We start from the raw sequence: 112,370 nt of genomic DNA on the forward strand, positions 1-112,370 counted from the left end.
TTATCCACCCTCTGAGACTTCAGCTCATTGATGGAATCCTGGATGCTTTGGTTGACGCTCTCATCGATCATCGAAATCAGGACCTGGTAACCTTCCAGATTGGCATAGCGTTTTACCGCCGCCGCCACCTGGGAGGGGGCATGCCAGGCCAGCGAAATCGTCACCAGCCCCACCGTCTGGCTCTCCTTTCCCACCAGCTGCTGCGCCAGCCGGTTGGGCACATAGCGTAGAGCCTCTATCGATTTCTCCACCTTGCGGCGCGTCGCTTCGGATACATTGGCAGATTTGTTGAGTACCCTGGACACGGTCTGGTAAGAGACACCCGCATGACGTGCGACGTCTTCCAGAGTAGCGCTTTTAGACTTCATGGTCCGGTTCCTTATGTTGTTATCCCATGATTGTAACAGGGGCCATTTGAAAAAACGCTCACCGCCACTTCTCACCGCAAAATTAGACCACAAAAAGTATTACGTTCACAAACAGGTTAATTGTGAATCACCTCACTCATCACAACAAAAACCAGCGTTATTATTTGCACTTAGTCACACAATAATCATATCTCGTTTGCCTGAAGTTACATTTAGGCATTTTATTACATCAGTTATGTGAACGTAATACAAAACAATAAGAGGATAGAGATGAATACGACACTGCGCGCCCTTTCTACAGCATTAGCCGCTGCGCTAATCACCCCTTCCGCCTTTGCGGCTACCGCTGCGATCCCGACCGTTGATTTTCATGGCTATTTGCGCGCCGGGGTTGGGGTCTCCGGCGACGGTAGCGAAGCGGAATGGCAAAAGAACAAGCTGGGCCGGTTGGGGAACGAATCGGATACCTATGGCGAACTGGAATTGGGCTCCGAGGTCTACAAAAAAGATGATGTCAGTTTCTATCTCGACAGCATGGTCAGCATGGTCTCCGATGGCTCTAACGATAATGAAACCACGTTGAACGATGACGCGCAGTTCGGCTTACGTCAGCTGAATCTGCAGATCAAAGGGCTGATCCCGGGCGATCCGAATGCGGTGATCTGGGGCGGCAAACGTTACTATCAGCGTCACGATCTGCACATCATCGATACCAAATACTGGAACATTTCCGGCTCCGGGGCCGGGGTGGAAAACTACACCCTTGGCCCGGGCGCCGTCTCGCTGGCGTGGATCCGCGGCGATGCCAACGACGTTGACTATCGCGTCGATGGCGACAGCAACGTCAATATCAACTATATCGATTTACGCTATGCGGGATGGAAGCCGTGGTCCGGGTCGTGGACCGAATTCGGCATCGACTACGCCATGCCGAACACCACCAAAAAACAGGACAGCTACGGCGGGCTGTACGATGCCGAAAATGGCGTGATGCTAACCGGTGAAATCAGTCAGGATATGCTGGGCGGCTATAACAAAACCGTGCTGCAGTATGCCAACAAAGGGCTGGCGCAGAATATGGTCTCCCAGGGCGGCGGCTGGTACGATATGTGGAACTACGTGAATGACGCCACCGGCTATCGCGTGATTAACACCGGTCTGATCCCCATTACCGAGAAGTTCTCCATCAACCACGTTCTGACCTGGGGCTCGGCGGATGATATTACCGACTACACCGACAAAACGCGGATGCTGTCGCTGGTCGCCCGCGGGCAGTATCAGTTCACCGACTACGTGCGCCTGATTGGCGAAGTCGGCGGTTTCTATCAGAAAGACAGCTACAACAATGGCACCAGTTACAAACAGGCCGGTGAGAAATATACCATTGCTCTGGGTCTGGCGGACGGGCCGGACTTTATGTCACGTCCGGAATTACGTATTTTCGCGTCGTATCTGAATGATTCCGAAGATGGTAAACCATTTGAAGACCAGACGGCGAATAATACCTGGAATTTCGGCGTGCAGGTTGAAGCCTGGTGGTAATATCGCTCTGGTAAGAAAAATACGTTATTGATATCTCCAACGCTAAGGTCATTAATTACCCTCCGGTAATCATTATTGCCACTGCTGTCTTTGTCTTATTTTCGGGATAACCTGTTTTCAGGTTATCCCATTTTATTTATTTCCGCGCGGCAAAATGGTCATCCAGCAATTGACGTAGCGCATCGGACTGCTTACCGAAAATAGCATGAACCTGCTGACCAAGAATAATGACGCCCAGCGCGCCCTGCTGCTGTAATGCGTCAGAGTCCACGGCCGCCAGATGACGAACCGTTACCCGCAGACGGGTAATACAGGCGTCCACTTGGGAAATATTCGCTTCACCGCCGAAGGCCTGAATCAGCGCCTCGATTTGCTGTTTTTCCGCTTCGCTTAACGGCTGTGCCGGACGCGCAGGCGAGAAATAGTGCAGGAAAGATTTTAAACTCACCATCATAAACTCCAGGGTAATAGATAAAAAAAAAGCCTGCTCGGCAGAGCAGGCGTGGAGAATAAGGATTACGCGTGGCGACGGAGAATACGGCAATCCCATGCTGACAGGGTCAGTGGGTCCGACACCGCCGCGTCGGTCAGGCAATCCCGATACCCTGGCGGCAGGCTCAGGGTATGGCTTTGCGCGCTGTAGTTCTGCAGGAAGACAAACGTACTCTCACCGTCGGTGCGCGCGGTGGCCACCACTCCGGGCGGTAAATCCGCCGCGATCGCCCGCGGCAGCGCCAGCTCCTTGCTCAGGGCGGCAAAAAAGTCGCGCTGGAAGGCCAAATCGTTGCGGGAGGCCACATGCCAGGCTTTACCTTTCCCGAAGCCGTTCACCGTCACCGCTGGCCTTCCGGCATAAAAATCATCCCGGTAGGTGGCCAGCGTCTGCGCGCTTTCGGTATGGATCAGTTCACAGAGATGGCGCACCTGATAGGGGCCCTGAAGACCGCACTGATTCCCGGCCAGGCCCTGCACCAGATTAAACTCGCCGTCATTCAGACAGTCGATCTCTTCCGCCCAGATGCCCAGAAGATTGCGCAGCGGGCCCGGGAAGCCGCCGAGATAGCAGAGATCGGACTCGTTGACGATGCCGGTCCAGTAGGTGGTCACCAGATGGCCGCCGCTGGCGACGAACGCCTCCGCCCGCCCGGCAAAGCCGTCGCGCACCATGTATAACATCGGGGCGATCACCAGCCGATACGGCGTTAAATCAGCGTCGGCGTCAATCACATCGACGGCGATGCCCTGCTCCCAGAACGGACGGTAGTGCTCATTGACCGTCTTCTCATACTCCATACCCAGATTGCGCGGCCCCTGGGCGTCATCAAGCGCCCAGCGGTTCTGCTGGTCGAAAATAATCGCCACTTTCGCCTCGGTGCGACACCCCCTCACCGCCGGCAGCTTGCTGAGGATCTCGCCGAGCTGGCTGACTTCACGGCCAATGCGGGTATCAATATGCCCAACGTGGTCGACCACCGCGCCGTGGAATTTCTCAACCGAACCACGGCTCTTGCGCCACTGGAAATACTGCACCGAGTCGGCGCCATGCGCCACCGCCTGCAGCGAAGAGAGAATATGCATCCCCGGTTTCTTCAGTTTGCTGGTCGGCTGCCAGTTGGTGGCGCCCGGCGTGGACTCCATCAGCACAAACGGCTGGCCGCCCTTCAGGCTGCGCATCATGTCGTGATACATCGCGGTATAGCAGGCCAGCGCGGTTTCGTCTTTGTCGCGATGCCACATCGGATAGCTGTCCCAGGAGATAAAGTCCAGCACCTCCGCCAGCTGCCAGTAGTCGTAATCGTAAAAATACTCCATAAAGTTGGTGGTCACCGGCAGGGCGGCATTCGCCGCCTTCAGCGGGGCGATTTCATGGCGGCAGAAATCGGTCACCTGGGCGGTATTAAAGCGATGCCAGTCCAGATTCAGGCCGTGGATCGACACCTCGCCCTGCGGCGCAGGCGATTCAATCTGCGACCAGTCGCTGTAGGTATGGCTCCAGAAAGTGCTCCACCAGGCCTGGTTGAGATTCTCCAGGGTCCGATACCGCGCCTTCAGCCAGTCGCGAAAGCGAGTCTGGCAGCGCTCGCAATGACATTCGCCGCCATATTCATTGGAAATATGCCAGCCCAGCACCGCCGGATGCGCAGAATAGCGCTCCGCCAACAGGGTATTGATTTTAAGGGTCTTCTCACGATACACCGGCGATGACATACAGTGGTTGTGACGGCCGCCGTGCAGGGCTGGCACCCGATCGCGCCCCACCCGCAGAACCTGCGGATAGCGCTGTGACATCCACGCCGGACGCGCGCCGCTCGGCGTGGCCAGAAAAACATGAATGCCGGCGGCATACAGTTTATCGAGGATAGTATCCAGCCAGGCGAAATCAAATACCCCTTCGCGCGGCTCAAGTTTCGCCCAGCTAAATATTCCCACCGACATCACATTGCATTTTGCCTGCTGCATCATGGCAATGTCTTTATCAATAATATCGGGGTCATTCTCCCATTGTTCCGGGTTATAATCTGCGCCATGCAGCAGCGTATTAACCTTTGGATGTAAAGGTGCAAATTTATTCATAATAAACTTCCTGAAAAGAACGACAAAAAATTAATTAAATACTTTTACCGACGGCAATACTTTTCCCTGGCAATCGAATAGCGCCTGATTTTCACGCGCATTGCCCTCTTTCCATTCGTCATGGATATATTTCATCCCCGCCGGGGTGGCCCAGGTATTTCCCGGAACGGCAATCCACGTGGGCTCCCAGTAAAAAATCCCTTTGCCGCGCTGGTCGGGAACATCGATGACCGCCTGCATCAGATCGTGGATATAGCGATATTGTCCCTGCACGCTGGCGGGATATCCCCCGTCCTTTTCCTCTTTGGCCTGGAAACTATTTTCCGCGTTATCGCAATTGGCCAGGGTATAGGCATAGGCCGCCTCGACGACAATAACGTCTTTGTTATAGCGTTTGCTGATGTCATCCATATTGGCCTTCAGGGCGCTGATCGGCCCGTTCCAGTAGGTGTACATCGACAAACCGATCACGTCATACGGCACATGGCGTTTCTCTATTTCGTCAAACCACCAGCGGAAGGTATCGTTTTTGGTCCCTTCAGCCAGATGCAGCATGATTTTCACCTGCTCGCCGTTGTGCAGGTTCGCCTTCAGGCCATCAATGGCCGCGTTCAGCAGACCAGCCAGCCGGTCGAATTCTCCGCCCCCCTGCCCCCAGCTTTTCCCTTCCGGCCACAGCATACCGCCATTGATCTCATTGCCGATCTGCACCATATCCGGCAGGACGCCCGCCTGCTTAAAGCGGGCGATGGTATCCCGGGTATAGTCATGAATCGCCGTTTTCAGCTGCGGGTAATCCAACTTTTCCCAGGCCTTCGGTTTGAACTGCTTGCCGGGATCGGTCCAGAAATCGCTGTAATGAAAGTCGAGCAGCAGCTTCATTCCCTGGGCTTTCGCGCGTTTCGCCAGCGCCAGGGTCGTGGCCAGATCGTTATTCCCGCCGCCATAGCCCTCGCCGCTTGCCGATTGTGGATCCACCCACAGGCGGAGGCGAACATAGTTGACGCCGTTCTCTTTCAGAATGGCGATCGGATCCTTACGCTGGTTATTCTGGTCGTAGAAGGTCGCCTCGTGCTTTTCAGCATCCAGCAGCGTGGAGATATCCGCGCCTTTAATAAAGTCCGCCGGCATGCCCTGAAAGGCGCGGGTTTCAAGCGCGTCCGCCGCCAGCGAAGGGGGGGAAAAACTGCATGCCAGACAAACCGCAAGCCATGCGGGTGTAAATCTTTTCATGTGCTTATCCTTTAGTACTGCCCGAGGTCAGGCCGGAGACGAAGTATTTTTGTAACGCCAGATAGAGGATCGCGACCGGCACGGCAATCAGCACCGCCCCCGCCGCGTAGGTGGTGTAGCTGGCCCCCATTTTTTGCGCCACCAGGTTATACAGACCGATAGGCAGGGTGTATTTATCCGGGGTACGCAGGATGGTGCTGGAGAGGATGAAATCCCCCAGCGGGCCGGTGAAGGAGAACAGCGCCACCACCGCGAGGATCGGCCTCGACAACGGCATGATGATCTCGATAAAGATGCGAAAGCTGCTGGCGCCGTCCATGCGGGCGGACTCATCCAGATCTTTGGGGATCGCGTCGAGATACCCCTTCATCAGCCAGGTGTTCATCGGGATCATTCCCCCGACGTAGATCAGCACCAGCGCCAGATGGCTGTTAATCAGGCCAAGCAGTTGCGACAGCACAAAGATGGCAATCAGCGCGGAAAACTGTGGGATCATCTGCAGCAGCAGGAACAGCATCAGCCCGTTCTGCCTCCCTTTAAAGCGGAAGCGGGAGAAGGCATAGGCGGTAAAGCTGACGCTAATCAGGGTCAGCACCATGGTCAGGAAGCTGATTTTCATCGAGTTCCAGTACCAGGTAAGGTAATTCACATTGCCATTGAACAGATCGGCATAGTGCTGGAACGACAGATTTTCCGGAATGATCGAGGTACTCAGCAGGCTATTGCCGGCGTTCAGCGACGCCCCGACGGTCCAGACCAGCGGATAGATAATCACCACCGAGACCAGGATAACCACCAGCCAGGTGAGAGAGAGTCGGATCCACTTTTCGCGTTTAATACTGGGTGATTGAGCCATGTTGCTTCCCTTACGCCATGTCGTCATTTTTGAAGGATTTGGTGGCGCGGAACTGCCACAGCGCCAGGCCGACGACGAAGATCGACAGCAGGATAGTGATGGTCGCCGCGATGGCGTACTGCGACGAGGACATCGTCAGCTTATAGATCCACGACACCAGAATATCCGTCCCGCCGGCGTTAGATCCCGCCACCGCAGGGCCGCCGTTGTTAAACAGATAAATGATGTTGAAATTATTAAAGTTGAAGGTGTACTGGGTGATGATGATCGGCGCGATCGCGTACAGCACCAGCGGCAGGGTAATGGTGCGCAGGCGGGTAAAGGCGCTGGCGCCGTCCATCGTCGCCGCTTCATACAGATCGTCCGGGATCGCCTGCAGCACGCCGGTGGTCATGGCAAAGACAAACGGGAAGCCAAGCCAGGTCTGCATCATGATCAGCGCGGTTTTGGTCCAGAACGGGTCGGTCAACCATGCCTTTGGACTGATGCCGAAGAATGACAGGATCGCGTTGTTAATCACCCCGAAGGAGTCATTGAACATCCCGGCAAAGACGAGGATGGTGACAAACCCCGGCACCGCCCACGGCAAAATAAAGATAGTGCGGATCAGCGGCTTAAAGCGCAGATCTTTTTGGTTCACCAGAATCGCCAACAGCACGCCCACCGTACACTGCAGGGTGGTCGCCAGCAGCGTCCACACCACGGTCCACTGCAGCACATCCAGGAAGGTGGAGCGCCAGATGGAGAGGGTGAAAATATTGACGAAGTTTTTCAGGCCCACCCAGTCCACCAGCTTCGCCGGCGGCGTGTGGTACAGGTTATAGTTGGTGAAGGCGATGGCGAAACCAAACAGAATGGGAAAGATCACCACAAAGACCAGCAGAATAAAGCCTGGCGTGATCATCAGGTACGGGAAGCCGTCGCTCAGCAGCATCTGGTACTGCTTACGCACGCTGTTCAGCGCGCCCCCCTCATCGCGTTTTTTGCCGTTCAGCCACGCGTCCCGCAGCGAGAGAAAATAAATCAGCACGCCAAAAGCGACGATCAGCACGCTGATAATCCCCTCCGCTAACAGGAAGATAGAGTTATCCCGGGGCACCTCTTCACCCAGGGTATAGAGCCCCCACAGCCCCTCGCGCAGGAAGTCATAAAAAATACCCAGAAAGCTGCTCAACAACACCAGGAAGACCAGCCCCTTCAGCCACTGGCGATGATAAAACTGACCGAAACCCGGCACGATTGCCAGCAGCAGGCCGCACCACGCATGGCGCCCGGGCCCGCGCGCGTCGCTATAATTTTCGCTGGAATGGATGCTCACACTCGACTCCTTCTACAAACGGGAGGTCCCCCTCCCGCTCGGTGACTTCACGTGACGGTAAATTACTGATTGCTGGCCTGCATCGCTTCGATCTGCATCTTGATCTGTTTCACCGCGTTATCGAGCGCGGCCTGCGGCGCCTGCTTGCCGGTGAGGCTCAGTTCAAGCGCGGCATTAGCCGGCCCCCACACTTCCCCCATCTCCGGAATGCCCGGCATGGCCATCGCCCGCGCCGACTGTACGGCGACGGCGCTGGCCTTTTCGTCATTTTTAATCACCGGGTCGTCAATCATCGCCTTCAGCGGCGGGATTTCGCCGGTGGCGACATAGCGGGCTTTTACATACTGCGGCTGGTTGATGAACTCGATAAACTGTTGCGCCAGCGCCTTGTCTTTACTCCAGGTCGATACCACGTAGCCCTTAACGCCGAGGAAGGAGCTCATCGGCTTGCCGTCCGGCAGGGTCGGCAGCGGCACCACGCCATAGTTGATACCGGCGGCTTCATACGGCTGGAAGGCCCAGGGGCCGTTGATCACCGCTGCCGCTTTTTTCTCGGTAAACAGCGAATCAATGGCGTTCAGCCCGTTATCGCCGAGGATCCCTGCAGGGAAAGCCTTCTCGGCATAGAATTTTTTCAGGAAGGTCACGGCTTCCACGGCGCCGGGAGTATTGAGCCCCACCTGCTGCGGGTTGAAACCGCCGCCGTCGTTCTTCGCGAAGATATAGCCGCCCATCGGGCCAATGGCTCCCCAGCTGTAGTAGATCTGATCAAACTTCGCCAGCAGGCCGTATTTGTTCTGCTCACGCTGGGTCTTCGAGTAGTCCAGCCAGGCCTGCAGGCTGTCCAGCGGCTTGTCGATCAGGTCCTTGTTGTAGATAAGCACCAGGGTTTCCACCGCTTTCGGGATCCCGTACAGCGCGTTGTCCATGCGGAAGGCATTGATAGAGGCTGGCGTAAAGGCATCCTGTTTCGCCTGCTCGACGTTGAGCGGCGAGAGAAGCCCCTGAACGACGGCGCCGCCGAGCTGGTCATTCGGGATCACCAGCACGTCCGGCCCAATGCCCGCCGGGCCGTCGAGGCGCAGCTTTTCCAGCTGTTGGGCATAAGGCATCTCCTGCAGATTGACCTTCACGTTGTACTGCTTCTCAAAATCGCTGACCGCGGTTTTGATGCCAGTGGATTTTTTAATGTCTTCCCAAACGTTGAGCTGCCCGGCGGCATGCGCCTGCAGGCTGGTAAGTTGCCCCGCCGCGAGGGTGGTAAGGATCAGTGCAGCAAGCGTGTTCTTTTTCATTATCAACCTCATGTGAAGGTATAACAATTTAATGGTTTTTATTTGAATCACATCTGACAGTTAGAAAAAAAATCATTTCAAACTGCGTTGTTACATAGAAAACAGACGCTGATTCGCTTTTGTTATACGCTACGCTTTGATTGGGGATAAAACTACCATAAGCTGCCAGTTGTGTGATCATCCTTGCAGAAATGAAACGCCGCTGTATGGCGCAAAAAACGCGGAAGTTATAGTCAGGACATGATTTTAGCGCTGTTGAATATCGTCACGCTGTTTTGTTACACGTAATACAAATTTAATCAACTCAGCGACACGCCAACGGCAAACAACGGCTACTCACTTCGGGGAATGTGGATGTCCAATATACGACTGAGGAATGTCACCAAAAGGTTCGGCAGCACGGTGACGCTGCACCAGGTCAATCTCGATATTGAAGATGGCGAGTTTGCGGTCTTCGTCGGCCCTTCCGGCTGTGGAAAATCGACGCTGTTACGTATGATTGCCGGGCTGGAAGAGGTTAGCGACGGGGAAGTGCTGATCGGCGATGAGGTGATGAACGATGTGGTCCCCGCCCACCGCGGCGTGGCGATGGTTTTTCAGTCCTATGCGCTCTACCCGCACATGACGGTGGCGGAGAATATGGGCTACGGGCTGAAGGTGAATAAAGTGCCGAAAGCGGAGATCCGTCGCCAGGTGGAAATGGTGGCCAAAACGCTGCAGCTCTCTCACCTGCTGGACCGTAAACCGAAGCAGCTCTCCGGCGGCCAGCGGCAGCGCGTAGCCATAGGCCGCGCTATCGTGCGTAATCCCCGGGTGTTTATGTTCGATGAGCCGCTTTCTAACCTCGACGCGGAACTGCGCGTCGATATGCGCCTGCATATTGCCCGCCTGCACCAGGAGCTGAAGACCACCATGGTGTATGTCACGCACGATCAGGTGGAGGCGATGACTCTCGCTGATAAAATCGTGGTTATGAACTACGGAAAGGTTGAACAAATGGGTTCGCCGATGGCGCTGTACTACAATCCGGTCAACAAATTCGTCGCCGGTTTTATCGGCTCGCCAAAGATGAACTTTTTACCCGCCACCGTCAGCGACTGGCAGCCAGAGCGTTTAACGGTCACCCTCGCCCAGGATCATCAGCTCACCCTGAACGTTGCCACCCAACCGCTTAAGCCTGGCGCCGCGGTAACGCTGGGGATCCGGCCAGAGCATCTCACGCCTGAAGTCTCCACCGGTACCGTGGTGGAGTTTCAATGTGAAGTGGTGGAACGTCTGGGCAACAATACCTACCTGTTCGGCCAGTGCTATGGTCACGATAACGTCAAGGTTCTGCTGCCCGGCGACGTCCATTTCCGCCCGTGGCAGAAGATTAATCTGGCCTTCGATGACCGCTTCTGCATGGTGTTTGATGAGAACGATCTGCGCATCAGCGCCGATATCACGGCGCCAGACGCGCACTAAGCCAACATATTGCTGTCATCTGCGCAGCGTATGCTGCGACTGAATGCCGGAATACATCCTGCCCGGCATTCACACCCTCATTTTTATTCTGCTGCATCGGAATCATCCTTCTCTCCCGGCATCGCAGGCTATTGTGATGCCGGTTTTTTTCCCCGCACAGCGCGATTTCTCCCACTGCGCCCGGTTTATCTTTCGCATATACTGATGACACCCGGCGAACGATAAGGACACAGGCATGAGGACCCGGCATCTGATGGCGCTGTTTACAGGGGTGCTGATACTGGCCATCATCCTGCCCATCTCGCTCAGCATCTGGCAGGCGGCGCGGCAGGCCAAAATGCAGTTCTATCGTGAACTGGATGATTATTCCAACCGCATCGTCGCCCGCACGCTGCAGGTCGCCGATCAGGCCCGGGAAGCGCTGCGGGAGGCTGACTCACACCCTGCCGCCTCCTGTAGCCCTGAACATCTGCTCACCCTCCGCCGGATCGCCTATACCCACCGCTACGTTCAGGAAGTGCTCTGGCTGCTGAATTCCGTTCCGCAATGCTCCTCCCTGGAAGACCATAGCGTCGCGGTGACCTTCCCGCCACCGGACCACATTGCCTCCGACGGCTATCGCACCTGGCTGACCTCGATTAACGATCTTGGCCTCAATCACCAGATGACGGCCATGGCCAGCCAGCAGCATATGGTAATGATCGATCCCATCTCCTTCATTGATGTGGCGCCCGTCAGCGAGGAGAAGATCCATAGCATGCTGTTTGGTTTGGACCATCTGAAAATGGTGATCAGCAGCCAGCCGCTGCCGGCGAAGGCCTGGCAACGGATTAAAGACCCGCACCTGAATATGCTTACCCTGGATAATACGGTCTACCGGATCCAGCGCATTCCCGAGCTGGGATCCGGCATTGTGACCTGGTCATCCACCCTGCCCCTGCAGCAGCACATACGGCAGCAGTTGATCTTCTGGCTCCCGGCCGGCATCTTCACCAGCCTGCTTGCCACCTGGCTGCTGCTGCGCCTGCTGAGACACCTGCGTTCACCGCGTAACAGTATGCTGGACGCCCTCCATTCCCAGGCGATTCAGGTTCACTATCAGCCGATTATTTCATTGCAGGACGGGAAAATCGCCGGAGCCGAAGCGCTGGCGCGCTGGCAGCAACCCGACGGTACCTATTTATCGCCGGATATCTTTATTCCCCTGGCCGAGCAGACCGGACTGATCACCCAGCTGACGGAAGATATCGTCAGGAAAATTTTCGCCGATCTGGGCCCCTGGCTGAGGCAGCGGCCGGAAGTGCATATCTCCATCAACCTGTCGGTGGATGACTTACGCTCTCCCACCCTGCCCACGCTGTTACACGATCAGCTGCAGCACTGGGGGATCGCCGCCGAACAGATCATCCTTGAGATCACCGAGCGCGGGTTTGTCGACCCGGAGACCACCATGCCGGTGATCGCTCACTACCGTCAGGCTGGCCATCGGATCTCGATTGACGATTTCGGTACCGGCTACTCCAGTCTGAGCTATCTGCAGAAGCTGGACGTCGACACGCTGAAAATCGATAAATCCTTTGTCGATACCCTCGAGTACCGGCCGCTGACGCCGCACATTATTGAAATGGCCAAGGCGCTCAATCTGACCACCGTCGCCGAAGGGGTGGAAACCGAAAGCCAGCGCGACTGGCTGCGACAGCATGGCGTTCAGTACGCCCAGGGATGGCTGTACAGCAAAGCGCTGCCAAAAGAGTCATTTATTCAGTGGGCGGAAGATAATCTCCATGCGCATTAAGCGGCAGGCAGCCTGCGCAGAAGGTCAGCGGGCGCGGCCTCTTCGCCGCCCTCTGCCGGAGGCTACTTCAGATAGGATTTAATCACCTGCATCACCGTCTCCAGATCCGCTTCACGCTGCGTCTCATCTGGCTCTTTCACCACATGGTCGGTCAAATGCCCCTGGATAACCTGCAGCATCATGCCATTGACCGCGCCGCGGATCGCCGCCAGCTGCTGTAGCACCTCAGCGCACTCATGCTCGCGATTAAGCATTTTCTCTAATGCGGTACTCTGCCCCTGAATTTTCTTCAGCCGGGTCAGTAACTTCTTTTTGTCTCTCACTGTGTGTGACATTGCGCGATCCACCGTTTTATTCTGCCGTCATTGCCCGACCTTCGACGCCGGCAACGCCTGCCAGCATAGCATGATCCCTTTTATCAGCCTCTTTTTCTACTGGGGGGTAGTATTTAACTACTGGGGGGGAGTAGCATAGAGCCACTTTTGGCAAGGATCCCGATATGAACGATTTCACTTCCCTTCTGCAGCAGGGCAATGCCTGGCTGTTTATTCCCAGCGCGATACTGCTCGGCGCGCTGCACGGCCTTGAACCCGGCCACTCAAAAACGATGATGGCCGCCTTTATCGTGGCGGTACGGGGAACCTTAAAGCAGGCGGTTCTGTTGGGGCTGGCGGCGACGGTCTCGCATACCGCGGTGGTCTGGCTGATCGCCATGGCCGGCCTGTGGTTTGGCCGCGGCTGGAACGCCCAGACTTCTGAGCCCTGGTTTCAGCTGATCTCGGGGGTTGTCATTGTGTTGATTGCCTGCTGGATGCTCTGGCGCACCTGGCGCGAATCGCGGCCCCACGCCCACCCCCATCATCATCAGCACGGGCACGACCATGACCATCACCATGACCATCATCATCATGAACATCATGACCACCATCATTCTCACTCCCCTGGCGCGCCGCTGGTGGCGGAGGAGTGGCAGGACGCGCATCAGCGGGCCCATGCTCAGGAGATTAACCGGCGCTTCGATGGCCGCCAGGTGACGACCGGGCAGATTGTGATGTTTGGCCTGACCGGCGGGCTGATCCCCTGCCCGGCGTCCATTACCGTGCTGCTTATCTGTTTACAGCTGAAGAAATTCTCGCTGGGCGCCACGCTGGTACTCGGCTTTAGCGTCGGTCTGGCGCTGACGCTGGTGGCTTCCGGGGCTATCGCCGCCCTGAGCATGAAACATGCCACCCGCCGCTGGCCGTGGCTTAACGACATCTCGCGCAAAGCGCCCTGGATCTCAGGCTTACTGATTATTGTGGTGGGGATCTACATGATGCTTCATGGCCTGAGTGGCCTGTAAACCACAATGCGCCCTATTCTTGACGACGAGGGCGCGGGTTCCCTTCAGGAGACGCTCTCCCGGGGAGTGCTGACCGCCCGGCGGCGGACGGGCTGGCTGAACCACGGCAGGCACAGCTGGATCAGCGGCCCAATCGACAGCGCGTAAATGACGGTTCCGACGCCAAACTTGCCCCCCAGCAGACAGCCAATCAGCAGTACGGAGAGCTCGATCGCCGTACGGATACCGCGCAATGACCAGCCGGTACGAGCGTGCAGGCCGGTCATCAGGCCATCGCGCGGTCCCGGGCCAAAGCCCGCGCCAATGTACATCCCGGTGGCGATAGCGTTCATCACAATCGCCACCACCAGCAGCGCACTGCGCGCCACCAGCGACTCCAGCGGAGGCAGGACGGCCAGCGTGGCGTCCGCCGCCAGCCCCAGCACGATAACATTACTCACCGTGCCGAGCCCCGGCATCTGCCGAATCGGGATCCATAGCAGCAGCACCGCGGCGCCGGTCAGGATAATCACGGTCCCGAAACTGATCCCCAGCTGTTTAGCCACCCCAAGATGAAAAACGTCCCACGGATCGGCGCCGAGATTAGCATGCACGAAGAGCGCCGTGGACACGCCGTAGAGCACCAGACCGATATATAACTGCAGCAGGCGACGAAGCATATTTTTTCCTCAACATCATTGCGAATGCCCTCATCATCAGCAAAAATGGACTGATAATTAATGGCCAGTTTTGGAAAAGTGGATCGCTATGTCAGCCCGACGCTTTGGAACACAGTCCCTGGTACGCCTGCTTGGCAACTGGCAGGAGTCCAGTTCCCGCACACCGCTATGGCGCCAGCTGGCGGAAGCGCTCCGCCTGCTGATCCTCGATGGCCGTCTGACGCTACAGACGCGCCTGCCCGGCGAGCGCGAGCTGGCGGCGGCCCTCAACGTCAGCCGGACGACCATCGCCAGCGCCCTCGGTCAGCTGCGGGAGGAGGGGTTTCTCCATAGCCGCCAGGGGAGCGGGTCGCGCATTGTCCTGCCGGAACGCCCTGCCGATCTGCCGCCGCCCTCTGCGACCCCCTCGACGATCAATCTCTCTACCGCTGCCCTCAGCGCCGGTCCGGAGCTCCATCAGGCCTTCCAGCACGCCATGACCCTGCTGCCGCCCTATCTCACCCAGACCGGCTACGATCAGCAGGGGCTTCCGGTGCTGCGGGAAGCGATTGCCCGGCGCTACAGCGAACGTGGCCTGCCGACGCGGCCCGATGAAGTGATGGTGGTCAACGGCGCGCTCAGCGCCTTTGCGCTGATCCTGCGTCTGTTCACCGGCCCCGGTGACCGGGTGGTCATTGACGCCCCGACCTACCCAATGGCCATCAGCGCCATTCAGGGCGCCTCCTGCCGGCCCGTCGGGGTCGCACTCCCCCAGCAGGGATGGGACTGCGATGGATTAGCGGCGACCATTGCGCAGACCGCGCCGCGTCTGGCATGGCTGATGCCGGATTTTCACAACCCTACCGGGCGCTGTATGGATGCCCCTACCCGCCAGCGGGTCGCGGACATCGCGGCCAGGACGCGAACAACGCTGGTGATCGATGAGACCATGGTCGACCTCTGGTATAACGCCCCGCCCCCGCCGCCGCTGGCCTGCTTTAATCCCGACGCCGCGGTGATCACTATCGGTTCGGCCGGGAAAAGTTTCTGGGGGGGACTGCGCATCGGCTGGATCCGCGCCAGCGCGCGAACGATCGCCTCGCTGATTCAGGCCCGCGACTCTCTGGACCTGGGTACGCCGCTGCTGGAGCAGTTGGCCTGCAGCTGGCTGCTGGCAAACGCCGCCACGCTGCTGCCGCCGCGACGGGAGATGCTGCAGGCGCGCCGGGACATGTGCGAAGTGCTGATGAAAGAGTATTTTCCCCGCTGGCGCTTTACGCCACCGGAAGGCGGACTCTCTTTTTGGGTGGAACTCCCTGACATGCTGGCCACCCTGTTCTCTGCGCGGGCGGAAAGCCAGGGGATCCATATCGGCACCGGGACGCGGTTTGGTCTGGAGGGCGCGTTCGATCGCTATTTACGTCTGCCGTTTACCTTGCCGGACGAAGCATTGCGCCAGGCCTTCTCCACGCTACAACCATTGTGGCATAGCCTTGCAGAACAGCGGGAAAATACGCGTTTGCGGAAAATAATATAAGAAAATATCGACGGGCTGGCTTCAGCCCGTCAAAAGTCCGTCATCCATGAGGTATATGAGATGTTTTTATAAAATTGCCTGAGTATCCTGCCATCTGGTTATGGCAACCCGGTGACGGAAATAAGGCAATTTCATTAATGCTGGCGCGGAATAGGAAACCCTTTCAGGGAAATAATAAAGCCATCTTCATCTTTTTTAATTTTAGCGCCGGTGTCGCACCAGTCGGAGGCAATGCGAAAGAACTCATCACTACCGATATTCCAGTTCAGGCGAACGTGTTTTACGTATCCTGAGCGCAACATATCGCAGGCTTCGCTATAGTTGCTGGCTGTAGAGAATTGTTGTTTCATTTTTTCTTCTTCAGAAGTTTTCTTAATGCTTTGATTTCTTTAGGGGTTAATGGCGTCGCTTCCTCTTCGGTATGCTGGCTGTCAATGTCCTCTTCCGTCACCCCCGCCTCACCTGCTGATGCCTCCAGCTGAAAAGCCAGCTGCAGCAGCTTTTCCGTTGCCGTACCCAGGTTCTCGTTATTCACTTCCGCATAATGACGCAACTTCTCTTTTAACTCAGCGTCAATTTTTACATTCAAAACCACTGTGGTCATAGCTACGCTTCCCGTGCAATAAAATCATCATAATTAATACACGAAGTTAACATGCTGATCCAGAGATATATTTTATAGCATGGATCTGGCAACAAATTCCCAGCAATAAGATGCGCTTTATTTATGACACGAAAATGACATTAATATTGCAGTAGCATTTCAGATTTATGACAAGTCAATATTATGGAATAAAAACGGGTTGTTTTAGCAACAAAAAATAATATGTGATCTGTATCAGGTATTAAATATAGCAGGAATAAAGACCGGGAAAATATAAGGGATATATCATGAGGGCGAAATGGGTGGGGGCCCTGCCAGCTACATCCCGGCACACACGTCGTCTGCTCTGGCTGCTTCCTTCCGGACCTGACCTGGTAAACAGAGTAGCGTTGCGGGAGAACCAACAGAGCCCCCATTGAGAGCGTTGTTACCCAACGCGCTGGCGCATTATCCCTGCTGACCTGGTGAATTGCAAGCGCGCCCCGACTGCCTGCTGGTTTATTGCGCAATAACGCGAATAAAACCAGTCACTCACGCTCAATCTGTGAGAGTGAGAGCGTGCGCTCAGCACACAGCCGGGATATCCACCATACTTATCCACCTTATGTTCTCTTTTATCATCAGCGCATTGTCTCTACGGTAATCGAATGACTGACTCATCACCACAGACCATCACTCTGCCTTTGCCCGCCATTGAAGGGATGACCATCGCCTTTCAGGGGGTGAATTATCTGCGCCCTGAAAAAATGCTCGACTTCGTGACTATCAGTCAGGCGCCGGTGCGGGCGGTCACGCCGCTGGCGCTGCTCTATTCCACCGTCGGCGTGCTGCGTCAGGTGGAACTGCGCAAGCTACCGGTCTACATCAGCGGTCGGGTGGTATACCCCATCTCGTCGCTGACCATGCCGGGCCTGCGCGCGAAGCTGATCATCAACGCTACCTCGCAGCGGTTAAAATTCCTGGAGAGCCTCATCGCCAGTTCACCTTCCGACAATGTCCATGGCATGCAGATCCTCGGCCTGGCCCTGACGTTCACCGTCGAACAGCCCGCCTGATCTGCAGGCTGTACAGCCTGCAGATCAGCGCTTATGCTGGCGTTTTTCGGGTAACAGGACTGAATATGGATCCGCTCGATACATTTCCCCAACGTGTCTGGCACATTGTGGCGTCAATACCGGAAGGGTATGTCACGACCTATGGCGATGTCGCCAGGCTGGCCGGTTCTCCGCGCGCGGCGCGCCAGGTGGGCGGTGTGCTGAAGCGTCTGCCGGAAGGGTCCACTCTGCCCTGGCATCGGGTGGTCAATCGCCATGGCGATATCTCCCTCACCGGCCCCGATCTGCAGCGGCAGCGTCAGGCATTGCTGGCCGAAGGGGTACAGGTCTCCGGCAGCGGCCATATCGATCTCCAGCACTATCGCTGGGTTTATTGAAGACAAAAAAAGCCCCCATCCGGGGGCTCATCGAGCTTACTGTGCGACAGGCACGGCGGTCTGCTGAACCGGAACCAGCGTCAGGTCGGCATGGGTGCCCCCCTGGTTGATCACCGTCTGCACGGTATCGGTAATGAACATCAGCTGGCCATTAACCGTAATCGCTGCGCTCAACAGAATGCGGGCGTTCGGTTGAATATCTGCCGGGTTGTAAGGCAGGGCAAAGTTAAATGGCGCCTGCTTGCCTTCGGTACGCACCGCTTTTTGCGACAATACGCGGGCTGGCGCATCTGCCAGAGAAGCATCCGACAGGGTCACCGTCAGCACCGCATCCGGCGGTAATGCGATTCTCTGGCGGATATTAATCGTCCCCGTGACGCTCGGCTGCTGCTGCGCCACGCTCAGCGTCGCAATACCGTAAGGGTCGGGTGCGGCTGCCTGAGCGGAAGAACTGGTGGAGTGGTGATTAGCACAGGCGGTCAGCGTCGCGGCGACGGCTAAGGCACTAAACATATAGGCAAATTTCATGATGTTCTCCTTATCATCCCTTTATACCCAGGAGGATGTTCCGCCGCTTCGCCGGCAGGAACTTTCGTGTCGTCAATAAGTGTGGCACAGATCTCAGATTTCTTCCTGTTGACCGGTTGTTATTCAGATTATTACACCCATCGGACCACTTGCGATTCCAGGTTATACTTTGCCACATTACGCGCACGGCGCCGCCATTGTTAATTGAGGATAAGTATGAGTCAGGCACTCTCTAACCTGCTGGCATTATTAGATCTGGAAAAAATTGAGGAAGGGTTGTTCCGTGGACAGAGCGAAGACCTGGGATTGCGCCAGGTTTTTGGCGGCCAGGTGGTGGGCCAGGCGCTGTATGCCGCAAAAGAGACCGTGCCCGTTGAACGTCTGGTGCATTCGTTTCACAGCTACTTTCTGCGCCCCGGCGACAGTCAAAAACCGATCGTCTACGATGTGGAGGTCCTGCGCGACGGCAACAGCTTTAGCGCCCGCCGGGTCGCCGCTATCCAGAACGGGAAGCCGATCTTCTATATGACCGCCTCCTTCCAGGCGCCAGAGCACGGCTATGAGCATCAGAAAGCGATGCCGGACGCCCCCTCCCCTGACGGACTGCCTTCGGAAACCGACATCGCCCGCAAGCTGGCGCATCTCCTGCCGCCGCAGGTGAAAGACAAATTCCTCTGCGATAAGCCGCTGGAGATCCGCCCGGTGGAATTTCATAACCCGATGAAAGGCCATATCGCCGAGCCGGCGCGCCAGGTCTGGCTGCGCGCCAACGGCGCCGTTCCCGACGATCTGCGCATTCATCAGTATCTGCTGGGCTATGCCTCGGACTTTAACTTCCTGCCGGTGGCGCTGCAGCCGCACGGCGTTGGTTTCCTTGAGCCCGGCATGCAGGTCGCCACCATCGACCACTCAATGTGGTTCCATCGGCCGTTTAATATCAATGAATGGCTGCTGTACAGCGTTGAAAGCACCTCGGCCTCCAGCGCCCGCGGCTTCGTTCGCGGCGAGTTTTACACGCAGGATGGCACGCTGGTTGCCTCAACGGTCCAGGAAGGGGTGATGCGCAACCGCAACGCATAAAAAAAGCCTCCCTGACGGGAGGCTTTTTGCTACATGGAGAAGGGTTTTCTGTCAGGCGTTGTAGGCGTTTTCGCCATGGCTGTTGACGTCCAGCCCTTCGCGCTCCTGCTCTTCCGGTACGCGCAGCCCTACGGTCATATCCGCCACTTTGTAGCCGATGAAAGCGACGACGCCGGACCAGACCACGGTAATGCCGATACTTTCCAGCTGCACCAGCAGCTGATGGCCCATGGTGACGCCTTCCGCATAACCGACGCCGCCCAGAGAAGTCGCCGCGAAGATACCGGTCAGGATACAGCCGACGATGCCGCAGACGCCGTGGACGCCGAAGACGTCGCAAGGGTCATCCACACGCAGCCAGCGTTTCAGCGCAGTCACGCCCCAGATACCCGCCAGGCCAGAGGCGATACCGACGATCAGCGCGCCGCCGACACCGATATAACCACACGCCGGCGTAACGCCAACCAGACCGGCAATTGCCCCGGAGCAGGCGCCCAGCAGTGAAGGTTTGCCGCGCAGAGCCCATTCGCCAAAAGTCCACGCCAGGATAGCCGCGGCGGTCGCCACGACGGTGTTAACGAACGCCAGGGCCGCGATTTCATTCGCTGCGCTGGCAGAGCCGGCGTTGAAGCCGAACCAGCCCACATAGAGGATAGCGGTGCCGGTGAACACCATCGGCAGGTTATGCGGTTTGAACGCTTCTTTGCCGAAGCCCACGCGTTTGCCCATCATATAGGCGCCCACCAGCCCGGCGACCGCGGCGTTGATGTGCACAACGGTGCCGCCGGCGAAATCCAGCGCGCCATGGGTCGCCAACAGACCGCCGCCCCAGACCATATGCGCAATCGGCACGTAGGAGAGCGTCATCCACACCACCACGAAAATCAGCACCGCGGAGAAACGGATACGTTCAGCCAGCGCGCCGACGATCAGCCCGACGGTGATGCAGGCGAACGAGCCCTGGAAGGCGACGTGGATATACTGATAGAAGGTGCCCATCAGCGCTTTCAGTTCAATATTTTTCAGCATTACCCAGTCAAAGCTGCCGAAGAAGCTGCCGCCGGTGCCGAAGGCCAGGGTATAGCCATAAATGACCCACAGTACGCAGACGAGGCCAAAGGTGACAATCACCTGCGTCAGCATGGAAAGAACGTTCTTACCGCGGATCAGCCCGCCGTAAAACAGCGCAATCCCCGGGATAGTCATAAACAGAACCAGCGCGGTGCAAATCATCATAAACGCATTATCGGCTTTGTCCGCCACCGCAGGCGCGGCCATCGCCAGCCCCGGAAGAAGGGCTAACGCCCCCAGACCCGATTTCATTGTTGCCATTTTCATTGTTTCGTTCCCCATCACTGTGTGGTCTGGAAATTACAGTGCCGCTTCGTCAGCTTCGCCGGTACGGATGCGAATGACGCGCTGCAATTCAGCGACAAAAATTTTGCCGTCGCCAATTTTTCCGGTGTAAGCCGCTTTGCTGATGACATCGATAACTTCATCCAGCTGATCGTCGGCGATCGCCACATCAATCTTCACTTTTGGCAGAAAGTTGACGCTATACTCGGCGCCGCGGTAGAGCTCCGCATGACCTTTCTGACGGCCAAATCCTTTGACTTCAGTGACCGTCAGGCCCTGAATGCCGATGGAAGACAAGGCTTCACGCACGTCTTCCAGTTTGAATGGTTTGATTACCACGGTAACCAGCTTCATAAGTCCCCTCCAGTCAGTATTCGGTAATGGCCGCAGCTAACACGATGGATATAAAGCAAGGGCTATGCCAGAAATGAAAAAAGGCCGCTGAGCGGCCCTTTGATGGCAAAAAACAGGCGAGAGGTCAGGCATTAGCCTGCGTAAAGGCGTTTAACGGGCAAAAATGCACCACGGCGGTGCATTTGATGTAACGTTTTTGCACCACGACAGGCCGACCCGCCTTCGCTGCCTGCTGGTGGTGCATCAGGCGCTGAGCGACTCTTCTCTGGCGCTGGCCGCCAGCTCTTCACCAGCCAGCTGTAGCTGATACATCTGCCAGTAGCGGCCTTTCGCCGCCAGCAGTTGCTGATGGTTGCCCCGCTCGACGGCCTGACCGCGATGCAGGACCAGAATGGTATCCGCCTCAACGATGGTCGACAGACGATGGGCAATGACCACCAGAGTGGTATGCTGGCGAACCTTCGCCAGCGCCTGCTGGATCGCCTGCTCGGTGCCGGAGTCGATGTTCGCCGTCGCCTCATCCAGAATCAGAACCTGCGGGGTCTCCACCAGCACGCGCGCCAGCGCCAGCAGCTGCTTCTGTCCGACGGAGAGATTATTGCCCTGCTCGCCCAGCTGGGTATACAGGCCGTCGCGCATGCTGCGCGCCACCGCCGCCAGCTGCACCGCCTCCAGCGCTTCCCAGACCTGTGTTTCGCTGATGTCCCGGCCCAGCGCGACGTTGGCGTAGAAGGTATCCGCCAGCACCACCGGATCCTGTTGCACCATCGCGATGCCCCGACGCAACGCGCTGTGGCTGAGAGAAGAGAGCGGCCGGCCATCGATGCGGATCTCCCCGTGGGTTAACGGGTAATAGCCCATCATCAGACTGGCGAGGGTACTCTTCCCACTGCCGGTATGCCCGACCAGCGCCACAAAACTGCGGGAAGGGATATCCAGCGTGATATCCTGGAGGACCAGACGATCCCCGCGGTAGGCAAAGGAGAGATGGTCGATTTCCACCCGACCGCTGCTCAGCGGCGCGTCATCGGCGCCCCACGCCTGGCGCGGACGGTCCATCAGTTCGAAAACGCGTTCGCCGGCGACCACCGCCTGCTGCAGCATCGACTGCTGGGTGGTCAGCTCAATGAGCGGCTCGTTGAGGCGTCCGAGATAGCTGATAAACGCGTACAGCACCCCGACCTCAATCGTGCCCGCCGCGCTAAAGCCGAACAGCATCAGCAGCCCGCACAGCACCAGCGAGGAAAAGAGGCTCAGCAGCGGACGCAGCAGAAAACCGTCCAGGCGCAGCGTCTGCATCCGCGCCAGGTAGTGGGCGTAGCTGGCCTCGCGCATCCGTTCGCCAAAGCGCGCCTGCTGGCGGAACTGCTGGATGACCCCCATGCCGTTGATCACTTCGTTAAAGCCATCGTTGATGTCGGCAAGCCAGGCGCGCACCCGGCGCACGATCGGCGTGCTATAGCGCTGATAAATGATCATCACGATCAGCACCGCCGGGAAAATCGCGATCGCCACCAGCGCCATCCGCCAGTCGAGGCTAAACATCGCCACCAGCATCGCGCCGATCAGCGCCGCGCTGCGGAGCACCGTCGCCACTACCGTCACATACAGGTCACGAATGACTTCGGTATCGTTGGTCACGCGTGAGATCAGCTGCCCGACCGGCTGAGTATCAAACTCGCTGAGCGGCTGATGCAGGGCGGCATCCATCACATCGCTGCGTAACTGCTGGACCACGCCGACCGCGGCGCGGTTAAACAGCAGCGACTGGTTATAATGCAATAGCGCCGCCAGCAGCTGCAGACCGATATAGGCTGCCGCCAGGCCTGCCACCAGCTTCAGCGGCAGAGTCTGTTTCGCCACCATATTGTCAATGAAATAGCTGATAAGCAGCGGGCCGCTCACCTCCGCCGCCGCCGCGATCCACATCATCGCCACCGCGATGGCCAGCGGCTTACGCCACGGTGAACCATAGGCCAGCAGGCGTCTAAGCGTCGGCCAGAGTTCGGTAAAGCTACGCATCCAGGGCCTCCTCTTGCTCCTGGGGAACCTCGTCGAGCGCGGCTTCCAGCTGCTGATACCGATACATGTCGCGGTACCAGCCGGGCTGCACCGCCAGCGCCTCATGGCGGCCGCGCTGGGCGACATGCCCATGCTGCAGCACCAGGATTTCGCTGGCCTCAGTCAGCGCCGACAGGCGGTGGGCGCTGATGATCACCGTCCGCCCCTCTCCCCACTGGCGCAGGTTATGCAGGATCTGGTGTTCGGTGCGGCCATCCACCGCGGATAAAGCATCATCAAGGATCAGAATTTCGGCCTCCAGCAGCAGGGCGCGGGCAATCGAGATGCGCTGTTTCTGGCCGCCGGAGAGCATCACGCCGCGCTCGCCCACTTCGGTATCGTACCCCTGGGGCAGACGCAGAATGTCGTCATGCACGCTGGCCAGCCGCGCCACCCGCTCAATCTGTTCCGGCGTCGCGTCCGGTTTTCCCAGCGCGATATTATTGGCGACGGTATCGGAGAATAAAAACGGCGTCTGATTGACCACCGCCAGCCGTTCGCGCCAGCTGTCGAGCTGCAGACGCGGTAGCGGCAGATCGTGAAAGCGGATCTCGCCGCTGGTGACGTCAAAATGGCGCTGCAGCAGGGCCAGAATGGTGCTTTTGCCAGCGCCCGTCGGCCCGCAGATGCCCAGCATTTGCCCCGGCTGCAGGGTAAAATTAACCTGTTCCAGCGAAGGCTTGCTCGCCTGCGGATAGATGAAATCGCGGATAGCGACCTGCAGGACGCCGCGGCCAGCCGGTACCGTCTCGGTCCCGTCGTCCACCGCCGGCGCCTCTTCGAGCATGGTGCGAATACGGCCATAGGCCGCGCTACCGCGCTCCACGATGTTAAACATCCACGCCAGCGCCAGCATCGGCCAGATCATCAGACCAAGGTACATCACAAAGCTGGTGAGCTGACCCAGCGTCAGGCTACCGTGGATCACCATCCAGCTGCCGCCGCCGATGGCCAGCAGATTCGCCGCCCCGATGGCGATATAGATAGTAGGGTCGAAGCGAGCGTCAATGCGCGCTACGCGCATATTTTTCGCTCCGGTATCGGCCGCATCGGCGGCAAACTGCGCCGACTGGCGCTCCTCCAGCCCGAACGCCTTAATCATGCGGATGCTGGTCAGACTCTCCTGCGTGCGATCGTTGAGGCTGGAAAAGGCCGCCTGGGCAACGCGAAAACGTTCGTGAAGGGCATCGCCGTTGCGTTTGATCGCCAGGGCCATCAGCGGCATCGGCAGCAGCGCCAGAAGGGTGAGCTGCCAGCTAATCTGCGTCGACATCACAATCAACACCGCACAGCCCATCACCAGAGAATCCACCAGGGTTAACACCCCTTCACCGGCGGCAAACACCACCCGGTCCACGTCGTTGGTGGCGCGGGCGATCAGATCCCCGGTGCGATGGCGCAAATAGAACGCCGGATGCTGGCGGCTCAGCTGCCGGTAAAAGTCTTCCCGCAGTTCAACCGCCAGCTGGTAAGAGGCGCCGAACAGCAGCACGCGCCAGACATAGCGCAGCAGGTAAACCATCACCGCGATCAGCACCAGCGCGCCGATCCACATCCACACCTTCTCCGCGGTGTAATGTTGTTGCGTCACGCCGTCGACCACAATGCCCACCACCTTCGGCGGAACAAGCTGCAGGACGGCAATAATGGCCAGCAGGGCAATGGCGCCAAGATAGCGGCGCCACTCCCGGCGGAAATACCAGCTGAGTTGTGCAAATAATCGCAAGCAGTAAGATCCTGATTTTGTTATGGGTTACGGCGCAATACCGTTATTCGACAGGCAAGGCGGTGGTGTATTTTATCTGTTCCATGGCAAAACTCGAAGTGACATCCGACAGCCCCGGCACGCTGTTCACCAAACGTTTATAAAAGTCGTCATAGCGCTTCATATCGGCCACCTGCACCCGCAGCAAATAGTCATACTCCCCCGCCATCCGCCAGAAGCCGAGCACTTCAGCCATCTGCGTCACTTCGCTCACAAAATGGCAATACCAGTCGCTGCTGTGATGTTGGGTCTTGATCAGGACAAACGCCGTCAGCCCCAGCCCCACCTTTTCCGCATCCAGTAAGGCAACGCGCCCGCGGAGAATACCGTCATCCTCGAGTCGTTTCAGGCGTTTCCAGCAAGGGGTCGTGGTCAGATTAACGGCATCAGCCAGCGCCTGCAAAGAGAGGGTGCAATCTTCCTGCAGCAGCGCCAGCAGCTTACGGTCAATTTTATCTAACATAAGGCCACCAGAGAGAATAATTTACTCCTGCAATTGTAATTGAAAGGCTAAATAGCAACAATTTTTCCCGCACAATCCGCTAAGCTGGGCACAAAATGACAAACAGGAATCCGAGATGAATAGCGCCTGGGTAAAACACGCCATTAGTGAAATTAACGCCGACTATCAGCGTTCCGCCGATACACACCTGATTCGCCTGGCGCTGCCTGGTTTTCCCGGGATCCCGATTTATCTGAAGGATGAAAGTACGCATCCGACCGGTAGCCTCAAACACCGTCTGGCGCGGTCGCTGTTTCTCTATGGCCTGTGCAACGGCTGGATCAAAGAAGGCACCACGATTATCGAATCGTCTTCGGGTTCGACCGCGGTTTCTGAAGCCTATTTCGCCCGCCTGCTGGGGCTGCCGTTTATCGCCGTGATGCCCTCCTGCACCGCCAGACGTAAAATCGAACAGATCGAGTTCTACGGCGGACGCTGCCATTTTGTGCAGAACGCCTGCGAAATCTATGCGGCTTCCGAAACGCTGGCGCGCGAGCTGAACGGTCACTATATGGATCAGTTTACCTTCGCCGAGCGGGCCACCGACTGGCGCGGCAATAACAATATCGCCGACAGTATTTTCCGCCAGATGAGCCATGAGCCGCACCCGCAGCCATCGTGGATCGTGATGAGCGCCGGCACCGGCGGCACCTCAGCGACCATTGGCCGCTATATTCGCAGCCAGGGCTACGAGACGCAGCTGATGGTTGTCGACCCGCAAAATTCGGTGTTCCTCGATTACTGGCAGACACGCGACGCCAGCCTGCGCAGCCCGGTCGGCAGCAAAATTGAAGGCATCGGCCGCCCGCGGGTCGAACCATCGTTTATTCCCGACGTTGTAGATGAGATGCTGCGCGTGCCGGATGCGGCAAGCGTGGCCACTGCTTTGTGGCTGGAAACGCAGCTTGGACGGAAAGTCGGCGCCTCGACCGGAACCAATATGTGGGGGGTGCTGCAGCTGGCCGCGCGGATGCGCGAGGAAGGACGCACGGGTTCCCTCGTGACCCTGCTGTGCGACAGCGGCGAGCGTTATCTGGAAAGCTATTACAACCCACAGTGGGTGGCGGCCAACATCGGCGATATCGCCCCCTGGCAGGCGGAGCTAGCCCGGCTGGTCAGCAGAACATAAAAAAAGCCAGATAGAATGCTATCTGGCTTGCTGGAAGGGTCTCTCTATTCGGGGGAATAAGGAAGATCAGGATTATCCAGCCAATGCGTTAAAAAATGGGAGACCGCCTGATGCCGGCAGTCGCCGATAACCGGGAGATGCGGAAGCTCGGCTTTCAGCTGCGGCATCGCGTTGCCCATGATGAACCCCCGCCCGACGCTGCGAAGCATCTCGCGATCGTTCATCGCATCGCCGAAGGCCATGCACTCCTGTAGGGTGAGGCCCAGGTGCTGGCTCAGCCTCGCCAGCGCCGCGCCTTTATTGCAGCCAACCGGCAGCACTTCCAGACAGTCCAACGCCGAGAAGCAGAGAAACGCGCGCTGGCCCAGCGCCTCATTCAGTTGGATCCGCAGGCGGCGCAGATCGTCATGATCGCCGCAGAAGCAGATCTTGGTGACATGATGCGCCGACATACGTTTCGGATCACACAGTTGATAGCGAAACCCGCTAAAGACATGCGCCTTCAGCAGCTCAGGCCTTGCCTGGCCGGTGAACCAACCGCCGTCATTAAACACGTGCATGCTGGCCCGGGTATCCCATCGACTATGCAGCACTTCTTCCGCTACCTCGGGATTGAGATCCTGACGGTACAGCTCCTCCCCTTCCAGCGAGTGGATGCGCGTCCCGTTGCCCGTGATCAGAAAGGCGTCCAGGGAAAACTCACCCATCACATGGTGCATCTCCAGCGCATGGCGGCCGGTGGCGAACGTCAGGGTGATATCGCGTTCCCGCAGCCGTTTCAGCGCGGTGAGCGTCTTTTCTCCGAGACGATGGTCCGGCATCAGCAAGGTGCCGTCCATATCAAATGCTGCCAGTTTTGCCATGGTGTTTTCCCCAATGTGTGATGGGCTTCGCTTGTGTTGCAGTATCACCTGGGATATACGGAAGTAATAGTGAATAGATAATATAAATTGTTCCGGGTTTATTACGGCCCGGTGGACGACAGCGCTTATGCGACTCTTACACCGTTTAAATCAGTACCAGCGGCTGTGGCAACCCTCAGCCGGGGCGCCGCAGCAGGTCACCGTCGGCGAACTGGCGGAACGCTGTTTTTGCAGCGAACGCCATGTCCGTACCCTGCTGCGTCAGGCGCAAGAGGCCGGATGGTTAAGCTGGCAGGCCAGCTCCGGGCGCGGCAAGCGCGGACTGCTCTCTTTTTATAAAACGCCGGAACGTCTGCGCAATGAGATGATGGAGCTGGCGCTGCATAAAGGTCAGCAGCAAAACGCGCTGGAGCTGGCGCAGCTGGCCCCGGTGGAGCTGAAAGCCCTGCTCCACCCCTTTCTGGGCGGTCAGTGGCAAAACAATACCCCGACGCTGCGTATTCCATACTATCGCCCGCTGGAACCGCTACGCCCCGGCTTTCTGCCCGGACGCGCCGAGCAGCATCTGGCCGGGCAGATCTATGCCGGGCTGACACGCTTCGACGAAGGCGACACTATGCCAATCGGCGATCTGGCGCACCACTGGCAGGTCTCCCCTGACGGCCTGCGCTGGCAGTTTTATATCCGCTCCACGCTGTGCTGGCACAACGGCGATGCAGTGGAAACCGCACAGCTGCGGCAGCGCTTACTGCTGCTGCTGGATCTGCCCGCCTTGCGGACCCTCTTCGCCAGCATCAGCCGCATCGACGTCACTCACGCCCAGTGCCTCACCATCACGCTGCATCGTCCTGACTACTGGCTGCCGTTCCGCCTCGCCAGCTATTGCAGCGTGCTGGCCCATCCTGACGATCCGGCCATCGGATGCGGACCGTTCCGCCTGAAGCGGTTTAGTCCGGAACTCGTCCGCCTGGAGAACCATCCCCGCTACCATCTGCGGCATCCGCTGATCCAGGCGGTGGAGTACTGGATCACCCCCCAGCTCTTCGATCGCGATCTCGGCACCAGCTGCCGCCACCCGGTGCAGATCACGATTGGCGATCGCGAAGAGCTCCATAACCTGCGCCAGGTCAGCAACAGCATCAGTCTTGGCTTCTGCTATCTGACCCTGCGTCACAGCCCTCGGCTTAGCAAAGCGCAGGCCCAGCGGCTGGTATCGATAATTCACCGCTCATCGTTGCTGGAAACGCTGCCGCTCGACGAGGATCTGATTACGCCAAGCCATGAGGTGTTGCCGGGATGGTCCATCCCGCAGGGGCCGGAAAACAGCGCGGTGCCGCTGCCGGCCAGGCTCACGCTGCTCTACCATCTGCCGGTCGAACTCCACGCCATGGCCGAACAGCTGAGACAGCGGCTGGCTGTGCTGGGCTGCGAGCTGACGCTTCTGTTTCATGACGCCAAAAACTGGGAGGGCTGCCAGCATCTGGGGCAGGCCGACCTGATGATGGGCGACCGCCTGATCGGCGAAGCGCCAGAGTATGCCCTGGAGCAGTGGCTGCGCTGCGATATGCTGTGGCCCAATTTGCTGACCGGGGCGCAATATGCCCATCTGCAGGCGACATTAGACGCGGTACAGACGCAGCCGGAAGCCCGCAGCCGCAACGATGCGCTGCGCAACGTATTCAACAACCTGATGGAAGACGCCATCATGACGCCGCTGTTTAAATACAACTATCGGATCAGCGCCCCGCCGGGTGTCAATGGCTTGCGCCTCAACGCCCGCGGCTGGTTCGACTTCGCCAGCGCCTGGCTGCCGGCGTCGACGTGAGAGAGCTGGTGGTGGCGGGCGTCTGGCGCTACCATATCGCCTTTACTCATTAAGTCAGGAATTGCCATGAAACGCGCCGTAGTTGTCTTCAGCGGAGGACAAGATTCAACCACCTGTCTGGTGCAGGCTCTGCAACAGTATGATGAAGTGCATTGCGTCACTTTTGATTATGGCCAACGCCACCGCGCGGAAATCGACGTTGCGCGCGAACTCGCCCTGAAACTTGGCGCCGTCGCGCATAAAGTGCTGGACGTTACCCTGCTCAATGAACTGGCGGTCAGCAGCCTGACCCGCGATAACATTCCGGTACCGGACTATCAGCCTGATGCCGAGGGCATTCCCAATACTTTTGTCCCGGGGCGCAATATTCTGTTTTTAACCCTGACGGCAATCTACGCCTATCAGGTAAAAGCCGACGCTATCATCACCGGCGTGTGCGAGACCGATTTCTCCGGCTACCCGGACTGCCGCGATGAGTTTGTCAAAGCGCTGCACCACGCCGTCAGCCTTGGGATGGCGAAAGACATTCGCTTTGAAACCCCGCTGATGTGGCTGAACAAAGCCGAGACCTGGGCGCTGGCCGACTACTGGGGTCAGTTGGATCTGGTGCGCCGGGAAACCCTCACCTGCTACAACGGCATTAAGGGCGATGGTTGCGGCCAGTGCGCCGCCTGCAACCTGCGCGCTAACGGGCTCAACCAGTATCTGGCCGATAAGGTCGGGGTAATGGCGGTGATGAAGCAAAAAACCGGCTTGACACAGGCATAGCCTCCGAAGAGGTATCTGCCCGAAGCTTCAGTTCAAATTCCCCGGTGGCGCTACGCATACCGGGGCAAGGGGTTGATCACCTTCCGGAGGTCGAAGCGCGCCACCGCCCGGCACGCACGCGACGGTTGTCAGCGCAAGTTCATCTGGTCGAGTTTCTCACGTAGTTCCCCTTCCAGCGGCAGCGCCTTCTGGGTTTTCAAATCAATACAGACGAAGGTGATCAGCGCATCGGCCACCACCTCGCCATTGGGGTTGAGGGTGACCACTTGGCTGAGCGTGCCGCTTTTGCCGTTGAGTTGCTCCAGTTTGCTGCTCACCGTCAGCACATCGCCCAGGACCGCCGGACGGCGGTAGTTGATATTAATATTCACCACCACGAAGGCGATGTTTTTCTCGGTCATCCACTGAAACGCCGGGCTATTTTCCAGACCATCCCAGCGGGCCTCCTCAAGGAACTCCAGGTAGCGTGCGTTATTCACATGCTGGTAGACGTCCAGATGATAGCCGCGAACTTTAATTTGTGTTTGCATAGCATCAATGCCTTTCTGTTATTGTTGTTTGTGAGGTAAGAGGTCACACCACTTAATGCAACCTCTTTATCCTGGCAAAAAATTACTGCTGTGCAAGCGCTGGCATAAAATTTACAGCGTCAGATGGGCTAAATTCCGCTCCACCAGCGCACTGCCCATCCCCGGGACCTGCTTCAGGTCATCAAGGGTTTTGAATGGCCCATACTCCTCACGGTAGCTGACAATCGCCTGGGCTTTTTTCAACCCCACGCCATTCAGAGCCTGCGCCAGCTGCTCGGCGCTGGCGTGGTTAATGCTGACTTTGGTCGCCCCGTTGTCGGCCTCGCCGGGTTCCGCTTTCGCTTTCGCCGAAGAGGACGCCGGGACATGCTCTTTGGTTACCACCGCTTTGCCGCTGGCGGGGGCGGCCAGCGCGCCCTGTGCGCCTACCGCGAAAACCAGAACGCCCGCGGCCATCAGTGCTTTTATTCCATATTTCATGCTGATATCTCCTTGTGTGTAGACAGCAAGGCTACGATAGCGTCAGTGCGGATGGCCGACAAAAGGCAAATCACAGAAATGGAAAGGGCCGCGAAAGCGGCCCCTGAGGATTACATGGTGTTGCGTATTTTTGCGAAACGACGCGAAATTACTGCTGCTGGTCGATGCTGTCGCCCAGCTTAATTTTCGCCGCCTTGCGCAGGTTGCTCATCAGCGCTTCGAAAGCGATTTGGGCATTGTTCTGGGTAATCCCCTGAACCATAGCCTTCTTCTGCTCTTCCGGCATGCTGCCTGCTTTCACTTCATCCAGCGCCACCAGCACCACATCGCCTTGCATGTTGCTGCCAACGCCATAGACCGGTTTGCCCTGCTGCGGCAGCGGCAGAGTGAATGCCAGCTGGCTCAGCGGATCCTGGCCGGTACGGGAAAGCGTCTGCGGCGCGCCAAAGCTCAGGCCAGCCGCCTTCATCGCCTCATCGCCTTTGCCGTCTTTCAGCGCCGCCAGCAGCTTATCGGCATCCAGCTTCGCCTGCTGTTCCGCTTTATTGTGCTTAACGATATCGCTGACCTGCGCCTTCACTTCGGCCAGCGGTTTCACCGCCTCGGCTTTGTGCTCGCTGATACGCAGAACAAAAGCGCGATCGCCATCAACGGTAATGATGTCAGAGTTGCTGCCCGGCGCGCCGTTCGCACCGACCAGACCGCCGTTGAAGATAGCGTCAGCGACCGGTTTAAAGTTCAGCTCTTCCGGCAGGTTATCGCGGCCAAACCAGCCGGTTTCCACCACCTGCACTCCGGCGACCTGCGCCGCGCCCGCCAGCGATTCATTATCGTTGCTGGCCGCATCGCTCACCTTCTGCTGCAGCGCATAGTAAGCATCCAGCGCTTTCTCCTGCTTCACTTTCGCCGCAATGTCATTGCGCACGTCAGCCAGCGGCTTGACCTGCGCCGGCTGGACGTCGTCCAGACGGGCCACCAGGAAGCCAACCGAGGATTTGATCACTCCGGAGAGCTGGCCTTTCTCTTTCAGGCCGGCCTCTTTCAGCTCAGGCACGGTAGAGGCATCTTCCATCCACCCCATATCGCCGCCGTTGCGGGCAGAAATAATATCGGTCGATTTTTCTTTTGCCAGCGTGGCGAAATCAGCGCCTTTTTGCAGCTCGGCCAGCACCGCTTTCGCGTCGGCTTCAGTTTTAGTCTGAATCACGCTGTAGCGATTACGCTGCGGCTGAGTGAACTGATCTTTATGCTGGTCATACCATGACTGGATTTCTTCGTCAGAGGCGTTTTCCTGCATGCTGGCGGCATCCATCTTGATGTAGCTCACGCGGAACTGCTCCGGCGCCATAAAACGGGCCTGATTCTGCTGCCAGAAAGCGTTGATTTCCTCATCGCTGGCGGTCTGTTTTGCCGCCAGGGCGTTGACGTTGATGGTCGCTTCGCGGACGACACGCTGCTGAGACACCAGCGCCGCCAGCTGATCGGACTCACCCGGCAGCATGAAATCGGTACCCGCAATGGCGTTAATCAGCTGCTGCGTGGTCAGCTGGTTACGCAGCGCCTGGGCGTACTGATCGGTGGTCATTCCCATCTGGGCGACAATACCGCTGAAACGCTGGTTGTCGAACTTACCGTTCGTCTGGAACGCCTGGGTCTGGAAGATCGCCTGCTTCACCTGCTCATCGCTGATGCTGAGGCCCAGCTCGCGGGCATACTGATCCAGAAGCGACTCATCGATCAGGCGGTTCAGCACCTGCTGGCGCATGGTTTTCATGTAGTTTTCGTTCGCCGCCAGCTCGGAGAACTGGTCGCCAAGCTGCTGCTGCATACGGTTACGTTCGCTGGCGACGGCGTTTTCAAACTGCCCACGGCCAATCTCCTGGCCATTCACTTTTGCGGCATAGTTTTTGCCACCGCCAATCAGGTAACCACTCACCCCGGTCAAAATGAACGAGACGATAATGATACCGAAAATAATCTTGAGCACGACGCTGTTGGCGGCCGTGCGTAGGTTGTCCATCATGGTGTAACAACGCTCCGCTGTAGATGACTTTAGCTCGCGCAGCATAGCACGTGATGGCCGCCGCGCGTGAGGACGTATTTTGACAAGAAAACAGGGTGATTGTCAGCCCACAAGTGGCGATAAACACACATAAAGTGGTCTGAAAAGGCAATAAAAAAGGCACATCTCACGATGCGCCCTTGTACTTCGTCACATTCCCTGACGGGAAAGCCGATCAGTTCACCGCGTCTTTCAGCGCTTTACCAGCACGGAAGCCCGGCACTTTTGCGGCAGCGATAGTAATTTCTTTACCTGTTTGTGGGTTGCGACCAGTACGGGCGGCACGTTCTTTAACAGCAAAGGTACCGAAACCTACCAGCGCAACGTCATCCCCAGCCTGCAGAGATTCAGTAACAGAAGCGATTAAAGCATCTAACGCACGTCCAGCTGCAGCTTTAGAAATGTCCGCACCCGCAGCAATTTTGTCAATCAGTTGAGATTTATTCACTGTTCTCTTCCTCTCTTTATAATTTATATCGCACCAGAGTCCTTCATAGTGCGACCGCGCAGCAGTTATATCAGGACTGTCATGCCCTTACAACAGCAGTTGTCGATGACCCCCCTGCCAGCGATCTAAGTTAGCTACACAAAAAAAGGCTGGCAAGTCCGAAATGACTTACCAGCCCTATTTTTATTAGCGCAATTTGCGCAGAATCACTATTTCGCAGTCACAACCTGCATGCCGAACGGTTCGTTCTGCAGCGCAAGTGTCAGAACTTCCTCGATTCGTTTCACCGGATGGATATCCAAATCGGCGATAACGTTATCCGGAATTTCTTCAAGGTCGCGTTTGTTCTCATCAGGAATCAGAACAGTCTTAATACCGCCGCGATGCGCCGCCAGCAGTTTTTCCTTCAAACCGCCGATCGGCAGCACCTGACCACGCAGCGTAATCTCCCCGGTCATCGCCACATCGGCGCGTACCGGGTTGCCGGTCAGGCAGGAGACCAGCGCCGTACACATGGCGATACCCGCGCTCGGGCCATCCTTCGGCGTCGCCCCTTCCGGTACGTGGACGTGAATATCACGCTTCTCGTAGAAGTCGGCGTTAATGCCCAGCTTGTCCGCCCGCGAACGTACCACGGTCAGCGCAGCCTGAATCGACTCCTGCATCACCTCGCCCAGCGAGCCGGTGTAGGTCAGTTTGCCTTTACCCGGTACGCAGGCGGTTTCGATGGTCAGCAGATCGCCGCCCACTTCCGTCCACGCCAGACCGGTCACCTGACCGACGCGGTTCTCACTATCGGCGCGACCATAGTCGAAGCGCTGTACGCCGAGATAATCATGCAGATTCTCACCGTTAATTTCGATGTGTTTCAGCGTTTTATCCAGCAACAGCTGCTTAACGGCCTTACGGCACAGCTTGGAGATTTCACGCTCCAGGCTACGAACGCCCGCTTCACGGGTGTAGTAACGAATAATGCCGATAATGGCGCTATCGTCGACGGTCAGTTCGCCTTTCTTCAGCGCGTTGCGTTCGATCTGCTTCGTCAGCAGGTGACGCTTGGCGATGTTCAGTTTTTCATCTTCGGTGTAACCCGAGAGGCGAATCACTTCCATACGGTCCAGCAGCGGCGCCGGAATGTTCATGGAATTGGACGTCGCCACGAACATCACGTCGCTGAGATCGTAATCCACTTCCAGATAGTGGTCGTTAAAGGCCACGTTCTGTTCCGGATCCAGCACCTCAAGCAACGCGGAAGCCGGGTCGCCGCGCATGTCGGAAGACATTTTGTCGATCTCATCCAGCAGGAACAGCGGGTTTTTCACCCCCACTTTCGCCATTTTCTGGATCAGTTTGCCCGGCATCGAGCCAATATAGGTCCGACGATGACCGCGAATTTCCGCTTCATCGCGCACGCCGCCCAGCGCCATGCGGACGTATTTCCGGCCGGTCGCTTTGGCGATAGATTGACCCAATGAGGTTTTACCTACCCCCGGCGGTCCCACCAGGCAGAGGATCGGCCCCTTGATTTTGTTGACCCGGCTCTGCACCGCGAGATACTCAAGGATGCGGTCCTTCACGCGCTCCAGACCATAGTGATCGGTATCGAGGATCTCCTGGGCCTGACGCAGGTCTTTCTTGACCTTACTGCGCGCATTCCACGGCACCTGCACCATCCAGTCGATGTAGCCACGCACGACGGTCGCTTCCGCAGACATCGGCGACATCATCTTCAGCTTCTGCAGTTCCGCTTCGGTTTTCTCTTTCGCCTCTTTCGGCATTTTCGCCGCGTCGATCTTGCGCTTCAGCGCTTCGTTTTCGTCCGGGGCGTCGTCCATCTCGCCGAGTTCTTTCTGAATCGCTTTCATTTGCTCGTTCAGATAGTACTCGCGCTGGGATTTCTCCATCTGCTTTTTGACGCGGTTGCGAATGCGCTTCTCAACCTGCAGCAGATCGATTTCCGATTCCATCATCGCCATCAGATATTCCAGACGTTCGTTGACGTCGGACATCTCCAGCACGGACTGCTTGTCCGCCAGCTTCAGCGGCATATGCGCCGCGATGGTATCCGCCAGGCGCGCCGGATCGTCGATGCTGTTCAGCGACGTCAGCACTTCCGGTGGGATCTTTTTATTCAGCTTGATATAGCCTTCAAACTGGCTGATAGCGGTACGAACCAGCACTTCCTGCTCACGTTCGTCAATCGCCGGCGAGTCGAGATACTCCGCTTTCGCCGAGAAATGTTCGCCATTATCAGACAGCGCAGAAATGCGTGCACGCTGTAGCCCTTCGACCAGCACCTTCACGGTGCCGTCCGGCAGCTTCAGCATCTGCAAAATAGACGCCACGGTTCCAACGGTGAAAAGATCGTTTACACCCGGCTCATCCGTCGACGCTTCTTTCTGCGCAACCAGCATGATTTTTTTATCATGGTCCATGGCCGCTTCGAGGCAACGGATAGATTTTTCCCGCCCTACGAACAGGGGTATGACCATGTGCGGATAAACCACCACATCGCGCAACGGCAATACGGGGATTTCAATGCGTTCAGAACGCTCAGGATTCATAGAGCTCTCTCTTAGTTTAAAGTCCGCCAGGTAGCCGACGACGCCACACTCCACTGCATCGTCGTTAATATGTAATCCAGTATATGGGGATGTATTCCACACATTCAACGGCGGGAATGCAGGAAAAATAAAAGGGGAGATAAAATCCCCCCTTTTTGTTAACTGCTTGAGTGAAATGGCTAATTATTCGCCAGATGCCTGCTGAGCTTCCGGTTTGCCGTAGATCAGCAACGGTTTGCTCTGCCCGGCGATAACCGACTCATCAATGACCACTTTTTCGACATCTTCCATCGAAGGCAGGTCATACATGGTGTCCAGCAGCGCCGCTTCCACAATGGAACGCAGGCCACGGGCGCCGGTTTTACGCGCCATCGCTTTCTTGGCGATGGCATCCAGCGCTTCGTCGCGGAATTCAAGCTCTGCGCCTTCCAGGCTAAACAGCGCCTGATACTGCTTGGTCAGGGCGTTTTTCGGCTCTTTCAGGATCTGGATCAGCGCTTCTTCGCTCAGCTCGTTCAGGGTCGCCACTACCGGCAGACGGCCAATGAATTCCGGAATCAAACCAAACTTGATCAGATCTTCCGGCTCGACCTGGGCCAGCAGTTCGCCTTCGCTCGCTTTGTCGGACTTCGCTTTAACCGTCGCGCCAAAACCAATGCCGGAGCCGGTTTCCACACGGTGGGAAATCACTTTATCCAGACCGGCAAACGCGCCGCCGCAGATAAACAGGATCTTGGAGGTATCAACCTGCAGGAACTCCTGCTGCGGGTGTTTACGCCCGCCCTGCGGCGGAACGGCGGCGACGGTGCCTTCGATAAGCTTCAGCAGCGCCTGCTGCACGCCTTCGCCGGAGACGTCGCGGGTAATCGACGGGTTGTCGGATTTACGCGAAATTTTGTCGATTTCGTCGATATAGACGATGCCGCGCTGCGCTTTCTGCACGTCGTAGTCGCACTTCTGCAGCAGTTTCTGAATGATATTTTCGACGTCCTCACCCACATAACCGGCTTCGGTCAGGGTGGTGGCGTCCGCCATGGTAAACGGCACATCCAGCAGGCGCGCCAGCGTTTCCGCCAGCAGCGTTTTACCGGAGCCGGTCGGCCCGATCAGCAGAATGTTACTTTTACCCAGCTCTACGCCATTGCTGGTATCGCCATTGCGCAGACGTTTGTAGTGGTTGTATACCGCGACCGCCAACACTTTTTTCGCCTGTTCCTGACCGATGACGTAGTCATCAAGGTGGTGGCGAATCTCGTGCGGCGTCGGCAGCGCGCTGCGCTCGCGGTGCGGCGCAACTTCTTTAATCTCTTCGCGAATGATGTCGTTACATAAATCAACGCATTCGTCGCAGATATACACGGATGGCCCGGCGATCAGCTTACGCACTTCATGCTGGCTTTTGCCGCAAAAAGAGCAATACAACAATTTGCCCGATCCATCTTTGCGTTTATCTGTCATGAGTCCAAACCTCTTTTTAAGTTCTTTGTGCCGCACACGACGACGCAAATGCCATTCTCAGGCGCAAGCCGCCATATAGCGTTGTGCCGCCCTTCATTAGTATATACACAAAATCCTTCGCGCTACATCGAGGCGGTAGCGAAGCTACCGGCCGCCTGCCTGCCCGGCAAGCCTCCGGAAAAATGCCAACCGCTTAGCAGACGTGGCGAGAAGGATGCAGCGTAAAGCGGCACCCTTGCGCCTCGGGCATCAATTACGATGGGTCAAAATAGAGTCGACCAGTCCGTACTCCACGGCTTCCGCAGCAGAGAGGAAGCGGTCACGCTCGGTGTCACGCTCAATCTGCTCAAGAGACTGGCCGGTATGATGCGCCATCAGCTCATTCATGCGTCCTTTCACCTTCAGGATTTCACGGGCGTGGATCTCAATATCCGTCGCCTGCCCCTGATAGCCGCCCAGCGGCTGGTGGATCATCACGCGGGAGTTCGGCAGGCAGAAACGCTTGCCCTTCGCCCCGGCGGTCAACAGGAACGCGCCCATGGACGCGGCCTGTCCCATACAGATGGTGCTGACGTCCGGCTTGATGAACTGCATGGTGTCATAGATCGACATTCCGGCGGTGATCACCCCGCCCGGAGAGTTAATGTACAGGTAAATGTCTTTTTCCGGGTTTTCCGCTTCCAGAAACAGCATCTGCGCCACGATCAGGTTTGCCATGTGGTCTTCGACCTGGCCGGTCAGAAAAATGACGCGTTCCTTAAGCAGACGGGAGTAGATATCAAAAGAACGTTCACCGCGTGAGGTCTGTTCAATGACCATCGGCACCAGGGCCATATGGGGTGCAAAGTTGTCTCGTTCGCCACTGTATGACATTTCCGTCTCCTGGAGTAATTTTAAAATACCTGCTGCACTGATTGTAACCTTACGGACGGATTATCAGCCACAGTTTCTATCCGCTGAACGCGTCACCGCCTCTTCAACACGCGTGCAATTGCGGATGCAGTTGCCTCCCCCGGTAATGGGGATGGCGTTGCCATATTTCAAGCATAACAAGCTTTTGCTGTAACGCTATCATGGTAAATGCGTTTTAGCACCGTGCCTGAGGCTGGCATTATCCTAAAAAAAAACCCGCCGCCTTTCGGCAACGGGTTTTTGCCCGAACCTTAAACCATCGCGGCGAAATTACGCCTGCTGGTTCATCAGTTCGTTGAAGGAAGTGGCTTTTTCAGACACTTTGGCTTTCGCCAGCACGGCTTCAACAGCCTGCTCTTCCAGCGCCACGTTGCGCATGTTGTCCATCAGCTCTTTGTTCTTGCTGTAGAACTCAACCACTTCTGACGGATCTTCGTAAGCAGAAGCCATCTCTTCGATCAGGCCTTTCACGCGCTCTTCGTCAGCTTTCAGCTCGTTGGTGCGAATCACTTCGCCCAGCAGCAGGCCAACCACTACGCGGCGTTTAGCCTGCTCTTCGAACAGCTCGCGCGGCAGTTCCAGAGCCTGTTTCTCGTTGCCACCGAAACGCTGAGCAGCCTGGCGACGCAGCACGTCGATTTCGCTGTCGATCAGGGCCGCCGGAACGTCGATTTCGTTAGCTTTAACCAGACCTTCGATAGCCTGAGACTTCACGCGGTTACGCACAGCGCCTTTCAGCTCGCGTTCCATGTTTTTACGCACTTCAGCGCGCAGGCCAGCGACGGAACCATCTTCCACGCCGAAACGTTTGATGAATTCTTCGGTCAGCTCCGGCAGTTCACGTTCTTCAACTTTCTTCAGGTTGATAACGAACTTAGCCGCTTTACCTTTCAGGTTTTCAGCGTGGTACTCTTCCGGGAAGGTCACGTCGATGGTGAACTCGTCACCCGCTTTGTGGCCTTTGATACCGTCTTCGAAGCCCGGGATCATACGACCCTGACCCATCGCCAGTACGAAGTCAGACGCTTTGCCGCCTTCGAACTCTTCGCCGTCTACGGAACCGGTGAAGTCGATGGTTACGCGATCTTCAGCGTCAACTGCGCCTTCTTTGTCTTTCCAGGTGGCCTGCTGCTTGCGCAGGGTTTCCAGCATGGTGTCAACGTCAGCGTCGGTCACTTCAACAACCGGTTTTTCTACTTCGATCGCTTCCAGACCCTGCAGTTCAACTTCCGGGTACACTTCGAACTCTACCGCGTAGGTGAAGTCTTCGCCCAGTTTGTATTCGCCCGGAACGTAGTTCGGCGCGCCGGCCGGATTGATTTTTTCTTTGATGATCGCGTCAACGAAATGACGGCTCATCAGGTCGCCCAGCACGTCCTGGCGAACGGATGCGCCATAACGCTGAGCAACAACATTCATCGGCACTTTGCCTTTACGGAAGCCGTCAATGCGAACTTTTTTCGCTACGTTGACCAGCTCGCTTTTGACAGCATTCTCGATGCTGTCAGCGGCGATAGTAATCGTTACACGGCGCCCAAGGCCCTGAGTGGTTTCAACTGAAACTTGCATCTTGTTACCTCAAAAAAATCACAGTGCTCGGTCAACTCTGGAAGCGCGTGTAGGTGGCTTCGCAGAACCGGGATGCCCTCTTCAAATCAGAAACACATTCCCTGTCGTCAGAATCATCCCGAAGACATTCATATATAAGACGCGGCATTATAGCGGCATCACTTTTGTGAGTCGAGAACGGTTGTCGCCTGGTGCTGCGGCATTTTTCACATTTCCCGCTCAATTTTGTCCGCAAAAGCGCTGACTTTGCGCATTTTCCAGGCAAAACAAAACGGCCCGTAGGCCGTTTTTGCTAAATCTGCAAGCAACATACTGGAAAAGCGCCAGCGGTTGCAAATGGGATTTCTAGGCGATGCTCCCCGCGCCGCGGCACGGCGGCGAGGCGAAAACCGTATCCTGTAGCGCTTCCCATTCTTTAATCGTGTAAGTGTGCAACGCCAGGGCGTGCACCGTATTCGACAGCTCCTCGGTTAGCGTGCCGTAGATCATACGGTGGCGATTAAGGAAACGCTCGCCAGTGAAGCGATCGCTCACTAACACCACTTTAAAATGACTTTCAGAGCCCGCAGGGACGTTGTGACGATAACTTTCATCCACGACTTCGAGATACATCGGGTCGAACGCTGCTCTAAGTTTTGCTTCGATCTGTTCACGTATCATCATGAATTTTCTCCTCCGACAACGCTGAGATGCCGCCACTCCTTTTAAATGTTAGCCGCTTTTACCGCTTCCATTAGGAGAAAACAACAAAAAATTAGCATTGTTCTGATATTTTCATTCAAAAGTATCACGTTTACTGGCTCTGGTCGCCAGATCCGCCGGGGAAAGAGCGATTAACCGTAGCGGGGCGCTCAGAAAACCGCCAGGGCGATGGATTTACACGCGTTGCCACTTCCCCTTGCCGTTGGCAATGCTATGATGGCGGTAATTTTCCTTATAACAACACCATGCGTTGAGACCTGAACATGCTTAAGAAGATCCTTTTCCCGTTGGTCGCCATGTTTATGCTGGCAGGATGCGCCACGCCGCCGACCACCATTGAAGTATCGCCGAAAATCACGCTGCCGCAGCAGGATCCGAGCCTGATGGGCGTGACCGTCAGCATCAACGGCGCCGACCAGCGTCCGGACCAGGCGCTGGCGAAAGTGACGCGCGACAACCAACAGGTCACCCTCACCGCCTCCCGCGACCTGCGCTTCCTGCTGCAGGAAGTGCTGGAGAAACAAATGACCGCGCGCGGCTATATGATTGGCCCGAACGGCGCAGTCGATCTGCAGATCATCGTCAACAAACTTTACGCTGACGTCTCCCAGGGCAACGTGCGCTACAACATCGCCACCAAAGCCGATATCGCCATCATCGCCACCGCGGCAAACGGCACCAAGATGACCAAAAACTACCGCGCCAGCTACTCGGTTGAAGGCGCCTTCCAGGCCTCGAACAAAAACATCGCTGATGCCGTTAACAGCGTCCTGACCGATACCATCGCCGATATGGCGCAGGACACCAGCATTCACGATTTCATCAAGCAAAACGCGCGTTAATGCCACCACGAACCCGGCCTCCGCCGGGTTCGTGCTTTATGCTATGTCCAGTCATTACTTACGCATTTTTCAGCAGCCTAAATCAGCGATTTTGCTGATCCTCGGCTTCGCCTCCGGTCTGCCGCTGGCCCTCACCTCCGGTACCCTGCAGGCCTGGATGACGGTGGAAAATATCGATCTGAAAACGATCGGTTTTTTCTCGCTGGTCGGCCAGGCCTATGTCTTTAAATTTCTCTGGTCCCCGCTGATGGACCGCTACACGCCGCCGTTCCTCGGCCGACGTCGCGGCTGGCTGGTAACCACCCAGATCCTGCTCCTGTTGGCCATCGCGGCGATGGGCTTTCTTGAACCCGTCTCCCAGCTGCGCTGGATGGCCGCGCTGGCGGTGGTGATCGCCTTCTGTTCAGCGTCGCAGGATATTGTCTTTGACGCCTGGAAAACCGACGTTCTGCCGGCGGAAGAGCGCGGCGCCGGCGCCGCGATCAGCGTGCTGGGCTATCGCCTCGGGATGCTGGTCTCCGGCGGTCTGGCCCTGTGGCTCGCCGACCGCTATCTCGGCTGGCAGGGGATGTACTGGCTGATGGCGGCGCTGCTGGTGCCCTGCATCATCGCCACGCTGCTGGCGCCCGAGCCGAGCGACGTCATCCCGGTTCCCCGATCGCTGGAGCAGGCGGTGGTTGCGCCGCTGCGTGATTTTTTCGGCCGTAACAACGCCTGGCTTATTCTGTTGCTCATCGTTCTTTATAAGCTTGGCGATGCGTTTGCCATGAGCCTGACCACCACCTTTCTCATCCGCGGCGTCGGTTTTGACGCCGGTGAAGTGGGGATGGTGAACAAAACCTTAGGCCTGTTCGCCACCATTCTCGGCGCCCTGTACGGCGGCGTCCTGATGCAGCGGTTGACGCTGTTCCGGGCGCTGCTGATCTTCGGTCTGCTGCAGGGGGTCTCCAACGCCGGCTACTGGCTGCTGTCGATTACCGATAAGCACCTCTATTCCATGGCGACCGCGGTATTCTTTGAGAACCTGTGCGGGGGAATGGGCACGGCGGCGTTTGTGGCGCTGCTGATGACGCTGTGCAACAAGTCGTTCTCCGCCACCCAGTTCGCGCTGCTCTCGGCGCTGTCCGCGGTTGGCCGCGTGTACGTCGGGCCGATCGCCGGCTGGTTCGTCGAGGCCCACGGCTGGTCCACCTTCTATCTCTTCTCTGTGGTCGCGGCGGTGCCGGGGATCGCGCTGCTGCTGCTGTGCCGGCAAACGCTCGAGCATACCCAACGCACGGCAAGCTTTATACCGCGTAGCGAATATCCGCAGGCCTATGCGCTGGCGCTGGGGATCCTGACGCTGGGCTGCCTGCTGCTGGCGGTATGGCTGGGTCTGCTGATCCTCAACGCGCTGGGTTATACGTCGTTCAGCTTCCTGTCCGGCCTGCTGGAGGTTGCCGCGCTGACGGCCGTTGGCGGTATTTTGCTCGGCGGCCTGCTCGACTACCTGGCGCTGCGTAAAACCCACCTGATTTAAGGACGCTGCATCATTATTAGCCGTTGTAATTACGAAACGTAATTATAACGGCTTATTAACGCTTTTATATTGCCCGCCGCGCTATTTGTTGTTTTGTGCGTTTTTGTTTTCTGGAAATTATTGACAGTTTTTATTCGATTCTTTAAATAATTTAACCGATTCAGCTAAGCCGATTTTATTTTACGTTTCCACAATGTCTTTTATTTGATAATTAAATGTTAAACAATTGTTCTAATTTTTGGGTGGTTATGCCCATTCGCCGCTAAGCACTCCTTTTCTTATCCCTTTCGTTATCGATCCCACGAAAATCAGGCTTTGCAAGCGATTACGTAACACTACGTAACATATGTGACAAAGCAAGCAGAAGCCGCTAACACAGAACTGACAGAGATCCAATCATGTTTACAGTAATGCAACCTTACCGTAAAATGCCCGTACACTTTAAACGCCACCAGATCCCGTGGAATTGAGGTCGTTCAATGAGACTCAGGAAATACAATAAAAGTTTGGGATGGATGTCATTAATCGCAGGTACTGTATTACTCAGTGGTTGTGATTCTGCACTCCTTGACCCAAAAGGACAGATTGGACTGGAGCAACGCTCTTTGATTCTGACGGCCTTCGGCCTGATGATGATTGTCGTTATTCCCGCCGTCTTGATGGCAGTAGGATTTGCCTGGAAGTATCGCGCGAGCAATAAAGATGCGAAGTATAGCCCGAACTGGTCACACTCCAATAAAGTGGAAGCTGTGGTCTGGACGGTACCTATTCTGATCATCCTGTTCCTGGCCGTTCTGACCTGGAAAACCACTCACGCACTGGAGCCAAGCAAACCGCTTGTCCATGACGAGAAACCAATCACCATCGAAGTCGTATCGATGGACTGGAAATGGTTCTTTATCTATCCGGAACAGGGTATTGCTACCGTTAACGAAATCGCCTTCCCGGCGAACGTACCGGTACACTTCAAAGTGACCTCTAACTCGGTGATGAACTCGTTCTTTATTCCGCGCTTAGGCAGCCAGATCTACGCAATGGCCGGGATGCAGACTCAGCTGCACCTCATTGCTGACGAAGCTGGTACTTATGACGGTATCTCCGCTAGCTACAGTGGCCCGGGCTTCTCTGGTATGAAGTTCAAAGCGATTGCTACCCCGGATCGTGCAACTTTCGATCAGTGGGTTGAAAAAGCGAAACAGTCTCCGAACGCTATGGACTCTATGGCCGCGTTCGAGAAAGTGGCTGTGCCTAGCGAATATAACAAAGTGGAATACTTCTCTAACGTGAAGCCGGATCTGTTCAAAGATGTTGTGAACAAATTCATGTCTCACGAGAGCATGAACATGTCCAAACCTGAAGGCGAGCATGCCGCTCACGACGGGATGGAAGGCATGGACATGAGCCACGCGGAAACCGCTCACTAAGGGGCCGAGGAAGAAAACGATGTTCGGAAAACTTACACTGGATGCAGTGCCCTACCACGAACCTATTATCGTGGTAACGGTGGCTGCGATTATCATTGGGGGACTGGCGCTTCTGGCGGCCATCACTTACTTCGGTAAGTGGTCCTACCTATGGAACGAGTGGCTGACCTCTGTCGACCACAAACGTCTCGGTATCATGTACGTTATCGTGGCAATCGTCATGCTGCTGCGTGGCTTTGCTGACGCCATCATGATGCGTAGCCAGCAGGTGCTGGCCTCGGCCGGGGAAGCAGGCTTCCTGCCGCCTCATCACTACGATCAGATCTTTACCGCCCACGGCGTTATCATGATCTTCTTCGTGGCGATGCCGTTCGTTATCGGTCTGATGAACCTGGTGGTTCCGCTTCAGCTCGGCGCACGCGACGTAGCCTTCCCGTTCCTCAACAACCTGAGCTTCTGGTTCACCGTTGTGGGCGTGATTCTGGTTAACCTGTCTCTGGGCGTCGGTGAGTTCGCGCAGACCGGTTGGCTGGCCTATCCGCCGCTGTCGGGAATTGAGTACAGTCCTGGCGTAGGGGTCGACTACTGGATTTGGGCGCTGCAGCTCTCCGGTATCGGTACTACCCTGACCGGTATTAACTTCTTCGTGACCATTATCAAGATGCGCGCCCCGGGCATGACCATGTTCAAGATGCCGGTATTCTCCTGGGCATCTCTGTGCGCTAACATCCTGATTATCGCCTCTTTCCCAATTCTGACCGTCACCATCGCGCTGCTGACCCTGGATCGTTACCTGGGCACCCATTTCTTTACCAACGATATGGGTGGCAACATGATGATGTACATCAACCTGATTTGGGCCTGGGGTCACCCGGAAGTGTACATCCTGGTTCTGCCGGTGTTCGGGGTCTTCTCCGAAATCGCCGCGACCTTCTCGCGTAAGCGTCTGTTCGGTTACACCTCTCTGGTGTGGGCAACCGTCTGTATTACCGTTCTGTCGTTCATCGTTTGGCTGCACCACTTCTTCACCATGGGTGCCGGCGCGAACGTAAACGCCTTCTTCGGTATTACCACCATGATTATCGCGATCCCGACCGGGGTTAAGATCTTCAACTGGCTGTTCACCATGTATCAGGGTCGCATCGTCTTCAACTCGGCGATGATGTGGACTATCGGCTTTATCGTGACCTTCTCCGTAGGTGGGATGACCGGCGTGCTGCTGGCGGTACCGGGCGCGGACTTCGTTCTGCACAACAGCCTGTTCCTGATCGCGCACTTCCATAACGTTATCATCGGCGGCGTGGTATTCGGTTGCTTCGCAGGTCTGACCTACTGGTGGCCGAAAGCCTTTGGCTTCACCCTGAACGAAACCTGGGGCAAACGCGCTTTCTGGTTCTGGATCATCGGCTTCTTCGTGGCGTTTATGCCGCTGTACGTGCTGGGCTTCATGGGGATGACCCGTCGTCTGAGCCAGCAGATCGATCCGCAGTTCCACCCGATGCTGGTTGTTGCAGCTTGCGGTGCGGCGCTGATCGCCTGCGGTATCCTGTGCCAGCTGATTCAGTTCTACGTCTCTATTCGCGACCGCGATCAGAACCGTGACCTGACCGGTGACCCGTGGGGTGGCCGTACGCTGGAGTGGGCAACCTCTTCTCCACCGCCGTTCTACAACTTCGCTATCGTTCCTCAGGTTCACGAGCGTGACGCCTTCTGGGAAATGAAAGAGAAAGGTGAAGCGTACAAACAGCCTGCTCACTATGAAGAAATTCATATGCCGAAAAACAGCGGCGCCGGCATCGTCATTGCCGCCTTCGCGACGGTATTTGGTTTCGCCATGATCTGGCATATCTGGTGGATGGCGATCGCCAGCTTCATCGGCATCGTAGCGACCTGGATTATTAAGAGCTTTGACGAGGACGTGGATTACTACGTACCGGTTGCAGAAGTCGAAAAACTGGAAAAACAGCATTTCGATGAGATTAACAAAGCAGGGCTGAAAAATGGCAACTGATACTCTTGCGCATACTGCCCACGCGCATGAACACGGGCACCATGATACAGGACCGATGAAGGTATTCGGTTTCTGGATCTACCTGATGAGCGACTGCATTATCTTCGCTACGCTGTTTGCTACCTATGCTGTTCTGGTGAACGGCACGGCCGGCGGACCGACTGGCAAAGATATTTTCGAACTGCCGTTCGTTCTGGTTGAAACCGCACTGCTGCTGTTCAGCTCCATCACCTACGGCATGGCGGCTATCGCCATGTACAAAAACAACAAGAGCCAGGTGGTTTCCTGGCTGGCGTTGACCTGGCTGTTTGGCGCCGGATTTATCGGGATGGAAATCTATGAATTCCATCACCTGATCATGGAAGGCTTTGGTCCGGATCGTAGTGGCTTCCTGTCCGCGTTCTTCGCGCTGGTCGGCACCCACGGTCTGCACGTGACCTCTGGCCTTATCTGGATGGCGGTGCTGATGTTCCAGGTTTCACGTCGTGGCCTGACCAGCACTAACCGCACGCGTATCCTGTGCCTGAGCCTGTTCTGGCACTTCCTGGACGTCGTGTGGATCTGCGTGTTCTCGGTTGTCTATCTGATGGGGGCGATGTAATGAGTCATTCTACCGATCATAGCGGCGCTTCTCACGGCAGCGTGAAGAGCTACATGACAGGATTTATCCTGTCCATCATCCTGACGGTCATTCCGTTCGCCATGGTGATGAGTGGCTCCGCCTCGCATGCGGTTATCCTTGGCACCATTCTGGTGACCGCTGTGGTGCAGATCGTGGTACACCTCGTGTACTTCCTGCATATGAACAGCAAGTCCGATGAAGGCTGGAACCTGACCGCATTTATCTTCACCGTAATCATCATTGCGATCGTGGTTGTCGGCTCCATCTGGATTATGTGGAACCTGAACTACAACATGATGATGCACTAAGAGCGGCGAGTATGTTTAAGCAATACCTGCAAGTTACGAAACCAGGCATTATTTTTGGCAACCTGATCTCCGTGATCGGCGGTTTCCTGCTGGCCTCCAAAGGCCACATCGACTATCCGCTGTTCGTCTGGACGCTCCTTGGAGTATCCCTGGTGGTCGCCTCGGGTTGTGTATTCAACAACTACATCGACCGGGACATCGATCGTAAGATGGAACGGACGAAAAACCGGGTGCTGGTCAAAGGGCTGATCTCGCCAGAAGCTTCGCTGGTGTACGCCACCTTGCTGGGTATTGCTGGCTTTATGCTGCTGTGGTTCGGCGCAAATCCGCTGGCCTGCTGGCTGGGGGTGATGGGGTTCGTGGTTTATGTCGGCGTCTACAGCCTGTACATGAAACGCCACTCTGTCTACGGCACGCTGATTGGCTCACTCTCCGGCGCAGCGCCGCCGGTGATTGGCTACTGCGCGGTCACCGGTGATTTCGACAGCGGTGCGGCGATCCTGCTGGCTATCTTTAGCCTGTGGCAGATGCCTCACTCCTACGCCATCGCGATTTTCCGCTTTAAGGATTATCAGGCGGCGAATATTCCGGTGCTGCCGGTGGTGAAAGGCATTTCGGTCGCCAAAAACCATATTACGCTGTACATCGTCGCCTTTGCCGTTGCGACCCTGATGCTCTCGCTGGGCGGCTACGCCGGGTATAAATACCTGGTCGTGGCGGCTGCGGTCAGCGTCTGGTGGCTGGGCATGGCGCTGCGTGGCTACAAAGTGGCAGATGACAAAGTCTGGGCGCGCAAGCTGTTCGTCTTTTCCATCGTCGCCATCACTGCGCTGTCCGTGATGATGTCCGTTGACTTTATGGTGCCGGATTCACATAGCCTGCTGGCTTACGTGAGATAATCTCGCTCTCCAGTACGATATAAAGCCCCGTTTTGACGGGGCTTTTTCTTTTCTGTTACAAATTGGTTCCTTTCTCATTTCATACTTCCCCTCCCCTCCCCCGCATCGGTTTCGCTATCTCACGCCCAAAAAATGAGGAAAAAATGAGCTTGTGCTAACCGGGTATCGCTCGCGCCGCACGCGCCCGCGATGCTACTTTTCGCCTCGGGTTTACCCCCGTTTGGGAAATATTCACTACAAGGAATCGCAATGAAAGAATTAACACTGAACGAAATGGCGTACATCTCCGGCGGCTTTAACCTGTTCGGCGCGTCCAACGGCTTCGCCAGCTTTGTCGCCAACTCTGCCGTCGGCTTCACCTCGTTTGTCCTCACCTCCGGTACCGCCTTCGCCTCATTCGTTGGCGACAGCGCGATGGCGTTTGGTTCCTTCCTGACCGGTCAGACAAACTGGGAAACCTTTGTGACCACCGGTAAGGAAAACTGGGGTAGCTTCGTCAATACCGCCGGCACCAGCTGGAACACCTTTGTCGATAACGCCGCCAGCGACTGGAGCAGCTTCCTCAACAAAGCGTCAGCCTAAACGACGTCTCGCCGAGGGCAGCGCATCGGCTGCCCTGTTTAACCCACCAGCATCGCCTGCGCGCTATAGAGCAGATCAAGGTGGTCGCGGCATAACGCGTCCAGCGAAGTCCGCGATTGATGACTGGTCAGACTTAACGCTCCCCACCAGGTCCCTTCCCTGTCGGTTAACGGTACCGCCAGCACCAGCATACCAATCTCAAACTCCTGCTCGATAGTGGCATACCCCTGACGCCGCACCTGGGCAATCTTCTCCATCAACGACGCGACGTCGGTCACCGTATAGGGCGTGCGTTGTTCCCGGGTAATGCGCTGTAGAACCGCTTCACACTCTGCTTCCGGCAGCGAAGCCAGCCATAACCGCCCCCCGGCGGTACAAAAGATGGGCACCCGCTCCCCAAGCCTAACCGACGTGGAGTTAAATGGCGTGTGACGGCTGCGGGCGATATAGACCAGTTCATCTTCATCCACCACCCCCACCGAGGCGTGCTCCTCGGTCCGGCTGGCAATGTATTCGACAATCGGCCGCACCATGCGGGGAAACTGCGCCGAATCGACGTAGGCCTGACCAAGCCGCAGCGTCTTCGGGGTAAGCCAGTAATAGCGCCCATCGGTTTGCAAATAGCGCTCATGCAGCAGCGTCAACAGAAAACGTCGTGCCGCGCTTTGCGTCAGGCCGCTCATTTTCGCCGCCTGAGCGACGGTGAGCTTTGGGCAGGTTTTAGAAAAAAGCTGGATGAGCGCCAACCCTTTTTGTAAACCGACGATCAGATCGCGAGGATGAATGGTGTTTTGCATATTCGCTCACATTTTTGCAACATCATTATCGATTTCCTGCGATTATCGCAGCGATCGTGCGATTAACAACCAACATGTCCGAATTCTGCGTTGTCGCTCCCAGCTTCCACTGAAATACTTTCACAACATTCATTTAACAAATGAGGTTTGCAATGGTCAGTGGAACTACCCAGGTTGTCGCCGTGATTGGTCATCCGATCGCCCAGGTGAAATCACCGGATAACTTCAACCGCTACTTTGCCGAACAGCACATGGACAGCGTCATGATCCCGGTGGATATCGCCCCGGACGCGGTGGCCGCCTACCTCAACGCCCTGCGCGGCTGGCAGAACATGAGCGGCGTGCTGGTGACGGTGCCGCATAAACAACGCGCCGCCGCGCTGGTCGACGAGCTTACGCCGCGCGCCCGCCGACTCAACGCCATCAATGTGATCCGCAAGCTGGCGGATGGCCGGTTACAGGGCGATATGCTGGACGGCGTCGGCTTTCTGCTCGCCGCCGAGGCTCAGGGTTTTCAGCCGGCAGGTAAGCAGGCGCTGCTCTCCGGTTGCGGCGGCGTCGGCAGCGCCATCGCCTGGGGATTGTGCGAGGCGGGGCTCCGTCAGCTGGCTCTGCACGATCAAAACCCCGCCACCCGGCAACGCCTGCACGACCTTCTGGCTGAAGCCTTTCCGGCGGTGCGACTGAGCGCGCTGCCGGACACCCTGCACGGCGTCGATCTGCTGGTCAACGGCTCGCCGGCCGGCATGGCCGGATTTGATGCGCTGCCCCTGCCGCAGGCGCTGCTGGAGACCCTCGACAGCGCCACCCACGTGGCTGACGTTGTCACCGCCCCGGTGATGACGCCGTTGCTCACCTTCGCCGCCGCCCGCGGCTGCCGGGTACAGACCGGGCCGGAAATGGCGCTGGCGCAGATGACGCTGATGGGCCAGTTTATCGGCGCCATCCCGCCGGCGCAGGGAGCGGCGGCATGAAGAGCTGGGACGTGATCGTCATCGGCAGCGGCGCCGCTGGCTTTGCCGCCGCGGTCACCGCCAGCTGCAAAGGGCTGTCGGTGCTGATGCTGGAGAAAGCCGGTCAGTTCGGCGGCACCTCGGCCATCTCTGGCGGCGCCGTGTGGCTGCACGATACCGACCAGGCGCGCGCTGAGGGCAAAAGCGGTAGCGCCGAAGCGATCAAAACCTATCTGCGAACCATTATCGGCGAGGACCACTACCGCGAAGATATCGCCGAGGCGTTTATCAGCGCCGGGCGAGAGGCCCTCGCCTTTCTGGAGCGCGAGGGGGCGGTGAAATATAGCCTGCGCCCACTCTCACCTGATTACTATCCGGATGAGCCCGGCGCCGTCGACGTCGGGCGGGCGTTGGAGGTGGTGGAGTATGACGGCCGTGAACTGGGGGACGCGTTTCGCGACCTGCGCTCGCCGCCGCCGGGGATGCTGCTGTTTGGCGGAATGATGGTCAACCGCGTCGACATTCAACATTTTCTCGATATGCGTCGCTCGCTGCGCTCCCTGGCCCATTGCACCCGACTGCTGCTGCGCTACGCCCGCGACCGGGTGACATACCCTCGCGGCACCCGCCTGGCGATGGGCAATGCGCTGATTGCCCGCATGGCGACCACGGCGCTGCGTAAAGGCATGAGCCTGCGGCTGAATGTCAATGTTCTGGCGCTGCGCGAAGCGCAAGGCGCGGTCACCGGGGTAGAGATCGAGTGTCAGGGGCAAAGAGAGACGCTGCACGCCCGGCGAGGAGTGGTGCTGGCCGCTGGCGGTTTTGCCGCTGGCGCGCTGGCGGCGCGCTATCGGCCTGACACCCGAGAGCACTTCACCATGTCGCCGCCGGCCAATGATGGCGCCGCGCTGCGTCTCGCGGCGGCGCTTAACGCTCGCGAGGGAGCCGATCGGGCATCCAACTTTTTCTGGGCGCCGGTATCGGTGCTGACCCGGGCCGACGGCAGCGAGGAGCGCTTCCCCCACCTGGTGACCGACCGGGCCAAGCCGGGCGTGATTGCCGTCAATCAGCGGGCGGTACGCTTCGTTAATGAGTCCAGCTCCTATCACCATTTTGCCAGCGCGATGCAGCGTGCCGCGGAGAATGCCCCCTGCTTTTTACTGTGCGACGCTCAGGCGATGAAGCGTTACGGCCTCGGGCTGGCGCGCCCGGCGCCGGTGAACAATGACGCCCTGATCGCCGCTGGCTATCTGCACAAAGCCGACACCCTGGCCGCGCTGGCGCAGCAGCTTGGGCTGGATGCCCACACCCTGAGCGAGACGGTCGCCCGCTACAATCGTGACGCCGCGCAGGGCGTGGACCGTGAGTTTGCCAAAGGCGGCAACAGCTATAACCGGGCGATGGGCGATCCGGGCCATCACCCTGACGCATGCAACGCTCCCCTGCTCAGCGCGCCGTTCTATGCCATCAAACTCTATACCGGCGATCTGGGGACTTCCCGGGGTCTGGTCACCACCGCCGATGCCCAGGTCGTCAACGCCGAAGGAAACCCTATCGCGGGGCTGTACGCGGTGGGAAACGACATGGATTCGCTGATGGCCGGCACCTACCCGGGTCCCGGCATCACCCTTGGCCCGGGGCTGACGTTTGGCTACCTCGCCGCCTGCCATCTGGCGCAACCCGCCACCCACTAATCAGGAAAACATCATGATCTACGAAAAACGCACCTACACCATCAATCCGCTGAAAATGGCCGACTGGCTGGCGCTGTACCAAAGCGATGCCCTGGCGGTGCAAACTGACCATCTCGGCAAACTGATCGGCTTCTTTTTTACCGAGATCGGCGTGGTCAATCAGGTAGTGCACATCTGGGCTTACGAAAGCCTGGACGATCGCCTGGTACGCCGCGCGCGGATGGCCCAGGACGAGCGCTGGCAGACCTTCTCGCGGAAAAATCGCGAACTGGCCGCCGTGGAGCGCCTCGAGTCGGTGCTGATGCGCCCCACCGCTTTTTCACCATTGCAGTAAGGAGTCCATCATGAGCGGGCCTGTGAAGGTGGATATGCTGGTGGTCGGCTCCGGCGCGGCGGGACTCTCTGCCGCGGTCACCGCGGCAATGCACGGCGCCAGCGTCATGGTGGCGGAGAAGGCGTCAGTGCTCGGCGGAACCAGCGCCTGGTCCGGCGGCTGGCTGTGGATCCCCCGCAACCCGCTGGCGCGGGCGGAGGGCATCGACGAAGCGGCCGATGCTCCGCTGACCTATCTGCAGCATGAGATGGGGGGCGAAGCCGCCGACGAACGGCTGCAGACCTTCCTGCGTCACGGGCCGGAAATGGTGGATTTTTTTCATCAGCGGACGGCGGTGAAGTTTCTGTCGGGCAGCGCTATGCCGGACTTTCACGCGTCGCCGGGCGCGGCGAACGGTGGGCGGTCGGTGACCGCTCAGCCCTACGATGGCCGCCTGCTCGGCGACTGGCTCCACCGACTGCGCCCGCCGCTGGAAACCATCAGCCTGGCCGGGATGGGCATCGCCGGCGGCGCGGACATGGCGCATTTTTTTAACGCCACCCGCTCGCCGCGCTCCGCGCTGTATGCCGCCCGCCGCCTGCTGCGCCACGGCTGGCAGCGGCTGCGCGCCGGACGGGGGCAGCATCTGGTCAATGGCAATGCGCTGGTCGCCCGTCTGCTGCGATCCGCCCTCGACGCCGGAGTGCGCTTTCAACTCAATGCGCCTGCGGTTCGGCTGCTGCAGGGGCCGCAGGGCGTGTCCGGCGCGGTGCTGCGCAGCGATGACGGGGAGATGCACGTCGAAGCGGGCGCCGTGGTGCTGGCCTGCGGCGGTTTTCCTCACGATCGGCAGCGCCTGGCGCAGGTGGTGCCTCACGCGGCGGAGGGCTACGGCCATTTCTCCGCCGCGCCGCCTGACAATCAGGGCGAGGGGATCCGCCTTGGCGAATCCGTCGGCGGCCAGTTCGATACCCGCCTGCGCCACCCGCTGGCCTGGGCGCCGGTGTCCCGCGTCACCCTCGCCAGCGGCCAGCAGCTGATGTTTCCCCATCTGGTGGAGCGAGCCAAGCCCGGGGTGATCGCCGTCCTGCCTAACGGCAAACGCTTTGTTAACGAGGCCGATTCCTATCACGACTTTATCGCCGCCCTGCTGGCGGCGACGCCCGTGGGCGACACGCCGCAGGCCTGGCTGCTGGCCGATCGGCGCGCGCTGCGCCGCTATGGCCTGGGCCACGCCAGGCCCTTCCCGTTCACCCCTACCGCCTGGCTGCGTACCGGCTATCTGCTGCGAGGAAACACCCTGGCCGAGCTGGCGAAACTTTGCGCCATCGATACCGATGCGCTGGCGGAAACCGTTGAACGCTTTAATCACTTCGCCAGCACCGGTGAAGACGTCGATTTTCACCGCGGCGCATCGGCCTATAACCGCGCGCAGGGTGACCATCAGGTGACGCTCGGACCGCTGCGCGAAGGGCCGTTCTACGCGGTGCGCATTCTGCCCGGCTCGCTGGGCACCTTCAGCGGATTGCAAACCGACGAACACGCTCGGGTGCTGGACGGGCAGCAGCAGCCGATACCGGGCCTGTTCGCCATCGGCAACGACATGTCGAGCGTGATGCGCGGCTATTACCCCAGCGGAGGGATCACCCTCGGGCCGGCGATGACCTTCGGCTACCTGGTGGGCAAAAAACTGGCTGAAAACACAATAAAAACAAAACAATAAAAACCAGGGACGGCAATACCCCTGGCTAACTTCACCTGCAACTGAACCGGAGCCATTTATGAACATGCGTACCCTATCGCTCGCCGCGCTGAGCCTGCTCGATGTCTCTCCCCCCGAACAGGTGCGGATAGCGGCCAGAACCGGTTTTACCCACGTGGGTCTGCGGCTGCTGCCCGCCACTCCCGCCGATCCGGACTACGATATGCTGGGCGATACCCCCGCCGTCCGCGCGACCCTGGCCGCGCTGATGGAAACCGGCATCCGCGTCTCGGACGTGGAGATCGTCCGCCTGAGCCCGGGGTTTACCCTCGACGATCGGCTGCAGCGCTTTATGGAGACCGCCGCGCGGCTTGGCGCCGGGCAGGTGTTAGTCGCCGGGAATGACGACAACCTGCAGCGCAGCGCCGACAACCTGGCCACTCTCGCCGCGGCCGGTCGCCCGTTTGGCCTGACCATGAACCTTGAGCCAATGCCCTGGACCCAGCTGCGCACGATCGCCGATGCGCAGGCGCTGATCGCCGCCAGCGGGCGGGAAGATATCGGCATCCTGGTGGACGCCCTTCATTTCTGGCGCGCGGGAGAATCGCTCGCCGCCCTCTCCAGCCTGCCCGCGCATCATCTGAACTATATGCAGCTCTGCGATGGCGCGGCGCAGCGGCCGGAAAGCGAGCAGGAGCTCATCCGCCAGGCCCGCTCAGCGCGCAACGTGCCGGGGGAAGGCGGTTTGGATCTGTACGGTCTGATGTCGGCTCTGCCGGCGACGCTGCCGGTCTCCCTCGAGGTGCCGCTCGACGGCGAGCAGGGCGCCCTGCCGCCCCTCCAGCGGGCGCAATTACTGTTCAATGCCGCGCAGCCCTACCTGCGCTCCTGCGCATAAGGAATCCGCTATGACACAGACTCAACGCCTGGATGTCAGAGAGTTAATTAACCGTAACCCGCTGAGCCGCTTTCAAAAGCAGATTATTTTTCTCGGCTTTTGCGTTATCGCTCTCGATGGGTTTGATATCGCGATCATGGGCTTTATCGCCCCGACGCTGAAGCTGGAGTGGGGGGTAAGCAACCACCAGCTGGGCCTGGTGATCAGCGCCGCGCTGATCGGCCTCGCGCTGGGCGCTATTTTCTCTGGCCCGCTCGCCGACTGGCTGGGACGCAAAAAGATCATCATCAACAGCGTCTTCTTCTTCGGTTTCTGGACCATCGCCACCGCCTTCTCGCACAACATTGAGCAGATGATGTTCTTCCGCTTTATGACCGGCCTTGGACTGGGCGCCGCGATGCCGAACATCGGGACGCTGGTGTCGGAATACGCCCCGGAACGGCAGCGCTCATTTATTATTACCGTCATCTTCTGCGGCTTCACCTTCGGCGCGGCGGCCGGAGGATTCACCGCATCATGGCTGATCCCGCAGTTTGGCTGGCACTCGCTGATGGCGCTCGGCGGCATTCTGCCGCTGCTGTTTGCCCCCCTGCTTATCTGGCGGTTGCCGGAATCGGTTCGTTTTCTGGTGATCAAACAAGCGCCAGCGGCGCGCATTCGCGCCATCCTTAATCGTCTTTATCCCGGACAAATCAGCGACAACGTGACGTTTATCCTGCCGGCGCAGCCGGCGGCCGGCAACGCGATGCGCATTGTGCTCTCCCGCCAGTACGGCTTTGGCTCGTTGATGCTATGGCTGGTCTATTTTATGGGGCTGTTCCTGGTCTATATTCTCGGCAGCTGGCTGCCAACGCTGGTTAAGGAGGTCGGGCTTACCGTCAGCCAGGCGGCCATTATGACGGCGATCTACCAGGCGGGAGGCACACTCGGCTCGCTGTTTGCCGGCTGGCTGATGGACCGCATCAATCCCCATCGCGCGCTGGGAATGATCTACGCCGTCGGCGGCCTGTTTACCATGGCGATGGGCTACGCCGCGGGCAGCTTTGCCTTGCTCTGCATGCTGGCGTTTATCAGCGGCGCCTGCCTGAACGGCGCCAATACGGGCATGAACGCCCTCTCCGCCCGTTACTACCCCACGCAGGCGCGGGCGACCGGCTCCAGCTGGATGCACGGCGTCGGGCGGATCGGCGCGATCCTCAGCGCCTTTGCCGGCGCTGAGATGATGGCGCTCAACCTGCCCTTCGAAAGCGTCTTTTTGATCCTCGGCATCCCGGCTGCCCTCACCGTCGCAGGCCTGGCGGCGAAGGGCATCTTCGCCGCAGGTAATCCTCCCGCCGCTTCGCCAGCCCCCGCCTCTGTGCGCGGAGCGTAATACGGTATCCTTCCTCCGGTGCAATCTGCGGATTGCACCGCGCATTGCGGCTAAAAAGAAAATTTATTTCATCTTGCCGTGTAACGAAAAGTACTCCGCAACCGTCCGGCCTGCACCCATTGCCGCTGTTTCCCCTCCCCTCTCTTAAAGCCAGCACAAAATAAACTTCTGCTTATTCGATCCCCTTCGCATATATGAAAAATAAATTCCAAATAACAATTGAAACAGAACAAACATTTCCTTAAGTTTAGGTCAGTTTATCCGGATGCGCGTTGCCGCAGGCGTCGGCATTGAGCGCCTCAGAGTGCGAATGATTTCAAAAAGGAGAGCACCATGTTAAACGGTCTGAAACCCTTATCCCGTTCCCTACGTTGGGGCATGGTCGGCGGCGGGGGAACCAGCCAGATCGGCTACAGCCACCGCTGTGCGGCGCTGCGTGACAATGTTTACACCCTGCTGGCCGGCGCGCTTGACGTTGATGCCGAGCGCGGGCGCGCGTTTGGTGAGCAGCTGGGCATCGCGCCGGAGCGCTGCTACGCCGACTACCAGACCCTGTTTCGTGAAGAAGCCCGCCGTCCTGACGGGATCGAGGTCGTCTCGGTCACCACCCCGAACAATACCCATTTCGCCATCACCAAAGCGGCGCTGGAAGCGGGCCTCCACGTCATCTGTGAAAAGCCCCTCTGCTTTACCGCCGAAGAGGCGCGCGAGCTGGTGGACCTGAGCAAAAAACAGAACAAAATCGTCGGCGTCACCTACGGCTACGCCGGCTATCAGATGATCCAGCAGGCGCGGCAGATGATTGCCGATGGGCTGCTCGGCGAGATCCGCATCGTCAATATGCAGTTCGCTCACGGCTTTCATAACCAGGCCGTCGAGCTGCAGGCAGAATCCACCCGCTGGCGCGTAACGCCTAAGTTCGCCGGGCCCAGCTATGTGCTGGGGGATCTGGCCACCCATCCGCTGTTTGTCGCCGAGACCATGGTGCCGCAGCTCAATATCAAACGGCTGATGTGCTCCCGCCAGAGCTTTGTCCCCTCCCGCGCGCCGCTGGAAGATAACGCCTTTGTACTGATGGAGTATGACAACGGCGCGGTTGGCTCGATGTGGACCAGCGCGGTGAACAGCGGCGCCATGCACTCGCAAAAAGTGCGCATCGTCGGCGAAAAGGCGAGTATCGAATGGTGGGATGAGCATCCTAACCAGCTCAGCTATGAGGTGCAGGGCGAGCCGGCGCGCATTCTGGAACGCGGGATGCCCTACCTGAGCACAAACGCGCTGGCGGACGATCGCATCGGCGGCGGCCACCCGGAAGGGCTGTTTGAAGCCTGGGCCAACCTGTATCGCCGCTATGCGCAGGCGATTGACGCCACGGACCGTGACGATCGCGCCTTCCTGCAAGACTTCTGGTATCCGGACGTCGAAGCCGGGCTACACGGCGTCTACTGGGTCGAGCAGTGCGTCAAATCGGCTGATGCCGGCAGCCAGTGGGTTGACTTTACTTTACCTTAATTTTCCCCCTCGCCAGTGGAGTCCCCCTCCACTGGTTTATTGATTTTTACCAACTTGTCGCATCACGCAACAGCCCCGTAATATCTGTTAAACAAACATTTATTTACGCTTCTTACCCCCCGCCGCTACACTAGGCGCAGTTTTTATATTGAGGTGGTAATGAACGATAACAAAATGACGCCAGGGGAACTGCGCGCGACCTGGGGTTTGGGGACGGTATTCTCCCTGCGCATGCTTGGCATGTTTATGGTCCTGCCAGTTCTGACCACGTATGGCATGGCATTGCAGGGCGCCAGTGAAGCGCTGATTGGCCTGGCGATCGGCATCTACGGTCTGGCGCAGGCGGTGTTCCAGATCCCCTTCGGACTGTTATCTGACCGTATTGGCCGCAAGCCGTTGATCGTCGGCGGCCTGCTTATCTTCGTGCTCGGCAGCGTCATCGCCGCGCTCACCGACTCCATTTGGGGCATCATTCTTGGCCGCGCCCTGCAGGGTTCCGGCGCCATCGCCGCCGCGGTCATGGCCCTGCTCTCCGATCTCACCCGCGAACAGAACCGCACCAAAGCGATGGCGTTTATTGGCGTCAGCTTCGGCGTCACTTTCGCTATCGCCATGGTGCTGGGGCCGATTATTACCCATCAGCTGGGCCTGCACGCCCTGTTTTGGATGATCGCCATCCTGGCGACCGTCGGCATCCTGCTCACCCTGTGGGTGGTTCCCAACAGCCAGAATCATGTGCTTAACCGCGAATCCGGGATGGTGAAGGGCTGCTTTAGCAAGGTGCTGGCGGAGCCGCGCCTGCTGAAGCTCAACTTTGGCATCATGTGCCTGCACATCATGCTGATGTCCACGTTTGTCGCGCTGCCCGGACAGCTGGAGGCTGCCGGCTTCCCGGCCGCCGAGCACTGGAAGATTTACCTGGTCACCATGGTTATCTCCTTCATCTCGGTGGTGCCGTTTATTATCTACGCCGAAGTGAAGCGCAAGATGAAGCGCGTCTTTTTGCTCTGCGTGGCCATCCTGCTGATTGCCGAAATTGTCCTCTGGGGCGCCGGAGGCTACTTCTGGGAGCTGGTAGCGGGCGTTCAGCTCTTCTTCCTGGCGTTTAACCTGCTGGAAGCGCTACTGCCGTCATTGATTAGCAAAGAGTCGCCGGCGGGCTATAAAGGCACCGCGATGGGCGTCTACTCCACCAGCCAGTTCCTCGGGGTGGCGATTGGCGGCGCCCTTGGCGGCTGGGTCGATGGTTTCTTTGATTCACAGACCGTGTTTCTGCTGGGCGCGCTGCTGGCGATGCTGTGGCTGCTGGTGGCCAGCACCATGAGCGAGCCGCCCTACGTCAGCAGTCTGCGGGTGGAGGTACCGGACGGCGTGGTGGTCGACAGCGCGCTGCAGGCGCGTCTGCTCAGCGCCAGCGGGGTTCATCAGGCGCTGGTAGTGCCCGAGGAGCGCTCGGTGTATATCAAAATCGACAGCAAGGTCACCAACCGCTTCGAGATAGAGCAGCTCATCAAAGGGGTATAAAAAAAGCGGGGAATTCCCCGCTTTTTGCTGTCAGTCTGCCGCCTTAGTCGCGGAAGTTTTTGAACTGGAACGGTTGTCCCAGATCGCCACCGCGTACCAGCGCCATCACCGACTGCAGATCGTCGCGGGACTTACCGGTCACGCGGATCTCTTCGCCCTGAATCTGGGCCTGCACTTTCAGCTTGCTGTCTTTGATCAGTTTAACGATCTTCTTCTGCACCGCGCTTTCAATGCCCTGTTTCAGCTTCGCTTCAACAAACCAGGTTTTACCGCTGTGTACGATATCTTCCGGCACGTCGAGGGAGGTGCCTTCAATGCCGCGCTTGAGCAGCTTGGCGCGCAGGATATCCAGCAGCTGATTCACCTGGAAGTCAGACTCGCTCAGCACTTTAATGGTCTTGTTGGCGTCGTTTAATTCAAACGTGGCTTCAACGCCACGAAAATCAAAACGCGACTCGACTTCGCGGCTCGCGTTGTCCACCGCGTTACGGGCTTCCTGAAGATCAACTTCAGAGACAATATCGAAAGATGGCATCTTTTCCTCTCCTTCCGTTTCTTTTGCGTTGCATAATACCTGCAACGCGGCATAACTCAACTTGTTATCCCGGAAGCTTAGCTGATTACGCAACGCTCGCGCTATTTTCCCCATGCTGCCCGACGACGCCGAAACCCCCTTTCCGTCCGACGATGCGAAAAGCGACGAGATATACTTTAGCCATCAGCGCCTGGGGTAGCGGCAGATGAGGAGGAACAATGAAAGTAACCGTACTGGGATGCGGTGCACTGGGACAACTATGGCTGACCGCGTTGTGCAAACAGGGACATGAAGTCCAGGGCTGGCTACGCGTACCGCAGCCATTCTGTAGCGTCAACGTCATTGAAACCGACGGCTCGGTGTTCAACGAGTCGCTGACGGCCAACGACCCCGATTTTCTTGCCAGCAGCGAGCTGCTGATTGTCACCTTAAAAGCCTGGCAGGTTTCAAACGCGGTGAAGCACCTGGCCGCGATCCTGCCGGTCACCACGCCGATTGTGCTGGTGCATAACGGCATGGGAACCGTCGAGGAGCTGCGCAGCGTGAAACAGCCGTTGCTGCTGGCCTCCACCACCCAGGCGGCGCGCCGCGACGGGAATGTCATCATCCACGTCGCCCAGGGCACCACGCATATCGGGCCGGCGAAAAGCTACGAAGAGGACTACAGCTACCTCGCTGAAGTGCTGCAGAGCGTGCTGCCGGATGTCGCCTGGCACAACAATATCTTCTCGGCCACCTGGCGCAAGCTGGCGGTTAACTGCGTGATTAACCCCCTGACCGCGCTAAAAGGATGTAAAAACGGCGATCTGCGCGACTATCCGCAGGAAGTTGCGGCCATTTGTCGCGAGGTGGCGGCAGTGATGGAGCGCGAAGGTATTCATACCTCGGCGGAAAACCTGCTATTTTATGTCGAACAGGTGATTGAAAGTACGGCAGAAAATATCTCATCCATGCTGCAGGACGTTCGCGCCCAGCGGCACACGGAGATCGACTATATCACCGGTTTTCTGCTCAACCGCGCCCGCGCCCACGGCGTTGCCGTACCGGAAAACGCCCGCTTATTTGAACTGGTCAAGCGTAAGGAGAATGAATATGAGCGCGTCGGCACTGATTTGCCTCGCCCATGGTAGCGAAGAGACCGAAGCGGTCACCACCATCGACCTGCTGGTTCGCGGCGGAGTCAAAGTGACCACCGCCAGCGTCGCCAGCGACGGCAACCTGACCATCGTCTGCTCGCGCGGCGTCAAACTGCTGGCGGATGCCCCGCTGGTCGAGGTGGCCGATGGCGATTTCGATATCATCGTCCTCCCGGGGGGTATCAAGGGCGCAGAGTGCTTCCGCGACAGCCCGTTGCTGGTGGAAACCGTCCGACAGTTCCATCTCTCCGGGCGCATTGTGGCCGCCATCTGTGCCGCCCCGGCGACCGTGCTGGTGCCCCATCAGCTGTTCCCGATCGGCAACATGACCGGTTTTCCGGCGCTGAAGGATCATATCCCCGCCGATCAGTGGCAGGATAAACGGGTGGTCTGGGATCCACGGGTGAATCTGTTAACCAGCCAGGCGCCGGGAACATCGATTGATTTCGCCCTGAAAATGATCGATCTGCTGGTGGGGCGCGAGAAAGCGTATGAGGTCGCCTCGCAGCTGGTGATGGCCGCCGGCATCTATAATTACTACGAAGCCTGATAGCCGGTCCGCGCCGCGGACTGGCTCCCCCTTTTCCTGAGGAGTCGTAGCATGTCCCGTAGCGCAACCGATTCTCGCGATCTTGTTATCAGCCGCCTGCTCAGCGCGCCCGCCGCAGCCCTGTGGCGCGCGTGGGCCGACCCGGCATTACTCCGAACCTGGTGGTGCCCGAAGCCCTGGCAAACCGAGGTTCTGACCTTTGATTTTCGCGCCGGCGGGGCCTTTCACACCGTGATGCACGGCCCTGACGGTGAACGCAGCGATAACCCCGGCTGTTTTCTTGAGGTTATCCCGCAACAAAAAATCGTCATGACCTCGATGCTGACGGCGGATTATCGCCCCGCCGTTTCCCCCTTCGCGATGACGGCCATCATCACCTTTGCCGATGAACAGGGCGGGTGTCGCTATACGGCCACGGTGCTGCATGCCGACGATGAAACCCGCGAGCAGCATGAGCAGATGGGATTTTTCGAGGGCTGGAATATTGTCATCGATCAGCTGAATGACCTGGCGCTGACCCTGCGCTAATACACGCCCCTGCCAATAGTAAAAAGGCCTTCCATCAGGGAAGGCCTTTTGCATCATAACAACCTGTTACGGGCGATAAACTTTTACGTTGCTGAAACCCTGCTCGCGCAGATAAAGCGCCTGCAGACGGCTCATCACCCCGCGTTCGCACCACAGCAGCCAGGTTTTGCTCTGATCGAGATCGCCAAATTTGGTGCTCAGCTTGTAGAACGGCAGGGAAACGACCTCAACCCCCTCGACCTTCAGCGGCTTGTCTTCCTGCTCGTCGATGGAGCGAATGTCGAGGATCGCATCGTTGGCGCCAAAGCCGGTCACGGTTTCCACTTCCACCACCGTCTCTTCCGTCTGCTGGGCGATTTCGCGAATATCGATATTGCTCGCCTCTTCCACCACTTTATCGAGGATGCTGAAATCAAAGTGTTCTTCTTCCGCTTCAATCTTCGCCTTCACCGCCTTCACGGTCGGGCTTTTGGAGATCACGCCGCAGTACTCCGGCATGGTGCGGGCGAAATCTTCCGTGCCGATCTCGCGGGCCAGGTCGATGATGTGCTCTTTATCGTGCGAAATCAGCGGACGCAGGATCAGGGTATCGGAGACGTTGTCGATCAGGCGCAGGTTGGTGAGAGTCTGACTGGAGACCTGGCCCAGCGCTTCGCCGGTGACCAGCGCCTGCACGCCGTAGCGTTCCGCGACCTTTGACGCGGCGCGGACCATCATGCGCTTGAGCACCACGCCCATCTGACCGTCATCCACTTTTTCGAGGATTTCGCCGACCACCGGCTCAAAGTTAATCGCCACAAAGCGAACGCGGTGCGAGCTGCCGAAGCGGTTCCACAGATAATGCGCGACCTGGCGGACGCCAATCTCATGGGCGGCGCCGCCAAGGTTAAAGAAGCAGTAGTGCACACGGCAGCCGCGGCGCATCAGCATGTAGCTGGAGACGCCGGAGTCAAAGCCGCCGGAAATCAGCGACAGCACATCTTCCTGCGTGCCGATCGGGAAGCCGCCGATACCTTCATAGCGGCCTTTCACCAGCAGCAGGCGATCGTTTTCAATCTCAAGATTGACGGTGACGTCCGGGTCGGTCAGCTTCACGCGCGCCGTTTCAATATGCTGATTCAGGCCGCCGCCGACGTAGCGCTCCACCTCAATTGAGGTGAATTCATGTTTGCCGCGACGCTTCACCCGCACGCAGAAGGTTTTGCCTTCCAGCGCCTCGCGCCACAGCGGCAGCGTCTGCTCAAAAATATCGTGCAGCGAGGTGAACGGTACGTCTTCGACTTCCAGAATATGGTGGATGCCGGGAATACGGGTCAGCGCATCGCGAATAGCCGGGCGCTGATTTTCATCTTTCGCGCGAACTTCGATATGATCCCAATGACGAACGACGGCCAGCGTCTCGTCATAGTTTTTGAGAACGTTACGAATGTTCCCGGTTAAGATTTTAATGAAGCGCAACCGCACAGATTGGCTTTTGATGGTGATTTCCGGGAACAATTTAATGATAAACTTCATGGCGACAATAGTTCGTTGGCAAGCCCGACGGGGCTTTAAGCAAAAGTTGTAAAGCAGCGCACACCGGTGCCTGCATCCTGGGCGCGGAGTATATCACCATTGCGCGTTATTTGCTTACACGCGTGACTTCGTTACCATACCCGGTATTGCCGTCGCGACATAACAAGAGTCTACATTCACTATGCCAAAGAAAAATGAGGCCCCGGCCAGCTTTGAAACTGCGCTGGGCGAACTGGAGCAGATCGTTAACCGTCTGGAAAGCGGCGATTTACCGTTAGAAGAAGCGCTCAGCGAATTTGAGCGCGGGGTCCAGCTGGCCCGCCAGGGGCAAAGCCAGCTACAGCAGGCCGAACAGCGCGTGCAGATCCTGCTGGCGGATAGTGAAGATTCCCCGACCACGCCTTTTACGCCGGACGCTGAATAAATGGATTTCCCGCAACAATTGCAGGCCTGTGTGGAACAGGCTAACGAGGCGCTGCGCCGTTTTATCGCGCCGCAGCCCTTTCAGAACACTCCGCTGGTGGAAGCGATGCATTATGGCGCACTCTTAGGCGGTAAACGCCTGCGTCCCTTCCTTGTCTACGCTACCGGCGAGATGTTCGGCGTGAGCCGCACCACGCTGGACGCCCCTGCCGCCGCGGTCGAATGCATTCATGCTTATTCCCTGATGCATGATGATTTGCCGGCGATGGATGATGACGATCTGCGTCGCGGACTGCCGACCTGCCATATTAAATTTGGCGAAGCCAACGCAATTCTTGCGGGAGATGCCCTGCAAACGCTGGCGTTTTCTATACTCAGTGATGCGCCGATGACGGACGTCCCTGACCGGGATCGTCTGGCGATGGTTTCCGAACTGGCGCAGGCCAGCGGCGTGGCGGGCATGTGCGGCGGCCAGGCGCTGGATCTGCAGGCGGAAGGACAGCAGGTGAATCTGCAGGCGCTGGAGCGTATCCACCGCCACAAAACGGGCGCGCTGATCCGCGCCGCCGTCCGCATGGGGGCGCTGAGCGCCGGCGAACGTGGGCGCGCCGCCCTTCCCGCGCTGGATCGCTATGCGGAAAATATCGGCCTGGCCTTCCAGGTCCAGGATGACATTCTCGACGTGGTAGGGGATACTGCGACCCTTGGCAAACGTCAGGGTGCCGACCAGCAATTGGGTAAAAGCACCTATCCCGCCCTCCTGGGCCTTGAGCAAGCCCGGAAGAAAGCGCACGACCTGATCGCTGATGCCCGCCGGTCGTTAGATGAACTGGCCGCACAATCTCTGGATACTTCGGCACTGGAAGCGCTCGCGAATTACATTATTCAGCGCGATAAATAAACAATAAATGAGTCTCTGATGAGTTTTGATATTGCCAAATACCCGACCCTGGCGCTGGTAGATTCCACCCAGGAGTTGCGCCTGTTGCCAAAAGAGAGCCTGCCGAAGCTGTGTGATGAGCTGCGGCGCTACCTGCTGGACAGCGTCAGCCGCTCCAGCGGTCACTTTGCCTCTGGCCTCGGCACCGTGGAACTGACCGTGGCGCTGCACTACGTCTATAACACGCCCTTCGATCGCCTGATCTGGGACGTCGGCCACCAGGCCTACCCGCATAAAATTCTGACCGGCCGCCGCGACAAAATCGGCACCATTCGCCAGAAAGGCGGCCTGCACCCCTTCCCGTGGCGCGGTGAGAGCGAGTACGACGTACTGAGCGTCGGTCACTCCTCCACCTCCATTTCCGCTGGCATCGGGGTGGCTATCGCCGCCGCGAAAGAGGATAAGCAGCGGCGCGCGGTGTGCGTGATTGGCGACGGGGCGATCACCGCCGGCATGGCGTTTGAGGCAATGAACCACGCCGGAGATATCAAACCCGATCTGCTGGTGGTGCTGAATGACAATGAAATGTCGATCTCCGAGAACGTCGGCGCGCTGAACAATCATCTGGCGCAGCTGCTCTCCGGTAAGCTCTACTCCACCCTGCGCGAAGGCGGCAAAAAGGTCTTCTCCGGCGTACCGCCGATTAAAGAGCTGCTTAAGCGGACCGAAGAGCATATCAAAGGCATGGTGGTGCCTGGGACGCTGTTTGAAGAGCTGGGCTTTAACTACATCGGCCCGGTGGATGGCCACGATGTGCTCGGTCTGGTCAGCACGCTGAAGAACATGCGCGACCTGAAGGGCCCGCAGTTCCTGCATATTATGACCAAAAAAGGCCGCGGCTATGAGCCCGCCGAGAAAGACCCGATCACTTTCCACGCGGTGCCGAAGTTCGACCATACCAGCGGCGTGCTGCCCAAAAGCAGCGGTGGTCTCCCCTCCTACTCGAAAATCTTCGGCGACTGGCTGTGCGAAACGGCGGCCAAAGACAGCAAGCTGATGGCCATCACACCGGCGATGCGCGAAGGTTCAGGGATGGTGGAATTTTCGAAGAAATTCCCCGATCAGTACTTTGACGTCGCCATCGCCGAGCAGCATGCGGTCACCTTCGCCGCCGGACTGGCGATTGGCGACTACAAGCCCGTCGTCGCCATCTACTCCACGTTCCTGCAGCGAGCCTACGATCAGGTGATCCACGATGTGGCTATTCAGAAGCTGCCGGTGCTGTTTGCCATCGACCGCGCCGGGATTGTCGGCGCAGACGGCCAGACGCATCAGGGGGCGTTCGATCTCTCCTTCCTGCGCTGTATTCCGGATATGGTGGTGATGACGCCGAGCGATGAAAATGAATGCCGCCAGATGCTGCACACCGGCTACCACTACAGCGACGGACCCTGCGCGGTGCGCTATCCGCGCGGCAGCGGCACCGGCGCGACGCTGGAGCCGCTGGCATCGCTGCCGATCGGCAAAGGGGTCGTGAAGCGCCAGGGCGAGAAGGTAGCGATCCTTAACTTCGGCACCCTGCTGCCGGAAGCCGCGGCGGTGGCGGACAAACTCAACGCCACCCTGGTGGATATGCGCTTTGTGAAGCCGCTGGATACCGCGCTGATCCTGCAGCTGGCAGGCGAGCACGACGTTCTGGTGACGCTGGAAGAGAACGCCATTATGGGCGGCGCCGGCAGCGGCGTGAATGAAGTGCTGATGGTCCATCGCCGGGCGGTACCGGTGCTTAATATTGGCCTGCCGGATGTCTTTATTCCGCAGGGCACTCAGGAAGAGATCCGCGCCGACCTCGGCCTTGATGCCGCCGGCATTGAAGCCAAAATCCTCGACTGGCTGGCATAATCGCCCCTCCCGCTCCTGCTATGCTTAAGGGATACCCTTGATGAATAGCAGGAGCGCACTATGCACTATATCCCCCTCGGCGATACTGCCTTACGTGTTTCCCGACTCTGCCTCGGCTGCATGACCTTCGGCGAGCCGGACCGCGGCAGGCACGCCTGGACGCTTCCGGAAGAGAGCAGTCGCCCGCTCATTCAGCACGCCATTGAAGGCGGCATCAACTTCTTCGATACCGCAAACAGCTACTCCGACGGCAGTAGCGAAGAGATCGTCGGCCGCGCCCTGCGCGACTTTGCCCGCCGCGATGAGGTGATTGTCGCCACCAAGGTCTATCACCAGGTCGGCGATCTGGCGGAAGGGCTTTCCCGGGCGCAGATCCTGCGCTCCATCGACGACAGCCTGCGCCGTCTCGGGATGGACTATGTCGACCTGCTGCAGATCCACCGCTGGGACTACAGCACCCCGATTGAAGAGACGCTCGAAGCGCTGGACGAGGTGGTGAAAGCCGGCAAAGCGCGCTATATCGGCGCCTCGTCCATGCATGCCCGGCAGTTTGCCCAGGCGCTGGCGCTTCAGCAGCAGAACGGCTGGGCGCGCTTCGTCACCATGCAGGATCACTACAACCTGATTTACCGGGAAGAAGAGAATGAGATGCTGCCCCTGTGCCAGCGTAACGGCGTGGCGGTGATCCCGTGGAGCCCGCTGGCGCGCGGCAGGCTGACCCGCCCATGGGGTGAGACCACCGCCCGGCTGGTATCGGATGAGTTCGGCAAATCGCTTTACAGCACCAGCGAAGAGAACGACGCGCAAATTGCCGGGAATCTCGCGGACGTGGCGGAAGAGCTCGACGCCAGTCGCGCGCAGGTCGCCCTCGCCTGGCTGTTAAGCAAGCCCGGCGTCGCCGCGCCGATTATCGGTCCGTCGCGTCAGGAGCAGCTCGATGACCTGCTGCTGGCGGTGGATTTGACGCTATCTTCGGAACAGATCGACAAACTGGAGGCGCCCTATCAGCCGCATCCGGTGGTGGGATTTAAGTGACGGGCGTGATTTCCCCGACAGCATGGCGCTGCCGGGGAGAAGCGGTCAAAGCAGACCGATCGGCCAGTGATGGCCAATAACATACAGCACGCCGGCGGAGATCACGCCGGCGACGATATCGTCCACCATGATCCCCATTCCGCCGTGAATATTGCGGTCAAACCAGCGAATCGGCCACGGTTTCCACATATCGAAGATACGGAAAATGACGAAGCCGGCGGCCACCCACTGCCAGTCGAGGGTCGGCAGCGCCATCAGGGTGATCCACATCCCGACGAACTCGTCCCAGACGATGCTGCCGTGGTCATGGGTGCCCATATCTTTGGCCGTACGATGGCACAGATAGACTCCGATACAGATGCTCATCATCACCACCAGCGAGTAGAGCTGCCAGGGGAGAAAAGTCATCAGATACCAGAACGGGATCGCCGCCAGCGAGCCCATCGTCCCCGGCACCACCGGGCTTAAGCCGCTGCCAAAGCCGGTCGCCAGCAGATGCCACGGATTACGCATACTCAGGCGGCTAAGCGCCTCGTCTCGACTACGCAAAGTGATCGTATCCCTTTAAATCAAGCGTGACCGGCTTACCGTCGCGGATAAACTGCAGACCTTCGCTCTCCGGCGCAATCTGTCCGATACAGGTAAAACGCGCGCCTAGATGGCCAAGGGCCACGTCCAGCGCCCCACGGTTCAGTTCCGGTACGGTAAAGCACAGTTCGTAATCTTCTCCACCGGCGAGCGCCCAGCGCAGCGCCTGCTCGGGCTCAACCTGGCGCAGCATGGCGTCGGAGTACGGCATGGCATCAAGATCGATGCGCGCGCCGCAGTCGCTGGCTTTGAGAATATGACCCAGATCGGAGATCAGGCCGTCGGAGAGATCGATGGCCGACGTCGCCAGGTCGCGCAGCGCCTGGCCCTGCAGCACGCGGGGCATCGGACGCAGGTGACGGGCCAGCAGGTAATCGGCATCCGTCGGCGCATCCACCGTCAGACGGTTCTGCAACAGCGCCAGGCCGGCGGCGCTGTCCCCCGGGGTGCCGGTGACATAGATCCAGTCTCCCGGCTTCGCGCCTGAACGTTTCATGGCGCGCCCTGGCGGCACAAAGCCGTGGATACCCAGGGTCATGGCGAGCGGGCCGCGGGTGGTATCGCCGCCAATCAGCTGCATATCGTAGTAGTCAAGCTGGACAAACAGGCTGTCGCTGAAGGCTTCCAGCCAGGCTTCATCCACCTCCGGCAAGGTCAGCGCCAGGGTGAGCCACGCCGGCTCCGCGCCCATCGCCGCGAGGTCGCTCAGGTTTACCGCCAGCGCTTTATAGGCGAGGTCGGCCGGGTCGATATCGGGTAAGAAGTGATTGCCCGCCACCAGAGTGTCGGTGCTGATTGCCAGCGTTTTTTTCTCGGGAATATTCAGGAGAGCGCAGTCGTCGCCGATACCGGTTTCGACATCAAGACGAGCGCTTTTAACGCGATCAAAATAACGGGCAATCAGGGAGAATTCGCCACATGCCATACGTTATGCCTCAGCAAAATAATAAATAAGGCCGGGTTGCGAGGCGACCCTCGCAAAACCCGGCCTGCAGTTTACTTCTTGTGGGGACGAATTACCGGAGCCGCTTTGTCCAGCACGCCGTTGACGAACTTGTGGCTATCTTCAGCGCCGAAGGTTTTCGCCAGTTCGATAGCTTCATTGATGGCCACTTTATACGGTACGTCATCACGTTTGGATAGCTCAAACAGCGCGATACGCAGCACCGCTTTTTCCACCTGACCCAGCTCTTCCAGCTGACGGGACAGGTAGGGCTTCATCAGGCCGTCGAGGTACGCGCTGTTAGTCGCCACTCCGGACAGCAGTTCGCGGAAATACAGAACATCAACATCTTTTACGTCCTGTTCCGCCAGGAACTGGTATTCGACATCAGCGATGTCGTTGTGGGACAACTGCCAGGAGTAGAGCGCCTGAACGGCACACTCACGGGCGCGGCGACGAGCAGCAGGTTTCACGGAATTCCCCTTACAAAAATCAGGCCTTGATGGCTTTCAATACGTTAATCATTTCCAGCGCGGTCAGCGCAGCTTCAGCGCCTTTGTTACCGGCTTTGGTGCCAGCGCGCTCGATGGCTTGTTCAATACTTTCAGTGGTCAGAACACCAAAGGCTACCGGGATTTCGCTGTCCTGAGCGACGTGCGCCAGGCCATTGCTGGCACCGCCAGCCACATATTCAAAGTGGGCGGTACCGCCGCGAATCACCGTACCCAGCGCAATCACCGCGTCATATTTACCGGTTTTCGCCAGTGCGCCAGCCGCCAGCGGCAGCTCGTACGCGCCTGGAACCCAAACAACGGTGATGTTTTCATCTTTTACCTGACCAATGCGTTTCAGGGCGTCAATCGCACCTTCCAGCAGGCTGTCATTGATAAAGTTGTTGAAACGCGCAATGGTGATGGCGACGCGAGCGTCCGGGGTAGCAACGTTAGCTTCAATAATGTTCATACTCTTCCTTCGGGTTCATGTGCCCCGCAAGGGGGGCGGATTTTATCATATTATTCTGAGCGCTGCTTCCTAATAATCAGGAAAGCCTCACGCAGTGGTTAAATGCAGGCAGACATCCGGGCCAACCTGACGTATCTCATTGAATTTGAAATGGGGCGCCTGGCTCAGTTCTTCAAGCCCCGGCAGCGCGCATAATCCACGCGCCGCATTGCCTAACAGTTTAGGCGCAATATAGACGATAAGCTCGTCGACCAGGCCCGCCTGCAGCAGCGCCCCGGCAAGCGTGGCCCCCGCCTCCACCCAGATGCTGTTGATCTGCTGTTTGCCAAGCAGCATCATCAGCAGCACCAGATCGAGATGGCCGTTATGTTCCGGAACCAGCAGCGTGCGCACGCTGTCCGGCCACTGGCGCTCATCGGCGCCCAGGCGGGCAAACAGCGTTTCCCCCGCCTGCTGCACAATACGATGCTCAGGCGTGACGCGGTTCTGGCTGTCGATAACGACGCGCAGCGGCTGGCGCAAATTCTCTTCGGGATACAGCGCCTGGGTATCGGCGCTCAGCTCCTGCCAGCGCACGGTCAGCGCCGGATCGTCCGCCAGCACGGTGGCGCTGCTGGTCAGGATAGCATGGCTCTGGGCGCGCAGACGCTGCACGTCGCGTCGCGCCTGCGGGGAGGTGATCCACTGGCTTTCGCCGCTGGCCATCGCCGTGCGGCCGTCCAGCGAGGCGCCCAGCTTGAGCTGGACCCAGGGAAAACCGGTGCGCATCCGCTTCAGGAAGCCCTTATTCAGCGCTTCCGCCTCGTTCATCATCAGCCCGTGGCTGACGTCAATACCGGCCTGCTGCAGACGGTACAGGCCGCGCCCCGCCACCTGCGGGTTCGGATCCTGCATCGCGGCGACCACGCGGCTGACGCCGGCGGCAATCAGGGCGTCGCAGCACGGCGGCGTACGACCGTGGTGGCTGCAGGGCTCGAGGGTGACGTAGGCGGTGGCGCCTCGCGCCTTTTCCCCGGCCATCCGCAGGGCGTGCACTTCGGCATGCGGCTCGCCGGCGCGATAGTGGAACCCTTCGCCGACGATCTCGCCGTCTTTAACAATGACGCAGCCAACGTTAGGGTTAGGATGGGTGGTAAAGCGACCGCGGGCGGCGAGCTTGAGCGCACGCGCCATGTACATTTCGTCCTGCATGGCTTAGTCCTGTAAGCGGGCGATCTCTTCGCCGAATTCTTTGATATCTTCGAAGCTGCGATAGACCGACGCAAAGCGAATATAGGCGACTTTATCCAGTTTTTTCAGCTGCTCCATCACCAGGTTGCCGATCATTTTGCTGGCCACTTCGCGCTCGCCGGTGCCGCGCAGATGGGTTTTGATATGGTTGACCGCCATTTCGACGTCATCGGCGCTGACCGGACGTTTCTCCAGCGCTTTCAGCATCCCACTGCGCAGCTTGTCTTCGTTGAAGGGTTCACGCACATCGTTACTCTTCACCACCCGCGGCATGACCAGCTCCGCCACTTCGAAGGTAGTAAAGCGCTCATTACAGACCAGACACTGCCGACGGCGACGCACGGAAGAGCCTTCCCCTACCAGACGAGAGTCGATCACTTTGGTATCCACGGCGAAACAGAAAGGGCAATGCATAGCGCGTCCTGACAGGTAGTTAAACTGAAGGGTAGTTTACCGCGAAGTGACCTGACTACAAAGAAAGAGCTTTTGAGACAAAGGATCTATGGGAGAGTCAGGCGGTTTGGCTACCATTAAGCATCCTCTGCAAACGGAATCCTGACCATGACAAGACGTTACCTGAAACTCGCCATCGCGGGCAGCCTGTTTACCCTGACCGCCTGCGCCCAGCAAAGCGAAATCCGCCAGATGCACCAGAGCGTGAGTACGCTGAGCCAGGAGATGACCCAGCTCAATCAGCAAACGATCAAAATTACCCAGCAAAACGCGCTGAACGCGAAATCTACCCGCGGCGTCTATTTGCTGCCGGAGGCGAAAACCCCGGCGCGGCTGGAGAGCCAGATCGGCACCCTGCGCATGTCGGTGGCGAGCATTACGCCGGATGGCGATGGGTCACGCCTGACCTTACGTATTCAGGGCGAATCCAACGATCCGCTGCCGGCCTTTACCGCCACCGTCGCCTCCGGACAGATCACCGGTACTACCCACAGCTACCAGGAAGTGAATGTTCAGGATCAATTGATCAGCGCCCCGGCCAGCATTCTCGCCCCCAGCGATGTCGATATCCCGCTGCGCCTGAACGTGACGCCGGACAAAGTCGGTTTTATTCGCGTCCACGATATCCAGCCCGCCGCCGCGCAGTAAGCCTTGCCGCCGGGCTTCCCCCTGCCCGGCGACGCTCTGTCCCGTTATTCTTATCCACTTACAACTTTTCGCAAGAGTTCATTAGAAATCGTTCTGTATCGCGATTTTCAGTAGCATTTTGTCAAGAAATGCATAGAATCGTGAACGCAATCGATTACGCATGTTCTGGTTATGTGAAACAACACGTATTTTTGTGAGCAATGATTCCTATAATAGACCCCCACAGAAACACGAAATATTTAGAAACGCTTCGGCACTTCTTTTAACGCCTTCAGGCTCAATTTAAACAGTGGCATTCCTATGAAAAAAACATTACTGGCAGCGGGTGCGGTTGTGGCGCTCTCCACTTCTTTTACCGCGGGCGCGGCAGAAAACGATAAACCGCAGTATCTGTCTGACTGGTGGCACCAGAGTGTTAACGTGGTGGGTAGCTACCACACCCGTTTTGGACCGCAGATCCGTAACGATACCTACCTGGAATACGAAGCGTTCGCCAAAAAAGACTGGTTTGATTTCTACGGCTATATCGATGCCCCGGTATTCTTCGGCGGCAACAGCACGGCAAAAGGTATCTGGAACAACGGCTCCCCGCTGTTTATGGAGATCGAACCGCGCTTCTCTATCGATAAGCTGACCAACACCGACCTGAGCTTCGGGCCGTTCAAAGAGTGGTATTTCGCGAACAACTATATCTACGATATGGGCCGCAATGACTCCCAGGAGCAAAGCACCTGGTATATGGGTCTGGGTACCGATATCGACACCGGCCTGCCGATGAGCCTGTCGCTTAACGTCTACGCCAAATACCAGTGGCAGAACTACGGCGCGTCCAACGAAAACGAGTGGGACGGCTACCGCTTCAAAGTGAAATACTTTGTGCCGCTGACCGACCTGTGGGGCGGTTCGCTGAGCTACATCGGCTTCACCAACTTCGACTGGGGCTCTGACCTCGGCGATGACAACTTCTACGATCTGAACGGGAAGCACGCGCGCACCAGCAACTCCATCGCCTCCAGCCATATCCTGGCGCTGAACTATGCGCACTGGCACTACTCGGTGGTGGCCCGTTACTTCCATAACGGCGGCCAGTGGGCTGACGATGCCAAGCTGAACTTCGGCGATGGCGATTTCAGCGTCCGCTCAACCGGTTGGGGTGGTTACTTCGTGGTTGGTTACAACTTCTGATTGCTGAAACGGCAGGACAGCGCCCGGGCCACCCGGGCGTTTTTATTTCTCCCACACGTCGCAGCGGACCTTGCGCAGAAAATCGCTTAACGAGCGGTCGGCGCACTCGCTGAATCGACGCTCGGTCGCCCTGACCGCCAGACAGCGGTCGAGGCGAAAGTTGCGATAATCATTGCGCAACTCGCACCAGGCCACCAGCAGCCAGCGCTCCCCCCAGAAAAACAGCCCCAGCGGCAGCACGTCGCGCTCGGTCACCCGACCGGACTCATCCTGATAGCGCAGCGCCAGCACCTGCTGGCCGGAGACCGCCTGATGAATGACGTCAAAGAAGGTTTTGGCATAGCGATGGGCGCCGAGATCGGGGGCAAACAGGCGGGTCTGCTCCGCCTGGCGCCGGCGCGCCTCCGGCAGGATCGCCAGCATCTTCTCCTGGGCAGACTCCAGCGATTGCGACAGCGCCTCGCCGCCCCAGGTTTTCAGCAGCCGGATCGCGGCGATCAGCGCTTCGGATTCTTTGGTGGTCAGCATTAGCGGCGGCAGATCATAACCCGCCAGCAGGCGATAACCACTCCCCGCCTCGCCCTCCACCGGCACGCCGGAGAGGGAGAGATCGCGAATATCGCGATACACGGTGCGCTCCGACACGCCCAGCCGCTCCGCCAGCAGCGCGGCGGTAGTGAGCCGCCTGCCGCGCAGGATCTGCACAATCTGAAATAAACGGTCGGCGCGTCGGGTCATGTCTCACTTCACAAAAAGTTCAGGTTAAGCCGGTTGGTGCAGGCCGACGCGGTTGCCCTCGCTGTCAGTAAACAGCGCGATGGTGCCAATATCATTCGGCAGCGTCAGCGGCCCGAAAACACATGCCCCACCCGCCGAGGCAACGCGGTCGAGGGTGGCGGCAAGATGGTCTGTATGCAGGTAAATAATAGCGCCCTGCGCAGAGGGCGCGATACCCTCAAATTTGGCCAGCGCGCCGCCGGGGGCCGGATCCTGATGCGGGAACACCGCCAGCTCGGCGCAGTCCATGGTTTCGCGACGCAGTGTCACCTGCATCACCGGCTCATAAAACGCGACGGCGCGATCCATATCGGCGACCGGAATTTCAAACCAGTTAATCACGTTATTCATACTTCCTCCTGCTCGTTAGTGAGTTCAGAAGGAGTGTATGGGAGGGCTCCTGACAGCATACTGTCAGCAGGTTTTGTCGCGGGCAAAAAAAATCCCGGCCGCCTGGCCGGGATTGCGTTATTTCTACTGAACCGTATTACGGCAGAATAGACGGCTGGTCCGCCCCTTCTTTTTCGACCTTCTGCTGCAGCAGATGCTCGCGCTTCATGCCCAGCTTCAACGCCAGCGCGGAGGCGACGTAGATAGAAGAAGCCGTACCGATGGAGACACCGATCAGCATGGTCAGCGAGAAGCCTTCCAGAATCGGGCCGCCGAACAGGAACAGCATCAGGATCACCATCAGGGTGGTCCCGGAGGTGATCAAGGTACGGTGCAGCGTCTGGGTCAACGACACGTTGAAGATCTCGTACGGCGTACCGCGGCGGATCTTACGGAAGTTTTCACGGATACGGTCCGATACCACGATACTGTCGTTCAGCGAGTAGCCGATAACCGACATCAACGAGGCCACAATGGTCAGGTCGATCTCGATATGGAACAGCGACAGCACCCCCATGGTGATCACCACGTCGTGCGCCAGGGCGATAACCACCCCCGCCGCCAGACGCCATTCGAAGCGGAAGCCGACGTAGATCAGGATACAGACCAGCGCGGCAATCAGCGCCAGGGCGCCGGTTTGCGCAAGGTCCGCGCCGACGCTCGGGCCGACAAACTCAATGCGCTTCACCGCCGCGTTCTGGCTGGTCGATTCGTTAATCACCGTCACGACCTTGCTGCCCAGCTCCTGGCTGACGTTGGCGTCATGCACCGGCGGCATACGTACCATGATGTCGCGGCTGCTGCCAAAGTTCTGCACCTGCGGCTCTTCAAAGCCCGCTTTCTGCAGGGAATCGCGCATCTGGTCCAGATCGACCGGCTTCTCAAGGGTAATTTCGATCACCGTACCGCCGGTGAAATCGAGACCCCAGTTAAAGCCGCGGACGCCGATGATGGCGATCGACACAATCAGCAGAAAGCCTGAAATGCCGAAGGCCCAGTAGTCCCAGCGCATAAAGTCCCAGACTTTACGGCCGTGGTTCAATTGTTCAACAGTATATTCCTGTGCCACAACGCACTCCTCAGATAGACAGCTTTTTAACGCGCTTGCCGCCGTACAGCAGGTTCACGATGGCACGGGTGCCGACGATAGCGGTAAACATTGAGGTCGCGATACCGATACCGGTGGTAATCGCAAACCCTTTAATGGCACCGGTACCGACCGCGTACAGGATGATCACTTTGATAAGCGTCGTCACGTTGGCGTCGAAGATCGAGCTGAACGCGCCGCGATAACCTTCGTCAATCGCCTGCTGAACGGTACGCCCGTTGCTCAGCTCTTCTTTGATACGCTCGTTGATCAGAACGTTAGCATCGACCGCCACCGCAAGGGTTAACACGATACCCGCGATGCCCGGCATGGTCAGCGTCGCCCCCGGGATCAGGGACATAATGCCGACAATCAGCACCAGGTTGGCAATCAGCGCCGAGGTCGCAATCAGACCGAACTTCTTATAGAAGAGGATCATGAACAGGATAGAGACCACCAGACCGGCCAGACAGGCTTCCAGACCCTGCTTGATGTTCTGCATGCCAAGGGTTGGGCCGATAGTCCGCTCTTCGACGATCTGAATCGGCGCAATCAACGCGCCGGCACGCAGCAGCAGCGACAGCTGGCGCGCTTCGTTCGGGTTGCTGATACCGGTAATACGGAAGCTGTTGCCCAGACGCGACTGGATGTTGGCGATGTTAATCACCTCTTCCTCTTTCGCCAGGATAGCGCGACCGTTGGCGTCTTTCTTACCGCTGTCTTTATACTCCACGAACAGGGTCGCCATCGGCTTGCCGATGTTGTCCTTGGTGAAGTTGGACATGATGTTACCGCCCGCGCTGTCCAGCGAGATGTTGACCTGCGGCTGGTTGTACTCATCCATGCTGGAGGTCGAGTCGGTGATATGGTCACCGGTCAGGATCACCCGCTTGTACAGCACCACCGGCTGGCCTTCACGCGTCTCTTTCACTTCCGAGTCGCCCGGCACGCGGCCTGAGGCGGCGGCGGACTGGTCCACGTTGGTATTGACCAGACGGAACTCGAGGGTCGCGGTCGCGCCAAGGATCTCCTTCGCCCGCGCGGTATCCTGGATACCCGGCAGCTCAACCACGATGCGGTCAGCGCCCTGACGCTGAACCAGCGGTTCGGCGACGCCCAGCTGGTTCACACGGTTACGCAGAATGTTAATGTTCTGCTGAACCGCATACTCACGAGCTTCTTTCAGGCGCTCATCGGTCATCACCGCTTTCAGGCTGTTGTCACCCTGAGAGGAGATCACCAGATCGCGATGGCGAGGGCTGAGATAAGAGATAGCCTGGTCGCGCGCCGCGCTGTCGCGGAAGACGATGCTCAGACCATAGTTGTCTTCCTTACGCACGGTCGCGTAAGGAATGCCTTTGTCGCGCAGCTCGCTGCGCAGGCTATCGATGTTCTGTTCCTGCAGTTTGCCTAACGCGGTGTCCATGTCGACTTCCATCAGGAAGTGCACGCCGCCGCGCAGATCAAGACCCAGCTTCATCGGCTCGGCATAGAGTGCCGCCAGCCAGCGTGGGGTTGCCGGAGCAAGGTTTAGCGCCACGACGTATTTGTCACCCAACACGGTAAGCAGCGCTTCACGCGCGCGCAGCTGGGTATCAGTGGTGTCGAAGCGCGCAAGAATAGCGCCCTCTTCCAGTGCCACAGACTTCGCGGTAATTTTTTCTTCTTGTAAAGTTTTCTGGACCTGGATCAGCGTTTGCTCACTGGCGGCGACGCCGCGCGCGCCAGTGATTTGAACAGCCGGATCCTCACCATACAGGTTGGGAAGCGCATAGATCAGGCCGACGACAATGACGACGACCAGCATGACATACTTCCACAAAGGATAACGGTTTAACACGGCAGTTCCCTTTGGGAAAAGTTAGATTACAGCGCCTTCATGGTGCCTTTCGGCAGAACGGCAGCAACGAAGTCACGTTTGATAACCACTTCAGTGGTATCGTTCAGCGCGATAGCAATGTAGCCAGTTTCCGCTACTTTGGTCACGCGACCGACCAGACCGCCGTTGGTCAGCACTTCATCACCTTTGGCGATGGAGTTCATCAGGTTCTTATGTTCCTTGGTGCGCTTCTGCTGTGGACGCAGGATCATGAAGTAAAAAATCAGACCGAACACCACCAGCATCAGAATCAGAGACATCGGGCTGCCCTGCGCCGGTGCACCCGTTGCCGCTACCGCATCAGAAATAAAAAAGCTCATTGAAATTCCCTCATTATTAAAATTAATCAACGTTCAAAGGAGGCACGGTGCGCCCCTGACGTTGGTAAAAATCGGTCACGAAGCTCTCTAATTTACCCTCTTCGATAGCCTTGCGTAAACCAGCCATTAAACGCTGATAGTAGCGCAGGTTATGAATGGTATTGAGACGCGCGCCCAATATTTCGTTGCAACGGTCAAGGTGATGCAAGTAAGCGCGTGAATAATTGCGACATGTATAGCAATCACACTCGGCGTCCAGCGGCGCGGTATCGCTTTTGTGCTTCGCGTTGCGGATTTTCACCACGCCGTCGGTGACGAACAGGTGGCCGTTACGCGCGTTGCGCGTCGGCATGACGCAGTCGAACATATCGATACCGCGACGTACCCCTTCCACCAGATCTTCCGGCTTCCCGACGCCCATCAGGTATCGTGGTTTATCGGCCGGGATCTGCGGGCAGACGTGCTCCAGAATACGGTGCATGTCTTCCTTCGGCTCGCCGACCGCCAAACCGCCGACAGCGTAGCCATCAAAGCCAATCTCTACCAGACCTTTCACCGAGATATCACGTAAATCTTCGTAAACGCTGCCCTGAATGATGCCGAACAGCGCATTTTTATTGCCAAGGCTATCGAAACGGTCGCGGCTGCGCTTCGCCCAGCGCAGAGACATCTCCATCGAGCGCTTGGCGTAATCCCAGTCCGCCGGGTACGGCGTACATTCGTCGAAGATCATCACGATATCGGAACCGAGATCGTACTGAATCTCCATGGATTTTTCCGGATCGAGGAAAATCGGATCGCCGTTGATCGGGTTACGGAAGTGGACGCCCTGCTCGGTGATCTTACGGATATCGCCAAGGCTGAACACCTGGAAGCCGCCGGAGTCGGTCAGGATCGGTCCTTTCCACTGCATAAAATCGTGCAGATCGCCGTGCAGCTTCATGATCTCCTGACCCGGGCGCAGCCACAGGTGGAAGGTGTTGCCGAGAATAATCTGCGCGCCGGTGGCTTCCACCTCTTCCGGCGTCATCCCTTTGACGGTGCCGTAGGTGCCAACGGGCATAAAGGCCGGTGTTTCCACCACGCCGCGCTCAAACACCAGGCGACCGCGGCGGGCGCGACCGTCGGTGGTATCCAGTTCAAATTTCATGCTTGCTCCTGCGTCAGAAAAACAGTCCGACGTTTTGATACTCGCCACGGAATGATTCCGTGGCTAAAAATGCGTCATGGCGTGCTAAAAGCCGGCGGGCCGGCCTTTTCAGGGACGCTCAGAAATAGCCTGCGGATTGTACGTGATAAACATCGCATCCCCGTAGCTAAAAAAGCGATATTTCTGCTCCACCGCTACCTTATAGGCGTTCATGGTGTGCTGATAACCCGCAAACGCCGACACCAGCATAATCAGTGTGGATTCAGGGAGATGGAAGTTGGTCACCAGCGCATCGATCACCTGGTACTGATAACCCGGATAGATGAAAATCTGCGTATCGTCGAAGAACGGCGCGATCAGGGCGTCTTTCGCCGCCTGCGCCGCGCTCTCCAGCGAGCGTACCGAGGTGGTGCCCACCGCGATCACGCGATTGCCGCGCGCTTTCGCCGCCAGCACCGCATCGACCACCTCCTGCGGCACTTCCGCATATTCTGAGTGCATCGTGTGCTCTTCAATGCTGTCGACGCGCACCGGCTGGAAGGTACCCGCGCCCACGTGCAGGGTGACAAACGCCATCTCAACGCCTTTAGCGCGCAGTTTGTCCAGCAGCGGTTCGTCGAAGTGCAGACCCGCGGTCGGGGCGGCTACCGCGCCCGGCCGGGTGCCGTAGACGGTTTGATAGAGCTCGCGGTCAGCGTCTTCGTCCGGGCGATCAATGTAGGGCGGCAGCGGCATATGGCCGATCCCGTTAAGGATCTCCAGCACCGGGCGCTCGTCGTTAAATTCCACTTCAAACAGCGCGCCGTGACGCGCCAGCATGGTGGCCTGAATGCTCTCGTCGTCGCCCAGCAGCAGCTCGGCGCCCGGCTTCGGCGCTTTCGAGGCGCGAATATGGGCGAGGATGCGCTTATCATCCAGCATCCGCTCCACCAGCACTTCAATCTTGCCGCCGCTGGCCTTGCGGCCGAACAGACGCGCCGGGATCACCCGGGTGTTGTTAAACACCAGCAGATCGCCGGGATTGAGCTTATCGAGGATGTCGGTGAAGGTGCCATGCGTCAGCGCGCCCGTCGGCCCGTCCAGGGAGAGTAAGCGGCAGCTACTGCGCTCAGGCATCGGATAGTGGGCGATCAGGGATTCGGGTAGTTCAAAAGCAAAATCGGTAACGCGCATGACGATAACTCAGACTGAATAAAGAGGCGGGTAGTCTAGTGCCGGGGCGGTCTGCCTGCAACCTTTACCCCTCCGGATGAATGACATAATCTATATTCCAAATCATTCCGAATGCCGCCATGCGGCAGCCGAATGCATCACCGGTGGCAGAGGGCCGCGCGCGGCCAGACAGCACGCCATCCGGGCACCGGGGCTGCCGTTCAGGGCGACGCGCAGCGCTACACCGCTCACTCTGCCCGCCAGAAAGTATTTGAAGGATGTCGTCACTATGAATTTTCTCGCCCACCTGCACCTGGCCCATCTCGCCGACAGTTCGCTGCCCGGCAATCTGATGGCCGACTTTGTGCGCGGCAACCCGCAGGGCGACTATCCGGCGGAGATTGTTGACGGCATCTATATGCATCGGCGGATTGACGTGCTGACTGACAACCTGGCGGAAGTCAAAGAGGCGCGGGAGTGGTTTCGCCCGCAGACCCGCCGCGTCGCCCCGATCACCCTCGACGTCATGTGGGATCATTTCCTGTCGCAGCACTGGGCGCAGCTCTCCCCTGACCTGCCGCTGGAGGAGTTCGTGCGCTATGCCGAGCGGCAGATCGTGCCGATCCTGCCCGACTCGCCGCCCCGCTTCGTCAATCTCAACCAATATCTCTGGTCGGAGCGCTGGCTGGAGCGCTATCAGGAGATGGATTTTATTCAGCGCGTGCTCAACGGCATGGCCAGCCGCCGCCCGCGTCTCGAGGCGCTGCGCGACTCCTGGCAGGATCTGGATACCCACTACGACCGGCTGGAGGGGCAGTTCTGGCGCTTTTATCCGCAGATGATGCGTCAGGCGAAAAACAAACAGCTGTAATCGCTGCGACATTGATAGGTAAAAGCTGGCTGAACGATTGTCGGTGCCTCTTTGTGTTATTGGCGGACAGGCTCTATACTTGCCGGCGTTGCGTTTTAAATAACCTTAGTAATTACAGGAGAATCAAATGGTTCTGGTCACTCGTCAAGCGCCGGATTTTACTGCAGCCGCTGTGCTGGGTAATGGTGAGATCGTTGAGAAATTCAATTTCAAACAGCACACCAACGGTAAACCTACCGTTCTGTTCTTCTGGCCAATGGACTTCACCTTCGTTTGCCCGTCTGAGCTGATCGCGTTCGACAAACGTTACGAAGAATTCCAGAAACGCGGTGTGGAAGTGGTTGGCGTTTCCTTCGACTCCGAGTTCGTGCACAACGCATGGCGTAACACCCCGGTAGACCAGGGCGGCATCGGCCCGGTTAAATACGCGATGGTTGCTGACATCAAACGTGAAATCCAGAAAGCTTACGGTATCGAGCATCCGGACGAAGGCGTTGCCCTGCGCGGTTCCTTCCTGATCGACGCTAACGGCGTGGTTCGCCACCAGGTGGTTAACGACCTGCCGCTGGGCCGTAACATCGACGAAATGCTGCGCATGGTTGACGCGCTGCAGTTCCACGAAGAGCACGGCGAAGTTTGCCCGGCGCAGTGGGAAAAAGGAAAAGAAGGTATGGCTGCCTCTCCGGAAGGCGTTGCAAAATACCTGACCGAAAACGTCTCCAGCCTGTAATCGGCACACGTTTTTATAAAAGGCTCGCTCAGGCGGGCCTTTTTTGTTAGCGATGTCAAAATTTAGGAAAATGACCCGGCGATATTTGTGACCAGGAATACACTTCTGCCGAAAAATTTCGCTCTGCCTCTCATTTTTTCTCTGTCAAATTTCAGCGCCAAATCTCAACCACTCCATAACTCACTGAAAATCATATAAATTATTTATATGGTTTTCTGCCGGCACTTTGCCGTCGATGTGATCGCCATCAATATTTAAAACCGCGGATGTGATCTCATCCATCATTTTTATCAATGTATTTAGTCATGATTTTACTCAGGAACAGGAATACGTTCAGGAGAAGAGAATGGATATTATTTTTGACCCGACGTTAATTGCCCTGAAGCAGAATATTTCCCATGCGGAAGAGGCCATCGAACTGGCGGGTTCTTTACTCGCCAGGCGTCAGATTTGCAGCGCCGAATATGTCAGCGAGATGCTGACGGTATACGAAGATTTTGGCGCCGCCATCGTGATAGATGACGGGATTGCCATGCCGCACGCCCGCCCGGAAAAAGGGGCATTGCAGACCGGATTTTCGCTTGTCACCACCGCCAAGCCAGTGACCTTCGGCCACGATGAGTTCGATCCGGTTACCGTCGTCATCGCCATCGCCGGCGCCGATGCTGACAGTCATATCAAAATGATCCAACTGATAGCCTCGCTGATCGAGTCAGATATCGTGACCTTTCTTCAGCAGGAAACTGACGTGAATTCAGTCTTACATTTCATCCAAAAACAAATGGAGTAGTCATTATGTTAGTTATCAGAACGGTTTGTGGTAACGGTATTGGCAGTTCATTGATGGCTGCGAATAATGTGAAGAAGATCTGTGAAGAATTAGGTATCAAAGCGGACGTCGCCTCGGTCGATTTTGCTAACGCCGTCGGGGAAAAAGCCGACCTTTATGTCACGATCAAAGAACTGGCAAATCAATTTCCGGCCCACTGTCATGTCTCCATTATTCGCAGCTATGTCCATAAAGCAAAAATCGCCGAGGATATTACCGACGCGCTGATGAAAATTGCTGCGACTCACTCTTAATCAGCATAGAGGGAACGACCATGCAGGCTATTCTTAGTTTCTTAACGGAAATATTCAGTCAACCCGCTTTTTTAATGGGGCTTATCGCCTTCGTTGGCTTAGTGGCGCTGCGCTCCCCCGGCAACAAACTCCTTACCGGCACATTAAAGCCGATTTTAGGCTATTTGATGTTGAGCGCTGGCGCAGGCGTTATCGTTGCCAATCTCAACCCGTTGGGCGGCATTATCGAAGCGGGATTTAATATCCGCGGCGTTATTCCGAACAATGAAGCCATTGTCTCCGTCGCCCAGAAGATGCTGGGCGTGGAAACCATGAGTATTTTGCTGTTGGGCTTTATTTTCAATCTGATCATTGCCCGCTGCACAAAATATAAATATATCTTTCTCACCGGTCATCACTCATTCTTTCTCGCCTGCCTGTTCTCCGCCGTCCTGCAGGCGGCGGAGTTCCAGGGCTGGATGTTGATCCTGATCGGCGGATTCCTGCTGGGCTCATGGTCGGCCATCTCCCCCGCCATTGGCCAGCGTTACACCAGGCAGGTGACCGAGGACGGCGGGATCGCCATGGGCCATTTCGGCTCTCTGGGCTACTACCTCTCGGCGTGGATCGCCAGCCGGACCGGTAATCCGGCAAACTCCTTCGCCGATACCGAAATCTCAGAGAAATGGGGTTTTCTGCGCGATACCACCGTCACCACCGGTATCGTGATGTTTGTCATCTACTTTGTCTGCAGCGCTGTCGCCGGGTCGGCGTACCTGAGCACCATCACCGACCAGAACATGCTGATCTTCTCCGTGCTGACCGGTCTGCAGTTCGCCGTTGGCGTAGCCATTGTCTACAACGGCGTGCGCTTGATCCTGGGCGATCTGGTGCCGGCATTCCAGGGCATCAGCCAGAAACTGATCCCGGACTCCATCCCGGCCGTTGACTGCGCGGTGTTCTTCACCTTTAGCCCCACCGCAGTGGTGGTGGGATTCATCAGCTCCTTTGTGGGCGGGCTGGTCGGGATGCTCATGCTCGGCGGACTGGGCATGGCGCTGATTATTCCCGGCATGGTGCCGCACTTCTTCTGCGGCGGTACCTCCGGGGTCTTTGCCGACAAGCTGGGCGGTAAGCGCGGTTGTATCATCGCCGCCTTTATCGGCGGGATCTTCCTGGCCTTCCTGCCGGCGATGCTGCTGCCGGCGCTCGGCAACCTCGGGTTTGAAAACAGCACCTTCGCCGATTTCGACTTCGCGGTGTGGGGCATCATTATCGGTAACGCGTTTACCCAGTTTGGCCAGGTCACTATCTACCTGATTTGTCTGGCGCTGCTCGTCGCGCTGCTGGCGCCTTTCTGCTTCCGTCAGGTACGGGTGGTGGGCAACACGCTCAGCTATGAGGAGCTTATCGCCAAGCAGAAAAATGAATAAGCGAGGTCATTTTTCCCGGCGGGACGGTCAAGCTTCCCGCCGCTGACAAATAATCAGGAGTGGTTATGGCTATTTTGTCCATTGGATTTGCTTGTTTCGATCAGTTTTTCTTTCTCAATGAATGGCCCCAGGAGAATACTAAAAATTTTTGTCATGATTTTATCGAAAGCGGCGGCGGCCCGGCGGCCAATGCGGCCTGGCTGCTGGGATTATGGGGGGAGGAGGTCTATTACATCGGCCATCTGCATCAGGATCTTTACGGTCAGCGCATTATCGATGAGTTTGCCGAAGCGGGCGTGGATACCAGCCAGGTGGTTTTCTCCGATGACATGATCACCCCGCTGGCCTCGGTGCTCGTTAATCGCTTAACGGGTTCGCGGACGATTATTACCCGCAAGATGCAAACACCGCCTTCCCTGACCTACGATCAAAAGCTCAAACTGGACGACCTCGCCGAGCGACTGATTGCCGCCGAGGAGCCAGTCACTATTTTAATTGACGGCCATGAGGCGGAAATCAGTGAATATTTAATTAAGAAACTGCCCAACGCCAGAGTCGTGATGGACGGTGGGTCACTGCGTGCCAGCAATATTAAACTGGCGGCCTGGACCGACTATTTTGTGGTGAGCGAACATTTTGCCCGCGACTATATGAGCTATCGCTCGCTGAGCACCGAAGCAGAAATTAAAGCGGCGCTGATTGAGCTGAATAAAATTTGCCGCGGCGAGGCATTTATTACCCTTGGCGAAAAAGGCTGCGCTTTTTTAAAAAGCGGTATGCTGCAGATCGTTCCTTCCTGGCTGTGCAATGCCGTGGATACCACCGGAGCCGGGGATGTATTTCACGGCGCCTTCACATATGGCGTCCACTACTCATGGCACATAGATAATATTATTTTATTTGCCAGCCTCACCGCCGCCATTTCTATTGAGAAAAAAGGGGTACGGGAATCTATGCCGGACCTGGCGGTCGTCCACCACTCGTTAAATAGCTACGAGAGAAACTTAAAGCAATATTTTGAAGAATAACTGTATTTAATAAATATCAAGAGGTGAATATGTTAGTGTCGATGAAGGACATGCTTCAGCATGCCCTGAGGGACGGCTACGCCGTCGGTCAGTTCAACATTAATAATCTGGAATGGGTTGGCGCCGTATTAAGCACCGCCCAGCAGTGCCGCTCACCGGTTATTTTGGGCGTGTCCGGCGGCACGGTTAAGCATATGCTCGGGTTAAAATGTATTCATGACATCGTGGTTAACGCCATGGAGTATTTACATATTGATGTTCCGGTGGCGCTGCATCTGGATCATGGCACCACCCGGGAGGCCTGCGAAGCGGCGATCGCCGCCGGCTTCAGTTCCATTATGTTTGATGGCTCGCATCTGCCGTTCAGGGAAAACCTGGCCATTACCCGCCATCTGGTGACGCTGGCGCACAGCAAAGGTATCTCCGTGGAGGCCGAACTGGGGACTATCGCCGGTAGCGAAGACGGCATTGTCAATTCCGAAGTCATCTATGCCGATCCGCAGGAGTGCTACACCCTGGTGACAGAAACCCAGGTGGACTGCCTCGCCGCCGCGCTGGGCTCCACCCATGGCCTGTATAAAGGCAAAGCCAGGCTGGGATTTAGCGAGATGAAAGCCATTGCCGAGCGGGTGAAGGTTCCGCTGGTGCTGCATGGCGGCACCGGTATTGCCGATGAGGATATGCGCCGGGCGATTGCCTGCGGCACCGCCAAGATTAACGTTAATACCGAAAATATGTACGCCTGGTGCCAGCAGGTGAAGGCGATCTTCGCTGCCGATACCGGGCACGATGTGAACGATCCGCGGAAAGTGATCGCCCAGGGGCTGCAGCCGGTACGCGAGATGATTGCCCGCCGCATGGCGCTATTTGGCTCACAGCAGCGCTATTGATGCGGGAAAGGTGGCTGAGACCTCCGCCCCTTAGCTACCGGGGCGGAGGCGTCAGGCATCAGAAGGCAAAGCAGGAGCAGCCCAGCACGCCCCAGAAGGCCTGCTCGTCGGAGACCGGGATCGACGATTTCCGCGCGATATCATGCTGATGGCCGTGAACGCCGCAGCTACCGCAGCACTGGTGCATCTGTACCATGGCGCCAATTTTAGCCGCCGCCGGCGGAGCGGAACGGTAATGGCCCGGGACCTTCACCACCGGCGACCACTCCGGCAGCACTGGAATCGGCGGCGGCGCCAGCGGCGAGAAGTGACCGGCGGCATACACCACTTTGCCGTCAACCACCGTCAGCACCGACTCAATGCCTTTGATCTCCTCTTCCGCGACGCTGAAATAGTCCTTCGACAGCACCACCAGATCGGCAAGCTGACCGGCGGCCAGACGGCCCTTTTTCCCCTGCTCGCTGGAGAACCAGGCGCTGCCCGCCGTCCACAGCTCCAGCGCGACATCGCGCGGCAGCCGGTTGTTATCGTCATACATCGCCATCCCGCCGACGGTGCGCCCGGAGACCAGCCAGTACAGCGCGGTCCACGGGTTATAGCTGGCGACGCGGGTGGCATCGGTCCCCAACCCTACCGGTACGTCCAGCTCCAGCATTTTCGCCACCGGCGGCGTATGTTTCACCGCCTCTTTGCCGTAGCGATCGACAAAATATTCGCCCTGGAAGGCCATCCGGTGCTGCACCGCAATGCCGCCCCCCAGCGCCTTCACCCGCTCAATGTTGCGCTCGGTAATGGTCTCGGCATGGTCGAAGAACCAGTGCAGGCCATTAAACGGAATGTCGCGGTTCACCTTCTCAAACACGTCCAGCATCCGGCTGATGGACTCGTCGTAGGTGGCATGCAGGCGGAACGGCCAGCGATGTTCCACCAGGTGGCGCACCACCCGCTCCAGCTCATCCTCCATGCCTTGCGGCAGATCCGGCCGCGGCTGCAGGAAATCTTCAAAATCCGCCGCCGAAAACACCAGCATCTCGCCGGCGCCGTTGGCGCGATAGAAGTCGGTCCCCTGCCCCGGCTTCAGCATGTCGGTCCAGCGTTCGAAGTCCTCCAGCTCCTGCTTCGGCCGCTGGGTAAACAGGTTGTAGGCGATGCGCACGGTCATTTGCTCTTTCGCGTGCAGCTGTTCGATAATTTCGTAATCTTCAGGGTAGTTCTGGAAACCGCCCCCGGCGTCGATGGCGCTGGTCAGCCCCAGCCGGTTCAGCTCGCGCATAAACTGGCGGGTGGAGTTCACCTGCAGATCCAGCGGCAGCTTCGGCCCTTTGGCCAGGGTGGCATAGAGGATCATGGCGTTTGGTTTGGCGATCAGCATCCCGGTCGGGTTGCCGTGGCTATCGCGGACGATCTCGCCGCCCGCCGGATCCGGCGTCTCTTTGGTATATCCCACAGCTTTCAGCGCCGCGCGGTTCAGCAGCGCGCGATCGTAGAGATGCAGCACAAACACCGGCGTATCGGGCGCCGCGTCGTTTAGCTCTTCCAGGGTCGGCATCCGTCGTTCGGCGAACTGGAATTCGCTCCAGCCGCCGACCACCCGCACCCACTGCGGGGAGGGTGTGCGATCCGCCTGCTCCTTGAGCATTCGCAGCGCATCGGCCAGCGAGGGCACCCCCTCCCAGCGGAGCTCAAGGTTGTAGTTCAACCCACCGCGGATCAGGTGCAGGTGAGAATCGTTGAGGCCCGGGATCACCGTATGCCCTTTGAGATCGACGATTTGCGTCCCCTCGGCGGCAAAGCTCATGATCCGATCGTGGCTTCCGGTAGCAACAATTTTTCCGTCGGCGATGGCCACGGCTTCCGCCAGCGGATTCGCACGATCGAGGGTATGAATCTGGCCGTGGGTCAGAATCAGTGTGGCAGTTTGCGACATAACGCACTCCTTGGGGAGGCTGACTCAGTTTTTCTTCAACCAGCCAGCAAACAGGCGGGTCACGATGGGCATCCAGAACCAGACCACCAGCGCAACCACGCAGGCATCATTGATCAGGTGCAGCAGCAGGCTCCCCTTAAGCGACGGCAACAGCATGCCGGTCACCGCCGGCACCAGGTTGGTGCTGGGGAAAATCACCAGCAGGGTGATCAGAAACTGTTTCCAGCGCCGCGGCTGGCGCACGTTCGCCGTCGGCGGGGTAAACCAGAAGGCCGGCTCGGTCCGCACCTCCGTCCGATCGCCTTCCGTCAGCAACGGGGCAATCTCCGCCACCAGCTGACGACGGGTTTCCGACTGCGTCCAGGCGTAGAGATGCTCCAGGGTGTCGAAGCGGATAATCACGCTCCACAGATTCTGCCCTGCGGCGGGGCGGATCACATTCGCCCCGAGATGGCCGGGAAATTCAGCCGCGATGGGCATGATTTTGCCGAGCCACTCTTCGTAGCGCTGGCCGTGTTGCGGATCGAGCAGATGGCTGATGACCAGGGTCACCGATTTTTGCTGCGCCATAAAGAGTTCCTTGCTTCAGGGGAATGGCAGGATTGCTCCTGCCATTAGCGATAAATGGCTCTGCACAACATCATTCATGCTGCGTCTGGGCGGACAAACGCAGCCAACAAAGAGGCAGCTTGAAGGATGAAGTGAGTTACGCTTTACGCTCTGGCGCGCCGTGCACCATGGTATAAGCGTAATCCACGCCCATCCCGTAGGCGCCGCTGTGTTCGCGCACCAGGTCCATGACCGCATCGTAAGTCGCTTTGCGCGACCAGTCGCGCTGGTACTCCAGCAACACCTGCTGCCAGGTCACCGGCACCGCACCCGCCTGCACCATCCGGTCAATAGAACGCTCATGGGCGTCGACAGAGGTACCGCCAGAGGTATCGGTGACCACATACACTTCGTAGCCCGCCTCCAGGGCCATCAGCGCCGGAAACGTCAGGCAAACTTCGGTCCACAGAGCGGAGATCACCAGCTTTTTACGGCCGGTCGCTTTCACCGCCGCGACGAAGGCATCGTCTTCCCAGGAGTTCATTGAAGTACGCTCAATCGGCTTGACGTCAGGATGCACGGCCAATAATTCCGGCCAGATATAACCGCTGAAGCTTTTGGTCTCTACGGAAGTGTAAATCACCGGTACATTAAAAATTTTGCCAGCTTTGGCCAGCGCCACGGTGTTATTTTTGAGGGTCTGGCGATCGATATTCGCCACGCCAAATGACATCTGTGGTTGATGATCAATAAAGATAAGGGCGGAATTAGTGGGATCGAGCAGTTCACGAATGGACATTAAATACCTTCTTAATCAATTAGTTAAAAAGATGACATGATGGTTAATGCGTCGTGTAGATCCTGACTGATAAAGCATGGTGAGTATAGCCAGTTATTTCTAACAAGTTATTAAAGTTTTTTTGTGACTTATATTTTGTCGGCGGTTAGTATTGACTCACGCCATCTTTCATCAAATTTTTACGTCAAACTGTTCTGATTTATTCACTGGCATTGATTATTGCGCTTAGGTACAACAAGGGAAAATAAATTAATGGAAACCCCTGATGCGCGTAAACTTTGATGTTCTGATGATCCTTGATGCGCTGGACCGACACGGATCCTTCGCCACCGCCGCGGAGTCGCTGTATAAAACCCCCGCCGCGCTGAGCTATATGATCCAGAAGCTGGAGAACGATCTGGACATTGTCTTATTGGATCGCTCCGGTCACCGGGCGAAGTTTACCGATACCGGGCGATTGATGCTCGAGAAAGGACGCCAGCTGTTGAGCGCCGCCAGAGATCTGGAAAAGCAGGCCCAGCAGCTAAGCGCCGGCTGGGAGCGAGAGCTGGCGATCGCCCTCGACGCCTCGTTTCCCTTTTCAGCCCTGCTGCCGCTGATCGCCGAGTTCTACGCGCAAAACCCGCAGACGCGGCTGAACTTCAGTCATCACACCCTCGCCGGTTCGTGGGAAGAGCTGACCCACCATGGCGCGGATATTATCCTCGGCGCCATCAATGAGCCGCCTACCTCCGCCGAGTGGTCATGGCAAACCCTTGGCGCGCTGGATAACATTTTCGTGGTCGCCCCGACCCACCCGCTGGCCGGCGCGGAAGCGCCGCTCAGCAATAAGCAGCTCAGCCAGCACCGGGCGGTAGTGATCCGCGACAGCGCCCGCTATTGCCATCCGCTGAACAGCAACCTGCTTGATGAACAACCGCAAATCGGCGTCGATGATTTCGCCAGCAAAGTCGAACTGCTGTGCGCCGGGCTGGGCTGCGGCTTTCTGCCGCGTCATATCGCCCGCCCGTGGCTGGAAAAAGGCTGTCTGGTGGAGAAAAGCGTCGCCTGCTGGCGGGAAAAAGATATCACCTACATGGCCTGGCGCAGCGGGAATGACGGGCTGGCTCAGCGCTGGTGGCGGGAGGCGCTCCTCCGCGACGACCTGCTGAGCCAGCTCTATCGTTAACGGCCGGACCAGACGCAGGCGGAGATAGCCGGGAGGGTCAGCACCCCGTCAAGGAAGGCGCCGGCGCCTTCCTGCAGCGTCCAGGCCCCCACGTCCAGCAGCGGCGAATCCTCGATAACCACCTCGCAGGCTTCGCCGCGGTTAATCGCCACCAGCACCCGCTGCTGTTTATAAACGCGGACAAACACCACCACGTTATCCTCGGCGTAAATCACCTGGCAGCCGCCGTAGCGCAGCGCCTGCTGGGCTTTACGCAGTTTCGCCATCCGCTGATACAGCGCCAGCAGCTGGGTATCCTGCAGCGCCGGATCCCACGGGAACGGTTTACGGCAGAACGGATCGTTATTGCCATCCACGCCCACCTCGTCGCCGTAGTAGATGCACGGTACCCCCGGCCAGCTGAACAGCCACACCACCGCCAGCGGCAGGCGCGCTACGTCTTTACCAAGGAGAGATTTAAAACGCGCCGTATCATGGCTGTCGAGCTGATTGAACATCCGTAGCTGCTGCTGATGCGACAGCCCGGCGCGATAATTATCCATCCACGCCATACAGGTCTGGGCGTCTATCTTCTGCGGATCGTAAGAGATATCGGTATTGGCAAGGAATCCCCAGATCGGGAAGGTGAAGCCGCGGTAGTTCATTGCCGAATCTTCGGCATCCGCCTGCAGCCACTGGCGCGCGTCGCCAAAATGTTCGCCAAAGACAAAGGCTTCCGGCTGCGTTTGCTTCGCCGCCTGGGTGATGCCGGCGATATGCCGCAGGTTATTTCGCGCCCCGCCGCCTTCGCCGAGCATATGCACCACGTCCAGACGCCAGCCGTCCATGCTCCACGGCGCCTTCAGCCAGTGGCGTACGATGCTGTCCTCGCCGGCATAGATCTCGTTGACCAGGCTGGTCGACCGATAGTCGAGCTTCGGCAGACTGGCATAACCCAGCCAGTTGTGCGCCTGCCCCTCCCCGGAGAAGGTAAACCAGTCGCGCCACGGGGAGTCCGGATGATGGCCGGCGCCGCCGCTGCCCTGCTGGTGACGGTCGAACCAGGGATGGGAATCGCCGGTATGGTTGAACACGCCGTCGAGGATCATGCGCATTCCCGCCCGCTGGGTGTTATGGCGCAAGCGGAGCAGCGCCGCGTCGCCGCCAAACTGCGGATCGACGCGCCGATAATCCTCCGTGTCATATTTATGCACGCTGGGGGCGGCAAAGACCGGGTTCAGATACAGGGCGGTCACGCCGAGCTGCTTCAGGTACGGCAGTTTTTCGCTGATGCCGTCGAGATCGCCGCCGTAGAACGTCGATCCGCCCGCGTCGCCGGTAAGCGGTTCATCCCACGCCTTGCGCACAATCTCCCGTCCCGCCGCGTGATGGTAATAGACCGCGTCCTGTTCGGCGTCACGCGCAGCGCTGCGGGCAAAGCGATCGGGGAAAATCTGATAGAAAACCTGATCGGCCACCCACTGCGGGCCGGCGTCCGGCAGGTCGACGGCGAACTGCTCCAGCCTGGCCGGCGGAAAACGGCTGAAGCCCTGCGGCGTAAACCAGCGCTGATGGTCGGCCCACAGCAGCTTAAAGCTGTAGCGGCGGCGCGGCTGACCGCTGGCGAGATGGATTTCACCGCGCCATGCCACCACCCCCGGCCTCGGCGCCTGGCGGAGGCGCTGCATCGGCAGCGACAGCTCTTCGTTATCTTCTTCCGCGCGCAGCGTGATCCGCTGCGGCAGCGACTCACCGCTTAACCACAGGGTAATAAACAGTCGGTCCTGTTGCACCTTGATAAAGGGTGCAACCGGAAGGTGCCATGCCTTCAACATCGTGAATCCTCATTGTGCAGAATGGGCACACCTTGCCATAGCCGTCAGGCGCAGAACTCATCGTCACAGGATTTTTTGGGGGAGGATAACGGGGGAGGACGCGGGTCGGCAAGCCGCCCCGGTCGCGCGATGCTGACCGGGGCGATGTCGATTACTGAGCCTGTGCCAGGCGGCGCTCGCGACGGGTCTTAAAGACCCAGCCCAGCAGCAGCAGCGCAATCCACGCCATACCGACATACAACGAAATGCGGGTGTCCGGATGATAGCCGATCAGGGCGATAATAAACGCCAGGAACACCAGGCCGACAACCGTGGTCGCCACCCCGCCGGGGACTTTGAATTTCAGGGCCTTGACCTCCTCTGGCGACAGACGGCGGCGGAAGGCAATCTGCGACAGCAGGATCATAATCCACACCCACACGGTGGCGAAAGTGGCCAGCGAGGCGATCACCAGGAAGACGTTTTCCGGCATGATGTAATTGAGGTATACCGCAAACAGCAGCGCAATGGTCATCACCATCACCGTCACCCACGGAATACCGCGACGCGAGGTTTTGGCGAACACCTTCGGCGCGCTCCCCTGCTCGGCCATGCCGTGCAGCATACGGCCCACGCCGAACACGTCGGAGTTAATCGCCGACAGCGAGGCCGTCAGGACCACGAAGTTAAGAATGCTGGCCGCGAAGGTAATGCCCAGATGCTGGAAGGTCAGGACAAAAGGGCTGCCGTCGGTACCCACCTGGTTCCACGGATAGATAGACATAATGACGAACAGCGTGCCGACATAGAACACCAGAATGCGCATCGGCACTGAGTTGATGGCGCGTGGAATGGATTTCTCCGGATCTTTCGCCTCGCCGGCGGTAATGCCGATGATTTCGATACCGCCGTAGGCGAACATCACCATCTGCAGCGACATCACCATTCCCAGCCAACCGTTGCTGAAGAAGCCGCCGTTGCTCCACAGGTTATGAATCCCCGTCGGCTGGCCGCCGTTGCCGATCCCCCAGATAATGATGCCGAACCCGGCGAGGATCATGATGATGATGGTGGCCACTTTGAAGAACGAGAACCAGAACTCCAGCTCGCCAAATACCTTGACGCTCATCAGGTTGACGGCGCAGATGATCAGCACCACGCTGAGCACCCAGATCCAGTGCGGCACCGTCGGGAACCAGACGCCCATGTAGATCCCGAAGGCGGTGACGTCGGCGATGGCGACAATCAGGATTTCAAAGCAGTAGGTCCAGCCGGTGATATACCCCGCCAGTCCGCCGAGGTTTTCCTGGGCATAGCGGGAGAATGAGCTGGCGGAAGGGTTATGCACCGACATCTCACCGAGCGCGCGCATAATGATATATGCCGCGACGCCGCCGATAATGTAGGCCAACAGTACGCTGGGTCCGGCCATTTTAATCGCGTCGGCTGAACCGTAAAAAAGCCCGGTGCCGATGGCGGAACCCAGGGCCATAAAGCGAATGTGCCGGGTGCTTAGCCCGCGCTTAAGCTTGTTACTACTTTCCATCGTGGTTTTTCAATGCCGTTTAACACAAAAAATAAAAAACCACGGAACCCGAAGTCCCGTGGTTAAACGCTTGTCCTCAACGCCGGTTAGTGCGCGCTGGAGGTCACCTGACGTCCGGCGGCACGGTCCCAGATCACCGCGAGAATTGCCATCACGGCGGTCGGCATCAGCCAGGCCAGGCCCTGCTCCGCCAGCGGCAGACGCGCGGTCCAGGCCGGCAGGATAGCGGCAAACGCCGATGACTTAATCCCGTCAATGATACCAAACATCAGACTGATAAACATGGCCGGCGCGATAACACGAGACGAATTATGCCACCAACTGCGGGTAAAGCTTAATACAACCAGTGCGATACACGGCGGGTAGATAGCGGTCAGCACCGGAATCGATACCTGAATCAGGTGGCTCAGACCGAGGTTGGAGACCGCCATCGAGAACAGGCCGAGGATAAAGACCAGCGTGCGATAGGAGAACGGCAGATACTGGGCAAAGAATTCGGCGCAGGCGCAGGTCAGGCCCACCGCCGTCACCAGGCAGGCGATGAAGATCAGCGCCGCCAGCAGGAAGCTGCCCGCCCCGCCGAAGGTATGCTGCACGTAGGCGTGGAGGATCGCCGCGCCGTTAGCGGACTGGTCCACGAGGGTGGCGCTATCCGAGCCCAGACGGAACAGCGCCAGATAGAGCAGGGTCAGACCGACGCCTGCCATCAGGCCCGCCCAGACGGTGTAGCGGGTCAACAGACGCGCTTCACTGACGCCGCGGGAGCGTGCGGCATTGACAATCACGATCCCGAACACCATCGCGCCAAGGGTGTCCATGGTCAGGTAGCCGTTGACGAAGCCATTGGAGAATGGCGCGGTACGATACGCTTCCAGCGCGTCGCTGATCGGGCCTGCCGGCCAGACAATAGCGGCGACCGCCAGCACAATCAGGGCGATAATTTTCAGCGGCGCCAGGAAATTGCCCACCGTATCCAGCAGTTTGCCCGGATAGAGCGAGACCAGGATCACCAGCGCGAAGTAGATAACGCTGTAGATCAGCAGCGGCAGCGGGCCGTCGCCTGTCAAAGGCGCAATCCCGACCTCAAAAGAGACGGTCGCGGTGCGCGGGGTCGCGAACAGCGGTCCCACCGCGAGATAACACACCACCGCCAGCAGGATACCAGCCACTTTACCAATCGGGGTGCTCAGGCTTTCAACGCCGCCGCCGACTTTCGCCAGCGCCACCACCGTCAGCACCGGCAGACCCACCGCGGTGATCAGGAAGCCGATCGCCGCCGTCCAGACGTGCTCGCCCGCCTGTAAGCCAACCATCGGCGGGAAAATAATGTTGCCTGCGCCAACGAACAACGCGAAGGTCATAAAGCCCAACGCTATGATGTCGCGAGATTTTAACTGATGGGTCATAAATTCATTACTGCCTGTGGATGTGGTGTTGTAAAAAAATGGAAAAATACCGCGCTACCCTCTCAGGGACGATACAGCGGCGATTGCCGGTAAACTCAGCGAGATATGCTCCCGAAGCGGCGTGGGAAAGAATTGTTTTTGGTATTACCACGCAAAAGCAGTCTGTCATCGACTGCGCAGGCGCAATTTAAACGCTTATAACGTTTTAAAGCAAGGCACGATCGCAAAAGCAGATGATTATGCTGGTTATCAGTTTCACGCCAGAATCATTTACCATATTGATGGAAAACCCGTGGCTTATCATGCGAACAAAAAAGCAGCGCGCGTTCATTAAATAGGCGAGAGAAAAACGACTGCCAGGGAAAATGACCAGCCGAAGCTGGTCATTGGCAAGATAAGCTGACAGCGCGCCGCTCAGGCGTCATTTCTGGCAATTAATCGTTCCGGGAGCAGGAAGCTAAAACGGGTTCCCTTGCCCACCGTGCTGTCGATCTCCAGCCGGCTGTCATGATGGTTGACCGCGTGTTTGACGATCGCCAGCCCCAGGCCGCTGCCCCCGGTTTGCCGGGAGCGAGCCTTATCCACCCGATAGAAGCGCTCGGTCAGACGGGGAATATGCTCCGGCGCAATGCCCGGCCCATTATCCTCGACGCTGAACAGCGCCCCCTGGGGCGTTCGCTGCCAGCTGACGCGAATTTCGGTGCCCGGCGGGGTGTGGTTCACCGCGTTATAGACCAGGTTAGAAATGGCGCTGCGCAGTTGTTCCTCGTTGCCCAGCACCTTGAGCTGCTCATCGACGGTAAAAATCAGCGTCTGCTTATCCTGGCTGAGGGTCTGCGCCTCGCGCTCCACGACCCGCAGCATCATCGGCACGTCGATGCGGTCATTCATCGCCAGCGCCGGCGCCGCTTCAATACGCGACAGCGTGAGCAACTGCTTCACCAGCCCCTCCATACGCTGGGTTTGCTCACGCATGGTGTGCAGGGCTTTTTCACGGGTCGCCCCTTCCAGCACCTGCTCCTGCATCATCTCCAGATAGCCCTGCAGCACCGTCAGCGGGGTGCGCAGCTCATGGCTGACGTTGGCGAAAAAGTTACGCCGCGCCCCTTCCAGCTGATGCATCTGCGTCACGTCGCGCGCCACCATCAACCACTGTTTGTCGCTGTAGGGCATCACGCGAATTTCCAGATGACGGGCATTATTCAGCACCAGATTGAGCGGCTTTGAAAAATCACGCTGTTTCAGGTAGTTGGCGAACTCAGGATAGCGCAGAAGGTTAAGAATGTTTTGCCCACTGTCGTCCGGCCAGCGCAGGTTTAAAATCTGCTGCGCCAGACCGTTACACCAGAAAATGGCCCCCTCTTCCGTGGTCAGGACCACCGCGTCCGGCAGGGATTCCGCCCCGCTGCGAAAGCGCTTGATCAGGCTTCCCAGCTCACGTCGACGCTTTTTATTACGCATCTGCATCTGGTGCAGACCATACAGCAGCGGCTCCCAGCTGCCGCGGCCGGGCGGAGGGGTCATGCTCCGGTCCACCCACAGCCACCACGACAGGCGCATCAAATTCCAGAAATGCCAAATCAACAAACCGGTCACTGCCGCCAGTAAAAACCACGGCAAATGACCCACAAACGCCCCCAGAATCAGGGCCGGAATACACGCTAAAAAGAGCTCCAGCGCCAGCCTTTTCCATGACAGCCGTTCCAGCACGGGTCACACTCCTGTCAAAATTCAGAAACGGGCGGAGAAACGATACCCCGTGCCGCGAACCGTTTGCACCATGCGATCATGGCCACTGTGTTCCAGCGCTTTACGCAGGCGGCGAATATGGACGTCTACCGTGCGGTCTTCCACATAGACGTTGGTTCCCCAGACGTGGTTCAGCAGCTGCTCGCGGCTATACACCCGCTCCGGATGGGTCATAAAGAAGTGCAATAATTTAAATTCCGTTGGCCCCATGTCCAGCGGACTTTCGCCGGTCATCACCCGGTGCGATGAGGGATCGAGGCTCAGCCCCTGCATTTCAATCACCTCTTCCACCGCCATCGGCGAAATACGGCGCATCACCGCTTTGATTCGCGCCACCAGCTCCTTCGGTGAGAAAGGCTTGGTAATGTAGTCGTCCGCCCCGGTCTCCAGGCCGCGAACGCGATCCTCTTCTTCTCCGCGCGCGGTCAGCATCACCACCGGAATATCCCGGGTCATCGCCTCGCGCTTGAGCAGCTTAATAAACTGCAGCCCCGAACCGCCCGGCAGCATCCAGTCAAGGAGAATCAAATCAGGCCAGGGTTCATTGAGTTGATTCACCGCGCTGTCATAATCTTCCGCTTCGACAGGCTGAAAGCCATTTTGCTCCAGAACAAAGCAGACCATTTCGCGGATTGGAGCTTCATCTTCAACGACCAGAATTCTTCTCGCCATTATTTACCCTGTGTTTTTTAGCCATCAGTATAGAAGTGCGGCGTCATTATGCGTCACTTTTGTGACAGATTTATGAAAAAAATGACCGTCTGACGATCGGGTATTTTGAAGCATGACGCGGACTTACCCCTCTCCGACAAATGGTATACTGCCGCTCATGCTTTTTTCGCTAGGGAAGATTTATGCGCATCCTTCACACCTCCGACTGGCACCTGGGCCAGAATTTTTACAGCAAAAGCCGTGCGGCCGAACATGACGCCTTCCTGACCTGGCTGCTGGCCCGCGCGCAGGAGCATGAAGTCGACGCCATCATCGTGGCCGGCGATATTTTTGATACCGGATCGCCGCCGAGCTACGCTCGCGAACTGTATAACCGCTTTGTCGTCCAGCTGCAGCAGACCGGCTGTCGCCTGGTGGTGCTGGCGGGCAACCACGATTCGGTGGCGATGCTCAATGAATCCCGCGATATCCTCGCCTTTTTACACACCACCGTCGTGGCGAACGCCGGCTGCCCGCCCATTGAGCTGCCGCGGCGCGACGGCACCCCAGGCGCTATCTTCTGCCCGGTGCCGTTTTTACGCCCGCGCGAGCTGGTGACCAGCCAGGCCGGCCACTCCGGTCGGGAAAAACAGCAGCAGCTGCTGCACGCCATCAGCGACTATTATCAGGAGCAGTATCAGCAGGCCTGCGCCCTGCGCGGCGATCGGCCGCTGCCCGTCATTGCCAGCGGCCATCTGACCACCGTCGGCGCCAGCAAAAGCGATGCCGTTCGCGACATTTATATCGGCACGCTGGATGCCTTCCCGGCGCAGCACTTCCCCCCTGCCGACTACATTGCGCTGGGCCATATTCACCGGGCGCAGGTGGTTGGCGGCTGCGAGCACATCCGCTACAGCGGCTCGCCGCTGCCGCTGAGCTTTGATGAAACCGGTAAAGCGAAATCGGTGCATCTGGTGAGCTTTAGCGATGGGCGACTCAGCGCCGTGGAGACCCTTGAGGTGCCCGTCACCCAGCCGCTGGCGGTCATCAAAGGCGATCTGGCCGCCATCACCGCCCAGCTGGCGCAGTGGCGCGGCGTTGAACAGGACCCGCCGGTGTGGCTGGATATCGAAATCGCCACCGAGGAGTACCTGCACGATATTCAGCGTCATATTCAGGCGCTGACGGAGGATCTGCCGGTGGAAGTCTTGCTGGTGCGCCGCAGCCGCGAGCAGCGCGAGAAAATACTGCTCAACGCCCAGCGGGAGACCCTCAGCGAACTGAAGGTGGAAGAGGTGTTCGAGCGCCGGCTGGCGCTGACCGAGATTGACGATGAGAAGCGCGCACGGCTGCACGAGCTGTTCGCTCATACGCTGCATACGCTCACCGCGGAGGACGAAAACGCATGAAAATCCTCAGTCTGCGTCTGAAAAACCTCAACTCCCTGAAAGGGGAATGGAAGATAGACTTTACCGCCGAGCCGTTCGCCAGCAACGGCCTGTTCGCCATTACCGGCGCCACCGGCGCCGGGAAAACCACTCTGCTCGACGCCATTTGCCTCGCGCTCTATCACGAGACGCCGCGCCTGAATAAAGTCTCCCAGTCGCAAAATGACCTGATGACCCGCGATACCGCCGAGTGTCTGGCGGAGGTGGAGTTTGAAGTGAAAGGCATCGCCTACCGCGCCTTCTGGAGCCAGAACCGGGCGCGTAACCAGCCAGATGGCAACCTGCAGGCGCCCCGCGTCGAGCTGGCGCGCTGCGCCGACGGCAAAATCCTCGCCGATAAGGTCTCGGATAAGTTGGAGCAAACCGCGACGCTCACCGGCCTCGACTATGGCCGCTTCACCCGCTCGATGCTGCTCTCCCAGGGGCAATTTGCCGCCTTTCTGAACGCGAAGCCGAGCGATCGCGCGGAGCTGCTGGAGGAGCTGACCGGCACGGAAATCTACGGTCAGATTTCGGCGATGGTCTATGAGCAGCACAAAGCCGCTCGCCATACGCTGGAGAAGTTCGAAGCCCAGGCGGCGGGCATCGTCCTGCTGACGGAGGCCCAGCAGCAGGCGCTGCAGGAAAGTTTGCAGGTACTTACTGACGAAGAGAAAGCCCTGCTGGCGCAGCAGCAAAACCAGCAGCAGCAGCTTCAGTGGCTAACGCGTCGCGATGAGCTGGCGCAGCAGCAGCAGCAGGCGGTCAGCGGCCAGCAGCAGGCCCGTCAGGCGCTGGCCGACGCCGCACCGGCGCTCGCCAGGCTTGAGCTGGCCCAGCCCGCCGCCCAGTTGCGCCCCTTATGGGAGCGGCAACAGGAGCACGCGGCAGGCCTGGCGCAAACCCGCCAGCGAATCAATGAAGTGAATGCTCGCTTACTTACCAGCACGGCGCTGCGCGCGCGCATTCGCCGTAGCGCCGTGCATGCCCAGCGGCAGCGTCAGGCTGAACTGGCCGACCTGGCGCAGTGGCTGGCGGCCCATGAGCGATTTCGCTTATGGGGCCAGGAGATCGCCGGCTGGCGGGCGCAATTTTCGCAGCTGACTCGGGATAATCAGCAGCTGACGGCCCAGACCACCCGCCTGGCCGCGCTGCGCCAGAAGCTGGCCGATCTGCCGGCCAGCCCTCTGTCGCTGACCGCCGATGACGTTGCGGCGGCGATGGCGCAGCAAACCCAGTCGCGACCGCTGCGCCAGCGGCTGCTCTCCCTTCATGAACAGCATCAGCTGCTGCGCAAGCGTCTGCGCCAGAACGCCGAAAGCGTACAGCAGGCGCAGGCGGAGCAGGCAAAACTCAACGCCACCCTGGCGCAGCGCCGGGAGCAGTACAAAGACAAAAACCAGCACTATCTCGACCTGAAGGCGCTCTGCCAGCGGGAAGAAACGATTAAAGATCTGGAGGGTTACCGCGCCCGGCTTGAGGCCGGTAAGCCCTGCCCGCTGTGCGGCTCCTGTGAACACCCGGCGATTGAACAATACGCCTCGCTGACGGTCACGGATAACCAGCGCCGCCGCGATGCGCTGGAAAAAGAGGTCGCCGCGCTGAAAGAAGAAGGTCTGCTGATCCTCGGGCAGGTCAACGCCCTGACGCAGCAGCTCCAGCGTGAAACCGAAGCGGCCGGGCGGCTCGCTGAGGAAGAGCAAGCGCTCACTAAAGCGTGGCAGGAAACCTGCGCCTCTCTTCAGGTCACGCGGGATATTGCGCAAGAGATAAACGACTGGATACAGGAGCAGGAGCGCTACGAGCAACAGCTCTACCAGCTCAGCCAGCGCCTGATGCTGCAGAGCCAGCTTAACGATCAGGAGGCGCTGGCGCGCCAGGCTCAGCAGCAGCTGACGGCCACGCGTCAGGGGCTGGAGAGCGCCCTGCAGACCCTGACGCTGAACCTGCCGGAAGAAGGGACAGAAGCCGCCTGGCTGAACGCTCGCGAAAGCGAATTTGCCCAGTGGCAGGCGCAACAGACCCGGCATGGCGCCATTCAGGAGCAGATTGCCGCCCTGCAGCCGCTGCTGGAGACGCTGCCAGCCAGCGACGAGGCAGAGGCTGAAGCTGAGCCGGTGATTCCCGACAACTGGCGCGCGATCCACGAAGAGTGCCTGGCGTTGCACAGCCAGCTTGTCGCCCAGCAACAGCTGGAGACCGAAGAGAAGGCGCGCCTGGACCAGTCGCAGGAGCAATTTACCGCCGCCCTGGCCGCCAGCCGCTTTAGCGATCGGCAGGCGTTTCTCGCCGCGCTGCTGGATGACGAGACCGTCCAGCGGCTGACGCAGTTAAAACAGACGCTGGAGCAGCAGCTCCAGCAGGCGACGGCGCTCTGCGAGCAGGCGACCCGTCAGCAGCAGGCGCACCTGGCGCTGCGTCCGCAAGGGACGGACGCGGACATCCCCGCCCTGCAAACCCAGCTGCAGGCCCTGGCGCAGCGGCTGCGGGACAACACCACCCGCCAGGGCGAGATCCGCCAGCAGCTCAGGCAGGACACAGAGAGCCGTCAACATCAGCAGGCGCTGGGGCGACAGATTGCAGAGGCGGCGCAGCGGGCGGATGACTGGGGCTATCTCAATTCGCTGATCGGCTCCAGCACCGGCGACCGGTTCCGCAAATTCGCCCAGGGGCTGACGCTGGATAATCTGGTCTGGCTGGCAAACCAGCAGCTTAACCGCCTGCACGGGCGCTATCTGCTGCAGCGCAAAGCCAGCGAAGCGCTGGAGCTGGAGGTTGTCGATACCTGGCAGGCCGACGCCGTACGCGACACCCGCACCCTCTCCGGTGGCGAAAGTTTCCTCGTCAGCCTGGCGCTGGCCCTGGCGCTGTCAGATCTGGTGAGCCATAAGACGCGGATTGATTCCCTGTTTCTTGATGAAGGCTTCGGCACCCTCGACAGCGAAACGCTGGACACGGCGCTGGACGCGCTGGACGCGCTGAACGCCAGCGGCAAGATTATCGGGGTGATCAGCCACGTGGAGGCGATGAAAGATCGCATTCCGGTGCAGATCAAAGTGAAGAAGATCAATGGCCTGGGCTACAGTCGGCTGGACAGAGCGTTTGCGGTGGAGTGAGGTTTGAATCATTGCGATGTCCCCTCACCCTAACCCTCTTCCGGAGCGAGAGGGTCGGGGTGAGGGGGAGCGGTTCAGGTCCCCTGGAGCGGCCACAGCCATGCCGCACCGCGTACTCCGCTGGAGTCGCCGTGCATCGCTTTGCGGATCGGCGTTGCACACTCGCCGCCGAAGACCCACTGTTTCACCAGGTCCGGCACCGTCTGATACAGCCGCTCGACGTTGCTCATCCCGCCGCCCAGCACGATAACGTCCGGGTCGAGGATATTCACCACGTGGGCCAGCGATTTCGCCAGCCGCTGCTCGTAGCGGCTCAGCGCCAGTTCGGCTTTTTCGTCTCCTTCCCCCACCAGGCGCATAATCTCGCTGCCGGTTAACCCCTTGCCGCTCAGCCGCTGGTAGTCAGTGGCAAAGCCGGTGCCGGAGATAAAGGTTTCGATACATCCCTGTTTACCGCAGTAGCAAGGCACTTCCGCACGGTAGCGCAACTCATCGTCGTTCATCCACGGCAATGGGTTATGTCCCCACTCGCCGGCGTTACCATTGCCGCCGATATGCGCCCGCCCGTTGAGCGCCACGCCCGCGCCGCAGCCGGTGCCGATAATCACCGCGAACACCGTGTGCGCCCCCGCCGCCGCGCCGTCCACCGCTTCCGACACCGCCAGACAGTTGGCGTCGTTAGCCAGCCGCACTTCACGGTCGAGGCGCAGGCTGAGGTCCTTATCAAAGGGCTGGCCGTTGAGCCAGGTCGAGTTGGCGTTTTTCACCACCCCGGTATAGGGCGAAATCGCGCCCGGGATCCCCATCCCCACGGTGCCACGCTGTCCGGTCGCCTGCTCGGCCATCGCCACCAGGGTGGCGATAGTCTCGATGGTTTGCCGGTAATCCTCCCGCGGCGTGGGTAACCGATGGCGAAACAGCTGCTCTCCCTGGTCGCTCAGGGCTATCACTTCGGTTTTTGTGCCACCTAAATCAATACCAATACGCACGCTCAGCTCCTCACCCCGATTAACAATGCAAGCATAGCGACAATTCGCTATCATGCCCGCCTGATTTAACGACAAAGCCGTGGAAATTATCATGCTGTGGTTCAAAAATTTAATGGTTTACCGTCTCAGCCGCGATATCGAATTGCGCGCCGAGGAGATGGAAAAACAGCTGGCCGAGCTGACATTTACCCCTTGTGGCAGCCAGGATATGGCGAAAACCGGTTGGGTATCGCCGATGGGATCGCACAGCGACGCGCTGACGCATACGGCGAACGGCCAGATCATTATCTGCGCGCGTAAAGAAGAAAAGATCCTGCCGTCGCCGGTGATCAAGCAGGCGCTGGAGGCGAAGATCCAGAAGCTGGAAGCCGATCAGGGGCGCAAGCTGAAGAAAACTGAGAAAGATTCCCTGAAAGATGAAGTGCTGCACTCGCTGCTCCCGCGCGCCTTCAGCCGCTTCAGCCAGACGATGATGTGGATCGACACCGTCAACGGCCTGATCATGGTGGACTGCGCCAGCGCGAAGAAAGCGGAAGATACCCTGGCCCTGCTGCGTAAAACCCTCGGCTCGCTGCCGGTGGTGCCGCTGACCCTGGAGAATCCGATTGAGCTGACGCTGACCGAGTGGGTCCGCTCCGGCACCGTGGCGCAGGGCTTCCAGCTGCTGGACGAAGCCGAGCTGAAAGCGATGCTGGAAGATGGCGGCGTGATCCGCGCCAAGAAGCAGGATCTGGTGAGCGACGAAATCGCTGTGCATATTGAGGCCGGGAAGGTCGTCACCAAGCTGGCGCTGGACTGGCAGCAGCGTATTCAGTTTGTGATCTGCGACGACGCGTCAATTAAGCGCCTCAAGTTCTGCGATGAATTACGCGACCAAAACGAAGATATCGATCGGGAAGATTTCGCCCAGCGCTTTGACGCCGACTTTATCTTAATGACCGGCGAACTGGCTGCCCTGATCCAAAGCCTGGTGGAAGGGCTCGGCGGCGAAGCGCAGCGCTAAGCGCCGCTTTCCTTCCTGCCAGGCAGGAAGGAAAAATACAACCCGGCGGCAAGCGCCGGGCGTTACGCTGGCTTACAGATAGCGGCACAGATAAGAGGTTGGCTCAGCCACCTGCAGATGGAATTCGCTGTTGCCTGGCACATTGAAGACTTCGCCGGCGGCGTAAACTTTCCACTCAGTCTCACCCGGCAGCAGGACATTCAGCGCCCCGCTGACCACCGTCATCTCTTCCGGCTGCGCCGTACCAAAGGTGTATTCCCCTTCCGCCATCACGCCAATGCTGGCGCGACCGGTACTGCTGCTGGTGAAGCCAATGGATTTCACTTTTCCGTCAAAGTATTCATTGCTTTGAAGCATAAACAAGCCCTTCTGATCGTCGTTGAAAGGCTCAATATAGGGGGCGCTCCTTGCCCCTGTCACGTGAAATTAACACATTAGACTAATAGTTCTGCCGCCAGTCGGGAAACCAGCACATTCGACAGCAAAACCGGGACATCAAGGGCTTTTTGTAACACATCGCGATGATGCTGATAGTAACCAAGACAGTCGAGGACCAGCACGTCGGCGCCCTGCTCCAGCAGCGCTTTACCGGCGGTTAACAGCTCGCTGTCGCTACCGGTAAACGGGTTGGCCAGCGCGTAGTACGGCGACTTCTCCAGTGAATGCCACTTTTGTCGCTGCATGGGCATGATCTCTTCCACCGGCACGATCACCCCGACCTGGTGCCCATCGACGATTGACGCCACCAGCGGCGGAATGATCCGCTGCGGCTCGAGGAGGATCGCGTGGTGGGTGGTAAACCCGGTCAGCTGTTCGGAGCTGAGCAGCAGGATCACATCAAAATGCTGTCGATCCAGCATGGCGATCACGCTGCGAACATCACGTTCAATTTTTTGTCGCGACACCATCACCAGCTGGTTATCGCTGAGCAGGGTCAAGAGACCCTGTTCGCCGTCACCCACGGCGTACTCTGCCATCACGTCATCACGCGTCATCTCGCCCAGCAGGCTGATGTGAGCGATCTGTTCTTCCCTGATATGTTCGGTCAGGAGCGGTAATACTCCCGCCAGCGGCACAACGCCGATGGTCAAAATTGCCATCGTTGCACTACTCATATCATGTACCTTTTCACTACCACTGCTTCAACACAGGCTTACCACACACAGCATTCGCCCCCCTGGTGAGTAAAAATCAACCGTCGAGAAGCGTAGCAGCTCCACGCCGCAGTAGAATGTAAAGATTGCCCGGCGGCGGCGGCGCGCCTGAAAAATCCGTGTGTTAGATATTCATTAGTACGACTGATAAATAAAAAGTGTGAGGTATGCCCGATATTGCCCGCAGAGCAGGCAATCCGGGCTCAGGGGTTACGACTTGTCAGGATCTTCGTAGCGCCGCTTGGCATCCACGGCTTCCTGCTCGGTAGGATGTTCGCTGATCAGCGAATTGGGTTCAGGATAGTCCGCGCGAAGTTGATACCAGGTGACCGTCTGACCCTGCGGGCCTTTCTCTACCGCAACCACGCGCGCTTCTCTCGGATATGGGGGCCTGTTTGGCATAGTTCTTCCTTCTTCTGGTATCAGAACTATCAAGTATAGGCGCCCCTCGCCGCCTTAATGTAAGTAAATTCTTAACTTACCGGGGTGGCCGCCGCGCCGCACAGCATGGTCATAATCTGTTCCACTACCCGATCCGGGGCGGCCGTAGCATCGACAATATGATGGGCAGCATCACGATATAACGCTTCACGCTGCGCCAGCACCTCGCCCACTTCCTCACGCACCGGTTTCCCGGTGAGCGTCGGCCGCTGTTCGGCTTTCGGGTACGCTTCCAGACGGTCAATCAGCGCCGATACCGACGCCTGCAGATAGATCACCACGCCGTTCTCCCGCATAAACTGGCGGTTACATTCCGCAAGGATGATGCCGCCGCCGGTGGCGATCACCGTATTCGGCAGGGTTACGGCCTTCAGCGACAGGGTCTCCAGCTCGCGAAAGCGCGCCCATCCTTCCGCCTGCACGATCTCCGCCACCGTCCGCTGCTCATGGGCCTGCAGCCGATGATCGGTATCGGAGAACTGAAAATGCCGCGCTCGCGCCAGCGCATGGCCGACGGTGGTTTTACCGCAGCCGCGTGGCCCGATGAGAAAGATTGGCTGTGTCATAACCGAAGACCCCCTGGTTCCGTCTGTCGCAAAAAAAGGAAAACGAAAGAACGTATTATCGCTGTCTGTTCCGCAACGCATACGTAAAGAAAACGTTACACAACTTCTTTACACCCCATCACCACAGTGAGACAAGGGGTTCTTAATGTAAACTTATCATTGCATGTACTGTTTAACCAGCTTTACTTTCCGCCGGGCGTTATTTTTTATCCGCTGCTGGCGTAAACGGTAACACATTTATGCATAGCTTTACGAAGCAACATATTTACAACATCGTGTTTCAGACGCACCCTGATGCCTATTCGACAGTGTGACAGAGGAATGTAACATGCAATCTGAAGAACAACGCCTTATTGATGGACTGTTTTCCCGGCTGAAAGAGGCTGAGGCGCACAGTGCATCGCGCGATGCCAGCGCCGAGGAGCGGATTGCCCAACACGTGAGCGCGCAGCCGGCGGCCCCTTACTATATGGCGCAAACCATTCTTATCCAGGAAGCCGCGATTAAACAGCTCAACGATCGCATCCAGGCGCTGGAGAGCCAGGTCAGCCAGCTGCAGGCGGCGAAGCCCAGCAGCGGCGGATTCCTCTCCGGCCTGTTTGGCGGCGGCGGCTCGTCACGCGGTTCTGACCCGATCCCGGGCGCGGAGCAATACGGTCGCCCGCAGACCAGCGCCCAGCCACAGTATGCCCCACAGCAGCAGAGCTATGCCCCGCAGGCTGCCGCACGCGGCGGCGGCTTTATGGCGGGCGCGCTGCAAACGGCCGCAGGCGTAGCGGGCGGCGTGGTGCTGGGCAATATGCTGACCAATATGTTCAGCGGCTCGCACCCGCAGGAGATTGTTAATATCATCGAAGAGAAGCCGCAGCCTGATGCCGCCGCGCAGGACGCCGCCGCAGGTGACGATCCGTTCCGTCAGGGAGACGATCAGTTCCTTGCCGACAACACCTGGAACGACGACTTCGACGCCGGCTTTGGCGATGATGATATTGGCAGCGATGACGACAGCTGGGTTTAACCCTGCTGACGTTTAACCGCCAGCAACCACTTCTCCAGCTCGGCGGCAAACTGTTGCCGATCGCGCTGCGATAAACTATCCGGGCCGCCGGTCTGAACGCCGCTGGCCCGTAATGTCTCCATAAAATCCCGCATCGTCAGCCGCTCGCGGATCGTCGCCTCGCTGTAGCGCTCTCCGCGCGGATTGAGCGCCGCCCCGCCCTTCGCCAGCACCTCCGCCGCCAGCGGAATATCGGCGGTGATCACTAAATCCCCCGCCGCGCACTGACGGACGATTTCGTTATCCGCCACGTCAAAACCCTGCTCAACCCGCAGGGTGCGGATGAAACGCGACGGCGGTACGCGCAGCGGCTGGTTCGCCACCAGCGTCAGCGGTGTCTGGGTCCGCTCTGCCGCGCGGAACAATATCTCTTTAATCACGTTCGGACACGCGTCTGCATCCACCCAAATGGCCATGCCAGCTCCTGTTACCTGCAATAAGTGCCGCCAATGTTACCTGCTTTTCTCCCCCATGAAAGCGCCAGGATGATAAGCTAATCAGATCGTAACGAAAAAAGCAGAGGGGAATGGTGATGGATAAGAAAATTGGCTTTATCGGCTGCGGCAATATGGGTAAGGCCATTCTGGGTGGACTGATCGCCAGCGGCCAGGTACAGCCGGGACAAATCTGGGTCTACACCCCGTCGCCGGACAAGGTTGCGGCTCTGCGCGACCAGTACGGCATCAACGCCGCCGATAGCGCCCAGGAAGTGGCGCAGATTGCCGATATCGTCTTCGGCGCGGTGAAGCCGGGGATCATGACCAAAGTGCTGGGCGATATCGCCTCCAGCCTGAATAAAGAGTCGCTGGTGGTCTCCATCGCCGCCGGCGTCACGCTTGATCAGCTGGCGCGCGCGCTCGGCCACGATCGCAAAATTATTCGCGCGATGCCCAATACGCCGTCGCTGGTTAACGCCGGCATGACCTCCGTTACGCCAAATGCGCTGGTGAGCAGCGAAGATGTGGCCGAAGTGCTGACCATTTTCCGCTGCTTTGGCCAGGCGGAGCAAATTGCCGAACCGATGATCCATCCGGTGGTCGGCGTTAGCGGCTCCGCGCCGGCCTATGTCTTTATGTTTATCGAAGCGATGGCCGATGCCGCCGTGCTCGGCGGAATGCCGCGCGCTCAGGCTTACAAATTCGCCGCTCAGGCGGTGATGGGCTCCGCCAAAATGGTGCTGGAGAGCGGTGAGCATCCGGGGGCGCTGAAAGATATGGTCTGCTCTCCTGGCGGGACCACCATCGAAGCCGTGCGCGTGCTGGAGGAGAAAGGCTTCCGCTCCGCGGTGATCGAAGCCATCACCCAGTGCATGGAAAAATCAGAGAAACTGAGCCGCTCCTGAAGCTGAGCAGGCGGGCTGCAAGCCCTGAGAGGTCAAAGAACAAGGGAGCGCGAGCGCTCCCTTTTTTTCAGGCTTTCTTCAGACAGCTACTCATGAAGGTGCTGCGTTCATCGCCCTTCAGTGATTTTGCCGAAGCCGCTTTGTTGCAGTCGCTCATCTTCTGCTGCTGAGGCGTGAGGGTCTTTCCTTGCGGCGTGGTGGTCTCTTTTTTCAGGCACTGGCTCATAAAGGTTTTGCGCTCATCCCCCTTCAGCGCCTTGGCTGACGCTTGCTGATTGCAGTCCGTCATCTTTTGCTGCTGGGGAGTAGGCGTTTTTTCTGCCGCGCCAACCGCGCTGATAAAGATCAAGCCAAACAGTAGGGTCATCAGTAAGGTTATTTTCATCGCACCATCCTTCTGTGAGTGGAACGTTGTAAGTCTGGACGCAGATAGAAAAAAAACCAGCCGGTGACGCGAATTCGCCACCGGCAGCGACTTATTTGAGACTCAGGGCCGCTTTCATGGTCGAGAAGAGGTCGGTCTGGTCGGTCAGGCCGACGACGTTAGCCGCATGCGGACCGTAGACCGCAATGCGCAGCTGGGTGCCGGTGTGCTCCATCGACTCTTCCTCGGAGTTACCGTAACTCATCACCATCACCGCGCCATCGTGCGTGTTCAGGGCCTGGGTCAGCCCCGGGGCTTTGCTATCCGCCGGGATAATCTGGCTGGCGTGCGCATGGTCGGCGGTGACGATCACCAGGGTATTGCCGTCTTTTTTGGCAAATTCCAGCGCCTTCTGCACCGCCTCGTCGAGGTCCACGGTTTCGCCGATCTGGCCGCACGGATTCGCCGCATGATCCTGCTTATCGATGGAGGCGCCTTCCACCTGCAGGAAGAAGCCTTTCTCGTTGCGGCTCAGCAGGTCAATCGCTTTCTCCGTCATCTGCGCCAGCGTCGGCACCGAGGCGTCGCGTTTCGGGTTTGGCGTACAGGTCACCGGCGGCTTATCGATATTACCGTGATAAGACGCCTTCGGCCCTTCCCAGCGTACCGGCATATTGCCGTCGGCGAAGAGTCCCAGCAGCGGTTTATCCTGGCTGGCTGCCGTCGCGGCGGCAAGAGAGGCCGCGTCGGTCACAATCTGGTAGCCGCGCGCTTCCGCCTGCTCGCGCAGGGTTTTGCCCTGCCACTCGCCCGCCATCGCCGTTTCGGCAAAGGTCTTCGCGCCGCCGCCCAGGGTGACATCCGGCCGGGCGTTCAGCAGCTGTTCGGTAATGGAGCCTTTGCCCCCTTTCTCCAGCGCATTACTGGGGCATTTTTCGCTGGTGACCGTGGGGCCGTAGCATTTACGCGATGTCACATGCGCCACCAGCGCCGCGGGGGTGGCGTCCTGCAGCTCGGCGGTAGAAACGTTGCCGGTGGCCAGGCCCGCCGCTTTCGCCAGCTCGAGGATGGTCTGATGCGCGTTCTCATGAATATCGACGCCCAGCGCGCCGTTATAGGTCTTCACGCCGGTGGTCCAGGCGGTGGCGGAGGCCGCCGAGTCGGTGACGTAGTCCGGTTTACCGGTTTTTTTATCCAGCGAATAGTGCGTGTACTGCCCGGTTAACGGCAGGGCGTCAATGCCTTTAAAGAAACCGCCCGCCCCTTCCGCATAATTTCGCGCAGCGGTAATTTCAGAATCACCCATGCCATCGCCAATCAGCAAAATAACGTTTTTGGCCGGCTTATTGATTATCGAGGCGCGCAGCGCTTCGGTTTGATCGCCCGTTAAACGACGCGCGCCGCCGGGAGTGGTGATATCTCCCTGGGCAGCTCGATTTTCCAGAACCGGCGCGGCAGTAGTTTCCGCATGAATAACCGGCGAGCCCAGCAGAGGCAGCAGGGCAATAAACAGGGCGCTTAATTTCACTTTTGTCATCTCCATGTAAAAAATACTTAAAAAAACAAAACGTGGGAGACTTTATAAAAGGGAGATGACAGAAAAATGACGGCATCCTTGTCGCGTCGCAAAGATTAGCTACGAGGATGCCGCAACAGCTTCTTTAGATATTGCTGCAGCAGGATGGCATCCTGGTCGTTGACCGGCGGACAGGGCGTCACCTGGTCTATCGCCTGCTCAATATCCTGAATCAATGCCTGCTGGGCATCATGCTCCATATGGCGCAATAATGCGGTGACCACGATCTCCAGCGCTTCAACCTGCACCGTCAGTTCCTTTGCTTCTTCTTCCTTTTGCGCCAGTTTAACCAGTAACTCAGCAATGAGATTCTTCATAGCACCAGTTCCTTATGCGAGGTCTGTTTTTCGATTGAGATGTCATACCCGATGACGGACCTCAGAATTACTTAAAATAAGAATCGTCGCAACACCCAATATACAGCGAAACGTTTTACCACAACAAAATACCACTATAAATAGTATTGTTTAATCATGAGCGGCGCTGTTTATAACCAAAGTACGTCGGAAATAATAAAACGGAATAGCGCTCACGCCAT

110 protein-coding genes, 1 other RNA gene and 1 pseudogene (1 of these 112 cut by a window edge) are annotated in these 112,370 nt (G+C 58.1%); 49 read left to right on the forward strand and 63 right to left on the reverse strand.

Features of this window, described 5'->3' with window-relative positions:
• Positions 1–368 carry the beginning of a LacI family DNA-binding transcriptional regulator gene (locus ACOI7Z_RS19675; protein ID WP_023288639.1) on the reverse strand. Its footprint begins 703 nt before the window's first position, so the window shows 368 of its 1,071 coding nt (coding positions 1–368); its start codon is at positions 366–368; the stop codon falls past the left edge of the window.
• A 270-nt stretch (positions 369–638) separates the two neighbouring features.
• Here ACOI7Z_RS19675 and ACOI7Z_RS19680 point away from each other — a divergent pair, with 270 nt between their 5' ends.
• A complete protein-coding gene (locus tag ACOI7Z_RS19680) occupies positions 639–1,910 on the forward strand; it encodes a maltoporin (protein WP_023288638.1) in 1,272 nt (423 codons plus the stop codon).
• A 136-nt stretch (positions 1,911–2,046) separates the two neighbouring features.
• Here the strand turns inward: ACOI7Z_RS19680 and ACOI7Z_RS19685 are convergent, their stop codons facing one another.
• The 6 genes from ACOI7Z_RS19685 to ACOI7Z_RS19710 form a co-directional block, all read right to left on the reverse strand.
• Positions 2,047–2,361: a glucose PTS transporter subunit EIIB gene (locus ACOI7Z_RS19685; protein ID WP_087849725.1), complete on the reverse strand. Its 315-nt coding sequence runs from the start codon at positions 2,359–2,361 to the stop codon at positions 2,047–2,049.
• Between the two features lie 65 nt (positions 2,362–2,426).
• Positions 2,427–4,484: a beta-galactosidase gene (locus ACOI7Z_RS19690; RefSeq protein WP_087849724.1), complete on the reverse strand. Its 2,058-nt coding sequence runs from the start codon at positions 4,482–4,484 to the stop codon at positions 2,427–2,429.
• Between the two features lie 30 nt (positions 4,485–4,514).
• Positions 4,515–5,717: a glycoside hydrolase family 53 protein gene (locus tag ACOI7Z_RS19695; RefSeq protein ID WP_087849723.1), complete on the reverse strand. Its 1,203-nt coding sequence runs from the start codon at positions 5,715–5,717 to the stop codon at positions 4,515–4,517.
• A 4-nt stretch (positions 5,718–5,721) separates the two neighbouring features.
• On the reverse strand, positions 5,722–6,573 hold the full coding sequence (locus tag ACOI7Z_RS19700; RefSeq protein ID WP_004204761.1) for a sugar ABC transporter permease: 852 nt from the start codon (positions 6,571–6,573) through the stop codon (positions 5,722–5,724).
• Between the two features lie 10 nt (positions 6,574–6,583).
• On the reverse strand, positions 6,584–7,891 hold the full coding sequence (locus tag ACOI7Z_RS19705) for a carbohydrate ABC transporter permease (RefSeq protein ID WP_023288634.1): 1,308 nt from the start codon (positions 7,889–7,891) through the stop codon (positions 6,584–6,586).
• Between the two features lie 62 nt (positions 7,892–7,953).
• Positions 7,954–9,186, reverse strand: a complete 1,233-nt coding sequence (locus ACOI7Z_RS19710) for a maltodextrin ABC transporter substrate-binding protein (protein WP_017898899.1) — start codon at positions 9,184–9,186, stop codon at positions 7,954–7,956.
• A gap of 354 nt (positions 9,187–9,540) precedes the next feature.
• On the opposite strand from ACOI7Z_RS19710, the gene ACOI7Z_RS19715 reads away from it, so the two are divergent.
• Complete coding sequence (locus tag ACOI7Z_RS19715) at positions 9,541–10,650, forward strand: ABC transporter ATP-binding protein (RefSeq protein ID WP_420702435.1); 1,110 nt, start codon at positions 9,541–9,543, stop codon at positions 10,648–10,650.
• Between the two features lie 235 nt (positions 10,651–10,885).
• On the forward strand, positions 10,886–12,445 hold the full coding sequence (locus ACOI7Z_RS19720; RefSeq protein ID WP_086075273.1) for an EAL domain-containing protein: 1,560 nt from the start codon (positions 10,886–10,888) through the stop codon (positions 12,443–12,445).
• A gap of 62 nt (positions 12,446–12,507) precedes the next feature.
• On the opposite strand, the gene ACOI7Z_RS19725 is transcribed toward ACOI7Z_RS19720, so the two are convergent.
• Positions 12,508–12,780, reverse strand: coding sequence for a metal-sensing transcriptional repressor (locus ACOI7Z_RS19725; RefSeq protein WP_004204767.1), 273 nt, complete (start codon positions 12,778–12,780; stop codon positions 12,508–12,510).
• A 164-nt stretch (positions 12,781–12,944) separates the two neighbouring features.
• Between ACOI7Z_RS19725 and ACOI7Z_RS19730 the strand changes: the two genes are divergently transcribed.
• The gene (locus ACOI7Z_RS19730) at positions 12,945–13,787 is read left to right on the forward strand and encodes a nickel/cobalt efflux protein RcnA (RefSeq protein WP_087776320.1); all 843 of its coding nucleotides are present in this window, start codon (positions 12,945–12,947) and stop codon (positions 13,785–13,787) included.
• Positions 13,788–13,831: 44 nt separating this feature from the next.
• On the opposite strand, the gene ACOI7Z_RS19735 is transcribed toward ACOI7Z_RS19730, so the two are convergent.
• The gene (locus ACOI7Z_RS19735) at positions 13,832–14,446 is read right to left on the reverse strand and encodes a YczE/YyaS/YitT family protein (protein ID WP_032453862.1); all 615 of its coding nucleotides are present in this window, start codon (positions 14,444–14,446) and stop codon (positions 13,832–13,834) included.
• A gap of 88 nt (positions 14,447–14,534) precedes the next feature.
• Here ACOI7Z_RS19735 and ACOI7Z_RS19740 point away from each other — a divergent pair, with 88 nt between their 5' ends.
• A complete protein-coding gene (locus ACOI7Z_RS19740; protein WP_065882818.1) occupies positions 14,535–15,962 on the forward strand; it encodes a PLP-dependent aminotransferase family protein in 1,428 nt (475 codons plus the stop codon).
• 134 nt (positions 15,963–16,096) lie between these two features.
• Here ACOI7Z_RS19740 and ACOI7Z_RS19745 read toward each other — a convergent pair whose 3' ends face one another.
• The 3 genes from ACOI7Z_RS19745 to ffs all read right to left on the reverse strand — a co-directional run bounded on the left by ACOI7Z_RS19745 (position 16,097) and on the right by ffs (position 16,972).
• Complete coding sequence (locus tag ACOI7Z_RS19745) at positions 16,097–16,312, reverse strand: hypothetical protein (protein ID WP_004142688.1); 216 nt, start codon at positions 16,310–16,312, stop codon at positions 16,097–16,099.
• Positions 16,309–16,566 (reverse strand): hypothetical protein, encoded by a 258-nt coding sequence (locus tag ACOI7Z_RS19750; protein WP_023288627.1) that lies wholly within the window; start codon positions 16,564–16,566, stop codon positions 16,309–16,311. Before ACOI7Z_RS19750 ends, ACOI7Z_RS19745 begins: the two co-directional genes overlap by 4 nt.
• A gap of 309 nt (positions 16,567–16,875) precedes the next feature.
• Positions 16,876–16,972, reverse strand: an RNA gene (ffs, locus tag ACOI7Z_RS19755) — signal recognition particle sRNA small type.
• Positions 16,973–17,213: 241 nt separating this feature from the next.
• Between ffs and ACOI7Z_RS19760 the strand changes: the two genes are divergently transcribed.
• Together ACOI7Z_RS19760 and ACOI7Z_RS19765 are read left to right on the forward strand one after the other, a co-directional pair.
• A complete protein-coding gene (locus tag ACOI7Z_RS19760; RefSeq protein ID WP_017898905.1) occupies positions 17,214–17,621 on the forward strand; it encodes a hypothetical protein in 408 nt (135 codons plus the stop codon).
• A 65-nt stretch (positions 17,622–17,686) separates the two neighbouring features.
• Entirely contained in the window at positions 17,687–17,998 is a 312-nt protein-coding gene (locus tag ACOI7Z_RS19765; RefSeq protein WP_023288626.1) for an MGMT family protein, read from the forward strand.
• 36 nt (positions 17,999–18,034) lie between these two features.
• Here ACOI7Z_RS19765 and ACOI7Z_RS19770 read toward each other — a convergent pair whose 3' ends face one another.
• The gene (locus ACOI7Z_RS19770; protein ID WP_023288625.1) at positions 18,035–18,526 is read right to left on the reverse strand and encodes a YbaY family lipoprotein; all 492 of its coding nucleotides are present in this window, start codon (positions 18,524–18,526) and stop codon (positions 18,035–18,037) included.
• A 216-nt stretch (positions 18,527–18,742) separates the two neighbouring features.
• Between ACOI7Z_RS19770 and tesB the strand changes: the two genes are divergently transcribed.
• Positions 18,743–19,606 carry an acyl-CoA thioesterase II gene (gene tesB, locus ACOI7Z_RS19775; RefSeq protein WP_032453859.1) on the forward strand — a complete coding sequence of 288 codons (864 nt, stop codon included), beginning with the start codon at positions 18,743–18,745 and terminating at the stop codon, positions 19,604–19,606.
• A 51-nt stretch (positions 19,607–19,657) separates the two neighbouring features.
• On the opposite strand, the gene amtB is transcribed toward tesB, so the two are convergent.
• The 5 genes from amtB to ACOI7Z_RS19800 all read right to left on the reverse strand — a co-directional run bounded on the left by amtB (position 19,658) and on the right by ACOI7Z_RS19800 (position 25,605).
• A complete protein-coding gene (amtB, locus tag ACOI7Z_RS19780) occupies positions 19,658–20,944 on the reverse strand; it encodes an ammonium transporter AmtB (RefSeq protein WP_004204781.1) in 1,287 nt (428 codons plus the stop codon).
• A gap of 33 nt (positions 20,945–20,977) precedes the next feature.
• Positions 20,978–21,316, reverse strand: coding sequence for a P-II family nitrogen regulator (gene glnK, locus ACOI7Z_RS19785; protein ID WP_002891893.1), 339 nt, complete (start codon positions 21,314–21,316; stop codon positions 20,978–20,980).
• Positions 21,317–21,559: 243 nt separating this feature from the next.
• Complete coding sequence (locus ACOI7Z_RS19790; RefSeq protein ID WP_032453858.1) at positions 21,560–23,338, reverse strand: SmdB family multidrug efflux ABC transporter permease/ATP-binding protein; 1,779 nt, start codon at positions 23,336–23,338, stop codon at positions 21,560–21,562.
• Positions 23,331–25,103, reverse strand: coding sequence for a SmdA family multidrug ABC transporter permease/ATP-binding protein (locus ACOI7Z_RS19795; RefSeq protein ID WP_087849722.1), 1,773 nt, complete (start codon positions 25,101–25,103; stop codon positions 23,331–23,333). Before ACOI7Z_RS19795 ends, ACOI7Z_RS19790 begins: the two co-directional genes overlap by 8 nt.
• 43 nt (positions 25,104–25,146) lie before the next feature.
• A complete protein-coding gene (locus tag ACOI7Z_RS19800; protein WP_048296864.1) occupies positions 25,147–25,605 on the reverse strand; it encodes an Lrp/AsnC family transcriptional regulator in 459 nt (152 codons plus the stop codon).
• A 115-nt stretch (positions 25,606–25,720) separates the two neighbouring features.
• Between ACOI7Z_RS19800 and ACOI7Z_RS19805 the strand changes: the two genes are divergently transcribed.
• Positions 25,721–26,773, forward strand: a complete 1,053-nt coding sequence (locus ACOI7Z_RS19805; protein WP_065882819.1) for a PLP-dependent cysteine synthase family protein — start codon at positions 25,721–25,723, stop codon at positions 26,771–26,773.
• 44 nt (positions 26,774–26,817) lie between these two features.
• On the opposite strand, the gene cof is transcribed toward ACOI7Z_RS19805, so the two are convergent.
• Positions 26,818–27,636 carry an HMP-PP phosphatase gene (gene cof, locus ACOI7Z_RS19810; RefSeq protein ID WP_065882820.1) on the reverse strand — a complete coding sequence of 273 codons (819 nt, stop codon included), beginning with the start codon at positions 27,634–27,636 and terminating at the stop codon, positions 26,818–26,820.
• 127 nt (positions 27,637–27,763) lie between these two features.
• Between cof and ACOI7Z_RS19815 the strand changes: the two genes are divergently transcribed.
• Together ACOI7Z_RS19815 and queC are read left to right on the forward strand one after the other, a co-directional pair.
• Positions 27,764–29,461 carry an SgrR family transcriptional regulator gene (locus tag ACOI7Z_RS19815; RefSeq protein WP_087849721.1) on the forward strand — a complete coding sequence of 566 codons (1,698 nt, stop codon included), beginning with the start codon at positions 27,764–27,766 and terminating at the stop codon, positions 29,459–29,461.
• Positions 29,462–29,527: 66 nt separating this feature from the next.
• Positions 29,528–30,229 carry a 7-cyano-7-deazaguanine synthase QueC gene (gene queC / locus ACOI7Z_RS19820; RefSeq protein WP_023288618.1) on the forward strand — a complete coding sequence of 234 codons (702 nt, stop codon included), beginning with the start codon at positions 29,528–29,530 and terminating at the stop codon, positions 30,227–30,229.
• A gap of 128 nt (positions 30,230–30,357) precedes the next feature.
• Here queC and ACOI7Z_RS19825 read toward each other — a convergent pair whose 3' ends face one another.
• The 9 genes from ACOI7Z_RS19825 to bolA all read right to left on the reverse strand — a co-directional run bounded on the left by ACOI7Z_RS19825 (position 30,358) and on the right by bolA (position 40,915).
• Positions 30,358–30,759: a YbgC/FadM family acyl-CoA thioesterase gene (locus ACOI7Z_RS19825; RefSeq protein WP_023288617.1), complete on the reverse strand. Its 402-nt coding sequence runs from the start codon at positions 30,757–30,759 to the stop codon at positions 30,358–30,360.
• 111 nt (positions 30,760–30,870) lie between these two features.
• A complete protein-coding gene (locus ACOI7Z_RS19830; protein ID WP_023288616.1) occupies positions 30,871–31,239 on the reverse strand; it encodes a helix-hairpin-helix domain-containing protein in 369 nt (122 codons plus the stop codon).
• A gap of 148 nt (positions 31,240–31,387) precedes the next feature.
• Positions 31,388–33,262: a peptidylprolyl isomerase gene (gene ppiD, locus ACOI7Z_RS19835; protein ID WP_065882823.1), complete on the reverse strand. Its 1,875-nt coding sequence runs from the start codon at positions 33,260–33,262 to the stop codon at positions 31,388–31,390.
• A gap of 214 nt (positions 33,263–33,476) precedes the next feature.
• Positions 33,477–33,749, reverse strand: coding sequence for a nucleoid-associated protein HU-beta (hupB, locus tag ACOI7Z_RS19840; RefSeq protein WP_002444653.1), 273 nt, complete (start codon positions 33,747–33,749; stop codon positions 33,477–33,479).
• A 209-nt stretch (positions 33,750–33,958) separates the two neighbouring features.
• Entirely contained in the window at positions 33,959–36,313 is a 2,355-nt protein-coding gene (lon, locus tag ACOI7Z_RS19845) for an endopeptidase La (RefSeq protein ID WP_087849720.1), read from the reverse strand.
• Positions 36,314–36,496: 183 nt separating this feature from the next.
• Positions 36,497–37,771 carry an ATP-dependent protease ATP-binding subunit ClpX gene (gene clpX, locus ACOI7Z_RS19850; protein ID WP_002891807.1) on the reverse strand — a complete coding sequence of 425 codons (1,275 nt, stop codon included), beginning with the start codon at positions 37,769–37,771 and terminating at the stop codon, positions 36,497–36,499.
• A 249-nt stretch (positions 37,772–38,020) separates the two neighbouring features.
• Complete coding sequence (gene clpP, locus ACOI7Z_RS19855; protein ID WP_002891804.1) at positions 38,021–38,644, reverse strand: ATP-dependent Clp endopeptidase proteolytic subunit ClpP; 624 nt, start codon at positions 38,642–38,644, stop codon at positions 38,021–38,023.
• Positions 38,645–38,953: 309 nt separating this feature from the next.
• Positions 38,954–40,252, reverse strand: coding sequence for a trigger factor (gene tig, locus ACOI7Z_RS19860; protein WP_023288613.1), 1,299 nt, complete (start codon positions 40,250–40,252; stop codon positions 38,954–38,956).
• Between the two features lie 345 nt (positions 40,253–40,597).
• Positions 40,598–40,915, reverse strand: coding sequence for a transcriptional regulator BolA (bolA, locus tag ACOI7Z_RS19865; protein ID WP_002891649.1), 318 nt, complete (start codon positions 40,913–40,915; stop codon positions 40,598–40,600).
• 302 nt (positions 40,916–41,217) lie between these two features.
• On the opposite strand from bolA, the gene ACOI7Z_RS19870 reads away from it, so the two are divergent.
• The 8 genes from ACOI7Z_RS19870 (at position 41,218) to ACOI7Z_RS19905 (ending at position 49,161) form a co-directional block, all read left to right on the forward strand.
• Positions 41,218–41,796: a lipoprotein gene (locus ACOI7Z_RS19870; RefSeq protein WP_004204800.1), complete on the forward strand. Its 579-nt coding sequence runs from the start codon at positions 41,218–41,220 to the stop codon at positions 41,794–41,796.
• A gap of 43 nt (positions 41,797–41,839) precedes the next feature.
• Complete coding sequence (gene ampG / locus ACOI7Z_RS19875; RefSeq protein ID WP_023288612.1) at positions 41,840–43,315, forward strand: muropeptide MFS transporter AmpG; 1,476 nt, start codon at positions 41,840–41,842, stop codon at positions 43,313–43,315.
• Between the two features lie 479 nt (positions 43,316–43,794).
• Positions 43,795–44,739 carry a cytochrome o ubiquinol oxidase subunit II gene (cyoA, locus tag ACOI7Z_RS19880; RefSeq protein WP_004204802.1) on the forward strand — a complete coding sequence of 315 codons (945 nt, stop codon included), beginning with the start codon at positions 43,795–43,797 and terminating at the stop codon, positions 44,737–44,739.
• Positions 44,740–44,758: 19 nt separating this feature from the next.
• Positions 44,759–46,750, forward strand: a complete 1,992-nt coding sequence (gene cyoB / locus ACOI7Z_RS19885; protein WP_004204804.1) for a cytochrome o ubiquinol oxidase subunit I — start codon at positions 44,759–44,761, stop codon at positions 46,748–46,750.
• A complete protein-coding gene (locus ACOI7Z_RS19890) occupies positions 46,740–47,351 on the forward strand; it encodes a cytochrome o ubiquinol oxidase subunit III (RefSeq protein WP_002891635.1) in 612 nt (203 codons plus the stop codon). Before cyoB ends, ACOI7Z_RS19890 begins: the two co-directional genes overlap by 11 nt.
• On the forward strand, positions 47,351–47,680 hold the full coding sequence (locus ACOI7Z_RS19895; protein WP_002891634.1) for a cytochrome o ubiquinol oxidase subunit IV: 330 nt from the start codon (positions 47,351–47,353) through the stop codon (positions 47,678–47,680). The genes ACOI7Z_RS19890 and ACOI7Z_RS19895 overlap by 1 nt, the downstream gene beginning before the upstream one ends.
• Before the next feature lie 11 nt (positions 47,681–47,691).
• Complete coding sequence (gene cyoE, locus ACOI7Z_RS19900) at positions 47,692–48,579, forward strand: heme o synthase (protein WP_002891629.1); 888 nt, start codon at positions 47,692–47,694, stop codon at positions 48,577–48,579.
• 249 nt (positions 48,580–48,828) lie between these two features.
• Positions 48,829–49,161, forward strand: a complete 333-nt coding sequence (locus ACOI7Z_RS19905) for a hypothetical protein (protein WP_087849719.1) — start codon at positions 48,829–48,831, stop codon at positions 49,159–49,161.
• Positions 49,162–49,199: 38 nt separating this feature from the next.
• Here ACOI7Z_RS19905 and ACOI7Z_RS19910 read toward each other — a convergent pair whose 3' ends face one another.
• Positions 49,200–49,958: an IclR family transcriptional regulator domain-containing protein gene (locus ACOI7Z_RS19910; protein WP_023288610.1), complete on the reverse strand. Its 759-nt coding sequence runs from the start codon at positions 49,956–49,958 to the stop codon at positions 49,200–49,202.
• A 152-nt stretch (positions 49,959–50,110) separates the two neighbouring features.
• Here ACOI7Z_RS19910 and ACOI7Z_RS19915 point away from each other — a divergent pair, with 152 nt between their 5' ends.
• From ACOI7Z_RS19915 to ACOI7Z_RS19950, 8 genes are all read left to right on the forward strand, one after another.
• Positions 50,111–50,932, forward strand: a complete 822-nt coding sequence (locus ACOI7Z_RS19915; RefSeq protein WP_044521259.1) for a shikimate dehydrogenase family protein — start codon at positions 50,111–50,113, stop codon at positions 50,930–50,932.
• The gene (locus tag ACOI7Z_RS19920; RefSeq protein WP_087849717.1) at positions 50,929–52,605 is read left to right on the forward strand and encodes an FAD-dependent oxidoreductase; all 1,677 of its coding nucleotides are present in this window, start codon (positions 50,929–50,931) and stop codon (positions 52,603–52,605) included. The genes ACOI7Z_RS19915 and ACOI7Z_RS19920 overlap by 4 nt, the downstream gene beginning before the upstream one ends.
• 13 nt (positions 52,606–52,618) lie before the next feature.
• Positions 52,619–52,939 carry an NIPSNAP family protein gene (locus ACOI7Z_RS19925; protein ID WP_004204812.1) on the forward strand — a complete coding sequence of 107 codons (321 nt, stop codon included), beginning with the start codon at positions 52,619–52,621 and terminating at the stop codon, positions 52,937–52,939.
• Between the two features lie 10 nt (positions 52,940–52,949).
• On the forward strand, positions 52,950–54,641 hold the full coding sequence (locus tag ACOI7Z_RS19930) for an FAD-dependent oxidoreductase (RefSeq protein WP_087849716.1): 1,692 nt from the start codon (positions 52,950–52,952) through the stop codon (positions 54,639–54,641).
• A gap of 58 nt (positions 54,642–54,699) precedes the next feature.
• Positions 54,700–55,518 (forward strand): sugar phosphate isomerase/epimerase family protein, encoded by an 819-nt coding sequence (locus tag ACOI7Z_RS19935; RefSeq protein ID WP_087849715.1) that lies wholly within the window; start codon positions 54,700–54,702, stop codon positions 55,516–55,518.
• Positions 55,519–55,528: 10 nt separating this feature from the next.
• A complete protein-coding gene (locus tag ACOI7Z_RS19940; protein ID WP_087849714.1) occupies positions 55,529–56,890 on the forward strand; it encodes an MFS transporter in 1,362 nt (453 codons plus the stop codon).
• A gap of 333 nt (positions 56,891–57,223) precedes the next feature.
• Positions 57,224–58,402, forward strand: a complete 1,179-nt coding sequence (locus ACOI7Z_RS19945) for a Gfo/Idh/MocA family protein (protein WP_420702436.1) — start codon at positions 57,224–57,226, stop codon at positions 58,400–58,402.
• 159 nt (positions 58,403–58,561) lie between these two features.
• Positions 58,562–59,926, forward strand: a complete 1,365-nt coding sequence (locus ACOI7Z_RS19950) for an MFS transporter (RefSeq protein ID WP_023288603.1) — start codon at positions 58,562–58,564, stop codon at positions 59,924–59,926.
• A gap of 43 nt (positions 59,927–59,969) precedes the next feature.
• Here ACOI7Z_RS19950 and ACOI7Z_RS19955 read toward each other — a convergent pair whose 3' ends face one another.
• Complete coding sequence (locus ACOI7Z_RS19955; protein ID WP_002891465.1) at positions 59,970–60,461, reverse strand: YajQ family cyclic di-GMP-binding protein; 492 nt, start codon at positions 60,459–60,461, stop codon at positions 59,970–59,972.
• A gap of 218 nt (positions 60,462–60,679) precedes the next feature.
• On the opposite strand from ACOI7Z_RS19955, the gene panE reads away from it, so the two are divergent.
• Genes panE through ACOI7Z_RS19970 form a run of 3 tightly spaced genes read left to right on the forward strand, consistent with a single transcriptional unit; the run spans position 60,680 to position 62,675 of the window.
• Positions 60,680–61,591, forward strand: coding sequence for a 2-dehydropantoate 2-reductase (gene panE, locus ACOI7Z_RS19960; RefSeq protein ID WP_023288602.1), 912 nt, complete (start codon positions 60,680–60,682; stop codon positions 61,589–61,591).
• Positions 61,554–62,147 (forward strand): protein deglycase YajL, encoded by a 594-nt coding sequence (gene yajL / locus ACOI7Z_RS19965; protein WP_087849712.1) that lies wholly within the window; start codon positions 61,554–61,556, stop codon positions 62,145–62,147. Before panE ends, yajL begins: the two co-directional genes overlap by 38 nt.
• Before the next feature lie 51 nt (positions 62,148–62,198).
• Positions 62,199–62,675 carry an SRPBCC family protein gene (locus tag ACOI7Z_RS19970; protein ID WP_048323159.1) on the forward strand — a complete coding sequence of 159 codons (477 nt, stop codon included), beginning with the start codon at positions 62,199–62,201 and terminating at the stop codon, positions 62,673–62,675.
• Between the two features lie 66 nt (positions 62,676–62,741).
• Here the strand turns inward: ACOI7Z_RS19970 and thiI are convergent, their stop codons facing one another.
• Positions 62,742–64,190 (reverse strand): tRNA uracil 4-sulfurtransferase ThiI, encoded by a 1,449-nt coding sequence (thiI, locus tag ACOI7Z_RS19975; protein WP_004151340.1) that lies wholly within the window; start codon positions 64,188–64,190, stop codon positions 62,742–62,744.
• Between the two features lie 181 nt (positions 64,191–64,371).
• Here thiI and xseB point away from each other — a divergent pair, with 181 nt between their 5' ends.
• Genes xseB through ACOI7Z_RS19995 form a run of 4 tightly spaced genes read left to right on the forward strand, consistent with a single transcriptional unit; the run spans position 64,372 to position 68,430 of the window.
• Positions 64,372–64,614 (forward strand): exodeoxyribonuclease VII small subunit, encoded by a 243-nt coding sequence (gene xseB, locus ACOI7Z_RS19980; protein WP_004204824.1) that lies wholly within the window; start codon positions 64,372–64,374, stop codon positions 64,612–64,614.
• On the forward strand, positions 64,615–65,514 hold the full coding sequence (ispA, locus tag ACOI7Z_RS19985) for a (2E,6E)-farnesyl diphosphate synthase (RefSeq protein ID WP_004204826.1): 900 nt from the start codon (positions 64,615–64,617) through the stop codon (positions 65,512–65,514).
• Between the two features lie 18 nt (positions 65,515–65,532).
• On the forward strand, positions 65,533–67,395 hold the full coding sequence (dxs, locus tag ACOI7Z_RS19990) for a 1-deoxy-D-xylulose-5-phosphate synthase (RefSeq protein WP_087849711.1): 1,863 nt from the start codon (positions 65,533–65,535) through the stop codon (positions 67,393–67,395).
• 60 nt (positions 67,396–67,455) lie between these two features.
• Positions 67,456–68,430, forward strand: coding sequence for an aldo/keto reductase (locus ACOI7Z_RS19995; protein ID WP_086075216.1), 975 nt, complete (start codon positions 67,456–67,458; stop codon positions 68,428–68,430).
• A 45-nt stretch (positions 68,431–68,475) separates the two neighbouring features.
• On the opposite strand, the gene pgpA is transcribed toward ACOI7Z_RS19995, so the two are convergent.
• The 6 genes from pgpA to nrdR all read right to left on the reverse strand — a co-directional run bounded on the left by pgpA (position 68,476) and on the right by nrdR (position 72,568).
• On the reverse strand, positions 68,476–68,979 hold the full coding sequence (gene pgpA / locus ACOI7Z_RS20000) for a phosphatidylglycerophosphatase A (RefSeq protein ID WP_004177266.1): 504 nt from the start codon (positions 68,977–68,979) through the stop codon (positions 68,476–68,478).
• On the reverse strand, positions 68,972–69,943 hold the full coding sequence (gene thiL, locus ACOI7Z_RS20005) for a thiamine-phosphate kinase (protein ID WP_023288597.1): 972 nt from the start codon (positions 69,941–69,943) through the stop codon (positions 68,972–68,974). Before thiL ends, pgpA begins: the two co-directional genes overlap by 8 nt.
• Positions 69,944–70,014: 71 nt before the next feature.
• The gene (nusB, locus tag ACOI7Z_RS20010) at positions 70,015–70,434 is read right to left on the reverse strand and encodes a transcription antitermination factor NusB (protein WP_002891356.1); all 420 of its coding nucleotides are present in this window, start codon (positions 70,432–70,434) and stop codon (positions 70,015–70,017) included.
• A 19-nt stretch (positions 70,435–70,453) separates the two neighbouring features.
• Positions 70,454–70,924 (reverse strand): 6,7-dimethyl-8-ribityllumazine synthase, encoded by a 471-nt coding sequence (gene ribE, locus ACOI7Z_RS20015; RefSeq protein WP_001021161.1) that lies wholly within the window; start codon positions 70,922–70,924, stop codon positions 70,454–70,456.
• An 87-nt stretch (positions 70,925–71,011) separates the two neighbouring features.
• A complete protein-coding gene (ribD, locus tag ACOI7Z_RS20020; protein WP_065882832.1) occupies positions 71,012–72,115 on the reverse strand; it encodes a bifunctional diaminohydroxyphosphoribosylaminopyrimidine deaminase/5-amino-6-(5-phosphoribosylamino)uracil reductase RibD in 1,104 nt (367 codons plus the stop codon).
• Between the two features lie 3 nt (positions 72,116–72,118).
• Entirely contained in the window at positions 72,119–72,568 is a 450-nt protein-coding gene (gene nrdR, locus ACOI7Z_RS20025; RefSeq protein WP_002890417.1) for a transcriptional regulator NrdR, read from the reverse strand.
• Positions 72,569–72,715: 147 nt separating this feature from the next.
• Here nrdR and ACOI7Z_RS20030 point away from each other — a divergent pair, with 147 nt between their 5' ends.
• Complete coding sequence (locus ACOI7Z_RS20030) at positions 72,716–73,255, forward strand: DUF3251 domain-containing protein (RefSeq protein ID WP_023288595.1); 540 nt, start codon at positions 72,716–72,718, stop codon at positions 73,253–73,255.
• A gap of 300 nt (positions 73,256–73,555) precedes the next feature.
• Positions 73,556–74,440 carry a nucleoside-specific channel-forming protein Tsx gene (locus ACOI7Z_RS20035; protein ID WP_004204836.1) on the forward strand — a complete coding sequence of 295 codons (885 nt, stop codon included), beginning with the start codon at positions 73,556–73,558 and terminating at the stop codon, positions 74,438–74,440.
• A 42-nt stretch (positions 74,441–74,482) separates the two neighbouring features.
• On the opposite strand, the gene ACOI7Z_RS20040 is transcribed toward ACOI7Z_RS20035, so the two are convergent.
• From ACOI7Z_RS20040 to ACOI7Z_RS20075, 8 genes and pseudogenes are all read right to left on the reverse strand, one after another.
• The gene (locus ACOI7Z_RS20040; protein WP_023288594.1) at positions 74,483–75,178 is read right to left on the reverse strand and encodes a helix-turn-helix transcriptional regulator; all 696 of its coding nucleotides are present in this window, start codon (positions 75,176–75,178) and stop codon (positions 74,483–74,485) included.
• Between the two features lie 24 nt (positions 75,179–75,202).
• Positions 75,203–75,568 (reverse strand): VOC family protein, encoded by a 366-nt coding sequence (locus ACOI7Z_RS20045; RefSeq protein WP_016160371.1) that lies wholly within the window; start codon positions 75,566–75,568, stop codon positions 75,203–75,205.
• Between the two features lie 136 nt (positions 75,569–75,704).
• Positions 75,705–76,676, reverse strand: a complete 972-nt coding sequence (secF, locus tag ACOI7Z_RS20050; protein WP_008805371.1) for a protein translocase subunit SecF — start codon at positions 76,674–76,676, stop codon at positions 75,705–75,707.
• A 10-nt stretch (positions 76,677–76,686) separates the two neighbouring features.
• Entirely contained in the window at positions 76,687–78,534 is a 1,848-nt protein-coding gene (secD, locus tag ACOI7Z_RS20055; protein WP_008805370.1) for a protein translocase subunit SecD, read from the reverse strand.
• A 26-nt stretch (positions 78,535–78,560) separates the two neighbouring features.
• Positions 78,561–78,893 carry a preprotein translocase subunit YajC gene (gene yajC / locus ACOI7Z_RS20060; protein ID WP_002890398.1) on the reverse strand — a complete coding sequence of 111 codons (333 nt, stop codon included), beginning with the start codon at positions 78,891–78,893 and terminating at the stop codon, positions 78,561–78,563.
• Between the two features lie 22 nt (positions 78,894–78,915).
• A complete protein-coding gene (gene tgt / locus ACOI7Z_RS20065; RefSeq protein ID WP_002890395.1) occupies positions 78,916–80,043 on the reverse strand; it encodes a tRNA guanosine(34) transglycosylase Tgt in 1,128 nt (375 codons plus the stop codon).
• Between the two features lie 108 nt (positions 80,044–80,151).
• Positions 80,152–81,216: a tRNA preQ1(34) S-adenosylmethionine ribosyltransferase-isomerase QueA gene (gene queA, locus ACOI7Z_RS20070; protein ID WP_004204841.1), complete on the reverse strand. Its 1,065-nt coding sequence runs from the start codon at positions 81,214–81,216 to the stop codon at positions 80,152–80,154.
• 64 nt (positions 81,217–81,280) lie between these two features.
• Positions 81,281–81,396 (reverse strand): annotated as a pseudogene (locus ACOI7Z_RS20075) (hypothetical protein).
• An 88-nt stretch (positions 81,397–81,484) separates the two neighbouring features.
• On the opposite strand from ACOI7Z_RS20075, the gene acpH reads away from it, so the two are divergent.
• Together acpH and ACOI7Z_RS20085 are read left to right on the forward strand one after the other, a co-directional pair.
• Positions 81,485–82,066, forward strand: a complete 582-nt coding sequence (acpH, locus tag ACOI7Z_RS20080) for an ACP phosphodiesterase (protein WP_023288592.1) — start codon at positions 81,485–81,487, stop codon at positions 82,064–82,066.
• A 127-nt stretch (positions 82,067–82,193) separates the two neighbouring features.
• Complete coding sequence (locus ACOI7Z_RS20085) at positions 82,194–82,796, forward strand: peroxiredoxin (protein ID WP_004178733.1); 603 nt, start codon at positions 82,194–82,196, stop codon at positions 82,794–82,796.
• A gap of 180 nt (positions 82,797–82,976) precedes the next feature.
• On the opposite strand, the gene ACOI7Z_RS20090 is transcribed toward ACOI7Z_RS20085, so the two are convergent.
• Positions 82,977–83,087: a hypothetical protein gene (locus ACOI7Z_RS20090; RefSeq protein WP_065882852.1), complete on the reverse strand. Its 111-nt coding sequence runs from the start codon at positions 83,085–83,087 to the stop codon at positions 82,977–82,979.
• Between the two features lie 55 nt (positions 83,088–83,142).
• Here ACOI7Z_RS20090 and ACOI7Z_RS20095 point away from each other — a divergent pair, with 55 nt between their 5' ends.
• The 5 genes from ACOI7Z_RS20095 (at position 83,143) to fba (ending at position 87,209) form a co-directional block, all read left to right on the forward strand.
• Positions 83,143–83,586, forward strand: coding sequence for a PTS sugar transporter subunit IIA (locus tag ACOI7Z_RS20095; RefSeq protein ID WP_065882834.1), 444 nt, complete (start codon positions 83,143–83,145; stop codon positions 83,584–83,586).
• A gap of 5 nt (positions 83,587–83,591) precedes the next feature.
• Positions 83,592–83,879: a PTS sugar transporter subunit IIB gene (locus ACOI7Z_RS20100; RefSeq protein WP_087849710.1), complete on the forward strand. Its 288-nt coding sequence runs from the start codon at positions 83,592–83,594 to the stop codon at positions 83,877–83,879.
• A gap of 20 nt (positions 83,880–83,899) precedes the next feature.
• Positions 83,900–85,291 (forward strand): PTS ascorbate transporter subunit IIC, encoded by a 1,392-nt coding sequence (locus ACOI7Z_RS20105; protein WP_032453580.1) that lies wholly within the window; start codon positions 83,900–83,902, stop codon positions 85,289–85,291.
• Positions 85,292–85,356: 65 nt separating this feature from the next.
• Complete coding sequence (locus ACOI7Z_RS20110) at positions 85,357–86,319, forward strand: carbohydrate kinase family protein (RefSeq protein WP_032453579.1); 963 nt, start codon at positions 85,357–85,359, stop codon at positions 86,317–86,319.
• 35 nt (positions 86,320–86,354) lie between these two features.
• Positions 86,355–87,209 (forward strand): class II fructose-1,6-bisphosphate aldolase, encoded by an 855-nt coding sequence (gene fba, locus ACOI7Z_RS20115; RefSeq protein WP_072199152.1) that lies wholly within the window; start codon positions 86,355–86,357, stop codon positions 87,207–87,209.
• 58 nt (positions 87,210–87,267) lie between these two features.
• Here the strand turns inward: fba and ACOI7Z_RS20120 are convergent, their stop codons facing one another.
• The 3 genes from ACOI7Z_RS20120 to ACOI7Z_RS20130 form a co-directional block, all read right to left on the reverse strand.
• Entirely contained in the window at positions 87,268–89,136 is a 1,869-nt protein-coding gene (locus ACOI7Z_RS20120; RefSeq protein ID WP_023288587.1) for an amidohydrolase, read from the reverse strand.
• A 24-nt stretch (positions 89,137–89,160) separates the two neighbouring features.
• Positions 89,161–89,706: an antibiotic biosynthesis monooxygenase gene (locus ACOI7Z_RS20125; protein ID WP_008805362.1), complete on the reverse strand. Its 546-nt coding sequence runs from the start codon at positions 89,704–89,706 to the stop codon at positions 89,161–89,163.
• A 136-nt stretch (positions 89,707–89,842) separates the two neighbouring features.
• Positions 89,843–90,484, reverse strand: a complete 642-nt coding sequence (locus ACOI7Z_RS20130) for a hydrolase (protein ID WP_002890357.1) — start codon at positions 90,482–90,484, stop codon at positions 89,843–89,845.
• 265 nt (positions 90,485–90,749) lie between these two features.
• Between ACOI7Z_RS20130 and ACOI7Z_RS20135 the strand changes: the two genes are divergently transcribed.
• Positions 90,750–91,652, forward strand: coding sequence for a LysR substrate-binding domain-containing protein (locus ACOI7Z_RS20135; RefSeq protein ID WP_023288585.1), 903 nt, complete (start codon positions 90,750–90,752; stop codon positions 91,650–91,652).
• On the opposite strand, the gene malZ is transcribed toward ACOI7Z_RS20135, so the two are convergent.
• From malZ to phoB, 5 genes are all read right to left on the reverse strand, one after another.
• Positions 91,649–93,466 carry a maltodextrin glucosidase gene (gene malZ, locus ACOI7Z_RS20140; protein WP_087849709.1) on the reverse strand — a complete coding sequence of 606 codons (1,818 nt, stop codon included), beginning with the start codon at positions 93,464–93,466 and terminating at the stop codon, positions 91,649–91,651. The genes ACOI7Z_RS20135 and malZ overlap by 4 nt on opposite strands.
• 151 nt (positions 93,467–93,617) lie before the next feature.
• Complete coding sequence (gene proY, locus ACOI7Z_RS20145) at positions 93,618–94,991, reverse strand: proline-specific permease ProY (protein WP_023288583.1); 1,374 nt, start codon at positions 94,989–94,991, stop codon at positions 93,618–93,620.
• 86 nt (positions 94,992–95,077) lie between these two features.
• Complete coding sequence (gene brnQ / locus ACOI7Z_RS20150) at positions 95,078–96,397, reverse strand: branched-chain amino acid transporter carrier protein BrnQ (protein ID WP_023288582.1); 1,320 nt, start codon at positions 96,395–96,397, stop codon at positions 95,078–95,080.
• A gap of 414 nt (positions 96,398–96,811) precedes the next feature.
• Positions 96,812–98,107, reverse strand: coding sequence for a phosphate regulon sensor histidine kinase PhoR (gene phoR, locus ACOI7Z_RS20155; RefSeq protein WP_023288581.1), 1,296 nt, complete (start codon positions 98,105–98,107; stop codon positions 96,812–96,814).
• A 21-nt stretch (positions 98,108–98,128) separates the two neighbouring features.
• Positions 98,129–98,818: a phosphate response regulator transcription factor PhoB gene (phoB, locus tag ACOI7Z_RS20160; protein ID WP_004204861.1), complete on the reverse strand. Its 690-nt coding sequence runs from the start codon at positions 98,816–98,818 to the stop codon at positions 98,129–98,131.
• A 182-nt stretch (positions 98,819–99,000) separates the two neighbouring features.
• On the opposite strand from phoB, the gene sbcD reads away from it, so the two are divergent.
• Positions 99,001–100,206 carry an exonuclease subunit SbcD gene (sbcD, locus tag ACOI7Z_RS20165; RefSeq protein ID WP_086075225.1) on the forward strand — a complete coding sequence of 402 codons (1,206 nt, stop codon included), beginning with the start codon at positions 99,001–99,003 and terminating at the stop codon, positions 100,204–100,206.
• Positions 100,203–103,340 (forward strand): exonuclease subunit SbcC, encoded by a 3,138-nt coding sequence (gene sbcC, locus ACOI7Z_RS20170; protein ID WP_087849708.1) that lies wholly within the window; start codon positions 100,203–100,205, stop codon positions 103,338–103,340. The genes sbcD and sbcC overlap by 4 nt, the downstream gene beginning before the upstream one ends.
• A gap of 74 nt (positions 103,341–103,414) precedes the next feature.
• Here sbcC and mak read toward each other — a convergent pair whose 3' ends face one another.
• Positions 103,415–104,329, reverse strand: a complete 915-nt coding sequence (gene mak / locus ACOI7Z_RS20175; protein ID WP_049013804.1) for a fructokinase — start codon at positions 104,327–104,329, stop codon at positions 103,415–103,417.
• A gap of 91 nt (positions 104,330–104,420) precedes the next feature.
• Between mak and rdgC the strand changes: the two genes are divergently transcribed.
• Positions 104,421–105,332, forward strand: a complete 912-nt coding sequence (rdgC, locus tag ACOI7Z_RS20180) for a recombination-associated protein RdgC (RefSeq protein WP_002890285.1) — start codon at positions 104,421–104,423, stop codon at positions 105,330–105,332.
• A 72-nt stretch (positions 105,333–105,404) separates the two neighbouring features.
• On the opposite strand, the gene ppnP is transcribed toward rdgC, so the two are convergent.
• From ppnP to aroL, 4 genes are all read right to left on the reverse strand, one after another.
• Positions 105,405–105,689, reverse strand: coding sequence for a pyrimidine/purine nucleoside phosphorylase (gene ppnP, locus ACOI7Z_RS20185; protein ID WP_087849707.1), 285 nt, complete (start codon positions 105,687–105,689; stop codon positions 105,405–105,407).
• Positions 105,690–105,766: 77 nt separating this feature from the next.
• A complete protein-coding gene (locus ACOI7Z_RS20190; RefSeq protein WP_072096489.1) occupies positions 105,767–106,447 on the reverse strand; it encodes an AroM family protein in 681 nt (226 codons plus the stop codon).
• 249 nt (positions 106,448–106,696) lie between these two features.
• Positions 106,697–106,888, reverse strand: coding sequence for a YaiA family protein (locus tag ACOI7Z_RS20195; protein ID WP_008805350.1), 192 nt, complete (start codon positions 106,886–106,888; stop codon positions 106,697–106,699).
• Between the two features lie 71 nt (positions 106,889–106,959).
• Positions 106,960–107,493: a shikimate kinase AroL gene (gene aroL / locus ACOI7Z_RS20200; protein WP_023288577.1), complete on the reverse strand. Its 534-nt coding sequence runs from the start codon at positions 107,491–107,493 to the stop codon at positions 106,960–106,962.
• Positions 107,494–107,821: 328 nt separating this feature from the next.
• Between aroL and ACOI7Z_RS20205 the strand changes: the two genes are divergently transcribed.
• The gene (locus ACOI7Z_RS20205; protein ID WP_087849706.1) at positions 107,822–108,511 is read left to right on the forward strand and encodes a DUF2076 domain-containing protein; all 690 of its coding nucleotides are present in this window, start codon (positions 107,822–107,824) and stop codon (positions 108,509–108,511) included.
• On the opposite strand, the gene ACOI7Z_RS20210 is transcribed toward ACOI7Z_RS20205, so the two are convergent.
• The gene (locus ACOI7Z_RS20210) at positions 108,508–108,966 is read right to left on the reverse strand and encodes a YaiI/YqxD family protein (protein WP_004204870.1); all 459 of its coding nucleotides are present in this window, start codon (positions 108,964–108,966) and stop codon (positions 108,508–108,510) included. The two genes, ACOI7Z_RS20205 and ACOI7Z_RS20210, sit on opposite strands and share 4 nt — an antisense overlap.
• A gap of 116 nt (positions 108,967–109,082) precedes the next feature.
• Here ACOI7Z_RS20210 and proC point away from each other — a divergent pair, with 116 nt between their 5' ends.
• Entirely contained in the window at positions 109,083–109,892 is an 810-nt protein-coding gene (gene proC, locus ACOI7Z_RS20215; protein ID WP_023288574.1) for a pyrroline-5-carboxylate reductase, read from the forward strand.
• Between the two features lie 67 nt (positions 109,893–109,959).
• On the opposite strand, the gene psiF is transcribed toward proC, so the two are convergent.
• The 3 genes from psiF to iraP all read right to left on the reverse strand — a co-directional run bounded on the left by psiF (position 109,960) and on the right by iraP (position 112,149).
• Positions 109,960–110,277: a phosphate starvation-inducible protein PsiF gene (psiF, locus tag ACOI7Z_RS20220; RefSeq protein ID WP_048296829.1), complete on the reverse strand. Its 318-nt coding sequence runs from the start codon at positions 110,275–110,277 to the stop codon at positions 109,960–109,962.
• 91 nt (positions 110,278–110,368) lie between these two features.
• On the reverse strand, positions 110,369–111,799 hold the full coding sequence (gene phoA / locus ACOI7Z_RS20225) for an alkaline phosphatase (RefSeq protein ID WP_420702437.1): 1,431 nt from the start codon (positions 111,797–111,799) through the stop codon (positions 110,369–110,371).
• Between the two features lie 89 nt (positions 111,800–111,888).
• The gene (gene iraP / locus ACOI7Z_RS20230) at positions 111,889–112,149 is read right to left on the reverse strand and encodes an anti-adapter protein IraP (RefSeq protein ID WP_004204875.1); all 261 of its coding nucleotides are present in this window, start codon (positions 112,147–112,149) and stop codon (positions 111,889–111,891) included.
• Between the last annotated feature and the right edge of the window lie 221 nt (positions 112,150–112,370).

This window comes from Klebsiella sp. C283, assembly GCF_048822555.1.
GTDB lineage: Bacteria > Pseudomonadota > Gammaproteobacteria > Enterobacterales > Enterobacteriaceae > Klebsiella > Klebsiella quasipneumoniae.

What these genes read in the sequence shown, in the direction of transcription:
- tgt (WP_002890395.1), bottom strand. Translation starts at nt 80,043, where the DNA reads ATGAAATTTGAACTGGATACCACCGACGGTCGCGCCCGCCGCGGTCGC.
- ACOI7Z_RS20045 (WP_016160371.1), bottom strand. Translation starts at nt 75,568, where the DNA reads ATGAATAACGTGATTAACTGGTTTGAAATTCCGGTCGCCGATATGGAT.
- ACOI7Z_RS19710 (WP_017898899.1), bottom strand. Translation starts at nt 9,186, where the DNA reads ATGAAAAAGAACACGCTTGCTGCACTGATCCTTACCACCCTCGCGGCG.
- malZ (WP_087849709.1), bottom strand. Translation starts at nt 93,466, where the DNA reads ATGTTGAAGGCATGGCACCTTCCGGTTGCACCCTTTATCAAGGTGCAA.
- ACOI7Z_RS20135 (WP_023288585.1), top strand. Translation starts at nt 90,750, where the DNA reads ATGCGCGTAAACTTTGATGTTCTGATGATCCTTGATGCGCTGGACCGA.
- ACOI7Z_RS19715 (WP_420702435.1), top strand. Translation starts at nt 9,541, where the DNA reads ATGTCCAATATACGACTGAGGAATGTCACCAAAAGGTTCGGCAGCACG.
- ACOI7Z_RS19740 (WP_065882818.1), top strand. Translation starts at nt 14,535, where the DNA reads ATGTCAGCCCGACGCTTTGGAACACAGTCCCTGGTACGCCTGCTTGGC.
- ACOI7Z_RS19870 (WP_004204800.1), top strand. Translation starts at nt 41,218, where the DNA reads ATGCTTAAGAAGATCCTTTTCCCGTTGGTCGCCATGTTTATGCTGGCA.
- proC (WP_023288574.1), top strand. Translation starts at nt 109,083, where the DNA reads ATGGATAAGAAAATTGGCTTTATCGGCTGCGGCAATATGGGTAAGGCC.
- ACOI7Z_RS19910 (WP_023288610.1), bottom strand. Translation starts at nt 49,958, where the DNA reads ATGCAAAACACCATTCATCCTCGCGATCTGATCGTCGGTTTACAAAAA.
- ACOI7Z_RS19815 (WP_087849721.1), top strand. Translation starts at nt 27,764, where the DNA reads ATGCGACTCTTACACCGTTTAAATCAGTACCAGCGGCTGTGGCAACCC.
- ACOI7Z_RS19760 (WP_017898905.1), top strand. Translation starts at nt 17,214, where the DNA reads ATGACTGACTCATCACCACAGACCATCACTCTGCCTTTGCCCGCCATT.
- ACOI7Z_RS19940 (WP_087849714.1), top strand. Translation starts at nt 55,529, where the DNA reads ATGACACAGACTCAACGCCTGGATGTCAGAGAGTTAATTAACCGTAAC.
- ribE (WP_001021161.1), bottom strand. Translation starts at nt 70,924, where the DNA reads ATGAACATTATTGAAGCTAACGTTGCTACCCCGGACGCTCGCGTCGCC.
- aroL (WP_023288577.1), bottom strand. Translation starts at nt 107,493, where the DNA reads ATGACACAGCCAATCTTTCTCATCGGGCCACGCGGCTGCGGTAAAACC.
- ACOI7Z_RS19765 (WP_023288626.1), top strand. Translation starts at nt 17,687, where the DNA reads ATGGATCCGCTCGATACATTTCCCCAACGTGTCTGGCACATTGTGGCG.
- ACOI7Z_RS20035 (WP_004204836.1), top strand. Translation starts at nt 73,556, where the DNA reads ATGAAAAAAACATTACTGGCAGCGGGTGCGGTTGTGGCGCTCTCCACT.
- ACOI7Z_RS19925 (WP_004204812.1), top strand. Translation starts at nt 52,619, where the DNA reads ATGATCTACGAAAAACGCACCTACACCATCAATCCGCTGAAAATGGCC.
- ACOI7Z_RS20100 (WP_087849710.1), top strand. Translation starts at nt 83,592, where the DNA reads ATGTTAGTTATCAGAACGGTTTGTGGTAACGGTATTGGCAGTTCATTG.
- proY (WP_023288583.1), bottom strand. Translation starts at nt 94,991, where the DNA reads ATGGAAAGTAGTAACAAGCTTAAGCGCGGGCTAAGCACCCGGCACATT.
- ACOI7Z_RS20085 (WP_004178733.1), top strand. Translation starts at nt 82,194, where the DNA reads ATGGTTCTGGTCACTCGTCAAGCGCCGGATTTTACTGCAGCCGCTGTG.
- ACOI7Z_RS19695 (WP_087849723.1), bottom strand. Translation starts at nt 5,717, where the DNA reads ATGAAAAGATTTACACCCGCATGGCTTGCGGTTTGTCTGGCATGCAGT.
- ACOI7Z_RS19890 (WP_002891635.1), top strand. Translation starts at nt 46,740, where the DNA reads ATGGCAACTGATACTCTTGCGCATACTGCCCACGCGCATGAACACGGG.
- ACOI7Z_RS19995 (WP_086075216.1), top strand. Translation starts at nt 67,456, where the DNA reads ATGCACTATATCCCCCTCGGCGATACTGCCTTACGTGTTTCCCGACTC.
- ACOI7Z_RS19830 (WP_023288616.1), bottom strand. Translation starts at nt 31,239, where the DNA reads ATGAAATATGGAATAAAAGCACTGATGGCCGCGGGCGTTCTGGTTTTC.
- ACOI7Z_RS19805 (WP_065882819.1), top strand. Translation starts at nt 25,721, where the DNA reads ATGAATAGCGCCTGGGTAAAACACGCCATTAGTGAAATTAACGCCGAC.
- ACOI7Z_RS20040 (WP_023288594.1), bottom strand. Translation starts at nt 75,178, where the DNA reads ATGACCCGACGCGCCGACCGTTTATTTCAGATTGTGCAGATCCTGCGC.
- ppiD (WP_065882823.1), bottom strand. Translation starts at nt 33,262, where the DNA reads ATGATGGACAACCTACGCACGGCCGCCAACAGCGTCGTGCTCAAGATT.
- queA (WP_004204841.1), bottom strand. Translation starts at nt 81,216, where the DNA reads ATGCGCGTTACCGATTTTGCTTTTGAACTACCCGAATCCCTGATCGCC.
- dxs (WP_087849711.1), top strand. Translation starts at nt 65,533, where the DNA reads ATGAGTTTTGATATTGCCAAATACCCGACCCTGGCGCTGGTAGATTCC.
- ACOI7Z_RS19690 (WP_087849724.1), bottom strand. Translation starts at nt 4,484, where the DNA reads ATGAATAAATTTGCACCTTTACATCCAAAGGTTAATACGCTGCTGCAT.
- ACOI7Z_RS20130 (WP_002890357.1), bottom strand. Translation starts at nt 90,484, where the DNA reads ATGTCCATTCGTGAACTGCTCGATCCCACTAATTCCGCCCTTATCTTT.
- nrdR (WP_002890417.1), bottom strand. Translation starts at nt 72,568, where the DNA reads ATGCATTGCCCTTTCTGTTTCGCCGTGGATACCAAAGTGATCGACTCT.
- ACOI7Z_RS19950 (WP_023288603.1), top strand. Translation starts at nt 58,562, where the DNA reads ATGAACGATAACAAAATGACGCCAGGGGAACTGCGCGCGACCTGGGGT.
- ppnP (WP_087849707.1), bottom strand. Translation starts at nt 105,689, where the DNA reads ATGCTTCAAAGCAATGAATACTTTGACGGAAAAGTGAAATCCATTGGC.
- cyoB (WP_004204804.1), top strand. Translation starts at nt 44,759, where the DNA reads ATGTTCGGAAAACTTACACTGGATGCAGTGCCCTACCACGAACCTATT.
- ACOI7Z_RS19720 (WP_086075273.1), top strand. Translation starts at nt 10,886, where the DNA reads ATGAGGACCCGGCATCTGATGGCGCTGTTTACAGGGGTGCTGATACTG.
- yajL (WP_087849712.1), top strand. Translation starts at nt 61,554, where the DNA reads ATGAGCGCGTCGGCACTGATTTGCCTCGCCCATGGTAGCGAAGAGACC.
- cyoE (WP_002891629.1), top strand. Translation starts at nt 47,692, where the DNA reads ATGTTTAAGCAATACCTGCAAGTTACGAAACCAGGCATTATTTTTGGC.
- ACOI7Z_RS19730 (WP_087776320.1), top strand. Translation starts at nt 12,945, where the DNA reads ATGAACGATTTCACTTCCCTTCTGCAGCAGGGCAATGCCTGGCTGTTT.
- sbcD (WP_086075225.1), top strand. Translation starts at nt 99,001, where the DNA reads ATGCGCATCCTTCACACCTCCGACTGGCACCTGGGCCAGAATTTTTAC.
- ACOI7Z_RS19905 (WP_087849719.1), top strand. Translation starts at nt 48,829, where the DNA reads ATGAAAGAATTAACACTGAACGAAATGGCGTACATCTCCGGCGGCTTT.
- yajC (WP_002890398.1), bottom strand. Translation starts at nt 78,893, where the DNA reads ATGAGCTTTTTTATTTCTGATGCGGTAGCGGCAACGGGTGCACCGGCG.
- ACOI7Z_RS19725 (WP_004204767.1), bottom strand. Translation starts at nt 12,780, where the DNA reads ATGTCACACACAGTGAGAGACAAAAAGAAGTTACTGACCCGGCTGAAG.
- ampG (WP_023288612.1), top strand. Translation starts at nt 41,840, where the DNA reads ATGTCCAGTCATTACTTACGCATTTTTCAGCAGCCTAAATCAGCGATT.
- phoB (WP_004204861.1), bottom strand. Translation starts at nt 98,818, where the DNA reads ATGGCGAGAAGAATTCTGGTCGTTGAAGATGAAGCTCCAATCCGCGAA.
- clpP (WP_002891804.1), bottom strand. Translation starts at nt 38,644, where the DNA reads ATGTCATACAGTGGCGAACGAGACAACTTTGCACCCCATATGGCCCTG.
- brnQ (WP_023288582.1), bottom strand. Translation starts at nt 96,397, where the DNA reads ATGACCCATCAGTTAAAATCTCGCGACATCATAGCGTTGGGCTTTATG.
- bolA (WP_002891649.1), bottom strand. Translation starts at nt 40,915, where the DNA reads ATGATGATACGTGAACAGATCGAAGCAAAACTTAGAGCAGCGTTCGAC.
- ACOI7Z_RS20210 (WP_004204870.1), bottom strand. Translation starts at nt 108,966, where the DNA reads ATGGCCATTTGGGTGGATGCAGACGCGTGTCCGAACGTGATTAAAGAG.
- rdgC (WP_002890285.1), top strand. Translation starts at nt 104,421, where the DNA reads ATGCTGTGGTTCAAAAATTTAATGGTTTACCGTCTCAGCCGCGATATC.
- queC (WP_023288618.1), top strand. Translation starts at nt 29,528, where the DNA reads ATGAAACGCGCCGTAGTTGTCTTCAGCGGAGGACAAGATTCAACCACC.
- ACOI7Z_RS20120 (WP_023288587.1), bottom strand. Translation starts at nt 89,136, where the DNA reads ATGTCGCAAACTGCCACACTGATTCTGACCCACGGCCAGATTCATACC.
- ACOI7Z_RS20195 (WP_008805350.1), bottom strand. Translation starts at nt 106,888, where the DNA reads ATGCCAAACAGGCCCCCATATCCGAGAGAAGCGCGCGTGGTTGCGGTA.
- ACOI7Z_RS19935 (WP_087849715.1), top strand. Translation starts at nt 54,700, where the DNA reads ATGAACATGCGTACCCTATCGCTCGCCGCGCTGAGCCTGCTCGATGTC.
- psiF (WP_048296829.1), bottom strand. Translation starts at nt 110,277, where the DNA reads ATGAAAATAACCTTACTGATGACCCTACTGTTTGGCTTGATCTTTATC.
- tesB (WP_032453859.1), top strand. Translation starts at nt 18,743, where the DNA reads ATGAGTCAGGCACTCTCTAACCTGCTGGCATTATTAGATCTGGAAAAA.
- ACOI7Z_RS19745 (WP_004142688.1), bottom strand. Translation starts at nt 16,312, where the DNA reads ATGAAACAACAATTCTCTACAGCCAGCAACTATAGCGAAGCCTGCGAT.
- ACOI7Z_RS20110 (WP_032453579.1), top strand. Translation starts at nt 85,357, where the DNA reads ATGGCTATTTTGTCCATTGGATTTGCTTGTTTCGATCAGTTTTTCTTT.
- iraP (WP_004204875.1), bottom strand. Translation starts at nt 112,149, where the DNA reads ATGAAGAATCTCATTGCTGAGTTACTGGTTAAACTGGCGCAAAAGGAA.
- ribD (WP_065882832.1), bottom strand. Translation starts at nt 72,115, where the DNA reads ATGCAGGACGAAATGTACATGGCGCGTGCGCTCAAGCTCGCCGCCCGC.
- ACOI7Z_RS19920 (WP_087849717.1), top strand. Translation starts at nt 50,929, where the DNA reads ATGAAGAGCTGGGACGTGATCGTCATCGGCAGCGGCGCCGCTGGCTTT.
- glnK (WP_002891893.1), bottom strand. Translation starts at nt 21,316, where the DNA reads ATGAAGCTGGTTACCGTGGTAATCAAACCATTCAAACTGGAAGACGTG.
- ACOI7Z_RS19895 (WP_002891634.1), top strand. Translation starts at nt 47,351, where the DNA reads ATGAGTCATTCTACCGATCATAGCGGCGCTTCTCACGGCAGCGTGAAG.
- ACOI7Z_RS19770 (WP_023288625.1), bottom strand. Translation starts at nt 18,526, where the DNA reads ATGAAATTTGCCTATATGTTTAGTGCCTTAGCCGTCGCCGCGACGCTG.
- ACOI7Z_RS19700 (WP_004204761.1), bottom strand. Translation starts at nt 6,573, where the DNA reads ATGGCTCAATCACCCAGTATTAAACGCGAAAAGTGGATCCGACTCTCT.
- acpH (WP_023288592.1), top strand. Translation starts at nt 81,485, where the DNA reads ATGAATTTTCTCGCCCACCTGCACCTGGCCCATCTCGCCGACAGTTCG.
- sbcC (WP_087849708.1), top strand. Translation starts at nt 100,203, where the DNA reads ATGAAAATCCTCAGTCTGCGTCTGAAAAACCTCAACTCCCTGAAAGGG.
- ACOI7Z_RS19970 (WP_048323159.1), top strand. Translation starts at nt 62,199, where the DNA reads ATGTCCCGTAGCGCAACCGATTCTCGCGATCTTGTTATCAGCCGCCTG.
- thiI (WP_004151340.1), bottom strand. Translation starts at nt 64,190, where the DNA reads ATGAAGTTTATCATTAAATTGTTCCCGGAAATCACCATCAAAAGCCAA.
- ACOI7Z_RS20095 (WP_065882834.1), top strand. Translation starts at nt 83,143, where the DNA reads ATGGATATTATTTTTGACCCGACGTTAATTGCCCTGAAGCAGAATATT.
- clpX (WP_002891807.1), bottom strand. Translation starts at nt 37,771, where the DNA reads ATGACAGATAAACGCAAAGATGGATCGGGCAAATTGTTGTATTGCTCT.
- ACOI7Z_RS19685 (WP_087849725.1), bottom strand. Translation starts at nt 2,361, where the DNA reads ATGGTGAGTTTAAAATCTTTCCTGCACTATTTCTCGCCTGCGCGTCCG.
- cyoA (WP_004204802.1), top strand. Translation starts at nt 43,795, where the DNA reads ATGAGACTCAGGAAATACAATAAAAGTTTGGGATGGATGTCATTAATC.
- lon (WP_087849720.1), bottom strand. Translation starts at nt 36,313, where the DNA reads ATGAATCCTGAGCGTTCTGAACGCATTGAAATCCCCGTATTGCCGTTG.
- ACOI7Z_RS19735 (WP_032453862.1), bottom strand. Translation starts at nt 14,446, where the DNA reads ATGCTTCGTCGCCTGCTGCAGTTATATATCGGTCTGGTGCTCTACGGC.
- ACOI7Z_RS20030 (WP_023288595.1), top strand. Translation starts at nt 72,716, where the DNA reads ATGACAAGACGTTACCTGAAACTCGCCATCGCGGGCAGCCTGTTTACC.
- ACOI7Z_RS19915 (WP_044521259.1), top strand. Translation starts at nt 50,111, where the DNA reads ATGGTCAGTGGAACTACCCAGGTTGTCGCCGTGATTGGTCATCCGATC.
- panE (WP_023288602.1), top strand. Translation starts at nt 60,680, where the DNA reads ATGAAAGTAACCGTACTGGGATGCGGTGCACTGGGACAACTATGGCTG.
- ACOI7Z_RS20190 (WP_072096489.1), bottom strand. Translation starts at nt 106,447, where the DNA reads ATGAGTAGTGCAACGATGGCAATTTTGACCATCGGCGTTGTGCCGCTG.
- xseB (WP_004204824.1), top strand. Translation starts at nt 64,372, where the DNA reads ATGCCAAAGAAAAATGAGGCCCCGGCCAGCTTTGAAACTGCGCTGGGC.
- ACOI7Z_RS19945 (WP_420702436.1), top strand. Translation starts at nt 57,224, where the DNA reads ATGTTAAACGGTCTGAAACCCTTATCCCGTTCCCTACGTTGGGGCATG.
- ACOI7Z_RS20205 (WP_087849706.1), top strand. Translation starts at nt 107,822, where the DNA reads ATGCAATCTGAAGAACAACGCCTTATTGATGGACTGTTTTCCCGGCTG.
- ACOI7Z_RS19790 (WP_032453858.1), bottom strand. Translation starts at nt 23,338, where the DNA reads ATGCGTAGCTTTACCGAACTCTGGCCGACGCTTAGACGCCTGCTGGCC.
- ACOI7Z_RS20105 (WP_032453580.1), top strand. Translation starts at nt 83,900, where the DNA reads ATGCAGGCTATTCTTAGTTTCTTAACGGAAATATTCAGTCAACCCGCT.
- phoA (WP_420702437.1), bottom strand. Translation starts at nt 111,799, where the DNA reads ATGGAGATGACAAAAGTGAAATTAAGCGCCCTGTTTATTGCCCTGCTG.
- ACOI7Z_RS19825 (WP_023288617.1), bottom strand. Translation starts at nt 30,759, where the DNA reads ATGCAAACACAAATTAAAGTTCGCGGCTATCATCTGGACGTCTACCAG.
- ACOI7Z_RS20125 (WP_008805362.1), bottom strand. Translation starts at nt 89,706, where the DNA reads ATGGCGCAGCAAAAATCGGTGACCCTGGTCATCAGCCATCTGCTCGAT.
- ACOI7Z_RS19750 (WP_023288627.1), bottom strand. Translation starts at nt 16,566, where the DNA reads ATGACCACAGTGGTTTTGAATGTAAAAATTGACGCTGAGTTAAAAGAG.
- ACOI7Z_RS19800 (WP_048296864.1), bottom strand. Translation starts at nt 25,605, where the DNA reads ATGTTAGATAAAATTGACCGTAAGCTGCTGGCGCTGCTGCAGGAAGAT.
- tig (WP_023288613.1), bottom strand. Translation starts at nt 40,252, where the DNA reads ATGCAAGTTTCAGTTGAAACCACTCAGGGCCTTGGGCGCCGTGTAACG.
- ACOI7Z_RS19930 (WP_087849716.1), top strand. Translation starts at nt 52,950, where the DNA reads ATGAGCGGGCCTGTGAAGGTGGATATGCTGGTGGTCGGCTCCGGCGCG.
- cof (WP_065882820.1), bottom strand. Translation starts at nt 27,636, where the DNA reads ATGGCAAAACTGGCAGCATTTGATATGGACGGCACCTTGCTGATGCCG.
- ispA (WP_004204826.1), top strand. Translation starts at nt 64,615, where the DNA reads ATGGATTTCCCGCAACAATTGCAGGCCTGTGTGGAACAGGCTAACGAG.
- ACOI7Z_RS19955 (WP_002891465.1), bottom strand. Translation starts at nt 60,461, where the DNA reads ATGCCATCTTTCGATATTGTCTCTGAAGTTGATCTTCAGGAAGCCCGT.
- ACOI7Z_RS19680 (WP_023288638.1), top strand. Translation starts at nt 639, where the DNA reads ATGAATACGACACTGCGCGCCCTTTCTACAGCATTAGCCGCTGCGCTA.
- thiL (WP_023288597.1), bottom strand. Translation starts at nt 69,943, where the DNA reads ATGGCATGTGGCGAATTCTCCCTGATTGCCCGTTATTTTGATCGCGTT.
- amtB (WP_004204781.1), bottom strand. Translation starts at nt 20,944, where the DNA reads ATGAAAATGGCAACAATGAAATCGGGTCTGGGGGCGTTAGCCCTTCTT.